The 114,157-nt window shown below is 67.1% G+C and carries 111 protein-coding genes and 1 pseudogene (2 of these 112 cut by a window edge); 50 read left to right on the top strand and 62 right to left on the bottom strand.

All coding sequences use genetic code 11. The features are described from left to right. The 10 genes in view from AU192_RS18010 to AU192_RS17965 are tightly spaced (at most 38 nt apart) and all read left to right on the top strand, a layout consistent with a single transcriptional unit that may run on beyond the window. Positions 1-483 carry the final stretch of a polyprenyl synthetase family protein gene (locus AU192_RS18010; protein WP_064398865.1) on the top strand. Its footprint begins 582 nt before the window's first position, so only the last 483 of its 1,065 coding nucleotides appear in the window; its start codon lies beyond the left edge, outside the window; it ends in the stop codon at positions 481-483. After that, positions 483-1,991, top strand: coding sequence for a phytoene desaturase family protein (gene crtI, locus AU192_RS18005; protein WP_064398563.1), 1,509 nt, complete (start codon positions 483-485; stop codon positions 1,989-1,991). Before AU192_RS18010 ends, crtI begins: the two co-directional genes overlap by 1 nt. Continuing rightward, positions 1,988-2,935: a phytoene/squalene synthase family protein gene (locus AU192_RS18000; RefSeq protein WP_064398561.1), complete on the top strand. Its 948-nt coding sequence runs from the start codon at positions 1,988-1,990 to the stop codon at positions 2,933-2,935. The genes crtI and AU192_RS18000 overlap by 4 nt, the downstream gene beginning before the upstream one ends. 2 nt (positions 2,936-2,937) lie before the next feature. Continuing rightward, positions 2,938-3,282, top strand: coding sequence for a lycopene cyclase domain-containing protein (locus AU192_RS17995; RefSeq protein ID WP_064398558.1), 345 nt, complete (start codon positions 2,938-2,940; stop codon positions 3,280-3,282). Then, positions 3,279-3,608, top strand: a complete 330-nt coding sequence (locus AU192_RS17990) for a lycopene cyclase domain-containing protein (protein WP_064398556.1) — start codon at positions 3,279-3,281, stop codon at positions 3,606-3,608. Before AU192_RS17995 ends, AU192_RS17990 begins: the two co-directional genes overlap by 4 nt. Further along, the gene (locus AU192_RS17985; RefSeq protein WP_064398553.1) at positions 3,605-4,336 is read left to right on the top strand and encodes a class I SAM-dependent methyltransferase; all 732 of its coding nucleotides are present in this window, start codon (positions 3,605-3,607) and stop codon (positions 4,334-4,336) included. The genes AU192_RS17990 and AU192_RS17985 overlap by 4 nt, the downstream gene beginning before the upstream one ends. Further along, positions 4,333-5,844, top strand: coding sequence for an FAD-dependent oxidoreductase (locus AU192_RS17980; protein WP_064398552.1), 1,512 nt, complete (start codon positions 4,333-4,335; stop codon positions 5,842-5,844). The genes AU192_RS17985 and AU192_RS17980 overlap by 4 nt, the downstream gene beginning before the upstream one ends. Then, the gene (locus tag AU192_RS17975) at positions 5,841-6,848 is read left to right on the top strand and encodes a Rieske (2Fe-2S) protein (protein WP_064398550.1); all 1,008 of its coding nucleotides are present in this window, start codon (positions 5,841-5,843) and stop codon (positions 6,846-6,848) included. Before AU192_RS17980 ends, AU192_RS17975 begins: the two co-directional genes overlap by 4 nt. Before the next feature lie 38 nt (positions 6,849-6,886). After that, a complete protein-coding gene (locus tag AU192_RS17970; RefSeq protein ID WP_064398548.1) occupies positions 6,887-7,096 on the top strand; it encodes a hypervirulence associated TUDOR domain-containing protein in 210 nt (69 codons plus the stop codon). A gap of 4 nt (positions 7,097-7,100) precedes the next feature. Continuing rightward, a complete protein-coding gene (locus AU192_RS17965) occupies positions 7,101-7,439 on the top strand; it encodes a DUF3140 domain-containing protein (protein WP_242656972.1) in 339 nt (112 codons plus the stop codon). Here the strand turns inward: AU192_RS17965 and idi are convergent. Then, complete coding sequence (idi, locus tag AU192_RS17960) at positions 7,400-7,957, bottom strand: isopentenyl-diphosphate Delta-isomerase (RefSeq protein ID WP_064398546.1); 558 nt, start codon at positions 7,955-7,957, stop codon at positions 7,400-7,402. The genes AU192_RS17965 and idi overlap by 40 nt on opposite strands. An 83-nt stretch (positions 7,958-8,040) precedes the next feature. Next, positions 8,041-8,877: a MerR family transcriptional regulator gene (locus AU192_RS17955; protein WP_064398543.1), complete on the bottom strand. Its 837-nt coding sequence runs from the start codon at positions 8,875-8,877 to the stop codon at positions 8,041-8,043. A 134-nt stretch (positions 8,878-9,011) separates the two neighbouring features. Between AU192_RS17955 and AU192_RS17950 the strand changes: the two genes are divergently transcribed. After that, positions 9,012-9,449, top strand: coding sequence for a hypothetical protein (locus AU192_RS17950; protein WP_064398541.1), 438 nt, complete (start codon positions 9,012-9,014; stop codon positions 9,447-9,449). A gap of 57 nt (positions 9,450-9,506) precedes the next feature. On the opposite strand, the gene ilvC is transcribed toward AU192_RS17950, so the two are convergent. The 3 genes from ilvC to AU192_RS17935 form a co-directional block, all read right to left on the bottom strand. Next, positions 9,507-10,508 (bottom strand): ketol-acid reductoisomerase, encoded by a 1,002-nt coding sequence (gene ilvC / locus AU192_RS17945; RefSeq protein WP_174522781.1) that lies wholly within the window; start codon positions 10,506-10,508, stop codon positions 9,507-9,509. A 65-nt stretch (positions 10,509-10,573) separates the two neighbouring features. Beyond that, positions 10,574-11,083 carry an acetolactate synthase small subunit gene (gene ilvN, locus AU192_RS17940; protein ID WP_064398538.1) on the bottom strand — a complete coding sequence of 170 codons (510 nt, stop codon included), beginning with the start codon at positions 11,081-11,083 and terminating at the stop codon, positions 10,574-10,576. Next, positions 11,083-12,951 carry an acetolactate synthase large subunit gene (locus AU192_RS17935; protein ID WP_064398536.1) on the bottom strand — a complete coding sequence of 623 codons (1,869 nt, stop codon included), beginning with the start codon at positions 12,949-12,951 and terminating at the stop codon, positions 11,083-11,085. The genes ilvN and AU192_RS17935 overlap by 1 nt, the downstream gene beginning before the upstream one ends. Before the next feature lie 306 nt (positions 12,952-13,257). Between AU192_RS17935 and AU192_RS17930 the strand changes: the two genes are divergently transcribed. After that, a complete protein-coding gene (locus AU192_RS17930) occupies positions 13,258-13,605 on the top strand; it encodes a PH domain-containing protein (RefSeq protein WP_064398535.1) in 348 nt (115 codons plus the stop codon). On the opposite strand, the gene AU192_RS17925 is transcribed toward AU192_RS17930, so the two are convergent. Then, on the bottom strand, positions 13,602-14,429 hold the full coding sequence (locus AU192_RS17925) for a DoxX family protein (RefSeq protein WP_064398862.1): 828 nt from the start codon (positions 14,427-14,429) through the stop codon (positions 13,602-13,604). The two genes, AU192_RS17930 and AU192_RS17925, sit on opposite strands and share 4 nt — an antisense overlap. 139 nt (positions 14,430-14,568) lie before the next feature. On the opposite strand from AU192_RS17925, the gene AU192_RS17920 reads away from it, so the two are divergent. Continuing rightward, the gene (locus AU192_RS17920; RefSeq protein ID WP_064398534.1) at positions 14,569-15,690 is read left to right on the top strand and encodes a PQQ-dependent sugar dehydrogenase; all 1,122 of its coding nucleotides are present in this window, start codon (positions 14,569-14,571) and stop codon (positions 15,688-15,690) included. A gap of 71 nt (positions 15,691-15,761) precedes the next feature. Here the strand turns inward: AU192_RS17920 and gatB are convergent, their stop codons facing one another. The 4 genes from gatB to gatC all read right to left on the bottom strand — a co-directional run bounded on the left by gatB (position 15,762) and on the right by gatC (position 20,175). Next, the gene (gatB, locus tag AU192_RS17915; protein ID WP_064398532.1) at positions 15,762-17,264 is read right to left on the bottom strand and encodes an Asp-tRNA(Asn)/Glu-tRNA(Gln) amidotransferase subunit GatB; all 1,503 of its coding nucleotides are present in this window, start codon (positions 17,262-17,264) and stop codon (positions 15,762-15,764) included. Positions 17,265-17,287: 23 nt separating this feature from the next. Next, on the bottom strand, positions 17,288-18,319 hold the full coding sequence (locus AU192_RS17910; RefSeq protein WP_064398530.1) for an ATP-dependent 6-phosphofructokinase: 1,032 nt from the start codon (positions 18,317-18,319) through the stop codon (positions 17,288-17,290). 78 nt (positions 18,320-18,397) lie between these two features. Further along, positions 18,398-19,861, bottom strand: a complete 1,464-nt coding sequence (gene gatA / locus AU192_RS17905) for an Asp-tRNA(Asn)/Glu-tRNA(Gln) amidotransferase subunit GatA (protein WP_064398528.1) — start codon at positions 19,859-19,861, stop codon at positions 18,398-18,400. Between the two features lie 14 nt (positions 19,862-19,875). Next, positions 19,876-20,175 carry an Asp-tRNA(Asn)/Glu-tRNA(Gln) amidotransferase subunit GatC gene (gatC, locus tag AU192_RS17900; RefSeq protein ID WP_064398527.1) on the bottom strand — a complete coding sequence of 100 codons (300 nt, stop codon included), beginning with the start codon at positions 20,173-20,175 and terminating at the stop codon, positions 19,876-19,878. 80 nt (positions 20,176-20,255) lie between these two features. Between gatC and AU192_RS17895 the strand changes: the two genes are divergently transcribed. The 6 genes from AU192_RS17895 (at position 20,256) to AU192_RS17870 (ending at position 24,615) form a co-directional block, all read left to right on the top strand. Further along, the gene (locus AU192_RS17895; protein ID WP_064398860.1) at positions 20,256-20,912 is read left to right on the top strand and encodes an ACT domain-containing protein; all 657 of its coding nucleotides are present in this window, start codon (positions 20,256-20,258) and stop codon (positions 20,910-20,912) included. A gap of 79 nt (positions 20,913-20,991) precedes the next feature. Continuing rightward, entirely contained in the window at positions 20,992-21,609 is a 618-nt protein-coding gene (locus AU192_RS17890; protein ID WP_064398525.1) for a DUF4178 domain-containing protein, read from the top strand. 6 nt (positions 21,610-21,615) lie between these two features. Next, positions 21,616-22,119, top strand: coding sequence for a DUF2617 family protein (locus AU192_RS17885; protein WP_064398523.1), 504 nt, complete (start codon positions 21,616-21,618; stop codon positions 22,117-22,119). Beyond that, positions 22,116-22,550, top strand: coding sequence for a DUF4247 domain-containing protein (locus AU192_RS17880; RefSeq protein WP_064398858.1), 435 nt, complete (start codon positions 22,116-22,118; stop codon positions 22,548-22,550). Before AU192_RS17885 ends, AU192_RS17880 begins: the two co-directional genes overlap by 4 nt. A gap of 35 nt (positions 22,551-22,585) precedes the next feature. Further along, on the top strand, positions 22,586-23,041 hold the full coding sequence (locus AU192_RS17875) for a DUF350 domain-containing protein (RefSeq protein WP_064398521.1): 456 nt from the start codon (positions 22,586-22,588) through the stop codon (positions 23,039-23,041). Next, positions 23,038-24,615, top strand: coding sequence for a polyamine aminopropyltransferase (locus tag AU192_RS17870; RefSeq protein ID WP_064398519.1), 1,578 nt, complete (start codon positions 23,038-23,040; stop codon positions 24,613-24,615). Before AU192_RS17875 ends, AU192_RS17870 begins: the two co-directional genes overlap by 4 nt. A gap of 3 nt (positions 24,616-24,618) precedes the next feature. On the opposite strand, the gene AU192_RS17865 is transcribed toward AU192_RS17870, so the two are convergent. Together AU192_RS17865 and ligA are read right to left on the bottom strand one after the other, a co-directional pair. Beyond that, positions 24,619-24,873 carry a hypothetical protein gene (locus tag AU192_RS17865; protein WP_064398517.1) on the bottom strand — a complete coding sequence of 85 codons (255 nt, stop codon included), beginning with the start codon at positions 24,871-24,873 and terminating at the stop codon, positions 24,619-24,621. Positions 24,874-24,952: 79 nt separating this feature from the next. Further along, entirely contained in the window at positions 24,953-27,037 is a 2,085-nt protein-coding gene (gene ligA / locus AU192_RS17860; RefSeq protein WP_120275699.1) for an NAD-dependent DNA ligase LigA, read from the bottom strand. Positions 27,038-27,116: 79 nt separating this feature from the next. Between ligA and AU192_RS17855 the strand changes: the two genes are divergently transcribed. Continuing rightward, complete coding sequence (locus AU192_RS17855) at positions 27,117-27,521, top strand: MmcQ/YjbR family DNA-binding protein (RefSeq protein ID WP_064398513.1); 405 nt, start codon at positions 27,117-27,119, stop codon at positions 27,519-27,521. A gap of 38 nt (positions 27,522-27,559) precedes the next feature. Beyond that, entirely contained in the window at positions 27,560-29,164 is a 1,605-nt protein-coding gene (locus tag AU192_RS17850) for a 4-coumarate--CoA ligase family protein (protein ID WP_064398512.1), read from the top strand. Here AU192_RS17850 and AU192_RS17845 read toward each other — a convergent pair whose 3' ends face one another. Both AU192_RS17845 and AU192_RS17840 read right to left on the bottom strand, forming a co-directional pair. After that, the gene (locus tag AU192_RS17845) at positions 29,165-30,049 is read right to left on the bottom strand and encodes a hypothetical protein (protein WP_064398510.1); all 885 of its coding nucleotides are present in this window, start codon (positions 30,047-30,049) and stop codon (positions 29,165-29,167) included. A 339-nt stretch (positions 30,050-30,388) separates the two neighbouring features. Further along, complete coding sequence (locus tag AU192_RS17840; protein ID WP_064398508.1) at positions 30,389-31,399, bottom strand: uroporphyrinogen decarboxylase/cobalamine-independent methonine synthase family protein; 1,011 nt, start codon at positions 31,397-31,399, stop codon at positions 30,389-30,391. A gap of 60 nt (positions 31,400-31,459) precedes the next feature. Between AU192_RS17840 and AU192_RS17835 the strand changes: the two genes are divergently transcribed. Next, on the top strand, positions 31,460-32,104 hold the full coding sequence (locus AU192_RS17835; protein ID WP_064398506.1) for a sensor domain-containing protein: 645 nt from the start codon (positions 31,460-31,462) through the stop codon (positions 32,102-32,104). Here AU192_RS17835 and mnmA read toward each other — a convergent pair whose 3' ends face one another. From mnmA to AU192_RS17795, 8 genes are all read right to left on the bottom strand, one after another. Continuing rightward, positions 32,105-33,172 carry a tRNA 2-thiouridine(34) synthase MnmA gene (gene mnmA / locus AU192_RS17830; RefSeq protein WP_064398504.1) on the bottom strand — a complete coding sequence of 356 codons (1,068 nt, stop codon included), beginning with the start codon at positions 33,170-33,172 and terminating at the stop codon, positions 32,105-32,107. After that, positions 33,172-34,368, bottom strand: a complete 1,197-nt coding sequence (locus AU192_RS17825; RefSeq protein ID WP_064398503.1) for a cysteine desulfurase family protein — start codon at positions 34,366-34,368, stop codon at positions 33,172-33,174. The genes mnmA and AU192_RS17825 overlap by 1 nt, the downstream gene beginning before the upstream one ends. A 44-nt stretch (positions 34,369-34,412) precedes the next feature. Further along, positions 34,413-35,243 (bottom strand): lysophospholipid acyltransferase family protein, encoded by an 831-nt coding sequence (locus AU192_RS17820; RefSeq protein ID WP_064398501.1) that lies wholly within the window; start codon positions 35,241-35,243, stop codon positions 34,413-34,415. Continuing rightward, positions 35,240-36,091: a GNAT family N-acetyltransferase gene (locus AU192_RS17815; protein ID WP_064398856.1), complete on the bottom strand. Its 852-nt coding sequence runs from the start codon at positions 36,089-36,091 to the stop codon at positions 35,240-35,242. The genes AU192_RS17820 and AU192_RS17815 overlap by 4 nt, the downstream gene beginning before the upstream one ends. Positions 36,092-36,181: 90 nt before the next feature. Then, positions 36,182-36,853, bottom strand: coding sequence for a nitroreductase (locus AU192_RS17810; protein ID WP_064398499.1), 672 nt, complete (start codon positions 36,851-36,853; stop codon positions 36,182-36,184). After that, positions 36,850-37,593, bottom strand: a complete 744-nt coding sequence (locus AU192_RS17805; RefSeq protein WP_064398854.1) for an SDR family oxidoreductase — start codon at positions 37,591-37,593, stop codon at positions 36,850-36,852. Before AU192_RS17805 ends, AU192_RS17810 begins: the two co-directional genes overlap by 4 nt. Before the next feature lie 167 nt (positions 37,594-37,760). Continuing rightward, positions 37,761-38,717 (bottom strand): electron transfer flavoprotein subunit alpha/FixB family protein, encoded by a 957-nt coding sequence (locus AU192_RS17800; RefSeq protein ID WP_064398497.1) that lies wholly within the window; start codon positions 38,715-38,717, stop codon positions 37,761-37,763. A 45-nt stretch (positions 38,718-38,762) separates the two neighbouring features. Beyond that, positions 38,763-39,554, bottom strand: a complete 792-nt coding sequence (locus AU192_RS17795) for an electron transfer flavoprotein subunit beta/FixA family protein (protein ID WP_064398495.1) — start codon at positions 39,552-39,554, stop codon at positions 38,763-38,765. 194 nt (positions 39,555-39,748) lie between these two features. Between AU192_RS17795 and AU192_RS17790 the strand changes: the two genes are divergently transcribed. From AU192_RS17790 to AU192_RS17780, 3 genes are all read left to right on the top strand, one after another. Beyond that, on the top strand, positions 39,749-40,519 hold the full coding sequence (locus tag AU192_RS17790; protein ID WP_064398493.1) for a class I SAM-dependent methyltransferase: 771 nt from the start codon (positions 39,749-39,751) through the stop codon (positions 40,517-40,519). Then, positions 40,516-42,126: a 1,4-alpha-glucan branching protein domain-containing protein gene (locus tag AU192_RS17785; RefSeq protein ID WP_423202708.1), complete on the top strand. Its 1,611-nt coding sequence runs from the start codon at positions 40,516-40,518 to the stop codon at positions 42,124-42,126. The genes AU192_RS17790 and AU192_RS17785 overlap by 4 nt, the downstream gene beginning before the upstream one ends. A gap of 100 nt (positions 42,127-42,226) precedes the next feature. Further along, on the top strand, positions 42,227-43,468 hold the full coding sequence (locus tag AU192_RS17780) for a glycosyltransferase family 4 protein (RefSeq protein WP_082695061.1): 1,242 nt from the start codon (positions 42,227-42,229) through the stop codon (positions 43,466-43,468). Between the two features lie 63 nt (positions 43,469-43,531). Here AU192_RS17780 and AU192_RS26165 read toward each other — a convergent pair whose 3' ends face one another. Together AU192_RS26165 and AU192_RS17770 are read right to left on the bottom strand one after the other, a co-directional pair. Further along, a complete protein-coding gene (locus AU192_RS26165; protein ID WP_064398491.1) occupies positions 43,532-44,527 on the bottom strand; it encodes an IniB N-terminal domain-containing protein in 996 nt (331 codons plus the stop codon). Positions 44,528-44,833: 306 nt separating this feature from the next. Continuing rightward, positions 44,834-45,571 carry an acyltransferase gene (locus AU192_RS17770; RefSeq protein ID WP_064349682.1) on the bottom strand — a complete coding sequence of 246 codons (738 nt, stop codon included), beginning with the start codon at positions 45,569-45,571 and terminating at the stop codon, positions 44,834-44,836. Positions 45,572-45,651: 80 nt separating this feature from the next. Between AU192_RS17770 and AU192_RS17765 the strand changes: the two genes are divergently transcribed. Both AU192_RS17765 and AU192_RS17760 read left to right on the top strand, forming a co-directional pair. Beyond that, complete coding sequence (locus AU192_RS17765) at positions 45,652-46,956, top strand: outer membrane protein assembly factor BamB family protein (protein WP_064398490.1); 1,305 nt, start codon at positions 45,652-45,654, stop codon at positions 46,954-46,956. Positions 46,957-47,089: 133 nt separating this feature from the next. Next, a complete protein-coding gene (locus tag AU192_RS17760) occupies positions 47,090-48,634 on the top strand; it encodes an alanine/glycine:cation symporter family protein (protein ID WP_064398488.1) in 1,545 nt (514 codons plus the stop codon). Positions 48,635-48,637: 3 nt separating this feature from the next. Here AU192_RS17760 and AU192_RS17755 read toward each other — a convergent pair whose 3' ends face one another. The 8 genes from AU192_RS17755 to AU192_RS25735 all read right to left on the bottom strand — a co-directional run bounded on the left by AU192_RS17755 (position 48,638) and on the right by AU192_RS25735 (position 54,861). Then, on the bottom strand, positions 48,638-49,330 hold the full coding sequence (locus AU192_RS17755) for an esterase (RefSeq protein ID WP_064398487.1): 693 nt from the start codon (positions 49,328-49,330) through the stop codon (positions 48,638-48,640). A gap of 63 nt (positions 49,331-49,393) precedes the next feature. Then, the gene (locus tag AU192_RS17750; protein ID WP_423202707.1) at positions 49,394-50,563 is read right to left on the bottom strand and encodes a THUMP-like domain-containing protein; all 1,170 of its coding nucleotides are present in this window, start codon (positions 50,561-50,563) and stop codon (positions 49,394-49,396) included. After that, positions 50,560-51,597 (bottom strand): class I SAM-dependent methyltransferase, encoded by a 1,038-nt coding sequence (locus AU192_RS17745; RefSeq protein WP_423202706.1) that lies wholly within the window; start codon positions 51,595-51,597, stop codon positions 50,560-50,562. The genes AU192_RS17750 and AU192_RS17745 overlap by 4 nt, the downstream gene beginning before the upstream one ends. 11 nt (positions 51,598-51,608) lie before the next feature. Further along, a complete protein-coding gene (locus AU192_RS17740) occupies positions 51,609-52,256 on the bottom strand; it encodes an enoyl-CoA hydratase (RefSeq protein ID WP_064398486.1) in 648 nt (215 codons plus the stop codon). Further along, entirely contained in the window at positions 52,253-53,098 is an 846-nt protein-coding gene (locus AU192_RS17735; RefSeq protein ID WP_064398484.1) for an NUDIX hydrolase, read from the bottom strand. The genes AU192_RS17740 and AU192_RS17735 overlap by 4 nt, the downstream gene beginning before the upstream one ends. Beyond that, entirely contained in the window at positions 53,095-53,937 is an 843-nt protein-coding gene (locus AU192_RS17730) for an ABC transporter ATP-binding protein (RefSeq protein WP_064398482.1), read from the bottom strand. Before AU192_RS17730 ends, AU192_RS17735 begins: the two co-directional genes overlap by 4 nt. Next, positions 53,895-54,713, bottom strand: coding sequence for a membrane protein YczE (gene yczE, locus AU192_RS17725; protein WP_082695054.1), 819 nt, complete (start codon positions 54,711-54,713; stop codon positions 53,895-53,897). The genes AU192_RS17730 and yczE overlap by 43 nt, the downstream gene beginning before the upstream one ends. Continuing rightward, complete coding sequence (locus tag AU192_RS25735; protein ID WP_165593316.1) at positions 54,706-54,861, bottom strand: hypothetical protein; 156 nt, start codon at positions 54,859-54,861, stop codon at positions 54,706-54,708. Before AU192_RS25735 ends, yczE begins: the two co-directional genes overlap by 8 nt. Before the next feature lie 64 nt (positions 54,862-54,925). On the opposite strand from AU192_RS25735, the gene yczR reads away from it, so the two are divergent. Next, positions 54,926-56,368, top strand: a complete 1,443-nt coding sequence (yczR, locus tag AU192_RS17720) for a MocR-like transcription factor YczR (RefSeq protein WP_064398480.1) — start codon at positions 54,926-54,928, stop codon at positions 56,366-56,368. A 132-nt stretch (positions 56,369-56,500) separates the two neighbouring features. On the opposite strand, the gene serB is transcribed toward yczR, so the two are convergent. After that, positions 56,501-57,742 (bottom strand): phosphoserine phosphatase SerB, encoded by a 1,242-nt coding sequence (serB, locus tag AU192_RS17715; protein ID WP_064398479.1) that lies wholly within the window; start codon positions 57,740-57,742, stop codon positions 56,501-56,503. A gap of 12 nt (positions 57,743-57,754) precedes the next feature. Further along, the gene (gene ctaD, locus AU192_RS17710) at positions 57,755-59,500 is read right to left on the bottom strand and encodes an aa3-type cytochrome oxidase subunit I (protein ID WP_064398845.1); all 1,746 of its coding nucleotides are present in this window, start codon (positions 59,498-59,500) and stop codon (positions 57,755-57,757) included. A gap of 158 nt (positions 59,501-59,658) precedes the next feature. On the opposite strand from ctaD (AU192_RS17710), the gene AU192_RS17705 reads away from it, so the two are divergent. From AU192_RS17705 to AU192_RS17695, 3 genes are all read left to right on the top strand, one after another. Next, positions 59,659-60,774 (top strand): iron-siderophore ABC transporter substrate-binding protein, encoded by a 1,116-nt coding sequence (locus AU192_RS17705; RefSeq protein ID WP_064398477.1) that lies wholly within the window; start codon positions 59,659-59,661, stop codon positions 60,772-60,774. Positions 60,775-60,784: 10 nt separating this feature from the next. Continuing rightward, a complete protein-coding gene (locus AU192_RS17700; protein ID WP_064398843.1) occupies positions 60,785-61,060 on the top strand; it encodes a YciI family protein in 276 nt (91 codons plus the stop codon). 133 nt (positions 61,061-61,193) lie between these two features. Beyond that, the gene (locus AU192_RS17695; RefSeq protein ID WP_064398475.1) at positions 61,194-62,240 is read left to right on the top strand and encodes an NAD(P)-dependent alcohol dehydrogenase; all 1,047 of its coding nucleotides are present in this window, start codon (positions 61,194-61,196) and stop codon (positions 62,238-62,240) included. A 60-nt stretch (positions 62,241-62,300) separates the two neighbouring features. On the opposite strand, the gene AU192_RS17690 is transcribed toward AU192_RS17695, so the two are convergent. Both AU192_RS17690 and AU192_RS25995 read right to left on the bottom strand, forming a co-directional pair. Next, complete coding sequence (locus tag AU192_RS17690; RefSeq protein WP_064398840.1) at positions 62,301-62,744, bottom strand: hypothetical protein; 444 nt, start codon at positions 62,742-62,744, stop codon at positions 62,301-62,303. 395 nt (positions 62,745-63,139) lie between these two features. After that, entirely contained in the window at positions 63,140-63,397 is a 258-nt protein-coding gene (locus AU192_RS25995; RefSeq protein ID WP_242656971.1) for a metal-dependent hydrolase, read from the bottom strand. Positions 63,398-63,661: 264 nt separating this feature from the next. Between AU192_RS25995 and AU192_RS17680 the strand changes: the two genes are divergently transcribed. Continuing rightward, on the top strand, positions 63,662-64,255 hold the full coding sequence (locus AU192_RS17680) for a TetR/AcrR family transcriptional regulator (RefSeq protein ID WP_064398473.1): 594 nt from the start codon (positions 63,662-63,664) through the stop codon (positions 64,253-64,255). A 173-nt stretch (positions 64,256-64,428) separates the two neighbouring features. Further along, complete coding sequence (locus AU192_RS17675) at positions 64,429-64,908, top strand: nitroreductase family deazaflavin-dependent oxidoreductase (protein WP_341271758.1); 480 nt, start codon at positions 64,429-64,431, stop codon at positions 64,906-64,908. 23 nt (positions 64,909-64,931) lie between these two features. Here the strand turns inward: AU192_RS17675 and AU192_RS17670 are convergent, their stop codons facing one another. Continuing rightward, positions 64,932-65,444, bottom strand: coding sequence for a DUF421 domain-containing protein (locus AU192_RS17670; protein WP_064398469.1), 513 nt, complete (start codon positions 65,442-65,444; stop codon positions 64,932-64,934). 107 nt (positions 65,445-65,551) lie between these two features. Here AU192_RS17670 and AU192_RS17665 point away from each other — a divergent pair, with 107 nt between their 5' ends. Continuing rightward, positions 65,552-67,357 (top strand): glycoside hydrolase family 15 protein, encoded by a 1,806-nt coding sequence (locus AU192_RS17665; RefSeq protein ID WP_064398467.1) that lies wholly within the window; start codon positions 65,552-65,554, stop codon positions 67,355-67,357. On the opposite strand, the gene AU192_RS17660 is transcribed toward AU192_RS17665, so the two are convergent. The 10 genes from AU192_RS17660 to ccsA all read right to left on the bottom strand — a co-directional run bounded on the left by AU192_RS17660 (position 67,350) and on the right by ccsA (position 76,861). Then, a complete protein-coding gene (locus AU192_RS17660; protein ID WP_064398464.1) occupies positions 67,350-68,576 on the bottom strand; it encodes a cation:proton antiporter in 1,227 nt (408 codons plus the stop codon). The genes AU192_RS17665 and AU192_RS17660 overlap by 8 nt on opposite strands. Position 68,577: 1 nt before the next feature. After that, positions 68,578-69,270, bottom strand: a complete 693-nt coding sequence (locus AU192_RS17655) for a DUF4396 domain-containing protein (RefSeq protein ID WP_064398463.1) — start codon at positions 69,268-69,270, stop codon at positions 68,578-68,580. After that, positions 69,270-70,652, bottom strand: coding sequence for a sugar porter family MFS transporter (locus AU192_RS17650; RefSeq protein WP_064398461.1), 1,383 nt, complete (start codon positions 70,650-70,652; stop codon positions 69,270-69,272). The genes AU192_RS17655 and AU192_RS17650 overlap by 1 nt, the downstream gene beginning before the upstream one ends. After that, on the bottom strand, positions 70,649-71,095 hold the full coding sequence (locus AU192_RS17645; RefSeq protein ID WP_064398459.1) for a hypothetical protein: 447 nt from the start codon (positions 71,093-71,095) through the stop codon (positions 70,649-70,651). Before AU192_RS17645 ends, AU192_RS17650 begins: the two co-directional genes overlap by 4 nt. Next, positions 71,092-72,180 (bottom strand): SDR family oxidoreductase, encoded by a 1,089-nt coding sequence (locus AU192_RS17640; protein WP_207544953.1) that lies wholly within the window; start codon positions 72,178-72,180, stop codon positions 71,092-71,094. Before AU192_RS17640 ends, AU192_RS17645 begins: the two co-directional genes overlap by 4 nt. A gap of 81 nt (positions 72,181-72,261) precedes the next feature. Further along, the gene (locus tag AU192_RS17635) at positions 72,262-73,164 is read right to left on the bottom strand and encodes a cytochrome c-type biogenesis protein CcmH (protein WP_064398457.1); all 903 of its coding nucleotides are present in this window, start codon (positions 73,162-73,164) and stop codon (positions 72,262-72,264) included. Beyond that, on the bottom strand, positions 73,161-73,727 hold the full coding sequence (locus AU192_RS17630; RefSeq protein ID WP_064398454.1) for a TlpA family protein disulfide reductase: 567 nt from the start codon (positions 73,725-73,727) through the stop codon (positions 73,161-73,163). Before AU192_RS17630 ends, AU192_RS17635 begins: the two co-directional genes overlap by 4 nt. Beyond that, positions 73,724-75,661, bottom strand: coding sequence for a heme lyase CcmF/NrfE family subunit (locus AU192_RS17625; RefSeq protein WP_064398451.1), 1,938 nt, complete (start codon positions 75,659-75,661; stop codon positions 73,724-73,726). Before AU192_RS17625 ends, AU192_RS17630 begins: the two co-directional genes overlap by 4 nt. Beyond that, the gene (locus AU192_RS17620) at positions 75,658-76,071 is read right to left on the bottom strand and encodes a cytochrome c maturation protein CcmE (RefSeq protein WP_082695050.1); all 414 of its coding nucleotides are present in this window, start codon (positions 76,069-76,071) and stop codon (positions 75,658-75,660) included. The genes AU192_RS17625 and AU192_RS17620 overlap by 4 nt, the downstream gene beginning before the upstream one ends. Before the next feature lie 82 nt (positions 76,072-76,153). After that, the gene (gene ccsA, locus AU192_RS17615; protein WP_064398448.1) at positions 76,154-76,861 is read right to left on the bottom strand and encodes a cytochrome c biogenesis protein CcsA; all 708 of its coding nucleotides are present in this window, start codon (positions 76,859-76,861) and stop codon (positions 76,154-76,156) included. A 228-nt stretch (positions 76,862-77,089) separates the two neighbouring features. Between ccsA and coxB the strand changes: the two genes are divergently transcribed. The 8 genes and pseudogenes from coxB (at position 77,090) to qcrB (ending at position 85,170) form a co-directional block, all read left to right on the top strand. Beyond that, a complete protein-coding gene (gene coxB / locus AU192_RS17610; protein WP_064398447.1) occupies positions 77,090-78,100 on the top strand; it encodes a cytochrome c oxidase subunit II in 1,011 nt (336 codons plus the stop codon). Continuing rightward, positions 78,097-80,034, top strand: coding sequence for a cytochrome c oxidase subunit I (gene ctaD, locus AU192_RS17605; protein ID WP_064398445.1), 1,938 nt, complete (start codon positions 78,097-78,099; stop codon positions 80,032-80,034). Before coxB ends, ctaD (AU192_RS17605) begins: the two co-directional genes overlap by 4 nt. Beyond that, a complete protein-coding gene (locus tag AU192_RS17600) occupies positions 80,031-80,648 on the top strand; it encodes a cytochrome c oxidase subunit 3 (RefSeq protein ID WP_064398443.1) in 618 nt (205 codons plus the stop codon). The genes ctaD (AU192_RS17605) and AU192_RS17600 overlap by 4 nt, the downstream gene beginning before the upstream one ends. Next, a complete protein-coding gene (locus AU192_RS17595) occupies positions 80,648-81,037 on the top strand; it encodes a hypothetical protein (RefSeq protein ID WP_064398441.1) in 390 nt (129 codons plus the stop codon). Before AU192_RS17600 ends, AU192_RS17595 begins: the two co-directional genes overlap by 1 nt. Next, on the top strand, positions 81,025-81,903 hold the full coding sequence (locus AU192_RS17590; RefSeq protein WP_064398439.1) for a cytochrome c oxidase assembly protein: 879 nt from the start codon (positions 81,025-81,027) through the stop codon (positions 81,901-81,903). Before AU192_RS17595 ends, AU192_RS17590 begins: the two co-directional genes overlap by 13 nt. Next, positions 81,900-82,655 carry a c-type cytochrome gene (locus AU192_RS17585; protein ID WP_082695048.1) on the top strand — a complete coding sequence of 252 codons (756 nt, stop codon included), beginning with the start codon at positions 81,900-81,902 and terminating at the stop codon, positions 82,653-82,655. The genes AU192_RS17590 and AU192_RS17585 overlap by 4 nt, the downstream gene beginning before the upstream one ends. Before the next feature lie 611 nt (positions 82,656-83,266). Next, a pseudogene (locus AU192_RS26290) lies at positions 83,267-83,509 on the top strand (QcrA and Rieske domain-containing protein); the annotation flags it as partial. Next, positions 83,506-85,170, top strand: a complete 1,665-nt coding sequence (gene qcrB, locus AU192_RS17575; RefSeq protein WP_064398436.1) for a cytochrome bc1 complex cytochrome b subunit — start codon at positions 83,506-83,508, stop codon at positions 85,168-85,170. The pseudogene AU192_RS26290 and the gene qcrB, both read left to right, overlap by 4 nt. Before the next feature lie 14 nt (positions 85,171-85,184). Here qcrB and nrfD read toward each other — a convergent pair whose 3' ends face one another. From nrfD to AU192_RS17555, 5 genes are all read right to left on the bottom strand, one after another. Continuing rightward, a complete protein-coding gene (gene nrfD, locus AU192_RS17570; protein WP_064398834.1) occupies positions 85,185-86,198 on the bottom strand; it encodes an NrfD/PsrC family molybdoenzyme membrane anchor subunit in 1,014 nt (337 codons plus the stop codon). 14 nt (positions 86,199-86,212) lie between these two features. Further along, positions 86,213-87,118, bottom strand: coding sequence for a 4Fe-4S dicluster domain-containing protein (locus tag AU192_RS17565; RefSeq protein ID WP_120275686.1), 906 nt, complete (start codon positions 87,116-87,118; stop codon positions 86,213-86,215). 2 nt (positions 87,119-87,120) lie between these two features. After that, on the bottom strand, positions 87,121-88,791 hold the full coding sequence (locus tag AU192_RS26315; RefSeq protein ID WP_242656970.1) for a molybdopterin dinucleotide binding domain-containing protein: 1,671 nt from the start codon (positions 88,789-88,791) through the stop codon (positions 87,121-87,123). After that, entirely contained in the window at positions 88,748-90,370 is a 1,623-nt protein-coding gene (locus AU192_RS26310) for a molybdopterin-dependent oxidoreductase (protein WP_242656969.1), read from the bottom strand. The genes AU192_RS26315 and AU192_RS26310 overlap by 44 nt, the downstream gene beginning before the upstream one ends. Before the next feature lie 112 nt (positions 90,371-90,482). Then, positions 90,483-91,982 (bottom strand): phytoene desaturase family protein, encoded by a 1,500-nt coding sequence (locus AU192_RS17555; RefSeq protein ID WP_242656968.1) that lies wholly within the window; start codon positions 91,980-91,982, stop codon positions 90,483-90,485. Positions 91,983-92,210: 228 nt separating this feature from the next. On the opposite strand from AU192_RS17555, the gene AU192_RS17550 reads away from it, so the two are divergent. From AU192_RS17550 to AU192_RS17535, 4 genes are all read left to right on the top strand, one after another. Next, positions 92,211-94,004 carry a thiamine pyrophosphate-requiring protein gene (locus tag AU192_RS17550; protein ID WP_064398431.1) on the top strand — a complete coding sequence of 598 codons (1,794 nt, stop codon included), beginning with the start codon at positions 92,211-92,213 and terminating at the stop codon, positions 94,002-94,004. Positions 94,005-94,015: 11 nt separating this feature from the next. Then, positions 94,016-95,137 carry an enolase C-terminal domain-like protein gene (locus AU192_RS17545; protein WP_064398429.1) on the top strand — a complete coding sequence of 374 codons (1,122 nt, stop codon included), beginning with the start codon at positions 94,016-94,018 and terminating at the stop codon, positions 95,135-95,137. 92 nt (positions 95,138-95,229) lie between these two features. Beyond that, entirely contained in the window at positions 95,230-98,052 is a 2,823-nt protein-coding gene (locus AU192_RS17540) for an FAD-binding and (Fe-S)-binding domain-containing protein (RefSeq protein WP_082695060.1), read from the top strand. A gap of 227 nt (positions 98,053-98,279) precedes the next feature. Further along, a complete protein-coding gene (locus AU192_RS17535) occupies positions 98,280-99,131 on the top strand; it encodes a SigB/SigF/SigG family RNA polymerase sigma factor (RefSeq protein WP_082695046.1) in 852 nt (283 codons plus the stop codon). 365 nt (positions 99,132-99,496) lie between these two features. Here the strand turns inward: AU192_RS17535 and AU192_RS17525 are convergent, their stop codons facing one another. Then, entirely contained in the window at positions 99,497-99,856 is a 360-nt protein-coding gene (locus AU192_RS17525) for a hypothetical protein (RefSeq protein WP_133148041.1), read from the bottom strand. 528 nt (positions 99,857-100,384) lie between these two features. On the opposite strand from AU192_RS17525, the gene AU192_RS17520 reads away from it, so the two are divergent. Then, positions 100,385-101,101 carry a GAF domain-containing protein gene (locus tag AU192_RS17520; RefSeq protein ID WP_064398423.1) on the top strand — a complete coding sequence of 239 codons (717 nt, stop codon included), beginning with the start codon at positions 100,385-100,387 and terminating at the stop codon, positions 101,099-101,101. 16 nt (positions 101,102-101,117) lie between these two features. Here the strand turns inward: AU192_RS17520 and nrdF are convergent, their stop codons facing one another. The 3 genes from nrdF to AU192_RS17505 form a co-directional block, all read right to left on the bottom strand. After that, complete coding sequence (gene nrdF / locus AU192_RS17515; protein ID WP_064398421.1) at positions 101,118-102,080, bottom strand: class 1b ribonucleoside-diphosphate reductase subunit beta; 963 nt, start codon at positions 102,078-102,080, stop codon at positions 101,118-101,120. Between the two features lie 217 nt (positions 102,081-102,297). After that, positions 102,298-103,824 (bottom strand): flavin-containing monooxygenase, encoded by a 1,527-nt coding sequence (locus AU192_RS17510; protein ID WP_064398419.1) that lies wholly within the window; start codon positions 103,822-103,824, stop codon positions 102,298-102,300. Positions 103,825-103,941: 117 nt separating this feature from the next. Beyond that, positions 103,942-104,682 (bottom strand): TetR/AcrR family transcriptional regulator, encoded by a 741-nt coding sequence (locus tag AU192_RS17505; protein WP_064398418.1) that lies wholly within the window; start codon positions 104,680-104,682, stop codon positions 103,942-103,944. Positions 104,683-104,832: 150 nt separating this feature from the next. Here AU192_RS17505 and AU192_RS17500 point away from each other — a divergent pair, with 150 nt between their 5' ends. Continuing rightward, positions 104,833-106,014 carry an NAD(P)/FAD-dependent oxidoreductase gene (locus AU192_RS17500; protein ID WP_064398415.1) on the top strand — a complete coding sequence of 394 codons (1,182 nt, stop codon included), beginning with the start codon at positions 104,833-104,835 and terminating at the stop codon, positions 106,012-106,014. Positions 106,015-106,029: 15 nt separating this feature from the next. Here AU192_RS17500 and AU192_RS17495 read toward each other — a convergent pair whose 3' ends face one another. From AU192_RS17495 to AU192_RS17470, 6 genes are read right to left on the bottom strand one after another with little or no spacing between them, the layout of a single operon-like run. Continuing rightward, complete coding sequence (locus AU192_RS17495) at positions 106,030-106,371, bottom strand: cupin domain-containing protein (protein WP_064398413.1); 342 nt, start codon at positions 106,369-106,371, stop codon at positions 106,030-106,032. A 25-nt stretch (positions 106,372-106,396) separates the two neighbouring features. Further along, complete coding sequence (locus AU192_RS17490; protein ID WP_064398410.1) at positions 106,397-107,071, bottom strand: helix-turn-helix transcriptional regulator; 675 nt, start codon at positions 107,069-107,071, stop codon at positions 106,397-106,399. 12 nt (positions 107,072-107,083) lie between these two features. Continuing rightward, a complete protein-coding gene (locus AU192_RS17485; protein ID WP_064398409.1) occupies positions 107,084-107,887 on the bottom strand; it encodes a class I SAM-dependent methyltransferase in 804 nt (267 codons plus the stop codon). Further along, positions 107,884-108,693 (bottom strand): ABC transporter, encoded by an 810-nt coding sequence (locus tag AU192_RS17480; RefSeq protein ID WP_064398407.1) that lies wholly within the window; start codon positions 108,691-108,693, stop codon positions 107,884-107,886. The genes AU192_RS17485 and AU192_RS17480 overlap by 4 nt, the downstream gene beginning before the upstream one ends. After that, on the bottom strand, positions 108,660-109,352 hold the full coding sequence (locus AU192_RS17475) for an ABC transporter ATP-binding protein (protein ID WP_064398405.1): 693 nt from the start codon (positions 109,350-109,352) through the stop codon (positions 108,660-108,662). The genes AU192_RS17480 and AU192_RS17475 overlap by 34 nt, the downstream gene beginning before the upstream one ends. Positions 109,353-109,359: 7 nt before the next feature. Continuing rightward, positions 109,360-109,824, bottom strand: a complete 465-nt coding sequence (locus AU192_RS17470; protein WP_064398824.1) for an MTB12 C-terminal domain-containing protein — start codon at positions 109,822-109,824, stop codon at positions 109,360-109,362. A 373-nt stretch (positions 109,825-110,197) separates the two neighbouring features. Between AU192_RS17470 and AU192_RS17465 the strand changes: the two genes are divergently transcribed. Both AU192_RS17465 and AU192_RS17460 read left to right on the top strand, forming a co-directional pair. After that, positions 110,198-112,333 carry a hypothetical protein gene (locus AU192_RS17465; protein ID WP_242656967.1) on the top strand — a complete coding sequence of 712 codons (2,136 nt, stop codon included), beginning with the start codon at positions 110,198-110,200 and terminating at the stop codon, positions 112,331-112,333. 197 nt (positions 112,334-112,530) lie between these two features. Continuing rightward, a protein-coding gene (locus AU192_RS17460; protein WP_064398401.1) for a TIR domain-containing protein crosses the window boundary here: on the top strand, positions 112,531-114,157 show its 5' portion. The gene runs 1,175 nt beyond the window's last position; 1,627 of the gene's 2,802 nt are visible here — the first part of the coding sequence; its start codon is at positions 112,531-112,533; its stop codon lies beyond the right edge, outside the window.

Here is a 114,157-nt window from a genome sequence, read left to right as displayed (position 1 = left end):
ATGCGGCGCAAGTCCGGCAACTACACCGTGCGCAGACCACTCGAGATCGGCGCCGACATGGCCGGATGCCCGCCCCGTGTGCTGATGTTGCTCGGCCAGTACGGCGAAGCGGTCGGTGAGGCCTTCCAGTTGCGCGACGACGTCCTCGGCATCTTCGGGTCTCCCGAGATCACCGGTAAGCCGGCGGGCAGTGACCTCTTCGAGCACAAGGCGACCAGCGTCGTGGTGGCCGCCTACCGCCTCGCGGACGCGAACCATCGCCGCGAGCTCACCCATCTGATGAGTGCCTCCGATCTGGATCACGACGACATCCGCCGGTGGCGCGAGCTGATCGTCGCGACCGGCGCACTGGAATGGGTTGAACAGCTGATCGATTCGCGGCTCAACCGAGCGCTCGAGCTGATCGACACGAGGCAACTGGATCCGTTGATCCGCACCGCGCTGGCCGACATGGCCGCCGCCTGCACCGAACGGGCCGCGTGATGCGCACCGTCGCGGGCCGCACCGACCACGTCGTCGTGGTCGGTGCAGGGCTGTCGGGACTGTCGGCGGCGCTGCAGCTCGCCGGGCGCGGCCGCACCGTCACGGTCCTCGAACGCGGACACCATCCGGGTGGGCGCGTCGGTCGCGCCGACATCGGCGGCTACCGCCTCGACACCGGGCCGACCGTGCTGACGATGCCCGACATCATCGACGACGCGTTCGCCGCCGTCGGCGAGAACACCGCGGACCGACTGGACCTGATCAACGTCGATCCCGCCTACCGCGCGTCGTTCGCCGACGGCAGCTCGCTGCACGTGCGCGCCGAAGCCGACGCGATGGCCGCCGAGATCGAGGGCTTCGCAGGCCGCGACCAGGCGGACGGCTATCTGCGCCTTCGCGATTGGCTGGCCAAGCTGTACCGCGTCGAGTTCGACGGGTTCATCGCCGCGAACTTCGACTCACCGCTGTCGCTGCTGACACCGCAGCTCGCCCGGCTGATCGCCATCGGCGGCTTCCGGCGCTGGGACAGGATGGTGCGCCGCTTCATCAGCGATGAGCGACTGCAGCGGGTGTTCACCTTTCAGGCGTTGTACGCCGGTGTGCCGCCGCACCGGGCGCTGGCGGTGTACGCCGTGATCGCCTACATGGACACGATCTCCGGCGTGTACTTCCCCCGCGGCGGTGTGCGCGCGTTGCCCGAAGCGCTGGCCGCGGCCGCGACCGATGCCGGCGTCGAGTTCCGTTACGATTCGGCGGTTTCGGCGTTGGAGCGCACGGGCGACCGGGTGGTCGCGGTGCACACCGAGGGCGGTGACCGGATCACTGCCGACGCGGTGGTGCTGACCACCGAACTGCCCGACACGTACCGGCTGCTCGGTCGCACGCCGCGGCGTGCGCTGCCGCTGCGGCCCGCCCCGTCGGCGGTGGTGGCCCACATTGGCTGCCGCACCGTGGGCCCGGACGTCGGACACCACACGATCGTTTTCGGCGACGAGTGGCGCAAGACGTTCACCGACATCATCGACGACGGACGCGTGATGTCGGATCCGTCGCTGTTGGTGACCCGCCCCACCGCCGGGGACCCGTCGCTGGCGCCCGCAGGCCGGGACCTGCTGTACGTCCTCGCCCCCGCACCCAATCTGACAGTGGGACACATCGATTGGGCATCGACGCGCGACGATTACGTGCGCCAGATGATCGACGTGGTGAGCTCACGGCTCCCGCAGGTGGGGGTCGACCCCGAGGTGCTGCACGTCGTGGATCCCGCGGACTGGGCGCGTCAGGGAATGGCCGCGGGAACTCCGTTCGCGTTGGCCCACACGTTCGGCCAGACCGGCCCGTTCCGTCCCGCCAACACCGTTCGCGGCGTCGCCAACGTGGTGTTGGCGGGGTCGTCGACCGTCCCGGGAGTCGGCGTGCCGACCGCGCTGTTGTCCGGGCGGCTGGCGGCCGACCGAATCACCGGCCTGCCAGTCCGGCGGGCCCGTAGCCAGGTGGTGCAAGCATGATCGGTTCCGAACTCGACGCCGCGGGCGTACACGACCCGGCACTGCGCGAGGCCTATCGTCGTTGCCGCACGATCAACGCCGAACACGGCCGCACCTTCTTTTTGGCCACCCGGCTGCTGGCGCCCGAACAGCGTCCCGCCGTGCACGCGCTGTACGGCTTCGCCCGCCGCGCCGACGACATCCTCGACGACTTCGATCCCGTCATCAGCATGAATGAGCGCGCCGATCAGTTGCAGCGCCTGGCCACCCAGCTGTTCAACCGGCTCGCGCAGGGCAGCTGCGACGACGGGGATCCGTCGCTGGCCGCGGTGGTGCACTGCGCCCGGCGGTACGGCATCCCGTGGGAGCTGTTCGACGACTTCCTCGGCTCCATGCGCATGGACCTGAGCGTCACCGACTATCCCGACCGGGCCGCACTCGATCGTTACATGTACGGCTCGGCCGAGGTGATCGGTTTGCAGCTTCTGCCCGTACTGGGCACCGTCGGCCCACGCGAAGAGGCCGCGCCGTATGCGGCGGCACTGGGAAAGGCGTTTCAGCTCACCAACTTCCTGCGTGACATCGACGAGGACCTCGAGCGCGGCCGGGTCTACCTGCCCGCCGACGAACTGGCCGCATACGGGGTCGACCGGGATGTGCTGACCTGGTGCCACGAGAACCGTCGCACCGACGTGAAGGTGCGCCGGGCGCTGGTGGAACAACACGCCATCAACCGGCGCGTGTACGACTTCGCGCGGCGCGGCATCGCTCATCTGAGCCCGCGGTCGCGCCCGTGCGTGTCGGCGGCGCTGACCCTGTACTCCGAAATCCTCGATCGAATCGAGCAAATCGACTTCGCCGTGTTCAGCCAGCGCGCCACCGTGGGCACCGGTCGCCGCATCCGCGTCGGATGCGCCGGACTGGTCAAGGCGTGGAGGGCCCGTCGTCAGGAACCCAAGGCGTGACGATGGACAACTGGCATTACCTGTTGGTTCTGGCCGCCTGCCTGGTGATCACCGCGCCGTTGGAGATCTTCGGCGACGGCGTTTACCGGCAGGCGCGCCGGGCCGCAACCGCGATTCTGCCCGCGGCCGCGGTGTTCGTGCTCTGGGATGTGATCGCCATCTTCGCCGACGTGTGGACATACAACTCGAAGTACGTCACCGGGATCGACATCCCCGGCGTGATGCCGATCGAGGAACTGCTGTTCTTCATCGTGATCCCGCTGTGCGGATTGTTGACCTACAACGCCGTCACCACGATCCTGACCTGGCTGCAACGGACGCGGGGTCGAGTGGAGCAGACCAAATGACCGGACTCGGATACACGGTGCCCGCCGTACTCGGGGTGATCGCCGTGTGCGCGCTGGAGTTGGGTGTACTTCGCACCGGGCTGTTCCGCAAGCCCGCGTACTGGGTCTCGATGACGATCGTGCTCGGTTTCCAGATACCGGTCGACGGTTGGCTCACCAAGCTCAGCGCACCGATCGTCATCTACGACGAACGGCACACCAGCGGCATCCGGTTCCCGTTCGACATCCCGGTCGAGGACTTCCTTTTCGGCTGGGCACTGGTCACCGCGGTGCTACTGCTGTGGGAACGGCAGCGGTTGCGCGCACAGAGGAGGAACGCGTCGTGAAAGTCAATGCGGGCCGTGACGCCGGTGACCCCGCTGACGTCCCCGCCGCGTTCGACGAGGGAGCGCCGACCTACGACAAGCTGGTCGACTCCAATCCCGGATACCATGAGCACCTTCGTATTTCGGCGCAGCGGATGCGGTTGCCCGATGACGGTCGCGGGCTGCGGTTGCTGGACGCCGGTTGCGGCACCGGCGCGTCGACCGCGGCGCTGCTGTCGGTGGCACCGCACGCAGAGATCGTCGGCGTGGACGGCTCTGAAGGCATGCTGGCCGAGGCGCGGGCCAAACCGTGGCCCGACTCGGTGCGGTTCGTCCACAGCCGCATCGAGGACCTCGCCGCCGCCGGCGTCGGCGGCCCCTTCGACGGCATCTTCGCCGCCTACCTCATCCGCAACCTGCCCGACCCCGACGCGCAACTGCGCGAGTTCCGCGCACTGCTGCGCCCGGGAGCGACGCTGGCGGTTCACGAGTACTCCGTGCGCGACTCGCGGCTGGCGACCGCGGTGTGGAACGCCGTGTGCGCCACCATCATCATTCCGAGCGGGCGTCTCCGCAGCGGTGATGCCTCGCTGTACCGGTACCTGCGGCGCAGCGTGAATCACTTCGACGGTGCCGCAGAATTTCGGGATCGCCTGCGCCGCAACGGATTCACGGCCGTGCATAGCGAGACGATGCCGGGTTGGCAACGCAACATCGTGCACACGTTCCTCGCCGAGGCGCCCCGATGACCGACCCGCAACGCATCACCCACCCCGCACCGCCGCCCGACGCGGGGGGGCCTTTCGACAAACCGCACGTTGTCGTCGTCGGCGGGGGCATCGCGGGCCTGGCCGCGGCCACCGGTCTCGCCGAACGCGGGGTGAGCGTCGATGTCCTCGAACGCGAGACGTACCTCGGGGGTCGTGTCGGTGGGTGGACCGATTCGCTCGACGACGGCTCTCCGGTCGCCATGAACCGCGGCTTCCACGCCTTCTTCCGCCAGTACTACAACCTTCGAAACCTGTTGCGCCGCATCGATCCAGCGTTGGGCATGCTCACTGCCGTCTCCGACTACCCGCTGGTTGACGCGCACGGTAGGCGCGACACATTCCGGGGCCTGCCGCAGACGCCACCGTGGAATGCGTTGGCTTTCGCGCTGCGCAGTCCCACCTTCCGGCTTCGCGACCTGGTGCGGCTCAACGCGCGCGCCGCGGCGCCCTTGGCCGCGGTGTCGGTCCCCGAGATCTATGACCGTCTGGACCATGTCGACGCCGACACCTTCCTGCGCGACATCAACTTTCCCGAACCCGCTCGCCACCTGGCCTTCGAGGTCTTCTCGAGGAGCTTCTTCGCCGAGCCGACCAACCTCTCTGCCGCCGAACTGGCAACGATGTTCCACATCTACTTCCTGGGCTCCAGCGAGGGCCTGGTGTTCGACGTCGCAGGTGCGAACTTCGACACGGCGCTGTGGGAACCGCTGCGCGCCTACCTGCAATCGCTGGGAGTCCGCATCCACACCGGTGTGTCGGTGACCGAGGTACGCACCGATGACCGGTTCGCGGTGCACTCCGACGGCGGCGACCCGCTCGAGGCCGACGGGGTTGTATTGGCCACCGATGTCTCCGGCCTGCAGCGCATCGTCGATGAATCGGCATCGCTCGGCGACGACGAATGGCGATCCCGGATCGCCGCAATGGGCACGGCCGCACCGTTCGTCGTGCAGCGACTGTGGCTGGACCGGCCCCTCCATCCGGACCGTGCGGCATTTCTCGGGACGGGCGGCCGACCGCCGCTGGACAATGTGAGCGTGCTGGACAGGTACGAACGGGAGGCGGCGACGTGGTCGCGCCGAACCGGCGGCTCGGTGGTGGAGCTGCACGCATACGCGGTGACCGACGGAAAAGACGACGTGCTCGAGCGGTTACCGGTGCGGATGGCCGAACTGTATCCCGAAACCGCCGACGCGAAGATCGTCGGCGAACGGGTGCTGTGCCGTCAAGACTGCCCGCGCTTCGCCCCCGGTGACTTCGAACGCCGCCCCACCGTCTCGACGCCGCACCCCGGCCTGGCGCTGGCCGGTGACGGTATCCGCATCGACCTGCCGGTCGCGCTGATGGAGCGGGCCGCGACCACCGGATGGTCGGCGGCCAACCTACTGCTGAAGCGCTTCGGCTTGACCGGCCACGACCTCCAGACGGTGCCCACCCAGGGTCGCTTCGCCCCCCTGCGGCGACTGGCCGAAAGGCAGTACGCATGACCATGCTCGCTGAAATCAAGGCACGGTTGGCGAAAACCACGCCGTTTCAACTGCTTCCGCGTACCACGTGGTCCGGCCAGCGGCCGACGTACGACGATGCCAAGCCGTCGCTGATTCACAGCGCGCTGCGCCGCTCACAGCGCAGGCCGAGCGGAAACTGGTATGCGTTCGCGGCCAGCGACACCATCGGCAAGCGACCGATCAGCGCCACGGTCGGTGGAGTCGAACTGGTCGCCTGGCGCGGCACCGACGGCAGTCTCGCAGTCGGCTCGGCAGCCTGTCCGCACCTCGGCGCCGACCTGTCCACCGGGACCGTCGAATGCGGAACGTTGATCTGCCCGTGGCACGGACTGCGCTTCGACGGCGGCCGAACCTGGAGCTGGCGGCCCTACCCCGCCCACGACGACGGTGTGCTCGCATGGGTGCGGCTGGACGCAATCGGCGGCGAAACCCCGACGGAGGCACCGATATTGCCGAGGCGACCCGACGGGCCGCGGTTGTCGGCGGTGACGCGGTTGGTCGGCACCTGCGAGCCCAGCGACGTGATCGCCAACCGGCTCGATCCGTGGCACGGGGCGTGGTTTCACCCGTACTCGTTCACGCGGCTGGACGTACTGTCGGCGCCGGCGGCCGACGACGATCTCCCCGAAGACGCCGACCGCTTTCTGGTCGCAGTCACCTTTCGCATCGGGCGGCTCGGCGTGCCGGTGATCGCGGAGTTCACCACACCGGAGCCGCGCACCATCACCATGCGCATCATCGACGGCGAAGGCGCGGGAAGCGTGGTCGAGACGCACGCGACCCCGCTCGGTCCCGACCGCGACGGCGTGCCCCGCACCGCCGTCATCGAGGCGGTCATCGCCCATTCCGACCGTCCGGGCTTTGCGCACGCGCTTCGGGGCGCGCCGATGATCACCCCGTTCATGCGATATGCGGCCACCCGCTTGTGGCGTGACGATCTGGCTTACGCCGAACGGCTTTACCGGCAGCGCTCCCGGGCTTGAGCCCGTTTTGCGTCGGGCCGCCCGGGTATACCGCCGAGATGAGCAAGGACATCCGCAAGGGCGACAAGGTGCAGTGGAAGAGTCACGGCACCACCGTCACCGGAACGGTCGAAGAGAAGATCACCTCGGACACTGAGGCCGCGGGGCGCACGGTGCGCGCCGACTCCGATAACCCGCAGTACCGGGTGCGCAGCGACAAGAGTGGCCGCGACGCGGTGCACAAGCCGGAATCGCTGAAGAAGAAGTAGCGTCGTGGCCGACACCCCCGACGATCGCGCCGCGACCTACGCCGAGTTCACCGGCACCGTCAACATGACCGCCGGTGAACTCGAGAAGTGGCTCGGCGCAGCGGAATCCAAGGCTGTTGGGCAGAAGTCCGACGGCGCGGAGTCGACCGGCCACGCGAGCGGCAGGCGCATCGTCGAGTTGCTGCGCAAGAAGAAATCAGAGCTGGACGACGACGATTATGCACACATGCGCAAGGTCGTCGGATATGCGCACCGCCATCTGGCTCAGCGGCCGAACGGCGACATCGAGGACTCGGCCTGGCGCTACTCGCTGATGAACTGGGGCCACGACCCCTGCAAGTGAGGCTCGTCGAGAAGCGGTATCTGCTCCATGGCCCACGGGCTGATCGACCAGGGCAATCCGACCGCCGAGCGCAGCTGATCCCAGGAGACCCACATCCACTCCATGACCTCGCCCGGATCGGGCCGCAACCGCCCGTCGCAGCGGGCGAAGAACACCGGACAGATCTCGTTCTCGACCGTGCCGTCGGCGGCGACCGCGCGGTACCGGAAGTCGGGCAGCACGCACACCGGGGATTGGATCGATATGCCCAACTCCTGGCCGGCGCGGCGGCGCACCGCATCCTCGACCTTCTCCCCCGGTGCCGGGTGCCCGCAGAACGAGTTCGACCACACCCCCGGCCACGTCGTCTTGTTCAGCGCGCGACGGGTCAACAGCACCCGCCCGTCAGCATCGAACAGATAGCACGAAAACCCCAGGTGAAGCGGGGTCGCCGCGTGGTGCACAGTCGTCTTGGCGGCGCTGCCGATCTGCCGCCCCTGTTCGTCGAGAAGGACGACGCACTCGCCGGTCGTGGCCATGGTCGTCGGCGTGCTCACTGCAGACACCTCATGTGTGTACCCAAATCCGCCGGGCTAACCGACGCATAGACGATGCAACCTGGTCATGAGTGACAGACACACCAATCGACGGCCTCACGCAGGCTGTGCACGCGCGCGGCCGGGGCGACGCCGGCGGCCGCATCCCACCCGGTGCCGCCGAGCGCGACGTCGGTATCCGCGCCGGCCGCTGCGACCATATCCATGTCGGCAGTATCGGCGGTGTGTGACCACAGCACCACCCGTGCGGAAGGCGTCACCCTGCCGATCGCCTCGGTCAGCGCCGCCACCGGAACGTCGGCGCCGAGCATCAGCGCACCGCGCCCACGTTCGGCGAGGGCGGCGCGAAGCGCTTCGAGCGGCAGAACATGCGCTTCGCGCGCAGTGCACGCCAGGATGACCGTTGTCGAGGCGTCGATGCGCATGAGCGGCGCTGCGTGCAGTGATCGCGAGACCGCCCACGACAGCGCGTGTTCGACGTCGACGCAGCCGCCGTCCTCGTCCTGTTTGGACACGACGGCCGCAAACGCCGGCCGCACCATCAGATCCCATGTGTCGACAACCCCGAAGTGACGCAGATGGGTTTCCAGGAGCCGACCCAACGCGGCGAGGTCCAGTTCGAATGCGGCCGACAGCAGCGCCTCGACGTCGCCGCGCCGCGGAGCGACGGACCCGGACGCGAGTCGGGCGGCGCTGCGGGCGCTGGTGCCCTGCCCGATGAGCTGATGCATGTGCTGCACGACGGCGATGTCGTTGTCGCTGTAGAGCCGGTGTCGTCCAGCGCGGTGCTGTGATGGCCCGACCCCGTAGCGCTGACTCCAGCTGCGCAGGGTCGCAGTCGGCACGCCGACGCGCTCGGCCACCACGCGGACGGTGTACCGCGGTGTGTCAGCGTCATTCATGGGGCCTGCTCACTGGGGTTTCGGGCCTAGCGAGGGTTCACCGATCGCGCGGTGAGCAAACCATCAATGCGAAAGCGATGCATCCGTTCGTCACGTGGACATGGCTGCGGCCCGAAGCGGGTACTTGTAGCCCCATGACCGATCAGCAGAAGGACGAACAGCACAGCCGCCCCGAGGGACTCGACGACGCGACCGTCGAGGCGGTCGGCGGAGTCTCGGAGGCATTGGAGTGGGTGGAACGCGCACGCGGACATCTGTATTCGTTCCACCAGCTGATGGGTCGCGCAGACCTTCTGCTGGGTGAGGCATGTGACAAGTTGCGCGACGCCGGCCACGACGATGTCGCCGAGCGTCTGGAGTCCGAAGTCGTCGGCCGCAACGTGCTGTACGGCCGCTGGACGTTCCAGATCGTCGAGGACTTCGACGACAGCTACTGGTCGGTGTTCCGCGACCACGAACGCCGAGTGCGCGACGAGCTACAGCAGGGCCGCAGGCACGTGTTCGAGTCCGAGATGAAGGAACGGCGCCGCACCCAGGGTCGCCCCGGGCACGAACACCGCCCCGACGAGTAGTGATTCCGGTGTCGTCGGTGGCGCTGAGCGAAACCAACTACACCGAAATCGCCGGAGTTAGGCCGTCTCGGTGATGGGCCGGTCCACCCAGCTCATCAGGTCGCGCAACTTCTTGCCGGTCACCTCGATCGGATGCTCCGCGTTCTTCTTGCGCAGGCCCTCGAGCTCCTTGTTGCCGCCCTCGACGTTGGCGACGAGCTTCTTGACGAAAGTGCCGTCCTGAATCTCTTTGAGAATGGTGCGCATCCGCTCCTTGGTGTCGGCGTCGATCACCCGCGGCCCGGAGAGGTAACCGCCGTACTCCGCGGTGTCGGACACCGAGTAGTTCATCCGCGCGATGCCGCCCTCGTACATCAGGTCGACGATCAGCTTGAGCTCGTGTAGCACCTCGAAGTACGCCAGCTCCGGCGCGTAACCGGCCTCGACCATCACGTCGAACCCGGTCTTGACGAGTTCCTCTGTGCCGCCGCACAACACGGCCTGCTCACCGAACAGGTCGGTCTCGGTCTCGTCCTTGAACGTGGTCTTGATGACGCCTGCACGGGTGCCGCCAATACCCTTGGCGTACGACAGCGCAAGCGCCTGGCCCTCGCCCTTGGGGTCCTGATCGATCGCGATCAGGCACGGCACGCCCTTGCCGTCGACGAACTGCCTGCGCACCAGGTGTCCCGGACCCTTCGGGGCGACCATGCCGATCGTGACATTGGCCGGCGGCTTGATCAGGTCGAAGTGGATGTTGAGGCCGTGGCCGAAGAACAGCGCGTTGCCGTCCTCGAGGTTGGGTTCGATGTCGTTGGAGAAGATCTCGGCCTGTGCGGTGTCGGGCGCCAGCAACATGATGACGTCGGCCCACTTGGCGACCTCGGCGGGCGTGTCGACCTCGAGCCCCTGCTCGGCGACCTTCTCACGCGACTTGGAGCCCTCTTTGAGGCCGACCTTCACCTCGACGCCGGAGTCGCGCAGGCTCAGCGAGTGCGCGTGACCCTGGCTGCCATAGCCGATGACGCCGACCTTGCGTCCCTGGATGATCGACAGGTCCGCGTCGTCGTCATAGAACATCTCTACTGCCACTGAATTTCCTTATCTACTCACTTGATTTGGGACTACTCGTCTTGAGTTGTGGGCTACTTGGTGGTTCCGATGCTGCGCGGGCCGCGCGACAGCGACACCACACCGGACTGCACGATCTCGCGGATTCCGAAGGGCTCCAACACCCGCAGCAGCGCCTCGAGCTTCTCGGGCGTACCGGTCGCCTCGACCGTCAGCGACTCGGTCGACACGTCGACCACCTTGGCGCGGAACAGGTTGACCGCCTCGATGACCTGGCCGCGGGTCGACGCGTCGGTGCGCACCTTGATCAGCGCGAGCTCACGCGAAACCGAGTTCCCTTCCTCCTGCTCGACGATCTTGATCACGTTGACCAACTTGTTGAGCTGTTTGGTGATCTGCTCCAGCGGCGCTTCGTCCACACTGACCACGATCGTCATCCGCGACATGTTCTTCTGCTCGGTCGCACCGACCGCCAGGGACTGGATGTTGAAGCCGCGCCGAGAGAACAGCGACGCGACGCGCGCCAGGACACCCGGTTTGTCCTCGACCAGAACCGACAACGTCTGCGTAGCGTTGGTGCCCATCAGGCGTGGCCTTCTTCCGGATCGTCGAACAGCGGGCGGATGCCGCGCGCGGCCTGGATCTCGTCGTTGCTCGTGCCCGCCGCGACCATGGGCCACACCTGGGCGTCTGCGCCGACGATGAAGTCGATCACCACGGGACGGTCGTTGATCTCGCGGGCCTGCCGAATCACGTCCTCGACGTCTTCGGCTCGCTCGCAACGCAATCCGACGCATCCGAGCGCCTCGGCCAACTTGACGAAATCGGGGATGCGACGCGAGTGCGTGGCCAGATCCGTTTGGCTGTACCGCTCTTCGTAGAACAGCGTCTGCCACTGGCGCACCATGCCGAGGTTGCCGTTGTTGATCAGCGCCACCTTGATCGGCGCACCCTCAACGGCACAGGTGGCCAACTCCTGGTTTGTCATCTGGAAGCAGCCGTCGCCGTCGATGGCCCACACCTCGGCCTCCGGGCGGCCGAACTTGGCCCCCATCGCCGCGGGCACGGCGTAGCCCATGGTGCCCAGGCCGCCGGAGTTCAGCCATGTCTTCGGCTTCTCGTAGGAAATGAACTGCGCGGCCCACATCTGGTGCTGGCCGACACCTGCGACGTACACGGCGTCGGGACCGGCCGTCTTGCCCAACGTCTCGATGACGTACTCCGGTGAGAGGCTGCCGTCGCTCTGCGGCCCGTAACTCAGTGGGTATGTCGCCTGCACACCTCCCAGGTACTCGGTCCAGTTGTCGATCGTGATCGCGTCGGCGGTGCCGTCCCGGCGCAGGGCCACGACCAGATCGGCGATGACGGCCTTGACGTCACCGACGATCGGCACGTCGGCGTGGCGGTTCTTGCCGATCTCGGCGGGGTCGATGTCGGCGTGGATGACCTTGGCCTCCGGCGCGAAGGAGTCCAGCCGCCCCGTCACCCGGTCGTCGAACCGGGTGCCCAGCGCGATCAGCAGGTCGCTGCGCTGCAGGGCGGCCACCGCGGACACCGTGCCGTGCATCCCGGGCATGCCCATGTTCTGCGGATGGCTGTCGGGGAACGCCCCGCGCGCCATCAACGTGGTCACGACCGGAATTCCGGTCAGCTCGGCCAGCTCCAGCAGTTCCTCAGTGGCCTCTCCGCGGATCACCCCGCCGCCGACGTAGAGCACCGGCTTGCGCGCGGCCGCGATCAGTTTGGCGGCCTCGCGGATCTGGCGGTTGTGCGGCTTGGTGTTGGGCTTGTAACCCGGCAGGTCGATGCGCGGCGGCCAGCTGAAGGTGCACTGCCCCTGCAGAACGTCCTTGGGGATGTCGACCAGCACCGGCCCGGGGCGGCCCGAGGCCGCGATGTGGAACGCCTCGGCGATCGCCTGCGGGATCTCATCGCCGCTGCGCACCAGGAAGTTGTGCTTGGTGATCGGCATCGTGATGCCGGAGATGTCGGCCTCCTGGAACGCATCGGTGCCGATCAGGCCGCGCCCGACCTGACCGGTGATCGCCACCACCGGAATCGAGTCCATGTGCGCGTCGGCCAACGGCGTCACCAGGTTGGTCGCGCCGGGCCCCGACGTGGCCATCATCACGCCGACCTTGCCGGTCGCGTGGGCGTAACCACTGGCGGCATGCCCGGCGCCCTGCTCGTGACGGACCAGGACGTGGCGCAGCTTCTTGGAGTCGAACAGCGGGTCGTACACCGGCAGCACCGCGCCGCCGGGGATCCCGAAGATGGTGTCGACGTCGAGTTCCTCCAGCGACCGGATGACTGCCTGTGCGCCGGTCATCTGTTGCGGCTCAGCGCGTTTGGCCGGTGCGGGCGCAGATTTGGCCGTCGGGTGGGTGGCATGTCCGTCGTCGGGCACGGTTGCCGCCACCTGCTCCAGCGGTCGGGTTGTTGGTGCGCTCACGGTATTCGTTCTCCTAAATCCTTCTTCGGATCCGTCTCTAGGGTCTCAAATTCGGTGGTCGGGCAAGAAAAAACCCCCGTCAGCTGGGTTGCTGTACGAGGGTCGCGCGCTGATGCCGGAGTTATGCCCGAGTAAGGGCGAGCGCGGCATCAACGCGCTTCCCGATTACTACGAGCAACCCCTGGGCCTGCATAACCGTCGACGGTAGCCTCTGCACTGGTCACAGGTCAAATTGCGGCACGGTGCGAAGATGGCGGGGTGAGTACGAACGCCGCTCCCGCTCCCGTCGTCATCCGGATCTCTCCCATGGCGCATTTCGCCGTCGCCTTTCTGGCGTTCAGCATGCTTTCGCTGGTCCTGGCGGGCCTCACCTGGGTGGCGGCCCTGTTGATCATTCCGATCGTGTTGTCGGTGTTCGTCGCGCGCTACCGCACCGTCGCCGACCGCGATCAGGTCACCGCACGCACGCTGTTGGGCAGCGAGACCGTCGGCTGGGGCGACATCGACGGCCTGCGGTTCGGCAAGGGATCTTCGGCTTACGCCCATCTGAAGGACGGCAGAGACCTGCGGTTGCCCGCGGTGACGTTCGCGACGTTGCCGCTGTTGGCCGAGGCCAGCGACGGGCGCGTGCCGAATCCGTACGCGAAGGATTAAGCGAACGGGTTGCCGCCGTTGAGCAGCACCCAGATCGCCACACCCGCGCCCGCGCCGAGCACGAGCGCGCCGAGCGATCCGAGGAAGGGCCGACGTGCCCAACCGCGTCCGGCGTCGAATCCGTACCGGCCGGGGCCCGTCAACACCAGCGCGGCCACCGCGCAGGTCAAGAACACGTTGTATTCGTGTCCGTCGGTAAGAAAGTCCGACAGGCGCGCCTCCTCGTGGGCGACCATCGCCTCGGCCAGCACGCCGGTGACCAGATACGCCAGCGCGCCGGCGGCGGCCACGGGAGTGAAAAGACCCAGGATGAGCAGCACCCCGGCGGCGATCTGACCGAAGGCGCCGACGTAGGTCAGGATGTCGGCATAGCGGAAGCCCATATCGGACAGCTCCGCTTCCCATCCGCCCAGCCCGGGGCCACCCCATAGGCCGAACGCCTTCTGCAGGCCGTGACCGATGAACAGGGCACCGACTGCGAGCCGCAACAGTAGAAGGCCGAGGTCGAGCGTGCCGCGGCGCTCCGGTGCGGCGCGGAACGGGTCAGGGCCGATCCCCGCCGGTTCGGCCGAGTAGTCGAGTGCGTGCCTGCCGCCGGGCTGCACGTACGGCAGCGGCTCGGGATCGTTGAGCAGTCCGAAACCGGTGGAGACCGGCGCGCCGCTGTTCGAGTCGTAGTGCGGGATCGCGGTGGTCTCGAAGTCGCCGGCGTAGTTGGCCGACGGGAGATCGTCTTCGGGGTCGACCAGGCTCGCCGACGCGGGCCGCCCGGCCGCGTCGTCGGGCCGCTGCCAGGCGCGTGGGTCATTGGAATGACTGGTCACCATGCCAGCGTAAGTGCTTGTCACCCGGTATCGGGGTATTGGCGCGGTGCTTTCGAGGCCTTAATTCGCCGACGGTCCGGGGCGCGGCCCAGCGGGTGTGCGTGGCGAACACATCCGAATGATCCGTAATCTGGCTCGCATGAAACTGCGCCGGCCGATGCAGGGTGCGCTCGCGGTGGCGTGCGCGGCGTTGCTCGTCGGATCGGGCTGTGCGCGATTCGACGATCTGCAGTCGCAACCGTTCACCACTGAGCCTCAGCTCGAGCCCGGTCCGACGTCGTCACCGCCGCCACCGCCGCCGCTGCCCCCGACGCCGTTTCCCAAGGAGTGCCCGGCGCCCGGCGTCATGCAGGGTTGTCTGGAAAGCACCAGCGGCCTGATCATGCTGCCCGACAGTCAGTCGGCCCTGGTCGCCGAGCGCACGACCGGTGTGGTCAAGGAGGTATCGGTGCGGGCCGAGCCCAAGGTCAAGACCACGCTGCCGGTCGACGGGTCGGGTGATGGCGGGCTGTTGGACATCGTGCTGTCGCCGACGTACCAACAGGACCGGCTGATGTACGCCTACGTCAGCACCCCGACCGACAACCGTGTCATCCGCATCGCCGACGGCGACATCCCCAAGCCCATCCTGACCGGCATCCCGAAGGGCGCCACCGGCAACACCGGTGCGTTGATCTTCACCAGCCCGACGACGCTGCTCGTGCAGACCGGCGACGCGGGCAATCCCGCCGATGCCGCAAACCCGGGGTCGCTGGCCGGAAAGGTGTTGCGGATCGAGCAGCCCACAACGGTCGATCAGGCCCCGACGACGACCGCCCTGTCGGGTCTGGGCGCTGCTGGCGGGATGTGCCTGGACCACTCGGATGGGTCGCTGTACATCACCGACCGCGCCGCCTCCGGTGACAGGTTGCAACGCATCACCAAGGACTCGAAGACGTCCACGGTGTGGACCTGGCCCGACCGGCCCGGTGTTGCGGGCTGCGCCGCCCTCGACGGGTCGGTTCTGGTCAATCTGGTCAACACCAAGCAGACCGTCGCCGTGCGGCTCGCGCCCGAAACCGGTGCGGTGACCGGCGATCCCGAGGTGGTGCGCCAGGACCAGCACGGCCACGCCTGGGCATTGGCCATGTCGCCCGACGGCAACATCTGGGGCGGCACGATCAACAAGACGGCGGGCGATGCCCAAAAACTCGACGACGTGGTCTTCCCGCTGTTCCCGCAGGGCGGCGGCTTCCCGCGCAACCCGGCCGACAACACCTGATCGGTTGCGCTCGAAACTGCAGCCAGTGCAGTGAATGAGCGTCGCGCACGACCCTGTGTGCAGTTTCGGCGCTAACTGCAGGCCTCCAGGACCAGCTCACGGACACGCGCCGCGTCGGCCTGACCCTTGGTGGCCTTCATGACGGCGCCGACGATCGCGCCCGCGGCCTGCACCTTGCCGCCCCGGATCTTCTCGACGATGCCGGGATTGGCCGCCAGCGCCTCGTCGACGGCGGCCTGCAACGCCGAATCGTCGCGCACGACCTCCAGCCGGCGATCCTTCATCACCTGCTCGGGTTCGCCCTCACCGGCCAGTACACCCTCGACGACCTGCCGGGCGAGCTTGTTGGACAGCTTGCCGTCGTCGACGAGCTTGACGACCGCGGCCACCTGTGCGGGCGTGATCGGGAGTGCGTCCAGCTCTACCCCGGCTTCATTGGCCTTCTGCACCAGGAAGTTTCCCCACCACGCCCGCGCCGCGTCGCTGGATGCGCCCTGTTCGACGGTGGCGGCGATCAGGTCGAGCGCACCGATGTTGACGAGGTCGCGCATCACTTCGTCGGAAATTCCCCATTCGTCCTGAATCCGCTTGCGGGACAGCCACGGAAGCTCGGGGATCGTCGCCCGCAACCGCTCGATCCACTCCGCATCGGGTGCCACCGGCTCGAGGTCGGGCTCGGGGAAATACCGGTAATCCTCGGCGGTTTCCTTGCTGCGCCCCGGTGAGGTGTATCCGTCCTCGTGAAAGTGCCTGGTCTCCTGGGTGATTCGACCGCCTGACTCGAGAACTGCTGCCTGGCGGCGCATCTCGTAGCGGACAGCGACCTCGACGCTCTTGAGCGAGTTGACGTTCTTGGTTTCGGTGCGGGTGCCGAACTCTTTTCGCCCTATCGGTTTGAGCGAGACGTTGGAGTCGCAGCGCATCGACCCCTGGTCCATGCGGACGTCGGAGACGCCCAGACCGCGCAGCAGATCCCGCAACGCCGTCACGTAGGCACGGGCGATCTCGGGGGCGCGCTCGCCGGCGCCTTCGATCGGCTTGGTCACGATCTCGATCAGCGGCACACCGGAACGGTTGTAGTCGATCAGCGAGGTCGTGGCGCCCTCGATGCGGCCCGTATCGCTCCCGAGGTGGGTCAGCTTGCCGGTGTCCTCTTCCATGTGGGCGCGCTCGATGTCGACCCGCCAGGTCGTACCGTCGTCGAGCGGCACGTCGAGGTGTCCGTTGATCGCGATCGGCTCGTCGTACTGCGAGATCTGGTAGTTCTTCGGCATGTCCGGATAGAAGTAGTTCTTGCGGGCGAACCGGCACCACGGCACGATCTCGCAGTTCAGCGCGAGCCCGATCCGGATCGCGGACTCGACGGCCTTCTCGTTGAGCACCGGCAGCGACCCGGGCAGTCCCAGGCAGACGGGGCACACCTGAGTGTTGGGTTCGGCGCCGAACCGGTTGGCGCAACCGCAGAACATCTTGGTGGCGGTGGACAGTTCGACGTGGACTTCCAAGCCGAGCACGGGCTCGTAGCGCGCGACGACATCGTCGTAGTCGAGCAGTTCGGCGGTCGCAGCAGTCATGACGCCGATCCTAGTAAGCGGGCTCAGCCGAAGAACTCCGCGGCGTCGTCGTACCGGCTCTGCGGGACGAGCTTCAACTGGCGGGTGGCGTCAGCGAGCGAGACGCGGCCGATCTCCTGGCCGCGCAGCGACACCATCATCCCGTACTCCCCCGCGTGCGCAGCGTCGGCGGCGTTGACGCCGAAGCGAGTGGCCAGCACGCGGTCAAAGGGCGTCGGCGTGCCGCCGCGCTGCACATGGCCCAGAACCGTCACCCGCACCTCTTTGTTGATCCGCTTTTCCACCTCGAACGCGAGCTGCTGGGCGACACCGGTGAAACGTTCGTGGCCGAACTCGTCGACCCCGCCCTGCCGCAGCTGCATCGACCCCTCGGCCGGCTTCGCCCCTTCTGCCACCACACAGATGAAGTGCGAATCACCGCGCACGAAGCGCTGTTTGATCAGTCGGCAGACCTCTTCGACGTCGAAGGGCTGTTCGGGGATCAGCGTCATGTGCGCGCCCGAGGCCAAACCCGCATTCAGCGCGATCCACCCCGCGTGGCGGCCCATCACCTCGACGAGCATCACGCGCTGATGTGACTCCGCGGTGCTGTGCAACCGGTCGATGGCCTCGCTGGCCACCCCGAGCGCGGTGTCATGGCCGAACGTGACATCGGTGCAGTCGATGTCGTTATCGATGGTCTTCGGCACGCCGACGACGGGAACGTTCTCCTCGGAGAGCCAGTGCGCGGCCGTGAGCGTGCCCTCGCCGCCGATCGGGATCAGCACGTCGATGCCGTTGTCGTCGAGCGTCTGCTTGATCTGGTCGAGCCCGGCGCGCAGTTTCTCCGGATGCACGCGGGCAGTACCGAGCATCGTGCCGCCCTTAGCCAGCAACCGGTCGTTGCGGTCGTCGTTGGCCAGTTGGATGCGACGGTTCTCCAACAGACCGCGCCAGCCGTCCTGGAATCCGACGACCGACGAGCCGTAGCGCACGTCGCACGTGCGCACCACGGCCCGAATGACCGCGTTCAGTCCGGGACAGTCACCGCCACCGGTCAGCACTCCGATCCGCATGGCTACATCCTCCCCGAGCGCGCGGATGTTCGCGCCCTCTGTCGGCGTTTGCGTCCAACAAACGTGCGCTCGCGGCGCCTAAACCGCCGTCGACAGCGGCCCGCGCGCCACCTCATAGGCCGCACCGACGCGGTACAACCGGTCGTCGGCCAGCGCGGGCGCCATGATCTGCAGTCCGACAGGCAGCCTGTCGTCGGGTGACAGCGCCGAAGGCACCGACATTCCGCAGTGGCCCGCCAGGTTCAACGGCAGCGTGCACAGGTCGAACAGGTACATCGCCAGCGGGTCGTCGACCTTCTCCCCCAACGGGAATGCCGTCGTCGGCGTCGTCGGCGAGATCAGCACGTCGACCTTCTCGTATGCCTCGTCGAGATCGCGCGCGATCAGCGTGCGCACCTTCTGCGCCTGGTTGTAATACGCGTCGTAGTACCCCGCCGACAGCGCATAGGTGCCAATCATGATGCGCCGCTTGACTTCCGGACCGAAACCGGCGGCACGGGTCAGCGCCATGACTTCCTCGGCGCTGTGCGTGCCGTCGTCACCGACGCGCATCCCGAAACGCATCGCGTCGAAGCGCGCGAGGTTGCTCGAGACCTCCGATGGAAGGATCAGATAGTAGGCCGGCAGCGAGTAGTCGAAGTGCGGGCAGTCCACCTCGCTGACCTCGGCGCCCAGCGCGGTCAGCTGTTCGACGGCGGCGTTGAACGACTCCAGCACACCGGGCTGGTAGCCGTCCCCACGCAACTGCCTGACCACACCGATCCGCACGCCCGCCAGGTCACCGGCCGCCCCCGCCCGTGCGGCGCCGACGACGTCGGGCACCGTGGCGTGGACCGAGGTGGAGTCCTTCGCGTCGTGCCCGGCGATCACCTGGTGCAGCAGTGCGGTGTCGAGGACGGTGCGCGCGCACGGGCCGCCCTGGTCGAGCGAGGACGCGCAGGCGACCAGTCCGTAGCGCGAGACGGTTCCGTAGGTCGGTTTCACGCCGACCGTGGCGGTCAGCGCGGCCGGCTGGCGGATCGAGCCGCCGGTGTCGGTGCCGATGGCCAACGGCGCCTGAAACGCCGCCAGCGCCGCGGCGCTCCCGCCGCCGGAGCCGCCGGGGACGCGCTCGACGTCCCACGGATTGCGCGTCGGCCCGTATGCGGAGTTCTCCGTGGACGAACCCATTGCGAACTCGTCCATGTTGGTCTTGCCGAGGATCGGCAGGCCGGCAGCACGCAGCAGCATGGTGACGGTCGCGTCATAGGGCGACGTCCAGCCCTCGAGGATCTTCGATCCGCAGGTCGTGGGCATGTCGGTGGTGGTGAAGACGTCCTTGAGCGCCACCGGCACCCCGGCCAGCGGCGAGGGCAGATCCTCGCCGGCCGCGACGGCCGCATCAACGCGCGCGGCGGCCTCCAGCGCACGCTCCTTAGCGACATGCAGGAACGCGTGGTAGCGGTCGTCGGTCGCAGCGATCTGGTCCAGGTGCGCCTGGGTGACCTCCGTCGACGACACCTCTTTGGCGGCGATCTTTTCTCCGAGCGTCGCCGCGTCCATCCGGGTGAGATCGCTCACTGCGCCTCCCCCAGGATCCGCGGCACCGCAAACCGGCCCTCGGCCGCCTTGGGCGCCTGGTCCAGCGCCTCCTCCTGCGTCAGGCACGGCTCGACCGTGTCCGGCCGGAACACGTTGACGTCGGTGAGCGGGTTCCCGGTCGGTTTGACCCCTTCGACGTCGACGGACTGGATTTGGCTGACGTGACCGAGGATGGCGTCCAACTGCCCGGCATAGCTGTCCAGCTCGTCTTCGGTCAGGGCGAGGCGGGCCAGACGCGCCAGATGGGCTACCTCGTCTCGGGAGATCTGCGACACGACAAGCAAGCCTAGTCATCGCCGTTGCGGCCGCCGAGGCCGGAATGCCCGCGCCGTCGCGCTGTGCAAAAGTGTTGCGCGTGCCTACGTACCTGCTGCGGGTCCAGCTAGAGGACCGGCCCGGCAGCCTCGGCTCCCTTGCCGTGGCGCTCGGGTCGGTGGGCGCCGACATTCTCTCGCTCGACGTGGTGGAACGTTCGGCCGGCTACGCCGTCGACGATCTCGTGGTCGAGCTGCCCGCAGGCGCGATGCCGGACATGCTGATCACCGCCGCCGAGCAGATCAAAGGTGTCTACGTCGACTCGGTCCGGCCGCACACCGGCCTGCTCGAGGCCCATCGCGAACTCGAGCTCATCGACCACATCGCGGCGGCGGACCGCAAGGACAAGTTGCAGGTCCTGGCCGACGAGGCGCCTCGGGTGTTGCGGGTGGGTTGGGCCACCGTGATGCACCTGACCGACAGCGGGCCGCAACGTGTCGTCGGCAGCCCGGGCGCCCCCGAGACGCAGGCCGCCGAGATCCCGTGGCTACCGCTCGACCGGGCCGAGGCCCTCGACGGCGAGGCCGCGTGGGTGCCCCAGGTCTGGCGGGATATGGCGACCACGCTGGCCGCCGCCCCGCTCGGCGATCCGCGCACCGCGGTGGTGCTGGGCCGCCCCGGAGGGCCGCAGTTCCGGCCCTCCGAGGTCGCCAGATTGGGTTACTTGGCGGGCATCGTCGCCACGATTCTGCGCTGAGTTCACGCGGCCGGGCGGCTGTTACGGTTGGCGGCAATCCCATCAACCGCACCGCTCAACGTCGACCGGAAGGTTTCGCGTGGAAACGCTGCTGATCGTGCTGGCCGCCATCCTGCTGATCGCGGCGATCGTCGTGCTGGTGAAGGCGCTTCAGCGACCGAAGAAGCCGAAGACGCCGACCACGCGCGAAGATCCGCTCAAGTTCGCCGCCACCATGCCGCAGTTCGGCCCGCGCCAACTCGGACCCGGCGCGATCGTCTCCCACGGCGGCATCGACTACGTGGTCCGCGGCTCGGTGACGTTGCGCCAAGGCCCGTTCGTCTGGTGGGAGCATCTGCTGGAAGGTGATTCCGATTCGGATCCCCTGTGGTTCAGCGTCGAGGAGGACGAGGGCCGACTCGAGTTGGTGATGTGGACACGACGCAAGGATGCGGCGCTGCAGCCGGGCGGCGAGCTCGCCGTCGACGGAATCGCCTATCGCGAGACCGAACGCGGCAGCGCGTCGTTCACCACCGAGGGCACCACCGGACTGCCCGCGGGCGGGGAGATGGAGTTCGTCGACTACGCGAACGCCGACGAGACATCGCTTCTCGGCTTCGAACGCTGGGCGCCCGACATGCCGTGGGAAGTGTCGACCGGAAAGCCCGTGCGGGCCGGCGAGTTGACGGTCTACCCCGCGCCGCCGCCCGGCGAATAGGAAACCGTGCCCTTTCACCGACTGGTAGTGACTCCGGCCGACGTGTCCGGCACGGGACTTCGGCTGGCGTTGAATGCGTGCGCACCGACACCGCTGGCGGTGTGCTCGCTGCCCCACCCCGGCGACGGCGCGCTGGTGCTCGGCGTCCTCGGCGCGTCGCACGTGGTCACCGTCGAGCAATCCGAACGCACCTTCTCCGAGGAGGTTTCGTGCACCGCGCGCACGGATACCGCGCTTCCGGGCCGCGCCGAAGCGCCCGGATACCGGATCGAGTCCCGGACGCAGACGTATGGCGAGGCGGAGTTTCGCAGGCTCGCGCAGATGCTGCGGGTCAGTTGTGAGCGCGAGGACGGCTGGCTCGGTGGTGCGTTTCCGGGTGACGACGCCGCACTGACCGCGCTGGCCGCCGAACCGGACGGCACCGGATGGCGCTGGCGGACATGGCATCTGTACCCCGACCAAGCCGCGGGCGGCACCGTCGTCTACACCCGCAGTCGGTGGCGGCCGTGAGCAGAACCGCGTTGTTCTGGCTGGCCGGAGGGCTGGCCGTGGCGGGGATCGCATGCCTGATTCTCGGTATCTCATTGCAGAACCGCGACATTCGGACGTACGTCGCCGAGAACTACGCCGCATACTCGCACGGCTCGGAGGCCAGCAGCTACGAGTGCAGCGGGTCCCCCAGCGAAGTGGCCGACCGCCTTGCCGACTACCAGGCTCCCGAGGCGCGGGCCACCGACCGCGGCATCGAGTACCTGCGCTATGACGACGACATCGTGATCGTCGGGCCGGATGGCGACCGACCATGCACCATCCGGGTCGAGGACGTTCGCGGCAGCAGATACAGCGGGGGCGCGTTCATCTTCCTCGGGCCCGGGTTCTTTCCCGGTGCACCGGCCGGCGGCGCGGGTGGTAGTTCCGGCGGCCCGGGTGGGACGAAATGACATGCGCACAGAGCCAATCAGGTAAGGAGAACCCCATGAATCTGGCGGTCGAATTCGGCACCATCAGCGGCGAGAGCCTCGCCCAGAATGTGGTCGCAGCGATCCTGTACTTCCTGGTGGGTGTCGGCGTCCTGGCAGTCGGGTTCGCCATGGCCGACGTGCTGACCCCGGGGAACCTGCGCCGGTTGGTGTTCGTCGAGCGGCGGCCCAACGCCGTCGCGGTCGCATCGGGAATGTATGCGGCCCTGGCCATCGTCGTGATTTCGGCGATCGTGGCCAGTTCCAACGAACTGGGACAGGGGCTCGTCGACGCGGCGGTGTACGGCCTCGTCGGCGTTGTGCTGCAAGGGCTGGCGCTGATCGTGCTGGAGGCGGTGGTGCCCGGGCGTTTCCGCGACCTGATCACCGAGGAGCGGCTGCACCCGGCCGCGATCGCGACCGCGGTGACGCTGCTCGCCGTGGGAGGGGTGAATGCCGCCGCGCTGTCATGACGGTGACCGAACGCGACGCACCCGCACCGCGGCTGGCCGGCTCGGTCAGGCGTTGGCGCGCGGTGTTGTTCGCGGCCGTGGCGGCGTGCGCGGCGTGCGGCATCATCTACGAACTGGCGCTGCTGACCCTGTCGACCAGCCTGCATGGCGGGGGCATCGTGGCGATGTCGCTGATCGTCGCCGGCTACGTCGCCGCGTTGGGCGTCGGTGCGCTGCTGGTGAAGCCGTTGTTGCACCGCGCCGCTGTCACATTCATCGCTGTCGAGACGGCGCTGGCGATCGTCGGCGGGTTGTCCGCGGCCGCACTGTATGTCGCGTTCGCCTTCGTGGGCGGCTCGCTGTGGGTGCTCGCGATCGGCACCGCCGTGATCGGCTGCCTGGTCGGCGCCGAGGTGCCGCTGCTGATGACCCTGCTGCAGCGCGGCCGCACCGCGGGCGCCACCGACACCGGCCGGGTGTTGGCCAACCTGAACGCCGCCGACTACCTGGGCGCGCTGATCGGCGGGCTGGTCTGGCCGTTTCTCCTACTGCCGCAGTTGGGCATGATCCGGGGCGCCGCGGCCACGGGCATTATCAACCTCGTCGCGGCGGCAGTCGTGGCGGTGCTCCTGCTGCGGCGCATCGTCAGTCAGCGCGAACTGGCGGTGTCGCTAACGGTGCTGGCGGCCGCGCTGGCGTTGCTGGTCACGCTCCTGGTGCGCGCGGACGGTATTCAGACCTCCACCCGCCAGCGCCTTTACGCCGATCCGATCATCGCCTACGAGCAGTCGGCCTACCAGGAGATCGTCGTCACCCGGCGCGGTGACGACGTTCGGCTGTATCTTGATGGCGGACTGCAGTTTTCGACTCGCGACGAGTACCGCTACACCGAGAGCCTGGTCTACCCCGCACTCGGCGCCGACCCGCACTCGGTGTTGATCCTCGGCGGCGGCGACGGCTTAGTGGCACGTGAAGCGTTGCGAGACAAGGACATCGAGAAAATCGTGCAGGTGGAGTTGGACCCCGCGGTGGTCGAGGTCGGGCGTACCACGTTGCGCGACGCGAACGCCGGCGCCCTGGATGATCCGCGGATGCAGGTGGTCATCGACGACGCGATGACGTGGCTGCGCACCGCCCCCGGAGATGTCGAGCCCGGCGGCTTCGGCGCGGTGATCGCCGACCTGCCCGACCCGGACAACCCGGCGCTGGGACGGTTGTACTCGGTGGAGTTCTACGCCCTGATCGGCCGCGTGTTGGCACCGGAGGGTCTGCTGGCCGTGCAGGCGGGTAGTCCCTTCTCCACCCCGGCCGCGTTCTGGCGCACTGTGTCGACGATCCGTGCCGCCGGCTACTCGGTCACCCCGTATCACGTGCATGTGCCCACATTCGGCGACTGGGGATTCGTCCTGGCGCGCCGGGGCCCGAGGGCGCCGAAGCCGACAATCCCGGCCGACGCCCCGCCGCTGCGCTACCTCGACCGGCAGACGCTGGATGCCGCCACTGTGTTCGGCGGCGACATCCGGCCCCAGTCGTTGGAACCCTCAACGCTCGACCACCCGCGCGTCGTCGACGACGTGCGGCGTGGATACCGCTGAGTGTCAGCCGCCCGCGGGCACCGGCCAGCGGTCGTTGACGTCGGCGTTGGTGTCCTTGCGGGCGCAGTGCGCGCAACAGAAGATCGCTTCTTCTGTCTCGATGCCGTGACCGAGGATTCGGCACCCGCAGTGGGCACACTCCGGGGCCAGTTGGACCGCCGCGCACTCGACGCTGTCGAACTTCGCGCTGCGGCCGTCGGGCCACGTCACGGTGAACGCCTTGTCGTAGTCGTTGCCACAGGTATCGCAGATCGCCATCACAACTCCTTGTCGATTCGCCCAGTCGAGTGCCCGGTGAGCGGGGCCGACAAACGCGGCAGTAGTCACAAACAGCGACTCAGACGCCGTCGGGCCCGTTCTGCAACAACCGGGAGAACCCGTCCTCGTCGAGGATCGGCACGCCCAGCTCGACGGCCTTGTCGTACTTCGAGCCCGGCGAATCACCGGCGACCACATAGGCGGTCTTCTTCGACACTGAGCCGGCCGCCTTGCCGCCGCGCGCGACGATCGCCTCCTTGGCCTCGTCGCGTGAGTAGCCGGTCAGCGACCCGGTGACGACGATCGACAACCCCTCCAAGGTCCGCTCGATGCTGGCGTCGCGTTCGTCGGCCATCCGCACCCCCGCGGCACGCCATTTGTCCACGATCGCCCGGTGCCAATCGACGGTGAACCACTCGGTCACCGCGGCCGCGATCGTCGGGCCCACACCCTCGACGACCGACAGCTCCTCCTCCGAAGCCGCCATGACGGCGTCGAGGCTGCCGTACTCGGTGGCCAGTGCGCGCGCTGCCGTCGGCCCGACGTGCCGGATCGACAATGCGACGAGCACCCGCCACAGCGGTTGGGATTTCGCCTTGTCCAGATTGGCCAGCAGCCGTTTACCGTTCGCCGAGAGCTGTCCGTTCTTGGTGGTGAACAGGTCGGTGCGCAGCAGGTCTTCTTCGGTCAGCGTGAACAGGTCGCCCTCGTCGGTGATGACGCCGGCCTGCAGCAGAGCGGTGCCCGCCTCATAGCCCAGGCCCTCGATGTCGAACGCGCCGCGGCCCGCGACGTGAAACACGCGCTCGCGCAACTGCGCCGGACAGGATCGGGTGTTCGGGCACCGGATGTCGGCGTCGCCCTCCTTCGCGGGCGCGAGCTTGGTTCCGCACTCCGGGCAGTGCGTCGGCATCACGAACTCGCGTTCGGAGCCGTCGCGCAGATCGACGACCGGGCCGAGCACCTCGGGGATCACGTCGCCCGCCTTGCGGATGACCACCGTGTCACCGATGAGCACGCCCTTGCGCTTGACCTCCGAGGCGTTGTGCAGCGTGGCCTGGCTGACCGTCGAGCCGGCCACCTTGACCGGCTCCATCCAGGCGAACGGCGTGACTCGACCGGTGCGCCCGACGTTGACCCTGATGTCGAGCAGCTTGGTCTGCGCCTCCTCGGGCGGGAACTTGTAGGCGATGGCCCACCGCGGCGCCCTCGACGTCGACCCGAGTCGGCGCTGCAACGACACATCGTCGACTTTGACCACCACACCGTCGATTTCGTGCTCGACGTCATGGCGGTGCTCGCCCCAGTACGCGATTCGCTCGGTGACCGCGTCGATCCCCTTGACCTGCGCGGTGTGCTCGGAGACCGGCAGTCCCCAGGCCGCCAATGCGCGGTAGGCGTCGTGCAGTGTCTTCGGGCGGAAGCCCTCTGCCTGCCCCACGCCGTGGCAGATCATCCGCAGCTTACGGCGCGCGGTGACGGCGGGGTTCTTCTGCCGCAGCGAGCCCGCCGCGCTGTTGCGCGGATTGGCGAACGGCGGCTTGCCGTCGGCGACCAGGCCGGCGTTGAGTTCCTCGAAGTCGGCCACCCGGAAGAACACCTCGCCGCGTACCTCGAGAACCTTCGGCTGCGGGAATTCGTCGCTGTCCCTGAGCTTTTCAGGAATGTCACCGATGGTGCGGGCGTTCAGCGTGACGTCCTCACCGGTGCGGCCGTCACCTCGGGTGGCCGCCCGCTCCAGCCGACCGTCGCGATACACCAGGGACAGGGCGACCCCGTCGATCTTGAGCTCGCACAGGAAGTGCGCGTCCTGCAGCACGTTTGGTCCGATCTCGCCCTTGAGCCGCCCCGCCCATGCGGCGAGCTCGTCGGGTGTGAAGGCGTTGTCCAGGCTCAGCATCCGCTCGAGGTGGTCGGCCGGGGTGAAGTCGGTGGCGAAGCCGGCCCCACCCACCAACTGGGTCGGCGAGTCCGGGGTGCGCAGTTCGGGATGGTCCTCCTCGAGGGCCTCCAGTTCGCGGAGCAGCGCGTCGAACTCGGCGTCGGTGATGATCGGCGAGTCCCGCACGTAGTAGCGGAACTGGTGCTCACGCACCTGGTCGGCGAGCTCTTGCCAGCGGCGACGCACGTCGGCGTCGGGGGCGTCGTCGGCCTGTGCGTTCAGCGCGTCTTCCGCACCCTTGGAGGTCACCTTCGCAGGCTAACCGAGCGGCCCGACAGCACCGCACCGTTACCCTGGCCCCATGCCGCACCCGATCATGTTCCGCGACGACGACCCGGTGCTGGCCCGGGTACGGACCGTGGCGCTGGCGTTCCCCGAGGCTTACGAGAAGGTCTCGCACGGACGGCCGGCGTTCTTCGTCGCCAAGATGTTCGCCATGTACGGCGGCAGCGTCAAACCTACGACCAAGGGCGACTACATCCAGTACCCGCAGTCGATCCTGGTCAAGGTCGACGACAGTGAACGCCATGCGCTGCAGCAGGACGCCCGATTCTTCTCTCCGGCCTACCTGGGACCGTCGGGGTGGCTCGGGCTAGACCTGTCGGCTCGGAAGAAGATCGACTGGGACGAGATACGCGAGCTGATCGATGCGTCGTTTCGGTTGACTGCGCCCAGGAAACTCGTCAAACAGCTCGACGAAGGCTGAACAGGTAGCAGGCAGGGCATGATTCGATCGGAGACGCCATGAGTTTCGCGAGTCCCTTCCCCGAGGTCGACATCCCGTCCACCAGCGTCTACGACTACCTTTTCGGACATATCGCAGAAGACGACCTCGACCGCGTCGCGCTTGTCGACGCGAAATCGGGGCGGGAGACGACCTACCGCGAAACGATCGCGCGCGTCGACGCGTTCGCCGGTGCGCTTGCCGGGCGCGGGGTCGGCGTCGGCGATGTGGTCGGTCTGCTCTCGCCGAACAGCTCGGGATTCGCGGTCGCATTCCACGGCATCCTGCGCGCGGGCGCGACGGCAACGACCGTCAACGCATTGTTCACCGCCAAGGACATCGCCAAGCAGTTGACCGACTCGAACGCCAGGATGCTCGTGACAGTGGCGCTGCTGCTGCCCCAAGCCGAGGAAGCGGCCGCGGCGGTCGGCATTCCCGACGACGGGCTCGTCGTGCTCGACGGACCCGGCCTGTCCTCGGACGGGCATCCCAACGCCGCCGACCTCATGGGGCCGGGCCATCCACCGCCTGAGGTGAGCTTCGCGCCCTCATCGCACCTTGCCGTGCTGCCCTACAGTTCGGGAACGACCGGAAACCCGAAGGGCGTCATGCTCACCCACCGCAACCTGGTGGCCAACGTCGCCCAGATCCGGCCGCTGCACGGCATGGTCGCCGACGACACCGTGTTGGCCGTTCTCCCGTTCTTCCACATCTACGGGATGACCGTGCTGCTCAACGCGGCACTGCACGCCAGGGCCCGGCTGGTCATCATGCCGAGCTTCGATCTCGGCGACTTCCTGGGCAACATCCAGGACCATGCCTGCACCATCGCGTTCATCGCCCCGCCCGTCGCGGTCGCGCTGGCCAAGCATCCGCTGGTCGACGAGTACGACCTGTCGTCGTTGAATGTCGTGATGTCGGGTGCGGCCCCCCTGGACGCCGACCTCGGCCGCGCCGTGGCCGAGCGGTTGGGCTGTCGAGTGATCCAGGGTTACGGCATGAGCGAGCTCAGCCCGGTCAGCCACATCACGCCGTTCGACGGCGGCCAACGCGAGATGAACATGGTGGCCCCGCTCAGCTCGGTCGGCTGGACGGTGTCGAACGCCGCGTCGAAGATCGTCGACACCGACACCGGTGACGAGATCGACCCGCCCACAGAGGGTCTCAGCCAAACCGGGGAACTCTTGTTCAAGGGGCCCAACGTGATGGCGGGTTACCTCGGCAACGAGAAGGCCACCAAGGAGACCATCGACGACCAGGGCTGGTTGCACACCGGTGACCTCGCACAGGTCGACGCCGACGGCTGTGTCTACATCGTCGACCGGCTCAAGGAGCTGATCAAGTACAAGGGTTATCAGGTGCCGCCCGCCGAACTCGAGGCCGTGCTGCTGACTCATCCCGACATCGCCGACGCAGCTGTGGTGGGAGTCCTCGACGCCGACGGTGAAGAGGTGCCGAAGGCGTTCGTGGTCAAGCGATCCGGAGCCGAGCTGACCGAGGAGCAGGTGATCGAATTCGTCGCGGGCGAGGTGGCTCCCTACAAGAAGGTCCGCCAGGTGGCGTTCATCGACGCGGTGCCGAAGTCGGCGTCCGGCAAGATCCTGCGCAAGGACCTGGGCGGCTGATCAGGGCCGGCCGATCCGTTCGGCGGCCTGCGCCGCTCGCGCCTGCCGATAGCCCAGCGCGGCGCCCGCCACGGGGATGAGCAGCAACCCGGCCAGCCCCCACAGCGGGTCGCTGGTCCCGGCGCCGGGCGCGACGACGAACTGGCGCACCACCGCGGGCGGAGTGGACACCGGGCCCAACGGAGCCGGCGCGGGCGGTGTCGGTGAGAGCGGCGGCGTAAGGACCGGTTGCGCGGGCACCGGCGCTGAAGGCGCCAGTGCTGGTGGCTGCCAACCGATTTCGGGTCGAAGCTCGCGGCTTTGCGGTGCGCGCCCGTTGCCGAACATCACCTGCGGCGGCTCGAACGCTGGGGCCGGCGCACTCGCAGCACCGGATCCGCCAGAGGTAATTGGGCCGGTCGACGACGCGGTGTTCACCGGCGCCTCGACCGGAGGCGTCGCGCCTGCGACGGCCGACCGGCTGGCCGACACATCGGGCGCAGCCGCACGGCTGGCCGATACGTCGGGCGCGGCGGCGCGGCCTGCCGAGTCCGGGGCGGTGCGGCCAGCCGATTCCGGGGCGATAACAGCGCCCGGCCGGCTATCCGGCGACGGCTGCGCGAGCCCGTCTCGGCCGGATCCGACCCGCGACTTCGGGGCCGCGCCGGGCCCCTTGGTGTCCCCGCCCCGTTTGCTGCCGGTCGTGCGCTTACCATCGCGACGGTCGTTGTCGTGCTTGCCGTTGCCGGACCCGCGGCTGTGGTCGCCGACGTCGCGGTCGGCGCTGTGGCCCCGGTCCGAGCCCCGCGAATCACCGGGGTGGGCGTATGCGACCACCGCACCCGATCCGCTCACCAGGAGAAATACGGACACCACGCCGGCACCTGCGGCGAGGCGCGCGTTCATCCGGACACCATTCCCTTCTCGGCAAAGGCGATCGACGCCGCCTGCGGAGCATTCTCGCATGGGTAGCCGCGTAAGACGAGGTGTCCGGCAGGAACGCCGCAAATAGTTCAGCGAAGCGCGTTTTCCGTGGTCCGCGACGTGCGCCCGTGGGTCGCTCGACGGTGCGATCCACGGCTCGCGAAACCGTCTCCAGGGACTCGCTGGCGTCGGCGAGGAGTGCGGGCCACATCCGCCAGATGCGTTCACGGCCACTGCGCCGGCTGCTCACCAAGGCCGCTGGCGCCAACGGTTTGGTCGTTGCCAGCCCGTTGACCGGTATCACGTCGGCCGCTTCGCTGACTAGATCGCGTCGGGGTCCTCGGCGAAAGCATCCGCCGCCTTCTGCGCCAAACCGATCGCGGTGCGCGCCCATTCGGTGGTGGCGCCCGCCAGACCGCACGCCGGCGAGACGCCGGTCCGCTCCCTGAGCACGGACCGGGCGAACCCGAGCCGGTCGGTCAGTGACACCGCGGCCTTGGCGATCTCCTCGGCCGAAGGACGGGACTCCGGCGCCGTCGAGGGCACCACGCCGAACAACACCGTGCGACCGGAGTCGACGAACTCCCCCACCCCGTCGAGGTCGTCGGCCACCAGTGCGGACACATCGACGGAAACCGCATCGATAGAACTGCGCTGCAACGTATTCCATGGCACACCCGATGAGCAGCTGTGCACGACCGCCGGGACGTCCGCCGCGGCGACGCATTCGTCGAGCAGCCCGATGGCCTGCGCCTCGTCGACCGGGTGCACGGGCGTCAAACTGGTGACCCCGGTCAGCCGGCCTTCGAGCGCGGAGAACAGCAACGGTTCGTCGAATTGAACCACCACCGCCGCGTCGAGCCTCCGGCCGACGGTCGCGCGGTGCGCTGCGATCCCTTCTGCCAGCGAAGCGGTGAGGTCGCGCACCGCGCCTCGATCGGTCAGGGCGCGATGGCCGTTGGGAAGCTCCAGTTGCGCCGCCAAGGTGACCGGCCCCGGCGCCTGAACCTTGACCGTGCGCCCAATACCGCGCAAACCTGCTTTCTCCCAGGCTTCTTCGAGCGCATCGAGGTCCTCCTCGAGCAGGCTCCTCGCCCGCCTGAGCACTGCGGTGCGGCCCGCCGCGATCCGATAACCGCGGGGCACGGTGTCCATACCGATGTCGACCAGAATCGCGCCGGCCCGGCCGATCATGTCGGCACCCACGCCGCGGCCCGGCAGTTCCACCAGATGCGGCAAGGTGTGCAGTTCGCCGACGACGACCTCGGCGGCCTCGCGCGCCAACGTTCCGGGCCAGGACCCGATGCCGGTGGCCGCGGCGAAAGCACTCACTCGTTTGACAGTATTCGATCGGGCTAGTCTCATCCCAAAAGGGTTGGGGAAGGACAGGCCATGCCCGCAGCGCTCCGGTCGCTCGTGCTGTGGTGCGTGGCGGTCGCGGTCACCTCGGGGTGCACTCAGGTCATCGACGGACACGCGATGCGGGCGACGCCGGGCATCGACGACGGATCGCTGTCGCCGGTCGATGTGGAGACGATCATGCTCGACCAGTCACAGATGCGTGCGATCACCGGAGCCGGTGAGGATCTCACGATCATCCCGACCATGGACGGCAAGATCCCCGTCGACATCGAGCCGCTCGCCGAGACCACTCCCCTGCCATGCCAGTGGATCTTCGCCGAGACCCAGACCTTCGGTTCAGAGGTCGAGGAGTTCCGCAAGACCACGTTCCAGCACCCGCCCGAAGGTGGGTTGATCTCCGAGGGCGCGGCGGCCTATCGCGACGCCGCGACCGCCCGGCGGGCGTTCGATTCGCTCGTCGCTCTCGTCGATGGTTGCAGCGCAACGCCTTTGGGGCCGATGTTCGTCGGCGAGTGGAGGGTGGGCGCGGACACCCTGCAGACCCGACCCTCGGGTGCCTGCGGTCGCGACTACCGCGTGAAGTCGGTCGTGCTGGTGGAGGTGACCGCGTGCCGGTTCCCCGACTCGGTGCCCGAGATCGTCATGTCCAACATTCTGGCCAACGTCCCCGGATAACTACCGGGTGATCGTCGCGCTGCCCAGCACTTCGTCGCCGGCCGGGTCGGGGCGGTACAGCACCATCGTCTGGCCGGGAGCCACGCCGCGCAGGGGCGCACGCAGCTCGACGACGAGCTGGTCGTCGCGCAGTTCGGCAACGCCGTCTGCGACACCGCCGTGCGCGCGGACCTGTACCTGGCATTCGATCGGGCCCGCGGGCGCGACACCGGAGGTGAAGATCGGCCGCTCACCGGTCAAAGTCCACACGTCGAGGTCTTCGGCGCCACCGACCCGCACGGTCGCGGTCTGCGGGTCGATCCCTGTGACATAGCGCGGCTGTCCGTCCGGGCCCGGCCCGGCGATGCCCAGACCCTTGCGCTGACCCACCGTGAACCCGTGCACGCCGTCGTGTTCGGCGAGCACCGTCCCTGCGGCGTCGACGACCGAACCGCGTCGAACACCGATCTTGGCCCCGAGGAACGCGCGGGTGTCACCGGAGGGAATGAAGCAGATGTCGTGGCTGTCGGGTTTCTCGGCGACCGCGAGCCCGCGACGCGCAGCCTCCTCGCGAATCTGCGGCTTCGGGGTGTCGCCGACCGGGAACACCGCGTGCCGCAGTTGCTCGGCGGTCAGCACCGCGAGCACGTAGGACTGGTCCTTGGCGGCGTCGACCGCGCGCCGCAGTCGACCGTCCGACAGCCGGGCATAGTGTCCGGTGGCCACGGCGTCGAATCCCAATGCCAGCGCGCGGGCGGCCAACGCGGAGAACTTGATCCGTTCATTGCAGCGCACACACGGGTTCGGGGTTTCCCCGCGGGCGTATGACGACACGAAGTCATCGATGACGTCCTCTTTGAACCGGTCGGCGAAATCCCAGACGTAGAACGGGATGTCGAGGATGTCGGCGACCCGGCGCGCGTCACCGGCGTCCTCTTTCGAACAACAGCCGCGCGAACCGGTGCGCAGTGTGCCTGGGGACGGTGACAGTGCCAGGTGAACACCGACGACGTCGTGTCCGGCGTCGACCATCCTGGCGGCGGCGACCGAGGAGTCCACGCCGCCGCTCATCGCCACGAGTACCCGCACTACTCGACCACTCCCGAACTTGCCAGCGCCGCCTGCCGGGCCCGTTCGACCGCGGCGGGCAGCACCGCGAGCGCGGCATCGACGTCGGCCTCACTGCTGATGTGCCCCAACGAGAGTCGCAGCGAACCCCGCGCACTCGCCGGGTCGGCACCCATCGCGATCAGCACGTGTGAGGGCTGCGCGACGCCTGCCGTGCAGGCCGAACCGGTCGAACACTCGATACCCTTGGCGTCCAGCAACATCAGCAGCGAGTCGCCTTCGCAGCCGCGGAAGGTGAAGTGGCAGTTGCCGGGCAGCCGAGCGGCACCCGTCGCGCCGTTCACCTCGACGTCGTCGATGGCGGCCAACACGCCCTTGATCAGGCGGTCGCGAAGCGCCGACACCCGCGCGCCATTGGTCTCGAGCCCGTCGACCGCGACCTTCGCCGCTGCGGCCATCGCGACGGCTCCCGCCACATACGGTGTGCCGGAGCGGACGTCGCGCTCCTGGCCTCCGCCGTGCAACAGCGGGACGCAGGCCGTGTCGCGGCGCAGCAGCAGCGCACCGATCCCGGTGGGGCCGCCGAACTTGTGCGCCGCAATGCTCATCGCCGAGAGCCCACTCGCGGCGAAGTCGACCGGAATGTGGCCGACGGCCTGAACGGCGTCGCTGTGCATTGGCACATCGAATTCTGCTGCCACAAAAGCCAATTCGGCGATCGGCATGATCGTCCCGACCTCGTTGTTGGCCCACATCACCGACACCAGAGCGACGTCGTCGTGGTCCTGCAGCGCCTGTCGCAGCGCCGCGGGCGTGACCGAACCGTCCTTCTCGACGGGCAGCCAGGTCACCTCGGCGCCCTCGTGCTCGACGCACCACTCGACCGAATCGAGCACGGCGTGGTGCTCGACCGGCGTGGTCACGATCCGCCTGCGGCGTGGATCGGCGTCGCGGCGGGCCCAGAAGATGCCTTTGACCGCGAGGTTGTCGCTCTCGGTGCCGCCCGCGGTGAAGATCACCTCCGACGGGCGGGCACCCAGCAGATTGGCCAGCGTCTCGCGCGACTCCTCCATCCGCCGCCGGGCCGTGCGGCCCGTGCCGTGCAACGACGACGCGTTGCCGACCGTCGCCATCGCAGCCGTCATCGCCTCGATGGCAGCGGGGTGCATCGGGGTGGTGGCGGCGTGATCGAGGTAGACCGGCTGATCCGAGGTCATAACCAGTCCAGAATAGCCGTCGAGCCGGGGCTCTTCCGATCCGCTCAGGCCACGAGCGCGTGACCGGACGTGTGTTTGGTGGTGTCGCCCCGCACCGCCGTCTCACAGCGATTGGCCAGGTCGCGGCGGTCGGTTCCGGGTAGCTGCAGCGACTCGACGTGCACCCGCGCGACCGTGCGCCTCGTCGTGACCAGTCGCCGGATCGAGTCGAGCAGTGTGTCATCGCCCACATAGGCGGCGACGGTGGAGGTGGTGCCGTCGGGGTGGTGGTACGCCAGACGCAACGGCTGGACCGGTCTGCCGGCGTCGATGGCGGCCTGGAACATGGCGGGGCGAAAGCGGCCGTACGCCAGTCCGCAGTAGGTGGTGCCCTCCGGGAACGCGATCACGGTACGGCCCGCGCTCAGATTGCGGCTGACGGCGCCCACCACGTCGGGCAGGCGCCGCAGGTTCGACCGCTCGATCGGGATCACCTTCAGCAGCCGGGCCAGCAGTCCGAGGCCCCGCCAGCTGACGAGCTCGGACTTGGCGACGAACCGGCCTGGCAGCACCGAGCCGACCACGAAGACGTCCACCCAGGAAATGTGGCCGCTGACCACCAGAACGCCGCTCAGGTTGCGGATCGGGCCCCCGGACACCTTGGTGCGCACACCCAGGCAGTACAGAAGCAACCGGCAGTAGCCGCGCTGCAGATGGGATCGTCCGGGGGCGGGGAGGGCCAGCATCGGCGCCAGCGGCAGGAGCAGCAGGGCCGAGGTGACCCGTACCGCGGCACGGCAGGTCACGATCACCCGTCGCCCGGACCGCGCGGCGCCTGCGCCGACGCAGCTCGTATCGCACGACGCCTTCGGCACCCAGGCGCCGAGGGTGCTCACGGCGCGATCCCGCCGGCCAGGGTGGCGGCGGCCGCGACGGACCGCAGCCTGCGCAGGTAGCGCGTGTCGGCCCGGCGTTTGTCGAGCAACGCCGGGAAGTCCCCGACGCCGAAATCAGGATCGTGAGCGGGTTCGCCGCACACCTGCGCGCCGAGCCGCAGGTAGCCGCGCATCAATGGTGGTACGGCGAGCCTCTCCGGCGGCTCGATGTCGTCGAGGCCCTTGCCGCCGACAGTCACCGGCCGGTACGGATGCACGGTGTAGAGCGCCGGTGCGGCGTGGCGACGGCGCACGAAGTCGCGGACTCCGCGGATCTGTGCGCCCGGCGGGTAACCGTCGGGACCGTGGACGGGCACCGACACGCAGCCGGTGACGTAGTCGTACCCGCAGCGGTCGAGGTACGCCAGAATCCCGGCCCACATCAGCAGCACGACGGCTCCGCTGCGGTGATCCGATCGCACCACAGCCCGGCCCATCTCGACCAGGCCCGGCCGCAGCGGATCGAGCGCACGCACGTCGAATTCGGTTGCGCTGTAGAGGCTTCCGGCGGCAACGGCACCGGCTGGTGGCAGCATTCGATAACAGCCGACGATTTCGCCGGTGACGTCCTCGCGTACCAGCAGGTGGTCGCAATGCTCGTCGAAGCGGTCGGCGTCCCGGCCGTCGGCGGAACCGGTCAGCGCGAATCCGGTCTCGGCGGTGAACACGTCGTGGCGCAGCCGCTGCGCCGCTTCGATGAGCGTGGCGTCCGTCGTCAGCAGCAGGGTATAGCGCGGCGCGGGACCTGCGGACCCGGTCCGGCCTCGGTCGATCTCCTCGGGGGCGATGAGTACAGAAGCAGTGCTCATGGCTGCACGGTCGCTCAGCCGCATCTCCGGGCGGCATCGCAGGCGTGACGTGTCGATGAGCGCCAGGTGACGAATTGCCCCGGCGAAACGTCAGCCGCCGAGCAGCACGACGTTGTCGGATACCGAGTTGCGGGGTGTGCGCACGTGGTTGGCCGGGAAGTACGGGTCGGCGTACCCGATCGCGAGTCCGCACAACACCCGCAGTTCGGCGGGGATGTCCAGCTGTTCGCGCAGCACGTCCGGGAAGTGTGCAACCGACACCTGCACGCACGTGTCGAGACCGCGTTCGGTCAGCGCAAGCACCAGCGTCTGCAGGAACATCCCGACCGCGAGGCTGTCCGCGTGTCCGAGATCGCGGTGCATGCAGACCACTCCCGCCACTGGGGCGCCGAAGAACTCGAAGTTGCGCAGCTGTGCGAGACGTCTCCCCTCGGCGTCGTGACGGGCCACACCCATCGAGCCGTAGACCAACGCGCCCAACTCCTGCCGCAGCGGAGCGAAGCTCTCCGGAATCCCCATGGTCGCGGGAAAACCGGCGGACGCGCGGTGCAGCAGTGCTTCGACGAGTTGGTCGCGGCGCGCGCCGGTGGCCAAAAACAGCCGCCAGGGTTGGATATTGGAGTTCGATGGTGCACGCATCGCCAGTTCCAGCGCCTCGTCGAGCAGTACGCGCGGTACGGGCTTGTCGGGCAGGAACTTGCGTGTGCAGTGCCGCTCGCGAACAACCCGGTCCAGGTCGTTCTCGGGCGCCGCGGAGGTCATCGTCGTGCCAGCCAATCCGTGAAGCGCGTCGCGGCGATGACGGCGCCGTCGCCGGTGACCAGGCTCTGCTCGTCGAGCGGAGTGCCGAAGTACGTCGCCTCGGTGGTGACAACGACCGGCCGCTCGTCGCCGCGTGCGGCCAGCACCGCACCCGCGAGCTGGGCGAACGGCATCTTGTCGGGCCCGCCGATATCGACGTGACCGTTGCTCGGGGCCGCCACGGCTGTCCGGGCCACCTCGGCGGCGACCTCATCGGCTGCGATCGGCTGGATCAGCGCGTCGGGCGCCCGCACTTCGCCGTTGCCGCTCAGCGATTCGGTGATCGCCTCGGCGAATTCGTGGAACTGCGTGGCGCGCACGATGCTGAACGGCAGTCCGGAGTCTTTGATGATGCGTTCTTGCGCGACCTTCGCACGCAGATAACCGCTTTCGGGAAGCCCGTCGGCGCCGACGATCGACAGCGCCACGACGTGACCCACCCGCGCGGCCGTCGCGGCACCCACCAGGTTCGTCGTCGACCTCGTGAAGAAGTCCATGACCGCGTCGTCCTCGAACGACGGCGAGTTGGTCACGTCGATCACCACATCCGCGCCGGCGACCGCTTCGGCCACCCCGACGCCGGTCAACACGTCCAAACCGGTGGAGCGCGCCGCGGCGACCACCTCGTGGCCGTCCGCGGTGAGGATCGATACCACCTTCGAGCCGATGAGTCCGGTCGCGCCGAACACGGTGATCTTCATCTCGGAACCTTTCGTCGTGCCTGTCACGAAAAGACTCGCACTCGGGTGGCGGCGATCGAGCCCTTGAAAGTCCGTAGTCCAGACCGCCGAGCGCTCACCCTTGTACGCCCTCGGAACGGCATGCAAAAGGCCCCCGGACAGTGTCCGGGGGCCCGTCGCGCGGAAACTCAGCCCTTGCGAGCCTTGACCGCCTCGGTCAGCTGCGGTGTGACCTTGAACAGGTCGCCGACGATGCCGAGGTCGGCGATCTCGAAGATCGGCGCCTCTTCGTCCTTGTTCACCGCGATGATCGTCTTGGACGTCTGCATGCCCGCGCGGTGCTGGATCGCGCCGGAGATGCCCAGGGCGATGTACAGCTGCGGCGACACCGTCTTACCGGTCTGGCCCACCTGGAACTGGCCCGGGTAGTAGCCGGAGTCGACGGCGGCACGGGACGCGCCGACAGCGCCGCCGAGCGAGTCCGCCAGCTCCTCGACCACGTTGAAGTTCTCCGCGCTGCCCACACCGCGGCCACCCGAGACGACAACCGTCGCCTCGGTGAGCTCCGGACGGTCACCCGCGACGGCGGGCTCGCGCTTGGTGATCTTTGTCGCGTTCTCGGCCTGGCCGGGGACCTCGACGTTGACGACCTCACCCGCACCGTCGGCGGGCTCGGCGTCAACGGATCCGGCGCGCAAGGTGATGACCGGAACCTCACCGGTGGACTCGGCCTCGACGGTGAATGCACCACCGAAGATCGAGTGCACGGCCTTGCCACCCTCCTGGACGTCGACGACGTCGGTGAGCACACCGGAACCGGTGCGGGCGGCCAGCCGGCCGGCGATCTCCTTGCCGTCGGCGTTGGCCGACAGCAGAACACCGGCGGGCGAGGCCGACTCGACCAGTGATGCCAGCACATCGACCTGCGGGGTGATCAGGTAGTTCTCCGCGTCCTCGGACTCGGCGACGTAGATCTTGGCCGCGCCCGCGGCCTTCAGGCCGTCGGTGAGCGGTTCTGCGGTACCCGGCGCGCCGACGACGACGGCCGAGGGCTCGCCGAGCTTGCGAGCCGCGGTGATCAACTCCGAGGTGACCTTCTTCAGTGCACCTTCGGCGTGCTCAACGAGCACGAGTACTTCAGCCATGAGTTCTTCTCTCGTCTCTTGTTCTTCGCAGTCTCGGTCTGGGGCCTAAATAATTTTCTGGGCGACCAGGTACTCGGCGATCTTGGTTCCGCCGTCGCCTTCATCGGTGACCTTCTCGCCGGCGGTCTTCGGCGGCTTCGGCGTCGACGACAACACCTTGGACCCGGCGTTGGCGAGACCGACCTCATCGGCCTCGACACCGATCTCGGCGAGCGTGAGCTTGGTGACTTCCTTCTTCTTGGCGGCCATGATGCCCTTGAAGGACGGGAAGCGAGGCTCGTTGATCTTCTCGTTGACGCTGACCACGGCGGGCAGCGGAGCCTCGACGAAGAACACGCCGTCGTCGGTCTCCCGCTCGCCGCTGACCTTGCCGTCCTCGACGGTCACCTTGCGCAGATGCGTCAGCTGCGGCAGGCCCAGGTACTCGGCGATGATCGCGGGGACCGCGCCGCCGGTGCCATCGGTGGCCTCGTTGCCGGCGATGACCAGCTCGGTGCCCTCGATGGTCCCCAGCGCACGTGCCAGGGCCCAACCGGTCTGGACCATGTCCGAGCCGTGCATGCCCTCGTCGACGAGGTGCACGGCCTTGTCGGCACCCATCGACAGCGCCTTGCGGATCGCCTCGGTCGCGCGCTCGGGGCCGGCCGTCAGCACCGTCACAGTGCTGTCGCCACCTTCCCTCTCCTTGATGAGCAGCGCTTCCTCTACGGCGCGCTCGTTGATCTCGTCGAGCACCGCGTCGGCCGCCTCGCGGTCGAGAGTGAAGTCGCCGTCGGTGAGCTTGCGCTCCGACCAGGTGTCAGGGACCTGTTTGATCAGGACCACGATGTTCGTCATGAGTCTGGTTCGTCCTCCTCGAAGGGACCGATGATCGGCCCGCATAACACGCTTTGAGCAACAACCACCATGTTACTCGCGGGTAACTTGTGGCGGTTCGCAGGAACACTGTAGCGGGTCGAAGTTCGTGTTCTAGCAGCACGTAGGGGGTGAACCATTCGTCTGTGGGCCGTTTCACGTTAGCCTGCCTTCCAATGAGCGCTTTTGTTACTGATGGACCCGACCTCCCCCTCACCGGGGAACGCACGGTTCCGGGACTCGCGGAGGAGAACTACTGGTTCCGCCGCCACGAGGTTGTCTACGAGCAGACGGCCCACCGCTGTGCGGATCGCGACGTGCTCGAGGCCGGTTGCGGTGAGGGCTATGGGGCCAACCTGATCGCCGACGTCGCCCGGTGCGTGATCGGCCTGGACTACGACGAGACAGCGGTCGCCCACGTGCGTGCGCGGTATCCGCGCGTGGACATGCGCCACGGCAACCTGGCCGTGTTGCCGCTCGCAGACGGCTCGGTCGATGTCGTTGTGAACTTCCAGGTCATCGAACACCTCTGGGATCAGGGGCAATTCGTGCGCGAATGCCTGCGTGTGCTGCGGCCGGGCGGGCGTCTGCTGATGTCGACGCCGAACCGAATCACGTTCTCCCCCGGTCGGGACACCCCGATCAACCCGTTCCACACCCGCGAACTCAACGCCACCGAGTTGACCGAACTGCTCACCACCGAAGGGTTCGCGGTCGAAGGCGTATACGGGGTCTTTCACGGGCCGCGGCTCGTCGAACTCGACGCCCGACACGGCGGCTCGATCATCGACGCCCAGATCGCGCGGGCAATAGCCGATGCGCCGTGGCCCGAGGATCTGCTCGCCGACGTGGCCTCCGTGCGCAGCGACGACTTCGATTTGGTCGACGCGCGCGATCGGAACATCGACGACAGCCTCGATCTGGTCGCGATCGCGGTGCGGCCGTGACATCCGCCGACCCCCCGGGTCTGAATGTCGCCGGCGACCCGGCTCCCCGGTCCAATGTCGCCGGCGACCCGGCTCCCCGGTCCAATGTCGCCGGCGACCCGGCTCCGGGCCTCTTCACGCTCGTTCTCCACACCCACCTGCCCTGGCTGGCGCATCACGGCCGCTGGCCCGTCGGCGAGGAATGGCTCTACCAGTCGTGGTCGGCGTGCTACCTCCCGCTGATGCGGGTGCTGCGCACGTTGGCGGCCGAAGGCCGCCGCCACCAGTTGACGCTGGGCATGACGCCGGTGGTCACCGCACAACTCGACGACCCGTACTGCCTGACCGGGATGCACCACTGGCTGGCGAACTGGCAGCTACGCGCGCTCGAGGCGACCACTCTCGGTGATCCGTTGCGCCAGTTCGGTGTTCGCGAGCACGCCGAGGCCGAGCAGGCCATCGAGGACTTCGCCACGCTGTGGGCGCACGGCGGCAGCCCCTTGCTGCGCGAGGTGATCGACGCCGAAACCATCGAACTGCTCGGCGGTCCGCTCGCGCATCCGTTCCAGCCGCTGCTCAACCCGAGGCTGCGGGAGTTCGCGCTGCACGAGGGGCTCGCCGATGCCCGCCTGCGGTTCGCGCACACACCCGTCGGCATCTGGGCCCCGGAATGCGCCTACGCGCCCGGCATGGAAACCGACTACGCCTCAGCCGGTGTCGGCCACTTCATGGTCGATGGCCCGTCCCTGCACGGCGACACCGCGCTCGGCCGTCCGGTCGGATTTTCCGACGTGGTGGCATTCGGCCGGGACCTGCACGTCAGCTATCGAGTGTGGTCGCCGAAGTCCGGCTACCCCGGGCACGCCGCCTACCGCGACTTCCACACCTACGACCACACGACCGGACTCAAGCCGGCCCGGGTGACGGGCCGCAATGTTCCGTCGGAGGCCAAGGCGCCGTACGACCCGGAGCGCGCCGACCGAGCGATCGACGCCCATGTCGCCGATTTCGTCGCGGTGGTCCGGCAGCGGCTATGCGACGAGAGCGAACGCATCGGGCGCCCCGCACACGTCATCGCCGCATTCGACACCGAGTTGTTCGGCCACTGGTGGTACGAGGGCCCCGTGTGGCTCGAGCGGGTGCTGCGCGCGCTGCCCGAGGCCGGTGTGCGCGTCGGCACGCTGAGCGACGCCAAGGCCGACGGTTTCGTCGGCTCGCCTGTCGAATTGCCGCCCAGCTCATGGGGTTCCGGCAAGGACTGGCAGGTGTGGGCCGGTGAGCAGGTCGCAGACCTGGTCCAGTTGAACACCGAGGTCGTCGACACCGCGCTGGCGACCATCGACAAGGCGCTCGGCGAGACCGACGCTGCGCCTGCACGCAACTTTGTCGCCGACCAGATCCTGCGCGAGACGCTGCTGACCGTGTCGAGCGACTGGCCGTTCATGGTCAGCAAGGACTCCGCGGCCGACTATGCCCGCTACCGTGCGCACCTGCACGCCCACGCCACCCGCGAGATCGCCGACGCCGTGGCGTCCGGTCGCCGTGAGCATGCACAGCGCCTCGCCGCCGGTTGGAACCGCGCCGACGGTCTGTTCGGCGCGCTGGACGCCCGGCGGTTACCGCGATGACCCCACCCCCAGCCTTCACTTCCGCGAGCGACCGTGTCTGCACACCGACACGCCGCTCCGCGTGTACATTTTCCGGTCACTCGCACAGGAGTCAGCGACCGTGAAGATCCTCATGGTGTCGTGGGAGTACCCGCCGGTCGTGGTCGGCGGACTCGGGAGGCACGTTCATCATCTCGCCACCGCGCTGGCTGAAGCGGGCCACGAGGTCGTCGTGCTGAGCCGGCGACCGTCGAACACCGACCCGAGCACGCATCCGACCACCGACGAGATCGTCGAAGGTGTGCGCGTGGTCGCGGCGGCGCACGATCCGCACGACTTCGATTTCGGCACGGACATGATGGCCTGGACGTTGGCGATGGGCCACGCGATGGTCCGCACCGGTTTGACGCTGAAGTCGCGACGCGGTCGCCCTTGGCGCCCCGACGTCGTACACGCACACGACTGGCTGGTCGCACATCCCGCGATCGCCCTGGCCGAATTTTACGATGTGCCACTGGTATCCACGATCCACGCCACCGAGGCCGGCAGACACTCCGGATGGGTGTCGGGCCGCATCAGCAGACAGGTCCACGCGGTGGAATCGTGGTTGGTGCGCGAATCCGATTCGCTGATCACCTGTTCGGTCTCGATGCGCGATGAGGTCTCGGAGCTCTTCGGGCCGGGCCTGGCCGAGTCGTATGTCATCCGCAACGGAATCGACTGTGGTCGTTGGCCATTCGCTCAACGAAAGCCTCGGACCGGACCGGCCCGATTGCTGTACCTCGGTCGGCTCGAGTACGAGAAAGGTATCCACGACGCAATCGCCGCGCTACCCCGAATCAGGCGCACCCACCCCGGTACCACGCTGACGATCGCCGGCGAGGGCACCCAACTCGATTGGCTCGTCGAGCAGGCGCGAAAGCACAAGGTGCTCAAGGCGACCGCGTTCGCCGGACACCTCGACCACGACGCGTTGGTGAACCTGCTGCACACCGCCGACGCAGCCGTATTGCCCAGCCACTACGAGCCGTTCGGCATCGTCGCTCTAGAAGCTGCGGCGACCGGGATCCCCTTGGTGACCTCGAACGTCGGAGGGTTGGGCGAGGCGGTCATCGACGGTGAAACCGGAATGTCCTTTCCGCCCCGCAATACCGCGCGCCTGGCGGCGGCTGTCCGCTCGGTTCTCGACGACCCGCACGCCGCCCAACAACGCGCGATCGCCGCGCGCGAGCGGCTCACCTCGCAGTTCGAATGGCACGCGATCGCAGACGAAACCGCCCAGGTGTACCTGGCCGCCAAACGCCGTGAGCGCGAACCACATCGGCGCCGACCCATCATCGAACACGCACTGCCCGGCCGCTGATCAGACGTGGCGACTGGCGGGGATCGTGGATTGATCCCCGCCAGTGGCGTTGTGTGGTCGGGCTCAGAACAGGCCGGTGTCGACGGTGGTGTCCACATCGACATCGGTGTTGACCTGACCGGAGTTGTCCGTCGAGTTGTCCTGTCCGGAGTTGTCGACCGAATTGTCGATCGAGTTGTCCACCGAGTTGTCCTCGATGCTCGACCCGCCCGAGATCCCACCGGACACACTGCCGTCGATATCGCCGACATTGGTCTGGTTGCCATCGACATTGGTAGTGGTCGTGTCGTTGTCGTTGATCACGATCCCGCCACCGGAACCGCCGGCCCCGCCGGTGGCGTTGCCGCCGTCGTTGCCGACCCCGATCAGGCCGCCACCGCCGTCACCGCCCGAAGCGCTGCCGCCGCTGCCACCGCTCATGTCGACGTCGTTGATCACCGGGCCCTCGTTGTCGGAGATGATGTCCCCGCCGGCGGTCTGATCACCGCTGTCGTCGATCTCATTGTCCTCGCCGATGTTGACGTTGGAGTCCTCGATGTCACCGGTGTTGACGTTCTCGTTGTCATCGCCGACGACGTTGCCGTCACCCTCGACGTTGGTGGCATCGATATCGCCTGCGGTGCCGGTGTTGACCACCCCGCCGTCGGTGGCGGTGTTGGTGGTCTTGTCACCAAAGGTGATGTCACCGAACTCCAGCCCGAAGTTGCCGATACCCTGCTGCTGGTCCTCACCGGCGTGGTTGACCGTGTTGGTCTCCGGGCTCAAAAACCGGGTGTCGTTGTGGCTGAGGGTGTCGTTGTTGGACAACACCTCGGTCTGGCGCTGCGGGGCGAACGCGATCCCATGCGTCTGGGCCACCGCCTGCTGCAAACCGACCACCGGATCACCACCCCCATGCACCACCGCCGCAGGCGCCACGGCCGCGGCGGCGTGCTGCAGTTGGGCTGCGGACGCGTTCTGCACGCCGGCGCCGCACATGGCCCGTTCTGGATCGTCGACGAAGGCCTGAGCCGAGACCTCGTCACGGAACAGGTTCAGAATCCAGTCGATTACGTTCATCTCAGTGGTCCTTTCGGATGTCCGGTCGCCGACCTCCGGCGAACTGATGCGAACGTTACGAATCCGCGCACATCCCGAAAACGGGCCGAAACCCCCTCCTTCCGGCAGACGGATGCAGGGCCGACTCAAGCCCCTATTAGGGGATTAGGGGGGGCCGTGGTCAGCAGTTCGCGGTCGCCGAACGGCGACGAGCGTCCGCGAACTGTCGTAATCCAGCGGCGAGTCGTGCGCAGACACGGTCGCTCGCGCCACAGAGGTGACGCTCGCGCCACAGAGGTGACGCTCGCGCTACAGAGGTGACGCTCGCTAGCGGGAGGCCTTCTTGCGTTCGATGTCGGCGAGGGCCGCGGCCAGTTCGGCGCGCTGCGCCGCCGATGTCTCCCATGCGAGTTGGCGGTTCTTGACCACTTTCGCGGGCGCACCGACGGCGATCGAGAAGTCGGGCACGTCGCCGCGCACGACCGCATGCGATCCGAGCACGCAACCACGCCCGATCGTGGTGTTGCGCAACACCGTGACCTTGACACCGACCCACGTGTCGGGCCCGATTCGCACCGGCCCCTTGACGATTCCCTGGTCCTTGATCGGCACGTTGATGTCGTCCATGCGATGGTCGAAATCGCAGATGTAGCACCAGTCGGCCATCAGCACCGAATCACCCAGCTCAATGTCGAGGTAGGTGTTGATGACGTTGTCGCGGCCGAGCACCACTTTGTCGCCGAACCGCAGCGAGCCCTCGTGGCAGCGGATCGTGTTCTTGTCGCCGATGTGCACCCAGCGACCGATCTCCATCGTCGACAACTCCGGCGTCGCCTCGATCTCGACGCCCTTACCGAGGAAGACCATCCCGCGGGTGATGATGTGCGGATTGCGCAGCTTGAACTTCAGCAATCTCCAGTACCGCACCAGATACCACGGGGTGTAGGCGCGGTTGGCCAGCACCCATTTCAGCGACGCCAAGGTCAGGAACTTCGCCTGCCTCGGGTCACGCAGTCGCGACCCTCGCCACCGCTTGTGCAGCGGCGCGCCCCACATGGTCGTCATGGCCGGAAAGCCTACGCGAGCGTCCGAATCGGCAACGGTTACCCTCACGTGGACCGATGACGAGGAACGGGAAGGATCGAGTGATCCGGCGATTGACCGTGCTGGCAGTGTCGTTACTGACAGCGCTGATCACGGCCACACTGGCGGGCTGCCAGGACACCACCTCCTGGGTCGAGGCCAAGGCAGCTGACGGCTGGGCCGCCCAATACAGCGATGCCGCCAACAGCAGCTACCAACCCGTCGTGGGTGCAGACACGCTGCGCCTGGAATGGATGCGGTCTGTCAAGGGTGATCTCGGCGCCGCGGTGGCACTCGGCACCGGCAGCTATCTGGCCGCCAACGCGCAGACCCCCGACGGATGCTCGCTGATGGTGTGGGAGGCCGACAACAGGGCGCGGCAGCGTTGGTGCACCCGCCTCGTACAGGGCGGCGGCGCGTCGAGCCCGCTGTTCGATGGCTTCGACAACCTCTATATCGGACAGCCCGGCGCCATGCTGTCGTTTCCCCCGACGCAGTGGATCCGCTGGCGTCAACCGGTCATCGGGGTGCCGACCACAGCGCGGATCCTGAGCCCGGGGCACCTGCTGGTCGTGACGCACCTGGGTCAGGTGCTGGTTTTCGACGCCCACCGCGGCACGGTCGAAGGCAGCCCGATCGACCTGGTCGCCGGCGTCGACCCCAAGGACTCCGAGCGCGGCCTCGCCGACTGCCGGCCGGCCCGCCCGCGCTGCCCGGTGGCCGCCGCGCCGGCGTTCGCCTCTGCCACCGGGACCGTCGTCCTCTCGTTGTGGGAGCCAGGTGCCGACGCCCCCATCCTCGTGGGCCTGCGCTACCGGCCCGGGCAGTCGCCGTTTCTGACCCGCGAGTGGACCAGCGACGCCGTCGGCGGCGGACCCCTTGCCAGTCCGGTGTTTTCGGCCGACGGATCGACCGTCTACGTCAACGGACGCGACGACCGTCTCTGGGCGCTCAACGCCGCCGACGGCAAGGCAAAGTGGTCGGTGCCGCTCGACTACCTCGCCCAGACCCCGCCCTCCGTGTCACCCGACGGGCTGGTCGTCGCCGGCGGCGGGCCCGGGGCGAAGCTGACCGCCATCAAGGACGCAGGCGACCGCGGCGAGGTGCAATGGACCCGCGACGACGTCACGCCGCTGTCGACCTCGAGCCGATCCGGCGCCGATCTCGCCTACACCGTCGTCCGCGACGGCGACGGGGAGGACGCCGGACAGGCGCTGCTGGTCTTCGATCCCGCCGACGGGCGCACCCTCAACAGCTATCCGCTGCCCAGGGCGACGGGTTGGCCGGTCGGCGTCTCCATCGGAAAGGACCGCCGCGTGGTCACCGCCACCAGCGACGGCATGGTGTACGGCTTCGCACCGGCGTAGTGCACGGCACCGGCCGCGTATCGAGTTTGTCACCGCAACGAAACACATAGAGGCCGCGGGCATGCCAGCATGCCACCGTGCGCGTGTGACCCCCGCGAGGCGCGTGCGGACGCACCCGAGCTAAGGAGACGTATTGTCCGAGTTCCTCGACGCAGTCAACGGTTACGTGTGGAGCGACGCGCTGGTCTATCTGTGCCTGGCCGCAGGTGTGTACTTCTCTATTCGCTCCCGGTTCGTGCAGGTACGCCAGGTACGCGAGATGGTCCGGCTGATGCTCAAGGGCGAGAAGTCGCCGTCGGGGGTGTCGTCGTTCCAGGCGTTGACGATGTCGCTGGCCGGGCGGGTCGGCACGGGCAACATCGCCGGCGTCGCGACCGCGATCGCCTTCGGCGGCCCCGGCGCGCTGTTCTGGATGTGGGCGGTGGCGTTTCTCGGCGCATCGACGTCGTTCGTGGAGTGCACGCTCGGCCAGATCTACAAGACCCGCGACCCGCTGACCGGTGAGTACCGCGGCGGGCCCGCGTACTACCTGAGCCGCGCGCTGGCCCACACCCGCGCCGCCCGCGTCTTCAAAGTCTATGGACTGATCTTCGCAGCGGTCACGGTGCTGGCATGCGGGCTGCTCCTGCCCAGTGTGCAGTCCAACTCGATGGCCTCTGCGATGGAATCGGCGTGGGGCTTCGACAAGTGGTGGGTGGCCGTCGGCACCGTCATCGTGCTCGCGTTCGTCATCATCGGCGGCGTCAAGCGCATCGCGGCGTTCGCCTCGATCGTCGTACCGTTCATGGCCGTTGTCTACATCCTGCTGGCACTGATCGTCGTCCTCCTCAACGCCGGACGGATTCCGACGGTGCTGGAGATGATCTTCGCCAGTGCCTTCGGCCTGGATTCCGCGTTCGGCGCGATCATCGGCGCGGCGGTGATGTGGGGCGTCAAACGCGGCATCTACTCCAACGAAGCCGGCCAGGGCACCGGCCCGCACGCGGCGGCCGCCGCGGAGGTGTCGCATCCAGCCAAGCAGGGTCTGGTGCAGGCGTTCGCGGTCTACGTCGACACCCTGTTCATCTGCTCGGCCACCGGGTTCCTGATCCTGTCGACCGGCGCGTACCGCGTGTTCGAGGGTGAGAGCGCGACCGGCGCGGTGCTCGCCGACGGCGGCCGGCTTCCCGACGATGTCGAGGTCGGTCCCGCCTTCGCCCAGATCGGGTTCGACACCCTCTGGAACGGCGCCGGTTCGACCTTCATCGCGGTCTCGCTGGCGTTCTTCTGCTTCACCACAATCATCGCGTACTACTACATGGCCGAGACGAACCTTCGATTTCTGCTCGGCCGGGCGTCGACGACACCGGTGCCGCTGATCCGCGGCACCGTGGGCTCGAACGCGACCATGGTGCTGCAGGCGCTGATCCTGGTCTCGGTGGTCCTCGGTGCGGTGTCGACGGCGACCGAGGCGTGGGTGCTCGGCGACATCGGCGTCGGGTTGATGGCCTGGTTGAACATCGTCGGCATCCTGATCCTCCAGCAACCGGCCTACCGGGCGCTGTGGGACTACGAGGAGCAGAAGAGGGCCGGGCTGGACCCGGTGTTCGACCCGCACGCGCTCGACATCGTCGGCGCGACGTTCTGGGAGAACTACGACCCGCTCGCCGGGAAGAAGCGGGAATCGGTGCGGACTTGAGCCTTACAGCGCGAGCATCGGCGCCACCGCCGCGCGCGGTACCGTCGCCTGAACCGGGCCTGCCGATTCGGGGAACAGTCCGCCCTGGCTGAAGAAGAAGATCAGCGAGTCGTCGGTCAGCGCGAAGTTCTGGTAGTTCGCGGGATCGGTGCCTTGGCCCGGCGGAACCGGGGCCATGAGTCCCTGCCTCTCCAGGTATCGATCGACCTCGCGGTAGATCACGTCCATGGGCTCGGAGCCCGGCCTGAACAGGGTGTCGAAGGTGATCGGCGCATTCGTGGCGAGGTTCCAGTTGAACGACTGGTAGAAGGTCTGCGGGCGCACCCCGCCGACGTTCTGCCAGACGCTGAACACCACGCTGCGGGTGCCGGTGGTCGGCGGCCCCGATCGGTAGCCGGTGCCTTCGGCGTCGAGTTCGTACCGCATTCCGTCCGCACCCGGGTTCTCGGCGACGTTGACGAAGCCGTCGCGCGCCTGCGTCAGGTAGGCCACCAGCGGCGCCTGGTCGGGATAGTCGTTGGGGAAACTCAATTCGTAGGTGTAGTTCGGTTTTTCGACGTTCACCCGGCATATCTGATCCGGCCCCACCGTGCCCTGCAGGTCGGCGCACCCCGGCTGGGCGGCGGCCGCGGGGATCGCGACGGTGCCGGCGACGGCGGCCACCGCAACCAGAGCGGTCCACCTGAAATTGCGCATCGACGTCCTCGCAGCCGGCGCCGGTCCGGATACCGGCGCATCTCCGCAAGGATACGTGGACGCTCAGCGCGACGGACGACAAATGAATGCCGTTGCCCGGCTTGCGCCTCCGGTGCCGATGCGGGTGATCACTACCGAAGCTTGCTGTGAGCCGCGCAGGCGAAGCCGCGGCCGCAGCGTGTCGGGCTCGACGTCGACGCCGCGCACCAGGATCTCGACTGCGCCGACCTCGCGCGCCGAAAGGGCCTGCCGCAATCGCCGTTCGCTGAAGGCGACTTCGTCGAGCACCTCGAAGCCGCGTACAGCGGGCGGGAGTTGGTCGCCCGACAGGTAAGCGATGTCGGGGTCGAGCTGCCACAGTCCGTGCCGTGCCGCGTAGTGGCGGACCAGCCCTGCGCGCACGATGGCACCATCCGGGTCGACGATCCACGTCCCCGCGGGTGCCACCGCGCAGTCGTCGGGTTCGTCGTCGGTGACCTGTTCGCCGGTGTCCAGCAACGAGGCTCGACGCCTGACCCCACCCTCGGTGAGCCCGGCTGACCACAGGCACGCTTCGCGCACGCTGCCCGCCAGCGACGTCACCTCGATCTCACCGTCGAAACCCAACCGCCTCACGGCGTCGAAATCGATTCCGGGAGCACACTTCACGACGGTGTTGTGTTGGCGGTAGACATCGAGCAGTTCGTCGAGCGGGGGCGCGTAGTCACGCGGGTCGAACCGGCGGCGTCCGGCCCTGCGCCGCGCCGGGTCGAGAACGACGACCGTGCCGTGCGTGATGGGCCGAAGGGCATCGGCGCGGCAGAGGTCCACACCGTAGACGTTGTTGCGCGCCATCGCCAGGCGCACCGGATCGATATCGCTGCCGATGACGAGGTCTGCCGATTCGCGGAGCGCGGCCAGCTCGGTGCCGATCGAGCACGTCGCGTCGTGTACCCGGGTGCCGCTGAGTCGACGGGCGCGGTGCCGGGCGACCGGTTCGGCGGTGGCCTGCTGCAGGGCCTCGTCGGTGAACAACCAACCATCGGGATTGGATAGTTTGGCCGCCGCCTTGCGGCGCAGCAGCGTGGTCTCGACCAGCACGGCGGCTCGATGACCGAAACGCTTACGCGCCGAAGCGATGTCGGCGACGAGCGTGTTACCGGTCAACCGCAGCGTGGCGATTTCCCGCAGCGCGTCGATACCCGCCGGGCTGCGCAGATAGTCGACGTCCTCGACGCCGAACGCCACCGTCACGCGGCTGGCTTGACCCCTGTGATCATGACGTTGTAGTACCAGGACTTCGGCACCACGCGGCTCCAGAGGTTGGCGTCAACCCAGCTCAACGCGATCCAGCTGTGGAACGCGAATTTCGCGTAGCCCCAACCCAATCGCCCGGGCGGGACCGCGGCCTCGAAGGTGCGCAACGGCCAGCCCAGCATCGCGGCGGTGAACTCGGTGGTGGCGGTCGACACCTCGACGGCGCCGGCGCTGCTTGCCATGCGCTCCAGGTCGCCCGGAGAAAAGGTGTGCAAATCGACGACCGCCTCTAATGCGGCCGCGCGTGAGGACTCGTCGAGTTCGGCTTGTGGCCGACGCCATCCCGAGAGCCCGGGCAGCTTCGTCACGTTGGTCACCGCCCGCCAGGTCAGCGTCGACAGCGGGCGGGCGTAGTTCTCCCCCGCGTTCGTCGGCTCGCCGGCGAAGATGAACCGGCCGCCGGGCTTGAGCACCCGCACCACTTCGCGCAGCGACAGTTCCACGTCGGGGATGTGGTGCAACACGGCGTGGCCGACGACGAGGTCGAAGGTGTCGTCGTCGTACGGGATACCCTCGGCGTCGGCCACCCGGCCGTCGATCTCGAGGCCGAGGTTCTCGCCGTTGCGGGTGGCGACCTTGACCATGCCCGGGGACAGGTCGGTCACCGAACCGCGCCGTGCCACGCCCGCCTGGATCAGGTTGAGCAGGAAGAACCCGCTGCCACACCCGAGCTCCAGCGCCCGGTCGTAGGGCAGCTTGCGCTGTTCGGCGAACGGGACCGTGGCATCGAACAGATCGCGGGCGTAGTCAACGCAGCGCTTGTCGTAGGAGATCGACCACTTCTCGTCGTAGCTCTCGGCTTCCCAGTCGTGGTACAGCACCTGGGCCAGTTTTGAGTCGTGGCGGGCAGCTTCCACCTGCTCGGCGGTGGCGTGCGGGTTCGGCACCGGAGCCGGGGAGCCGGCGACATCAGACACCGGAGCCGGGGAGCCGGCGACATCAGAAACAGTGTCGGTTTCCTCAAAGCTCATAACAGGGCAGCCTAGAGGTCGAACGTCGCCTTGGCCGCAGCCAGTACCTGGGGCGGATGCTCGACGAACCGTTGCGCCCAGGCCAACGCGGCGTCGTAGACGCCGTCGGGCGCGACCATCTGGTCGACGAGGCCCAGCGCGTGGGCCTCCTTGGCGTCGATGAACCGGCCGCTGAAGACCAGCTCCTTGGCCTTGCTGAGGCCGACGGTGCGGACCAGTCGGGCGGTGCCGCCCGCGGGCACCAGGCCGGCGAGGATCTCCGTCACACCGAACTTGACGTTGTCGCCGCAGACCCGCCAGTCGGCCGCCAGCGCCAGCGTCAGGCCACCACCCAACGCGTAACCGGTGATCGCGGCGACCGTGGGTTTGGGGATGGCAGCCAGGGCGTCGACGGCCTCGCGGCAGGCCTGGGTGGCCGTGTCGGTTTCCTCGGCGTTGAGGGTGCGCAGTTCGGGCACGTCGTCGCCGGCGGAGAAGATCTCGTGGCCGCCGTACACGATCACCGAATGGATGTCGTCGCGGTCGCCGATGCTTCGCGCGGCGGAGGTCAGCTCGCGGTAGACCTGACGGGTCAGGGCGTTGGTCGGCGGGCGCGACAGCAGCAACGTGGCGATGCCGGGCCGCTCATCGCTGGTGTGGACCGAGACGAACTCGCTCATGCCTGGCGCGCGTCGGATCCGTAGCCCTCGGGGCTGCGGCGGTTGCGGGCGGCGTTGTACCGGTCGCTGTCGAAGAACTCGATCTCCCAGTTGCCGGTGTCCTTGTTCGCCGCGAGATGCGGTGTGACGGAGACGATCTGACGCTCCACGGCAAGCACTTCGTCGACGGTGTGGCCGGCGAGCGAGTCCAGCTGGGTCCATGTCGGCGGCAGCAAAAACGTCCGGCCTGCGGCGAAATCGTCAAGCGCTTGCTGCGGGGTGATCCAGTCGGCCGTGTCGGTCTCGGTGTTGTCGCCGTCGGCGCGTTGGCCCTCCGGCAGGGCGCCGACGAAGAAGTAGGTGTCGTAACGGCGGGTGCGTTCTTCCTTCGGCGTAACCCAATTGGCCCACGGCCGAAGCAGATCGGCGCGCAGCACTAGCTTCTCGCGGTGCAGGAAGTCGGCGAACGACAGCGATCGGTTGACCAGCGCGGCGCGTGCCTCGTGGTAGACCGAGGCGTCATCGACCAGGATGTCGGGATCGTCGGCGGCCCCGGCGAACAACACCCCGGACTCCTCGAACGTCTCGCGCGCCGCGGCGCACACCAGCGCCTTCGCCAGGTTCGGCTCCACGTTCAATCGCCTTGCCCACCAGTCGGGTTCGGGACCGAACCAGTCGATGTCGGCGTTGCGGTCGCGGTCGTCGACACCGCCGCCGGGGAACACCATCACGCCGGCGACGAAATCCATCGCCGAGTGCCGTCGCATCAGGAAAACTTCGACTCCTCCCGCGAGCCCGTCCCGCTTGTCGCGGATCAGCATCACGGTCGAGGCGGGCCTCGGGGTCAATGGTTCTTCGGTCATGCTCGTCTCCTGTGCGCGGCCCGGCTCCTGGCGCGACGCGCGAAGTACCGCCCGTCGAGGACCTCGAGCATGATCGCCTGGCCGAAAGCTTTGGAAAGGTTCTCGGCGGTCAGCACGTCGGGCAGCAGCCCGGAGTCAACCACCTTGCCCTCGGACAAGATCAGCCCGTGTGAGAAACCGCGCGGAATCTCCTCGACGTGGTGGGTCACCAACACCATTGCCGGGGCATCGGGGTCGGCGGCCAGATCCTCGAGCCGGGCCAGAAGTTCCTCGCGTCCACCGAGGTCCAGTCCGGCGGCGGGCTCGTCGAGCAACAGCAGTTCCGGGTCGGTCATCATCGACCGCGCGATCAGCACGCGCTTGCGTTCGCCTTCGGACAGCGTGCCGTACGTGCGCATTGCCAGGTGTTCGGCGCCGACGCTTTCGAGCATGTCGATCGCCTGCTCGTAGTCGACGTCGTCGTAAGCCTCGCGCCAGCGGCCCAGCACCGCGTAGCCGGCCGAGACCACCAGGTCGCGCACCACCTCGCCGTCGGGCACCCGCTGCGACAACGCCGAACTGCTCAGACCGACCCGCGAGCGCAGTTCAGACATGTCGGTTCGGCCGAGTCGCTCACCGAGCACGTACGCCGTCCCCGACGACGGGTACTCCAGCGCCGCCGCGATGCGCAGCAGCGAGGTCTTGCCCGCGCCATTGGGGCCGATGACCACCCAGCGCTCGTCAAGTTCAACCGCCCATGTGATCGGGCCAATCAGGGTCTGGCCCCCGCGCCGCAACGACACCTTGGCGAAGTCGATCAGCACATCGGGGTCGGCTGGATCTCCTTCGGTGGCGGGCACTCGCCCATCGTAGACAGGCGACTGGGGCGTGATTCCGTTCGCCCAGTGATCGATTGCACGTCCAAATCACCCGCGCGCCTGCGGCGAGCCTCGGCGACAGAAGTTGTCGCGCGCCTGCGGCGAGCCTCGGCGACGGAAGTTGTCGCGCGCCTGCGGCGAGCCTCGGCCACGGAAGCCCACCCGCTCACCGCCACCACCCTCTCCGGCGTGATCCTCAAGAAGAACTGCACGAGCGGGCCGATCCCGAACGCGTAGAGGACGGTCCCGACGCCGACCGTCCCGCCGAGTAGCCAGCCGACCGCCAACACGGTCGCCTCGATCGAGGTACGCACAAAGCGCACCGACAGCCCGGTGCGCTCGACCAGGCCGGTCATCAGCCCGTCGCGCGGCCCGGGCCCGAGGCCGGCGCCGACGTAGAGCACGGTGCTGAGCGCGTTGAGCACCACCGCACCCACCATCATCGCGATGCGCACCGGCAGCGACGTGGGTGTCGGAAGCAGCCACAGTGCGACGTCGACCGTGACCGCGATGACGACGACGTTGGCCACGGTGCCCACACCGGGCCGGTTGCGCAGCGGAATCCAGGCCAGCAGCACGACCACGCCCACGACCGCCGAAGCCACGCCGATCGTCATCCCGGTGTGCCGGGCCAGACCCTGATGGAAGACGTCCCAGGGATCCAGTCCCAGCCCGGCGCGCACCATGACCGCCATCGAGAAGCCGTAACCGGTCAGCCCGACGAGAAGGGCCAGGCCGCGGACGGCCCCTTTACGCATGGTGGGGGAAGCGCACCTTGATGAGTTCGAGTTCGCGGGCTATGCGTTCGGCGTCGCGGTCGTCGTAGTTGGCGCGCGCGACAGGCTGCTGCCACGCCAGGGTCGAGGCGAGGCGGCGGCTCAAGCGAGGTATCCAGTTCAAGCTCATGGCCTCCATCTTCAGCCTCAACTGGCTTGCCTTTCAATAGCCAGTTAGGTGATACTGGCCTGTAATGACACTTGAATTGCCCGCCCGAACGCTCGATGTGGACCTTCTGGCCCGCGAGTTGGGCAACTGGCGGACGTCCAGTCGGAGTGGACCGGCTTACCAGGGTCTGGCCGACGCTCTTCGCCTGCTGATCATCGACGGACGCGTTCCCGTCGGGGCGCGGGTGCCCAGCGAACGCGCACTCGCCGACACGCTGCGGGTGTCACGTACCACGGTCACCGCCGCTTACACCCAGCTGCAGGAAGACGGGTATCTCGTCGCGCGCCGCGGCGCCCGCAGCACCACCGCGCTACCCGTTGCACCTGCGGCGCGCGTCGAGCCCGCCGCGCCGTCGGTGAGCTTGGCCGCGGCCGCGTTGTCGGCTCCCGCCGCCGCGGTGATGGAGGCCTTCACAGAGGCGACCCGCGACGTCACGCCCTATCTGCACGCGCCGGGGCACGAACTCGTCGGCGTTCCCGCACTGCGACAGGCGATCGCCGAAAGGTACTGCGAGCGTGGGCTTCCCACCGAGCCGGATGAGATCATGGTGACGACGGGGGCGTTGCACGCCATCGGGCTGATCCTGACGACATATGTTCAGCCCGGAGACCGCGTACTCGTCGAACAACCGACGTACCACGGTGCGCTGTCCTCGATCATGACCGCAGGCGCCCGCCCCGTCCCCGTCGCGATGACCGAAACCGGCTGGGATTTCGACGCGCTTCAGAACGCGCTGCACCAGATGTCGCCGACGCTGGCGTACCTGATCCCCGACAACCAGAACCCGACCGGTATGACGATGCCCGCCGCGGACCGGAAGCGGCTGGCGCGCATCATTGCCGAAACCCGCACCCGCACCGTCATCGACGAGACGATCCTCGACATGTGGCTCGACGAGCCGGCGCCCGGCCCGGTTGCGGGTGAGATGACGTCGCGACGCGATCTGGTGCTGACCGTCGGCTCGATGTCGAAGTCGTTCTGGGGTGGGCTGCGGGTCGGCTGGATCCGTGCAGAGCGCGCCACCATCGCCAGCATCGCCGCGCTGCGACCGTCGATCGACATGGGTACCGCCGTGCTCGAACAGTACGCTGCGGCAAGGCTTCTCGCTCGGCGTGATGAGTTGCTGCCGGAGCGGCGCGAGATCTTGCGAAGCCGTCGCGCCTATCTGCAGTCGCTGCTGAGTCAGCACCTGCCCGACTGGGAGCCCGGCCCCGGCGCCGGCGGCATGTCGTTGTGGGTGCGGCTGCCTGCCCCGATGAGTACCGCGCTGTCGGCGGCGGCCTCCCGGCTGGGTCTCGACCTGCCCGCGGGCCCGCGGTTCGGCGTGGACGGCACCCTCGAACGGTTCGTCCGCGTGCCGTACGCGCTACCCGAGGAGCAGTTGGGTGAGGCGGTGGAACTGCTGGCGCGGTCGTGGCGCAGCGTCACCGGGCTCTCGGCGCCGGAGCCGACGACCGTCGTGGTCTAGAAAGGTCCGGGTGGGCCCACACGCAGTCCGGGTGGGCCCACACGCGCAGTCCGTGAGCGCCCGTGTTTGTCCCGCGACACGCCGCGTTCTCGCGTACAAATGCGGTCGCTCGCGCCCCACGAAAGGCCCTGTTCAGTCGGGGATCTCGACCCGGCGCACCACACCGTCGACGGCATCGGCGGCCTCGATCTCACCGCGCGTGACGCCGAGGATGAACAGCACCGTATCCAGGTACGGCTGGCTCAGCGACGCGTCGGCGACCTCCCGCAGCGCCGGCTTGGCGTTGAACGCCACACCCAGACCGGCGGCGGCGAGCATGTCGATGTCGTTGGCGCCGTCGCCGACGGCCACCGTCTGTTCCATCGGCACACCGGCCTGCTGCGCGAAATCCCTCAGCGCCTTAGCCTTTCCGGGCCGGTCGATGACGGGGCCGATCACCCGGCCGGTCAATTTGCCATCGACGATCTCGAGCTCGTTCGCAGCGACGAAATCCATCATCAACTCGTGCGCCAGCGGTTCGATGACTTGACGGAAGCCGCCCGAGACGATGCCGCAGTGGTATCCCAGCCGCCGGAGTGTGCGCAGCGTGGTACGGGCACCGGGCGTCAACTCGATCTGATCGGCGACGTCGTCGAGCACGGACGCAGGCAGGCCGGCGAGTGTCGCCACGCGCCGGTGCAGGGATTCGGCGAAGTCGAGTTCGCCGCGCATGGCGGCCTCGGTGACCTCGGCGACCGCGGCCTCGGCGCCCACCTTGGCCGCCAGCATTTCGATCACCTCACCCTGGATCAGGGTCGAGTCGACGTCGAACACGATGAGCCGCTTGGCTCGTCGCGTCAGGCTGAAGTCCTCGAGCGCGACGTCGATCTCCTGGGCGACCGCCACGCGCGCCAGCGCCTGCTGCAGTTCGTCGTAGACCGCGCGGGACGGCACCGAGACCCGCAGCTCCAATCCCGTGACCGGGTAATCCGATATGCCACCGATCGTGTCGATGTTGACCCCGAGCCGCGCGAGTTCGCGGGCCACCACCCCGAACTCCTCGGCGGTGATCGGACGACCGAGCACGACGATCGTGTGCGTCGACGGTTCCCGCATGACCGGCTCGCCGTCGCTGCGTTCGATCGTGACGTCCAGGCCCACTTCGCGGATCGCCGCCGTCACGGCGTCACGAAGCTCGGCGCTACCCGCGACCTCCGTCGATCCCGCGACCAGCACACCCAAGGTCAGCCGGCCGCGGATCACGACCTGTTCAACGTTGAGCAACTCGACCTGGTGACGCGACAGCACCTCGAACAACGCCGAGGTGACGCCGGGTTGGTCGCGGCCGGTGACCGTGATCAGCAGCGACGCGCGTTCGCGTGATTTACCGGTCATGCCGCAATCGTGTCAGGTGCGGACGTTCGCGTCGTCCAGCCGGGTCACATCCCCGTCCGCGGGCCCATGGCTGCGTCCGACGTGTGCCTCCGCGCGCATCCGCTCCACCATGTGCGGGTAGTGCAGCTCGAACGCGGGGCGCTCCGAACGGATTCGGGGCAGCTCGGTGAAGTTGTGCCGCGGCGGCGGGCATGAGGTCGCCCACTCCAGCGAGTTGCCATAACCCCACGGATCGTCGACGGTCACCGGCTCGCCGTAGCGCCAGCTCTTGAAGATGTTCCACACGAACGGCAGCGTCGAGATGCCCAGAATGAAGGCGCCGATGGTCGACACGACGTTCAGCGTGGTGAACCCGTCGGTCGGCAGGTAGTCCGCGTAGCGGCGCGGCATGCCCTCGTCGCCCACCCAGTGCTGCACCAGGAACGTGACGTGGAACCCGATGAACGTCAGCCAGAAGTGCAGCTTGCCGAGCCGTTCGTCGAGCAAGCGGCCCGTCATCTTCGGGAACCAGAAGTAGATGCCGGCGTAGGTGGCGAACACGATCGTGCCGAACAGCACGTAGTGGAAGTGCGCGATGACGAAGTAGCTGTCGGTGACGTGGAAGTCCAGCGGCGGGCTGGCCAGCAGCACACCCGACAGGCCGCCCAACAGGAACGTCAGCAGGAACCCGATCGAGAACAACATCGGTGACTCGAACGTCAACTGGCCCTTCCACATCGTGCCTATCCAGTTAAAGAACTTGATACCCGTAGGCACGGCGATCAGGAACGTCATGAACGAGAAGAAGGGCAGCAACACCGCACCGGTGGCGTACATGTGGTGTGCCCACACCGCGATCGACAGCGCGGCGATCGCGATGGTCGCGTAGATCAGCGTGGTGTAGCCGAATATCGGCTTACGGCTGAACACCGGGAAGATCTCGCTGACGATGCCGAAGAACGGCAACGCGATGATGTACACCTCGGGGTGGCCGAAGTACCAGAACAAGTGCTGATACAGCAGCACACCGCCGTTGGCGGGATCGTAGATGTGCGCGCCGAGGTGGCGGTCGGCCGCCAGCCCGAACAGCGCGGCGGTCAGCAACGGGAAGGCCAGCAGCACCAGGATCGACGTCACCAGGATGTTCCAGGTGAAGATCGGCATCCGGAACATCGTCATACCGGGTGCGCGCATGCACACCACGGTCGTGATCATGTTCACGCCGCCGAGGATCGTGCCCAGACCCGAGATGGCCAGACCCAGGATCCACAGGTCACCGCCGGCGCCCGGTGAGTGGATCGCGTTGCTCAGCGGCGCGTACGCCGTCCAGCCGAAGTCGGCCGCGCCACCGGGGGTGATGAAACCGGAGATCGCGATCAGGGCGCCGAACACGAACAGCCAGAACGACAGGGCGTTCAGCCGGGGGAACGCGACGTCGGGGGCGCCGATCTGCAGCGGCAGCACCAGGTTGGCGAAGCCGAACACGATCGGGGTCGCGTAGAACAGCAACATCACCGTGCCGTGCATGGTGAACAGCTGGTTGAACTGCTCGTTGGACAGGAACTGCAGTCCCGGCATCGCCAGCTCGGTCCGCATGAACAGCGCCATCAGCCCGCCGATGAAGAAGAAGATGAAGCAGGCGACGCAGTACATGATGCCGATCATCTTGTGATCGGTGGTGGTGATGAGCTTGTAGATCAGGTTGCCCTTGGGGCCGAGTCGCTCCGGGAACGGACGCCGTACCTCGAGTTCTCCGATAGGGGGCGCTTCGGCTACCAACAGGTCCTCCATACATCCAGGTCGGGACATCCCCGGGGTTGTCTCGATGAATCCTAGCGGTCCGCCGATCATGAATGCCCGGGGGTCCTACAAAGCGTCGTAATTTGCCAGCACGCGGCTTCCTGCCCGGGAGCTGGCCGGATGTTACCGTCGGCGACGTGTTGATCGGCCGAGCGCGCAGGGGCCTCGTGGCCGCCAGGATGCTGGGCCTGGCCGCGCTCGCGACCGCCGTCGGCATGACCGTGATGAGCGGCTGCGGCTCCCCCGATGGGGAGTCGTCAGGCACCGCCGCCCCGCAGACGATCGTCACCAGCACGACGAGCATCGCCGGCGCCGGGGTGCTGGGCAATCAGCGGCGCCCCGACGAATCGTGTCCGGCTGAACCGGCACCGGTGGACCCGGGTCCCCCCGAGCGCATGGTGCGCCACGCCGCGGGCGAGACCATGGTGCGCGCCGACCCACAGCGCATCGTGGTGCTGTCCGGCGACCAGCTCGACGCTCTGTGCGCGTTGGGACTGCAGTCGCGGATTGTGGCCGCGGCGCTGCCCGACGGTTCGGACAGCCAGCCGTCGTACCTGGGCCAGGTCATTCACGACGTGCCGGGCGTCGGCGCCCGCAGCGAACCGGACCTCGACGGCATCCGGGCAGCCGCACCCGACTTGATCCTTGGTTCTCAGGCGTTGACGCCCGAAGCGTTCGGGCCGCTTTCCGACATCGCGCCGACGGTGTTCTCCGGCCCGCCCGGAGCGGCGTGGCAGGACAACCTGCGCACCGTGGGCGCCGCGACCGGGCGACAGGACGCCGCGAACGGGTTGGTCGAGGGATTCGAGCGCGCGGCCGACAAGACCGGCGCCGACAACGACGCCACCCACTTCCAGGCGTCGGTCGTGCAGTTCACCGACACCACGATGCGCGTCTACGGTGTCGAGACCTTCCCGGGCAGCGTGCTGGCCGACGTCGGCGTCGATCGCCCTGTGACACAACGCTTCACCGACAAGCCCTACATCGAGGTGGGAGTCACCGACACGGACCTCGCCGACAATCCCGATCTGTCGATCGCCGACGGCGACATCGTCTACGTGTCCTTCGACTCGCCTGCTGCGCGCGACCGCGCGCCCGCGGTGTTGGAGAGCGATGCGTGGAAGAAGCTGGGCGCGACGCGGGACGGCCGGGTCTTCGCGGTCAACAACGAGGTGTGGCAGACCGGAGAGAACATCGTGGCCGCACGCGGCATGCTCGCCGACCTGCAATGGCTCAACGCCCCGATCAATTAGCGTGGTCGACGTGTTCCACGTCCTGAAATCGACCTATCTGCAACCGCCCGAGGTCGTCAACGAAACCCGGCCCGCTCACCTCGAATGGCTCAAGGACGAGGTCAGCGCCGGCCGGATCGTGTTGGCGGGCCGCCTGGAGGACGAGTCGGGCGCCGTTCTGATCACCGGCGACATGGATGCCGAGCAGGCGCAGGACATCGTCGCCCGTGATCCCTACACGGCCGCTGGCGTCGCGCGATACGAACGGCTGTCGTTCAACGGGGCGTTCCGGGCCACCGGTCTCTAGCGGGCCTGGGAGAAAACTCACAGCGTGGGCAGGAATCATCGGGGCAAGCCGCTCTGTTGGTCGTTGCAGGCCGGTCGCAGCATCAGCGACGGCTTTGTCGATAGTCAATCGGAACGAAAAGAAGAAGGTCGTAATGAGCACCGTCGCCGCATATGCCGCACCGTCGGCGTCCGAACCACTGGTCAAAACCACCATCACCCGACGCGAGGTCGGACCGCACGACGTGGCATTCGACATCCACTTCGCGGGCATCTGTCACTCCGACATCCACACCGTCCGCGACGAGTGGGGCCGCGCGAACTATCCCGTGGTTCCCGGGCACGAGATCGCCGGCATCGTCACCGAGGTCGGATCGGAGGTCACCGGATTCAAGGTCGGCGACCGCGTCGGCGTCGGCTGCTTCGTCGATTCCTGCCGCGAATGCGCGCAGTGTCGCGCGGGCGACGAACAGTACTGCGCCAAGGGCATGGTCGGCACCTACAACGCGATCGGTCGTGATGGTGAGCCGACACAGGGCGGCTACAGCGGCGCGATCGTGGTGGACGAGAACTACGTGCTGCGCATCCCCGAGAGCCTCCCGCTCGACGCGGCGGCACCGCTGCTGTGCGCAGGGATCACGTTGTATTCGCCTCTGCGCCACTGGAATGCGGGGCCAGGAACCCGCGTGGCGGTCATCGGTCTGGGCGGGCTGGGCCACATGGGCGTCAAGCTCGCGCACGCGATGGGTGCACATGTGACGGTGCTGAGCCAGTCGCTGAAGAAGATGGAGGACGGGCTGCGCCTCGGTGCCGACGAGTACTACGCGACCTCCGACCCGGAAACATTCTCCACGCTGCGCGGATCGTTCGACCTGATCCTGAACACGGTGTCGGCCAACCTCAACTTGGGCCGCTATCTCGGACTGCTCGCACTCGACGGCACGATGGTCGAACTGGGTATGCCGAAGAACCCCATGTCGGTACCCGCCGGCGCGCTGATCTCCGGTCGGCGCCGCCTCGCAGGCTCATTGATCGGCGGTATCGCCGAGACGCAAGAGATGCTCGACTTCTGTGCCGAGCACGCCGTGCGACCCGAGATCGAGGTCATCACACCCGATTACATCAACGACGCCTATGAGCGGGTGGTCGCCAGCGATGTGCGCTACCGCTTCGTGATCGATACGCAGACGCTGCGCACGTAGTCATCGATTCCGCCGATGCGCGGTGGCCGATGTCGGCGGGAACCTCTCGGAGTAGCGCCGTCAGAATTGACGCACGATCGCTTCGTTGACGAAGACGCCGTGGCGGCTGGCGTCGTTGGTGATGCGCGTGCGGAACCCTTCCGCCTCAACGGTCCATCCGTTGGTCCGGAACGTCCCGCTGTCTACAGCCACGGGTGGGGTGGCCGGTTCGGCGATAAGACCTCGGTCCCAGTAGAACTCACCCGTGCCGCGGACGACTGCGAGGTTCAGCCGCTGGTTCCATTTGGACGTCTCGTACGGCGCCTCTCCCCACGGCTGTCCGTTCGTCAACGCGCACACGGTCGTCGGCCCGCCGCCGAACGTCGTGTCGTCCGCGCTGAGCAGACACCTCACGGCCCCGGACTGCAGAAGCACCTGCTGCCCCGTGTCGGCAGCCGCCGGCGGCGCCAGGAATACCGCACCGAGAATGGAGGCGCCCAATGCCGCCACTGCCTGCCGAATCATGCCCGTCTCCACCGTCGTGCTACGCCATTACCCTGCGCCGCGAATCGTCTCACGGCGGCGATGATGCCAGGCCGCTTTCCCGCAAAGTCGGCCGGTCGCGCAGGTCTTGGAGTCCAGGCGCTCGTCGCCCATTGCCTAGGACCTGCTAGGCGAACTGCTCCTGAAGGCGGGGCGGAAACGCAGCGCCCGCGGCGATCGCGCCGCGGTAGTCCCAGCGCAACAGATCGAGCATCTCCGGGTTCCGCCCCGGCGTTCTCCAGCCCCTTGTTCCGCAGTATCCACTGGCCCAGCACGGCGGTGAAATGTTCGAGCGAGGCCACGTCGGGCAGGCGGTGATACAACCACCATCGCTTTAAAGGCGGAGGGAAGAACCGCGGCGGATCGCCGAGCATCACCTAAAGCGTTCGGCCCAGGCGACTGGTGTACTGGTCGGTGTCGATCCCCTGCTCGGCCAATCGGTCCAAGACCACCTGGTGTGCCCTTGCGTGCCAGGACTCGTGCTGGATGAACGGTTTGATGGCCGCCTCCAGTTCCGGGTCGTCGACCAGCGATGACGCCTCAAGGACAGCCTTGATGAAGTGGCGCTCCCCCTCGGGCAGCAGGAGGTGCAGGACGTTGATCAGTGTGTGGCGAAAGGGTCGCCCGGCACCCACTGCACCGGAAGGTTTGACCAATCGAAACGGACCTGGCGCCGAAACGCCGGGTGCCCGTCGTGATGCAACTCCTCCTCAGGCATCAGCGCCCTCCCGCCTTCCGCGTTGCGTGTCCGTCGATCTCAGGGTTACCGGGGCGCGGTCGTCCGTACCGACGCTCCGGTTGCCTTGTTGGATTCGACGGCCCCGATGCATCATCTACAGACAGACCGATCTGTCTCTAAACGAGCAATCTGAGGCCGAGCTCGAGAAGGTGAGTTTCGCATGACGTCCGAAGCGCCCAGTGCCCGTGAGCGGCTCATCGGTACCAGCTACGAACTGTTCACCCACCGGGGGATCGGCGACGTCGGCGTCGACGAGGTCGTCGCGAGGGCCGGAGTCGCAAAAGCCACTCTCTATCGGCATTTTCCTTCCAAAGACGACCTCGTGCTCGCGTTCATGGACAGACGCGCCGAGGTGTGGACAGCCGAGGTGATCGATCGGCAGCCCACCGAGCGCACCGAGGATCCCAAAGAGCAGCTCTTGGCGATGTTCGATGTCCTCGATGAGTGGTTTCACCACCGCTCCGATTACGAAGCCTGCTCTTTCGTCAAGGTTCTGTTCGAGGTAGGCGCCCAGGGCCGTGTCGGCAAGGCGTGCATCGCCCACCTGGACAACATCCGTGACATCCTTCGGGAGCGTGCCGAACGTGCCGGCCTTCGCGACGCCAAGGAGTTCGCCTGGAGCCTCAACATTCTGCTTAAGGGAAGCATCGTGTGCGCCGCCGAAGGCGATGTCGAGTCCGCCCGTCGCGCGAAACCCATCGCGGCCCGTCTCATCGAGGAACACACCGCTGACCACCGGGCACGCGGCGGCTAGGACGATCGACGCCCGCACGTTTGAGTGAAGACAGGTCTGTCTACCTCTATCGGGAGTTATCCGTACGTTGTGGTCCAGCCGGCAGGGAACTGCTGAGCGACGACATCGAGCGCCCGGTCGCCGCGTGGCTCCCTTCCGTATTGGGCGCTCAATACGAGGAGGGTGATGTCGACATGTCGATTCGTGTACCGCCGGCTCTTTCGCGTGCGTTACTCGGGCTCTATGGCCGTAGCCTCGGCTGGATGCTCGGTTCACGGTTCCTGCGCCTCACCCATCGCGGTAGGAGATCCGGGAAGAGGTATCACACGGTCTTGGAGGTGATCGGAAGGAACGATCTCCGCGACGAGGTGATGGTGATTGCGGGAAACGGGCCGTCGTCCGACTGGTTCCGCAACATCGAAGAGGGGGGCGCCGAGGAGATCGTGGTGGGCCGCCATCAGTTCATCCCGGAGCAGCGCATCCTTCAGCAGGACGAAGCGGTGGCTATGCTCGAGGACTACGAACGCCGAAACCGGTTCGCAGCACCGGTGATTCGCAGACTCATCAGCGCGCTCGTCGGCTGGCGTTACGACGGCACCGACTCGGCGAGGGCGCGACTGGTCCGGCAGCTCCCGATCGTCGCATTCCGTCCGGAACCCACGATCAGCGCCTGATCGGTCCGCTGCGGCTGTTGCCGTCACAGCTTGTCGACCACGGGCCTGGCGTTCCCGTCTGCGGCGAAGACAGAAACCGTGCCTTTCGCCTCGAACAGGGCCAGTCGGACGTCGTCGGGTTCGGTGTGCCCATGCCGACGAAGTATCGCATCGAGGTCTCCCCGGGTGATGCCGGAGCGCTTGAGATTGCGGTCGTTGATTTCGCCGTCGCGAATGAGCACGCGCACAGGCGGATCGACGAGGCGCTGCACCGCGTCGACGAACCGTAATCTGCTCACCAGGTCATGTGCGGCGATCAAAGTGAGCAGCGCGGCCGCCCCCGTGAGCCAGGAAGTGTCTGGCGCCGTCGCGACCCGGCCGACGATTGCACCGGCGGCGACTGCGGCCACCCAGTCGTACGGGGTGAATTCTCCGATCGTTCGGCGCTGCGTGAACCGAAACGCCACCATGGCCGTCAAGAACAACGCAAGGACTTTCACCGCGGCGTGCAGCGGCTGTTGCCAGCTGTCGATGAAGATCTGTCCGAATCCAGTCACGGCCGTACCCCTTTTCCGCGAGTCTGTGGCACAGGGTGACCCCACGACGGTCAACCAAAACGAAGGCATCGGGTATACGACGCTAATTCCCGGGTACCGCGCCCAAAGTGACCGCATCGGCCATCGAGGACTACGCGCTGCTGGGCGACCTGCAGTCGGTGGCGCTCGTCGGTCGCGATGGCTCGATCGACTGGCTGTGCCTGCCGCGTTTCGATTCGCCCGCGTGTTTCTCCGCGCTCGTCGGCGATCCGGATTCCGGTCGATGGAGTATCGCACCCGCAGACGTGGACCGGGTGACGCGACGCGCTTATCGCGGCGATTCCCTGGTCTTGCAAAGCGAGTGGAAGACGAGGAGCGGGGCGGTACGGGTGCTCGACTTCATGCCGCCGCGCGGAGAGAGTCCAGATGTCGTGCGCATAGTCGAGGGTCTCGACGGCGATGTCGTGATGCAGATGTCATTGCAACTGCGCTTCGACTACGGCCATATCGTGCCTCGGGTTCGGCGAAAAGGCGGGGACCTCGTTGCCATAGCGGGACCGGACTCGGTGTATCTGCGCACTCCGATCGCCTGCCACGGCGATCATCTGAAGACGACGGCCCAGTTCACCGTGTCCAAGGGCGAACGCGTACCGTTCGTTCTGACCCACCGCCCGTCGCATCTGCCGCCGCCGGAGATCGTGGATGCCGAAGTGGCGCTCCGCGACACCGAACAATTTTGGACACAATGGATCTCGCGCTGCCGTTATACGGGCCGGTACGCCGAGGAAGTACGCCGCTCGTTGCTTTTCCTGAAGGCACTGACCTACGCTCCGACCGGCGGAATCGTCGCGGCGGCGACGACATCACTGCCCGAAATGATTGGCGGAAGCCGCAACTGGGATTACCGATACTGCTGGCTCCGCGACGCCACCTTTACCCTGCAGGCGCTGCTCGGGGCGGGATACCACGACGAGGCGTCCGCATGGCGTGAGTGGTTGGTCCGCGCGGTCGCCGGGGACCCGGCTCGATTGCAGATCATGTACGCGCTCGACGGGGCGCGCCGCGTCCGTGAAGAGGAGCTGCCGTGGCTGTCCGGCTACCGGGACTCCTCACCCGTGCGCATCGGCAACAGCGCGGGCCGGCAGTTCCAGCTCGATGTTTACGGTGAAGTGCTCGACGGCCTGCATCTGGCGCGAGAGGCTGGGCTGCACACCGACGACTCGGCATGGGACGTGCAGCGCGCGTTGCTGGACTACCTGGAAGGCCATTGGCAGGATGCCGACAGCAGCCTGTGGGAGATCCGCGGCGAACCACGCCAATTCGTGCATTCCAAGGTCATGGCGTGGGCCGGTGTCGACCGCGCCGTGCGAAGCGTCGAGCATCATGGTCTCGACGGGCCGGCCGAGCATTGGGGAAAGCTCCGCGACCAGATCCACGACGACGTGTGCGCCAACGGTTTCAATTCCGAGCGCAACACCTTCACCCAGTCCTATGGGTCGACCAATGTCGATGCCGCGCTGTTGCTCATCCCGCGGGTCGGCTTCCTACCGTGGTCCGACCCTCGGGTCCGAGGAACGATCGACACCGTGCGCACCGAACTGTCCCGTGACGGTCTGCTGCTGAGATACCGCAACGACGACACCACCGATGGACTGCCTGGCCAGGAAGGGGCGTTCCTCGCCTGCAGCTTCTGGCTCGCCGATGCACTCCACGGCACCGGCCGCACGGCCGAGGCCGTCGAACTGTTCGAACGTCTCCTCGATCTCCGCAACGACGTCGGGATGCTCAGCGAGGAGTTCGACACGGGCGCTTCTCGACAGGTCAGCAACACGCCGCAGGCTTTCAGCCTTGTCGGTCTCATCAACACGGCTCGTCACCTCGCGGGCTCGACGACGATCACCTCGGCCGGTGGTGAGGAACAGGACGTCAACTAGTTGCTGCGTTCTGGGTCCGCGGCTCGGCGGCGGTCTCCGCGGAGGCGCCCGGAAGATCGTCAGGCGGCTCTACCCGCAAGAGCCTGGCCACCGGCACGTCGGTCGTGGAGTGAAGCACGATCGACAAGACTATGGTAGCGGCGACAACGTCGAACACCGCTTGGCTGTAGGGCAATTCGGCTTGCAAGGCATGCATACCGTAAACGACCGATGCGAATCCCTTCGGCCCGAACCATGCCGCCGTCCACCGTTCGCGGGCCGGCAACCGTGTTCGCAGCATCGACAGCAGCAGTGAGGCCGGGCGCACCAGCACGATCGCGATCACGGGTATGAGCCATTCCCGCCAACCCAGATGCGAGAGCCTCTCCGGGGTGATGAGCGCGCCGAAGACGAGCAGCGCCGCGAATTTGGTGCTCTCCGAGAGCAGCTCCCCGAAGGGTCGGAAATTGTCGGCGGCCACCCCGTCCATTGTCGCCAGGGTGGACCCGGCGGCGAATGCGGCCAGATACGGATTCGCGTGGGTCAGATGACACGTGGCGTACACAACGACGGCGAGCGCTGCCGGGCCGAGCGGCTGCAACCGCGGTTCCGCGGTGAGCACTTCGATCCGCCACGCCCAGGCCACACATGCGGCTGCGACGATCCCGATCACCAGCCCGAGCGCAAGCTCGATCGCCACCTGTCCGGGGTGGGACTCGGTGTGCTGAGCGGTGGCAAGGAAGATGAGCACGAAAGGCAGTGCCAATCCGTCGTTCAACCCGGATTCGACGTTGAGCAGGCGGCGTAACCGAAGCGGGATGTCGGATCGCCCGACCAACGCCGAGGCGAACACCGGATCGGTCGGCGACAGGATCGCACCGATCAGGAGCGATGTGGGCCAATCGAATCCGCTCAAGAAGTGAGCCGGAAGCGCGATGCCCACCATGGTCAGGGGCATTCCAAGGCCGAGCGCGCGGCCAGAAAGCCGCCAGTTCTCGCGCAACGCTGGCAAGCCGGCTCGTTGGCCGTCGCTGAACAGCACCGTGAACAACGCGATGTCGGCGAGCGTCGTCACGATCGGGTCCCTTGGCTCGATCGCGGCCAACCCGAGACCACCGGATCCCACGAGCGCTCCGGCGACCAGGAACATCAGTGCCGTGGACAGCACCGTTCGGGCGGCCAGCCCCGACAAGGACACGCTGAGCAGCAGCACCACACCGAAGGCCAGCACCAGCGCCACGTCACATGGCCTCTTTGATCCCGCGCCGGATGAGCCAGACATTGGCCGGCCAAGCCGTCACAAAGCCAACGATCATTCCGATCTGCATCATGAACCAGTACACCGGGCTGTCGGGGTGCACTGGAGACGACCGGAAGAACACGAACGACATCAGCGCCATCCACCCGAACAGTCCGACCTCGAATGCGGTGAGCGACAACACATCTGCCTTCGCCGCGGCGACAAGTCCCTTCCGCGGTCCAAGGCCCCGCATCGGTGCGATGGCGAAGTACTGGAACAGAATTCCGAGGGCGAGGGCGGCAACGTAGTCACCGATCATCTCCGGCCACAAAGCACGGCCCCATAGTTCGAGGCCCAGCAAGAAGACCGCGGTGGCGGCGATGATGTCGCCAAGCGTGCAACCCGCACCGCAATGGCTGACACCGATTGCGGTGGTCGCCCACTTGGGCTTGTCCGGAGGCTGTTCGGCACCGTTTCGTTTCAACCAGCGTTGACTGTTCGGTCTGCCGAATCGCAGGTACATCCATACCGCGATCGGACCGAAATACAGTGCGGTGACCGGCCACACGGCCTCCATCACCCTCATGCGCTGTCGGTACCCGCCCAGGTAGATGTCGGCGATGATGGCTATCGCGCAGAGCGCCGCGATGCCGAGTGCAACCCACGCTACCCGGTCGAGCCACGTGTCCGCCATCACTTCGAGTCGCCCGATGCGAGTTCAGCCTGGATGTCCTCGAGCGATCGGCCACGAGTTTCCGGAACCCAGCGGGCGAAGACGAGCAATGCGAGTCCGGCCAGCGCCGCATACAGGAAAAACACACCCTGTCGCGTGATGAGATTTCCGAGCGTGAGGAAGGTCTGCGCCACAATGAAATTCGCGCCCCAGTTCACGATCGTGCAGACTGCCATGGCTTTGCTCCGCACGCCGATGGGGAAGATCTCCGAAATCATCAGCCAGAACACCGGACCCAGCCCGATCGCGAAGGACGCGATGAAGACCATCAAGGCGACCAGGGCCAGGTAGCCGGCGTTTTGCTGCAGAGTCCCCCAAGCGAAGTAGACGGCAAGCGTCAATAAGCCGACGATCATGCCGATTGTGCCGGTGATGAGCAACTTTCGCCGACCGACGCGATCCAGCAGGAGTACCGCAACGATCGTGAAGACTACGTTCGTCACGCCGACGAAGACGGTTCGCGCGAGTGCCCCACCAGCCGACATCCCGGTGTCGGACAGAATGGTGGGCGCGTAGTAGATCACCGTGTTGACGCCGACGAACTGCTGGGCCAGCGCGAGCACCAGGCCGACGATCAGCATCGGCCGCAACCCCGGCCGGATGAGATCGCGTATCGACGCCTTACCCTCCTGCTCACTGGCTTGCTCGATGCCGGCGAGCTCGTCGTCGATGTCGGCGTCCCGATCCCCCGACCGTAACCGCCGCAACACCTCTCGTGCCTTGTCCTTGCGGCCGGCCTCCACGAGCCAGCGCGGGGTCTGCGGTACCGACAGCATCCCGACCGCGAGAACCGCACCGGGCAACGCCGCCACCCCGAGCATCCACCGCCAGTTCGCGTCGAGATCCTTGAACCCGAAGTTCACCAGGTAGGCCACGAGAATGCCCGAGGTGATGGCCAATTGGTTGAACGAAACCAGCCCGCCGCGGATACGCGGCGGTGCCATCTCGGAGATGTAGAGCGGGCTGACGAAGGACGCGGTGCCGACCGCCAGGCCGAGCAGGAACCGAAACCCGATCAGCATCGGCGCGCTGATCGCGAAGGCACAGCCCAGCGCGCCGACGAGATAGACGGTCCCGGACAGCACCTTGGTCCATCGGCGGCTGATCCGGTCCGCGAGGTAGCCCGACGCCGCGGCACCGCACATGGCGCCCAGCAATACCGCCGCGACGATGGCCTCCTGCTCGAAATCGTTCGCGTGCAAGTCCGTTTTGATGTACAGAAGGGCACCCGAGATCACCCCGGTGTCGTATCCGAACAATAACCCGCCGATGGCGGCGATGATGCAGACGCGCAGTAGCAGGCCGTTTCCGGTCCGGCGCACCTCGGTGATGAATCCGCTCATTTCGAGCCCACCGGATACGGCAGCGTGCGGCAGCACCATCCGGCGACCCGGTCGCGCGCGAGCAGCAGGTTGTTCGCCCCCGAAGGAGACGCGTGGTCCGATCGTGCGCGTCGCGCCGCCACGGTATCCGCACCGACGAACAGCGCCGCGGTCGCCACGTTCACCGCCGCGGCGCGGCGGGTGCTCGCGTGACTCGTCGCAGCCGCCACGACCACCATCGTCCCCGCGTGGATCACGTCGACCACCGCCTCCATGCGGAGCAGGCACTTGGAGGGATCGACGCCGCACACCGAGGCCTCGAAGAGTTGGCGTGCCGCAAGAATGCGCATCGACCGCCGGGTCGCGGTGGTCAGCCGCTCGGTCCTGGGCCGCCCGTGGAACATGTCCGGAGCGACGAGCAGCGCTACGCCGTAGACGGCGCGCACGATCGCCAACGAGGTCATCGCTCGCGTGCTCCCCGCCGCTCCAGCACGGTGCGGCCCGCGGCGGCCCCGACGGAACCCGCGACCGCTGCCGCCGCGAGTGGGCGCGCGTGGCTTCGCAGCCACCACGCCGGGCTGTACGCGTGCGCTTTCTCGTCGAATACGCCGTGGGCGCCGTGATCGGTGCCTGCCTCCGCGTCGAGTGGTTCGAACAGGTTTCCGGCGCGACCGTCGATGGTCTCGTCGGTCTGCTGCGACGAGAATCCCGTGCGAGCCAGGTACCGGTCGAGAAGCGCAGGCACCATCCGCTGCCCCATCAGGGTCAGCACCGTGCTGGCGCCCACCCAATACTGCTTGTGCTTGGGATGTTTGGCCGCGTATACCACCGCCTTGGCGGGAATCTCGGGCTGGTACACCGGTGCCACCGGCTGGGGGTGTCCCGACAGTTTCGACCGGACCCATGAGAACTGTGGGGTGTTGACTCCGGGCATCTGCACGACGGTGACGTTCACGTTGCTGTGGTCGTGCATCAACTCGGTACGCAGCGATTCGGTGAATCCGTTGATCGCATGCTTGGCACCGCAGTACGCCGACTGTAAGGGGATCGACCGCATTCCCAGCGCGGATCCGATCTGGATGATAGTGCCCCGGTTCCTCGGCTTCATTCGCTTGAGCGCGGCCATCGTGCCGTAGACGAATCCGAGATAGGTCACCTCGGTGGCCCGCCGGAATTCCTCGGGGGTGGTCTGGTCGAACGGCGCGAAGATCGTGGCGAACGCGCCGTTCACCCACACGTCGATCGGGCCGAACGTGTCCTCGATTTGATCGGCGGCGGCATCCAGTTCATCGGGATTGGCCACGTCGGCCGGCACGACCAGCGCGGTCCCGCCGGCCTTTTCGACCTCGTCGGCCGCCGCCTCCAGCCCGGCGCGCCCCCGTGCGATCAATGCGACGCGTGCTCCCTCGGCCCCGAATTCCCTGGCGACCGCGCGACCGATGCCGGCGCTCGCGCCGGTCACCGCCACGGTGATGGCCGTACGGCGTAGGCGGAGGTCAACATCGGCTCCGCCGACGCGGCCGGCGATCTGCGACAAGACGTTCGTCATCCGACACTCCCGATCTCACTCGATTTCCGTGCGCTGCTTTGACTACCCAGCGATGGTGTGCCGATACGTGAAATCTCCTGACTACCCCCCGACGCCGAGCAAGCGGCCGACTTCCCCGGCGGCGGGATGTGTCGGCCTCAGCGCAAGAAAACGTCTCAGGGTCTGATCGGCGGCCGGATCTCCGGACGCCCGCTGGGCAAGGCCAAGGATGAGCATGGCGTCGGGATCCTTCGGATTGGCCCTCACCACCGCATCGGCGACCTCGATTGCGGATTCGGGTTGTTCTGCCCGCAACAGACTGAAGGCTTGGCGTAACCGGATCGCGGGATCCTCCGACAGCTGACCGGCACTTCGGTACGCTTCGGCGGCCGAAGCGAAATCCCCTCTGGATTCCGCATCTTCCGCGGTGGCGACGAGACCGGCCACTGAACCCGGCGCGGATGCCGCGACCGGTTCAGCGGCGTCCGGCGGCGGGTCGATCCACCGTCCGCTGAGCGCGACACCGGCCACCACCACCGTGGCGAGGGCGCCGACCGAAACGAACACCGCCCGCCGGTGCACGGTGATACCGGGCCGGCGCGCGCCGGTGATCGAGGCGAGTTGCGTCCGGCGCGCCACGAGAGCGACCGCTGTGACGCCGGCCACCGCGACCAAGGGGACCAGCCACAGCGCCGACGGTCCGGTGCCCGAACCGGTACGCAACACGTCGGGCCCGTACCGACCGACGAACCAGTTTCTGATCTGGTCGGGTGTCCGTCCCTGGCTCAACTGCTGCGCAATCGTGTGCCGCATGCTCACCGCCACCGGCGAATCGGATTCTGCCACCGACTGTCCCGCGCACGAAGGGCAGGACAGCCCCGCGGCGATCTCCTGTGCCGGATCACCCGATCCCCGGCCGACGGATTCGGCGAGTATTAGCACCGCACCGAAAGCCAACAACGCGAACACAAGCGCGGTCAGCAACTTTGGCGCACGCCCCGTCACGTCGAGTCCAGTCGCCGTAAGTGCTTGTCCAACCACTCCCCGGTGATCGGGCCGAACGCATGCAGCCGTAGGTTTCCGGAGCGGTCGACGACGAATGTCTCGGGCACGCCCCGCACACCGAGTTCGACGGCTCGGGTGCCGTCCGGATCAGCAATCACGGTGAGCCGCTCCGCGTCGGTCTCCCGCAACAAAGCCAGCGCGTCTCCGGTGTCGTCTCGCATCGCCAAGCCGACGATTCGCACATCGTCGGCATCGAAACGCTGGGCCGCGGCCGCGAGGGTGGGCAGCTCGGCCCGGCACGGCGCACACCACGACGCCATCACATTGATGACCACGACGCGGCCCCGCAACGCGTCGACGTCGAAAGGCTGGCCCTGCAACGTCTTTCCGCTCAGCGCGGGCACAGGCTTGTTCAGCTCTTGGGTGACCGGCAGCGTCGCCGTCCCCGCCCCGCCGCTCGATGCCTGCGTCCGCAACCCGGCGGCCAGCACCGCACCGACGGCCGCCACGACCGCGGCGGCGAGCAGGATCCGCAGGCTCAAGCGCACCTTGTGCGGGCTCACGGCGCGCTGCCCATCGCACGGGTGGGATCGTCGGCCGGGTCGCGATCGTGGTTCGCGGCGGCGGTGGCGTTGCGCCGGATGAGCGCGAACGCGCCCGCCGCAGCGATGATCACGCCGCCGAGCCAGATGAGTGGAACGAACGGATTGACGGCGAGCCGGATCGTCGCGCGCATTCCGTCTTGGTCGACGGCGGTGACGGTGGTGTACACGTCACCCCACGGTCGGGACCTGATCGCCGGGGCGCCGACGGTGGTGTCGCGGCGTGGATAGTAGTGCAGCACAGGGGATAAGTCGCCGAACGCTCGACCGTCCCGGTCGAGGGTGAGATGGGCGGCGACGGTCATCCGGTCGGCACCGGGTTGTCGGTCGATTCCCGTCAGCCGCGCGGAGACGCCGTTGACACTGACCGCGTCGCCGATTTCCAGTTGCGCCGATGCCACACCCGAGCCCAACGCCGACGCGGCGATCCCGACTGCGACGACGGCGACTCCTGCGTGCGCCAGAAGTCCGGCGCGTGCGTGCCGGCGACGGGGCGAGAACCACACGGCGATGGCACCGGTCAACACGAACGCGGCCAAGCCAAAGGCCAACAGAGACAAGGTGTCTGCGCCGGACCACAGTCCGACGACGATGACGGTGGCCAAACCGGCGGCGGTCGGAAGCGCCGCGCGTGCGCGCAGTCGCCGTCGAGCGTCGCCGGGGACAGGCTGCAGCTGAACGAGACCCATTACGAGCATGAGGGCCAGCAGCAGCGGTGCGGTCGCCCGGTTGTAGTAACCGGCTCCCACCGCGGAACGGGTACCTGAAAGCAACTCGGTGATCAGTGGATACAGCGTGCCGACAAGGACCACCGCCGCGACCGCAACGAGAAGGACCGCGTTGCAGAGGAAGCCGGTGTCGCGGGATCGCCAGTCGGGGGCATCGCCGACCGCGCGTGACCCACGTGCACTGAAGAGGAGAAGGCCGGCGACCACCGCCACCGTCAGCACGACGAACGCCAACAGCATGGGGCCCAACGGCGATTCGGTGAAACTGTGCACACTGGCCACCGCCCCCGACCGGGTGAGGAACGTGCCGATCAACACGAGGACAAAGGTCGTGCTGAACAGGCCGACCGCCCATTCGGTCACCGCCGACCGCGGTCGGCCCATGGAGACGTGCAGGGCAGCGGTTGCGGTCAGCCACGGAAGCAGCGCGGCGTTCTCCACCGGGTCCCACGCCCAGTAACCCCCCCAGCCCAACACGGCGTAGGACCACCAGGCACCAAGCACGATGCCGAGGGTCAGCACCGACCACGCCGCCAGTGCCCAACGCCGGGCGGGCCTCAGCCACCGATCGTCGTCGCGGCCGAGAACAAGGGCTGACAGCGCATAACCGAACGGCACCACCATCCCGACGTATCCCGCGTAGAGAAGGGGTGGGTGAATCCCCATCGCGGGGTGTTCGCGCAGCAGCGGGTTCGGTCCTGGCCCGTCAACCGGGATCACCGTGCTGGGCTCGAAGGGGTTGGCCGCGAAGTAGGCGAGCGCGAAGAAGAAGACGCCGACGAAGCCCGTCACCACCATCGCCCACGCGCGATGGTCGGGCGCGGTCGTCGCCGATGCGCATGCCAGCACCACGCCTGCGGTGGCCAGCAACACCAGCCACAGCAACAGCGACCCGTCGAGCGCCGACCACAGGCTGGTGACGGTGAAGTACACCGGTACGTCGCGACCGCCGTTCTCGGCGACGTAACGGACGCTGAAGTCGTGTGAGATGAGTGCCCACTCCAGGGCCGCGCAGGCCGCGAGCGCCGCCAACAGGGTCGTGAGAGTGGCGATTCTCGCGATCCGCAACCTGGTTCCCGTCAGCGCAACCACGACCCAGAGCAGAGTCCACGCCAGTGTGGCGGCCAGTCCCACCGCCAACGTGAGCGTGCCGACCGCCGAGATCACCGGGAGTCCGCGGCGCCGACCGGTGTGGGACGGCGATACTCGTTGGAGTGCTTGACGGCGACCTCGCCCGCCTCAAGGGTGCCGCCGGGCTGCACGACGCCTTCCACCACGGCTCCCTGCCCTTCACGGAACGTGTCCGGCAGCGTGCCGGTCGTGACGACGACCATCGAGGTGTGCCCGTCGCCGAGCCTGAACTCGGTGCCCTGCCCGGTGTTACGCAACGAGCCGGGCATGACCTGGCCACCGAGCCGCACGGTCCGGCCAACCGAATCGGAGGTCTGCTGCACCTCCGTCGGCGTGCGGTAGTACACCACGGTGTCCTGCAGGCTCGCCGTCACCAGGACCGCGACAGCGGCGACGACCAGCAGGCCCAGCACAACGGCCGGACTCCGGGGGCGACGCCGCCTCATCGTCGTTCCCGGGTCAGCACAACCAACGCCGCGAATGTGACCGCGGTCAGGAGCAGGCCGGTGCAGACGGCCACCCAGCCGGTCACGGCGTGCTCATCGATGGCTCGTCGGCATACCGGAACCCGGACCGGAGTGCGGACTGCCGCCGCAGGAGCAACCACACCGAGGCCGTGGTGAAGGCCACCACGGACAATGCCAGCGCGGCGGCCATGATCGAGTCGATCGGCGGATTCGAACTCGGGGCCAGCAACGTCGCCGGCTGATGCAGCGAGCGCCACCAGACCACCGAGAAGTGCACCACCGGAATGATCAGCGAGGCACAGATCCCCCACCACGCGGCGCGCAGGCCGCGACGGCGAACGTCGCCGACATGGCGCACCGCAAGGTATCCGGCGTAGGCCAGCAGTAGGAGCAAGGTGCTGACCAATCGCGGATCCCAGGCCCACCACACTCCCCAGACCGCACGCCCCCACACGCTGCCGACCGCGATGGTCAGCGCCGTCATGGCCACCCCGATCTCGCCGGCCGCCCTGGCGTACCGATCCCACTTCTCGTCGCGAATGCGCAGGTACTGCACCGACGAGACGACGACGGTGAGATAGCCGAGGTATGCCGTCCACGCCGCGGGAACGTGCACATAGATCAGCCGTGCCGCCTCCCCCTGCACGCTGTCCGGCGGCGCGACCGACACGGCGATCAACAGCGCCGCCAGTCCACAGCCCGACGCCGCCCAACCGAGGGCCCGAAGCGTCGACGGCCTCGGTGCCTGCAACGGAACTTCGAAGGTCATGTGAATTCTCCTGCGGCACTCGGTTCGGGCGTGACCGGATGACCTCGGCGGCGGGGCGCCGCCCAAGATCGCAAGACGTGCTACCCCGAGCGACCCCGCCGAAACATGACTTTCCGAAATCGCATAAGAAGTCGCTTGTTTATCCGACTTGCGCCTGGGTAGTTCGCAGCGGTCGCATGGAGGAGATGGCCGTTGGGCACTGCGCGCAGGTCCCCAAGATGGCGTCGCGTGATCGGCGGGGTCACGCTCGCCGTGCTGACGCTCGTGGCGGCATGCTCAGACCAATCGCCGTCGACGCTGCGCCCCGGTGGACCGGGAGCGCGGAGGATCGAAAGCCTGTGGTGGGTGCTGTTCTGGTGCTCGGTGGCGGTGTGCGTCATCGTGTTCGTGGGTGTGGCGTTGGTGATTGCGCGCCGCAGGCGCCGCGGTGACGTCAGCCAGCGCAATCCGCTGACTTTCGTGGTCATCGCCGGCGCGGTCATCCCCTTCGTCGTGCTGGCGGCCGTCTACGGTCTCAACCTGCGCGACATGCTGGCGCTGAGCCGCCCGGAGAACGCCGCGGAATCCCAGACACCGCTCACCGTGGAAGTGATCGGCCACCAGTGGTGGTGGGAGTTCCGCTACCCGCCCGGCACCGGGGTGGTGACCGCCAACGAACTCCACATCCCGGCGGGCACGGATGTGAAGCTGATCCTGCGCACCGACGACGTCCTGCACAGCTTCTGGGTTCCGCAACTGATGCCGAAGACGGATCTGATCGCCGGGCAGACCAACACGATGTGGCTGCGCGCGGACCAGTCCGGTCACTATCGCGGCCAGTGCGCCGAATACTGCGGCATGCAGCACGCCCACATGGCGTTCATGGTGGTCGCCGAACCCCGCGCCCAGTTCGACGCCTGGTTGAAGTGGGCGGGCTCCCCTGCGCGCGCCCAGACGCCGGCACAGCAGCGCGGACAACAGGTCTTCGCCCAAATGGGTTGTGCCGCTTGTCATACCATTCGCGGCACGGACGCCGACGGTACCGTCGCTCCGGATCTCACCACGATCGGTGATCGATGGAGCTTGGGGGCGGGAACGCTGGCCAACGACCCGGAGCACATGCGCGAGTGGATCGCCGACCCACAGCAGTCGAAACCCGGTAACGCCATGCCACCGCAGTCGGTACCCGCGACAGGCATGGACGATCTGATCGCGTACCTGCGCTCGCTTCGGCAACCGGAGAAGGAAGGAGCGTCGTGACGGCGACCCCGCACACTGAGCGCACCCCTGGGCGCGATTCGCTCGACGAGCGCCTCGAGAAGTACTGGTCCGAGGCGCCGACGTTTCGAACCTGGTTCACCACGGTCGATCACAAGCGGATTGGTCGCCGCTACCTGGTGACCGCGGCGGCGTTCTTCCTGATCTCGGGCTCGCTGGCATTGATGATGCGCGCCCAGCTGACACGCCCGGAAGAAGAACTGGTGCCACCGCAGTGGTTCAACCAATTCTTCAGCCTGCACGGCACGACGATGATCTTCTTCTTCGCCACCCCGATGTTGTTCGGATTCGGGAACCTGCTCGTTCCGCTCATGTTGGGCACGCGGGACATGGCATTCCCCCGGCTCAACGCTTTCGGCTACTGGGTGTTTCTGTTCTCCGGCGTCTTCATGTTCTCCAGCTTGATGTTCAGCAATGCGCCCGCGGGCGGCTGGTTCAACTACGTGCCGCTCACCACGGAGCCGTACTCCCCCGGACTCGGGATCGACGTGTATTCACTGGGCCTGTTGTTCCTTGGCATCTCCACCACCGCCGGTGCCATCAACTTCATCGTCACCGCGCTGAAGATGCGGGCACCGGGAATGTCGATGAATCGCGTTCCCATCTTCGTGTGGACCTTGGTCGCCACCTCAATGATGGTCATCTTTGCACTGCCACCGCTGAATCTCGCCAACGCGATGTTGTTTCTCGATCGGCGCTTCGGAGCTCACTTCTTCGATCCGGACACGGGCGGCGACGTGCTGCTGTGGCAACACCTGTTCTGGCTTTTCGGTCACCCCGACGTCTACATCATCGTGATGCCGGCGCTCGGCATCGTCTCGGCGATCATCCCGGTGTTCTCCCGTCGCGCTCTCGTCGGCTACCCGCTCATCGTGCTCTCGACCGTCACGATCGGGATCGTGTCGTTCGGCGTGTGGGTACACCACATGTTCGCCACCGGGTTGCCCCGACTCTCGCTGAGCTTCTTCAGCGCCGCAAGCGTGCTGATCACCATCCCTTCCGGAATCCAGATATTCGCCTGGCTGTCGACGATGTATCTGGGCCGGGTGTGGCTGCGCGCGCCGATGCTGTTCGCGCTCGGGTTCATCGTCACCTTCGTAGTCGGTGGCGTGACCGGCGTGATGTTCGCGCTGGTCGCTTACGACCAGCAGATCACCGATTCCTATTTCGTGGTGGCCCATTTCCACTACGTGCTGTTCGGCGGCGCGGTATTTCCGATCATGGCCGGACTACTTCACTGGATGCCCAAGATCGCCGGCCGGATGTACCACGAAGGCGCCGCGGTCACCGCGTTCTGGCTGGTTTTCGTCGGAATGAACCTGACCTTCTTCCCCATGCACATGTCGGGGCTGGAGGGCATGCCCCGACGCATCTACACGTATCGTCCGCACCTCGGCTGGGATGTGTGGAATCTGTTGTCCAGCATCGGCGCTGCAGTGCTGGCGGTGGGGTTGGCTCTGCTGCTGGGCGTGCTGCTCCACGCGATGCGCTACGGCCGGCCGGCCCCGCCGGACCCGTGGAACGGCGACACCCTGGAATGGGCCACCGCCTCGCCTCCCGATCACTACAACTTCGCGGTCATCCCCCGCGTCTACAGCCTGCATCCGATGTGGGACGAACGCACCGCCGCCTCGGTCGCCGAACCGGAACCGGAGCGTGTCCTCGACGGCTCGCGGATGACGTCGACATCGACGGAACTCGACGGCAAGTATGACGAGGCGATCGAGGTGGTCGAGGAATCGATGCGGCCATTCTTCGTCGCGGTCGGACTTCTGGTCGGGTTCGTGGGCTTGCTTGTCGGTTGGTACTGGGTGGCCGGCGTCGGGGCGGCGATCGTCTTTGTCACCTTGGCGGGCTGGCTGTGGCCCCCGGAGCGCAGCCCGCAGGAAGCGGGCGTGTCGGGAGGACTGACATGACCGTCAACGACCGAGTCGAGGTCGCCACCCCGAGAACGTTTCTGGCCGAGGCCCCCGCCGGGCGGACCGTGGGCTGGTGGGGCATGGTCATGTTCGTCACGACGGAGGCCACGGTCTTCGCCGTGCTGCTCAGCAGCTACTTCTACGTGCGGTTCCAGCTACCGTCCTGGCCTCCCGGCGAGATCAAGGAGCCGGAACTCATGAGGCCACTGATCATGACCGTGCTGCTGTTGCCCAGCAGCCTGCCGGTGATGTGGGCGGAGCGCGGCATCAGAAAGGGAAAGCGGTGGCGACTGCGCCTCGGCCTGCTGGCCACGCTGCTGATGGGTGGATCGTTTCTGGTGCTGCAGGGCATGGAGTACTCGAGCAAGCTCAAGGAGTACACCCTGACCACCAACGTCTACGGGTCGTTCTTCTACACCATCACCGGATTCCACGGCCTGCACGTGCTGATCGGTTTGCTCATGGTGTCCTGGGTGCTGGCGGCCTCGCTCCGCGGCAGCTTCGGATTCCGGCGCCACGAGCGTGTGCGTCTCACCGCAATCTACTGGCACTTCGTCGATGCGGTCTGGGTATTCATCTTGTTCACCATCTACCTGTCCGGGCGGCTGTGATGGCACAGCAGACCTCCGAGCCGCCCGTCATCGGCGCACTGTGGATGTGGTTCGCCGCCATCGGCGGTGCCGCCGCGTGGGCGGTGCACCTGGCCTCGTCCTGGGGACTGACCGAAACATCCTGTCTGAGCGGTCATTCCACCATCCTTAGTCACACCCTCAAGTCCGTCGTCACGCTGACCACCGTGATCCCCGGCCTGGTGTGCCTGACCGCGCTGTTGGCCGCCTGGTGGATGCGACGCCAAACGAAGCGTTTGGACAACAGCACCGACCAGGCGGGCCGCGCCTACCTCGTCGCCGGCGTTGCGCTGTGGTCGAACATGTTGTTCCTCGCCATCATCGTCTTCGACGGCATCGCGCTCCTGGTGTTCCCGTCATGCCTGATGTGACGGTGCTGGCGCACGCGGCCACCACGGCTTCCGACCCGTGGTGGTCGATACTCGCGATCGTCTCGCTGTGTTTTGTAGGGGCCCTGTATGGCATCGGAGTGCAAAACCTCTGGCAGCGAAGGGGTACCGGCGCCGTGGTCGGCATCCGCAATGCCATCGCATTCGGCCTCGGCCTGACCGTCATCGCGCTGGCCGACAGCGCCCCCGTACGTGCGTTCTCGGCCGACTCGTTCGCCGGCCACATGACGCAGCATATGCTGCTGCTGGCGTTGGCCGGTCCCCTGCTCGGCGCCGGGGGCGCTGCACTTCCACTGTCGCTGGCATTGCCGCATCGACTCCGACGCTTGTTCAACAGGACCCGCGCCCATCCCGCCCTTCGCTGGGTTCGGCGGCCGGCGAACCGCGTCATCGGGGGCTGTTTGCTCTTCACGTGTGTGCTGTGGCTCTGGCATCTCCCCGCGCTGTTCGTCTGGGCTGAGCGCAATCCCGGTGTGCATGTGCTGGAACACTTCTCGTTCATCATGATCGGATGGCTGCTGTTCGCGGGGATCCTGAGTCCAGACCGGCACCGCATCGCCGGACCGCTCGGTTTCCTGCTGCTGTTCGCGGTGGGCATGACGGCCGCGGCGCTGGGCGCGGTGCTCACGTTCGCACCAGCGCCGTTGTATCCGTCGGAGGTGTACACCGCCGCCGACGCCCTGGCCGATCAGCAGCTCGCCGGTCTGGTGATGTGGATACCGATGGACGTCGTGCTCCTCGGTATCGCACTGAGCGCGTTCGGGCGCTGGCTGACCGGCCTGGTCGCGGACCACCCCGAGGACATGCAGATGTCACCACACGTCGCCGTGCAGGAGGTGTCTTCGTGAAAGCGTGGGCGCGGATCGCGCCTGGCCTGGCCGCCGCCGCGGTGACCGCGGCCTGCTCCGCATATCAGCCACCCCCGATGCCGAAACCTCAGGTCCCGCAGGGTACTGCGGATCCGGGTAGGAGCATCTACTCCCAGACGTGCGCGGGATGTCATGGTCCCAACGCCGAGGGCACCGACCGCGGACCCTCCTTGGCCGACGTGGGCAGCGCATCGGTCGACTTCCAGCTGAGTACGGGCCGTATGCCGCTCGGCCCCGAAGAGCAATACCAGGCCAAGCACCAGGAGGCGAAGCTGAGCCCAGCGGAGATCGATGCTGTCGTAGGTTATCTGGCCCGCCTTCATCCGGGCGGCCCCCGAATTCCCGACGTTCGGCCGGCCGACGCCCAACGTGGCCGCGAGTTGTATGCGCAGAGCTGCGCGGCCTGCCACTCGCCGGGCGGCACCGGCGACGCGCTCACCGGTGGTCGAAGCGCACCCGATTTGCGCAGGGCGACACCGACGCAGGTCGGCGAGGCCATCCGGGTCGGGCCCGGGCTCATGCCGAGGTTTCCACCGAGCGTACTGAGCGACGACGACATCGACGACATCGCCGCGTATGTCGACAGGCTCAAGGGCACACACGGCGATCTGGACAGGGGAGGGCTCAGTCTCGGTCGCATCGGCCCACTCACTGAAGGCCTGCTTGCGATGCTAGTCGGCCTACCGCTGCTGCTGCTGGTGTCGCGACGGTTGGGGAGCAGGACCAAATGACGCGAACGCGAGAAGACGCCGACCGCCCCCAGATCGCCATCGTCGCCTCCTTCGGCGCAGCCATCGCCGGAGCCGTGCTCTTCGCGACGGCCTACGCGCTCGCCTGGTCCACCCAAGCCATGGGCGCGGCGCTGGTCATCGCGTTCGGTGGGCTCAGCGTCGGCCTGACCGTGTGGGCGCGCCGGTTGACCCGTCAGGGCGGTTATGTCGAAGAGCATGAGGGGTTCGCGTCACCGCAAAGCGAGACCACCGCGGCCGCAGGAGAACTCACGGCCATCGCCCACCCACACCGCCGTGGTCTGCTCGCGATGCTGATGCTGGCGGTCAGCGCGGTCGGCGCAGCCTTGCTGTTCCCGCTTCGTTCCCTGCTTCAGCCACGCGGCGAGCACCCACTTCGCCAGCTCTCGCAAACCGCTTGGCGGCTTGACAACCCGCGTCTCGTCGATGCCGACAACCGGCCGGTCCGGCTCAGCGACGTCACCGAGGAAACCGTGCTCAAGGTTTTTCCAGAGGGGCACACGGAAGGCGGTGACGTTCCGGCGTTCCTGGTGCGGATAACGCCGTCGCGGTTCACTGTGCGTCCTCCCGGCGGAATGATCGACGGCGTCGTGGCCTACTCGCTGGTGTGCACGCACGCGGGCTGTCCGGTATCGCTCTACGAGCAGGGCACCGCCCAGATGTTGTGCCCGTGCCACCAGTCGATCTTCGACCTGCTGGCGGCGGGAAAGCCGGTTCAAGGACCGGCAGCCCGATCGCTACCGGGCCTGCCGATCGCGGTCGATGAAGCGGGATTCCTTTATGCCACCGGAGATTTCACCTCTCCTCCGGGGCCCGGCTACTGGAGTCGACCATGATCACCCGAGCCATCGTCCGCAGCGTCGACAGTCGATTGCGCGTCGCCTCTCCGCTGCGCAAGGCACTCAAGAAGGTGTTTCCCGACCACTGGACCTTCATGTTCGGCGAGTTGGCGCTCTACAGCTTCGTCGTACTGGTTCTCACCGGCATTTTCCTGGCTCTGTTCTTCGATCCCAGCCGGGCCGAAACCACCTACGTCGGCGACTTCGCACCGATGAACGGCGTGCGGACGTCGGCGGCCTTTGCTTCGGCGCTGGAAATGAGCTTCGACGTGCGGGCCGGTCTGCTGATGCGGCAGACCCATCACTGGGCGGCGCTGATCTTCGTCGGAGCCATCGTGATGCACCTGTGCCGAGTCTTCTTCACGGGCGCCTATCGCCGTCCGCGGGAGATCAACTGGATCGTCGGTGTGACAATGCTGGTGCTCGCGCTGCTGAACGGATTCACCGGATATTCGATGCCCGACGATCTGTTGTCGGGCACCGGCCTGCGCATCATCTACTCGTCGGTGCAGTCGATCCCCGTCGTGGGGGTATGGCTGGCATTCCTGGTCTTCGGCGGCGAATTCCCCGCCGATCACACCATTCCCCGGATGTTCACCGCACACGTCTTCATCGTGCCCGCGCTGCTGGCTGTGCTGATCGCCACCCATCTGCTGATCCTGGTGCGCCAGAAGCACAGCCAGTTTCCCGGGCGGGGCCGCACCGAGCACAACGTGGTGGGGTCTCGGCTCTGGCCGAGTTACACCGTGCGCACCCTCGGGCTGTTCTGCGCGACGCTGACCGTGATGTTCGGCCTTGGCGGCCTGGCCCAGATCAACCCGATCTGGATCTATGGTCCGTTCAAACCGGCGCAGGCGACGATTCCCGCCGAGCCGGACTGGTATGTGGCCTGGGGTGACGGCTCGCTGCGGTTGTTCCCCCGCCTGGATCTTCACCTCTTCGGTCACCTCATCCCGACGGTCTTCTGGCCGACGGTGGTGCTCGGCGGCGTCACGTTCGTGTTGTTGTACGCATGGCCTTTTCTGGAGCGCTGGGCGACCAAAGACGATCTCAGTCACCAGTTACTGGATCGGCCGCGCGATCACCCCGTTCGAATCGCGGTCGGCGTCTACGCTCTGACGTTCTTCTTTCTCCTGGTCGTCGCGGCCGGCGACGACGTGTTCGCTGACTGGCTCGGTATCTCGATCGCGGCGGTGCTGTGGTTCCTGCGGATCGCGGTTCTGGTGTTGCCTCTGCTGGCAGCTGCGGTCGCCTACGTGTTGGCCCGGGCCCTCAGCGGAGTGTCGGGCGGGTTCACCGACCTGACCCGGTCAGACCTGAAAGCCGCGTTGCGGCAACGGCCCTCGAAGCATGGCGCCGCGTCACCGCTCCGGCAGCGAATCGAGGTCGAACGCTCTGCGGATTCGCAATGGCATTGGCGCTACCTGGAATCCGAGGACTTCTCGCTGGACAGCACCAATTCCTACGCCAGTGACGGCGCGGCCCGCTCCGCCGCCGGTGAGGCCTACCCGGCACTGAAGGACCGGTTTCCGGTGCCCTCGGCGGTCAACGGTGAACGAGCCGAAAAGCCACGCGACACCGACCACCGCCTCACGCTCGCGGCGGGAGCGGTGGTGGTCGTGGCCGCCGCGGTCGGTGTGATCCGCAGTCGGCGCTGAGCCCGAAATCCCCGTCAGGACACCCGCTGACGGTCGGCGCGCTCGCGCTGCGGGACCACGGTGTATTTCGGGTCCTCTGCGGAGGCGACGCCGGCGTGGAAGATGCCGAACCGGGTGCAGGCCGAGCCGGCCAACGCTGCGGATCCGCCGATCACCGCCGCCGCGCGATATCGATGGCCGAGCAGTCCCCCGAGCACCGCACCGGCGGCGGTCAACCCCTTGGCGGCGTTCATCAGGCGGCCCGCTCGACCCCGGTGCAGCGGTTCGGCCGACAAGCCCATCCGGCGGTCCATCAGCTCTGTCGCCGCCAATTCGGTGGTGGCGCCAAGGAGCAACGCCCGTCGGGCGGGCCCCGCCTCGGCGATCGGGGCGGTCAGCACCCCCAGCCCCCCGGCGGCGGCGGCCGCCGAGCCCACGAAGACGAACGGCATCTGACGGTGGCCGTCATGCCATGTCGGCACGGCGGTGTCGGAGATCAGCGCCGCGGTGTAGGACCCGACTGCGGGACCGACCAGGCTCGCTCCGATCGTGGCGGCCCTGCCGATCCGAGGGAACCGACCGGTCACGTCGGTGAGCGCGGCGACACCGGCCTGGGGGCCGTAGGCGGCCAGAATCCACGAGCCGACGCTCATCGGAGAGCTCGGCTTGACCACCCGAAGCATGTTGACGAATCGCTCAGGCCGACCGAGGTCGTGGATGAGGGCGGCCAGCGAACCGAGGATCGCGACCAGCCCGCCGAGTTTCATCGACCGTGCCAGTCGACGACGGCCCGTCAACTCGGCGCCCGCCGCCAGCACAGACGAACCGCCCGCCAGCCCGCCGAGGAAAAGATAGCCCGCGATGTCCCGGGCTTCCCATGTCGGCTTGTTGAGAATCGGCTTGCCGTAGTAAGACTCGAACGCGGCGTCGGGCACCATCTTCTTTTCGCCGCGTCCCCGGCCACGCTTGCGTTGCGGCAGTCGGTGCACGTCGCCGGTGACGGCCGCCCGATCCGGCGGGGCGACGGGATCTTTCGGGATTCCGGTCATCCGGTCACGCTCGGTCACCGTCGTCCCCCCAGGAACAAGGCCGCCATCCCGGCCAGCATCCCGGCGGCGGCCACGCCGACGTTGCGCCACATCTGCGGCAGATCCCTGGTGGTCACCACCGGGTCCGGCGGCAGACCGTAGACCTCCGGTCTGTCCAGCAACAGGAAGAATGCGCCGGTACCACCGACACCGTCATCGGGATCGTCGCCGTACAATCGGGCGTCGGTGATCCCCGCGGCATGCAGTTGTTCGACGCGCTGCTCGGCGTGGTCGCGCAACCCCGCCAATTCCCCGAACTGGATCGAGTCGGTCGGGCAGGCCTTGGCACATGCCGGCTCCAATCCGTCGCCGAGACGGTCGTAGCACAGCGTGCACTTCCATACCCGGCCGTCATCCTTACGCTGGTCGATCACCCCGTACGGGCAGGCGGGCACGCAGTATCCGCAGCCGTTGCAGATGTCCTCCTGTACCACGACGGTTCCGAACTCCGTTCGGAACAATGCGCCGGTCGGGCACACGTCCAGACAAGCCGCATGGGTGCAGTGCTTGCAGACATCCGAGGACATCAGCCAACGGAACTCGCTGCGCTGCCCGTCGCCGTCGCCGGGCTTGGCCGTCGACGGCATGCCGATGTCCACCACCTCCGCGGTACCGGCTTGGGCGGCAAGCGGTTTGCGTTGCTCGATGAACGCCACGTGGCGCCAGGTATCGGCACCCAGGCCGCCGGTGTTGTCGTAGGACATCCCGGTGAAGTTGAGCCCGTCGTCGGGAACATGGTTCCATTCCTTGCAGGCCACCTCGCAGGCCTTGCAACCGATGCACACCGTGGTGTCGGTGAAAAATCCCATCCGCGGCTGTCGGTCGGGATAGCCGCCGCCGCTCGGCGGGTCGTCGGCGGACAGGCCGTGTTCGATGCCCATGCTCATACCTCCGTGCCGGTCTTCTCGGTGAGCCCCGCCCGCTGCTGGTACTCGGCGACCATGGCGTTGGCTTCGGCACCGCGCGGCCGCCGCCCCGGCTGGATGTCAACCGTGAAGGCCTTCACCTCCTGGATGTGCGAGTTCGGGTCCAGCACAACCGATGACAACTCGTTCGCCGCATCACCGGTGCTGAGCCCGTTGGGCCCCCAGTGGTAGGGCAGCCCGACGTGGTGCACCGTGCGGTCGGCCACCCTCAGTGGTGTCATCCGGTCGGTGACCAGAACCCGCGCCTCGATCACCGCGCGGGGGCTGACGATGGTCGCCCACTCGCCGTTAGTCAGCCCGCGTTCCTCGGCGAGCTCGGGCGATACCTCGCAGAACATCTCGGGCTGCAACTCCGACAGGTAGGGCGTCCAGCGGGACATGCCACCGGCGGTGAACTGCTCGGTGAGCCGATACGTGGTCGCCACATAGGGATACACCCGCGAGCCCTCCTCGCCGGGATCGGGCGTGTAGCGGTTGTGCAGATCGGAGAACACCATGCGGGCCGGATTGCGCTGCTGGCCGTAGAGCGCGTTGCGCACCGGCGAGTCCTGCGGTTCGTAGTGTGTCGGCAGCGGACCATCGGCCAACCCGGACGGCACGTACAACCAGCCTTTCCCATCGGCTTGCATGATGAAGGGGTCGATGCCAGACAATGCGTCCACCCCGGCGGCGTGATCACCCGGCCGGTAGTCGGGCGGCTTCGTGGCCTGAAAGTCGGGCGCGTCCAAGCCCGTCCACTTCTGCTGCTCGCCGTCCCACCAGACCAACTTCTTGCGCTCGCTCCACGGCGAGCCGTCGGGCTTGGCCGAACAGCGGTTGTAGAGGATGCGTCGGTTGTCCGGCCACGCCCACGCCCATTCCAGCGCCACCCAGTCCTGTTCGGTCTGCGGTTTGCGGCGCGCCGCCTGGTTGACGCCGTCCTTGCGCACCCCGCAGTAGATCCAGCAGCCGCACGTGGTCGACCCGTCATTGCGGAGCTCGGTGTACGACGACAGCGGTTTCCCCTGGCCGTCGTATCCGTTGATCTCGGCGAGCACCGCGTCGGCATCCGGCTCCGCGGTGCGACCCAGCGTCGGATACTCCCATGTCAGGTCGAGGATCGGCCGGTTCCTGGGATCCGTTGAGCCCGAGAGCTTCTCACGGATAATTCGGCCCAGGTGGTACATGAACCACAGATCGCTGCGCGCGTCACCGTCGGGCTCCACCGCCTGGTCATGCCACTGCAGCAGCCGGTTGGTGTTGGTGAAGCTGCCGGACTTCTCTGTATGAGCGGCGGCGGGGAAGAAGAACACCTCGGTGTCGTTCTCTTCCGGGCGGATCTCGCCAGTCTGCACTTCCGGCCCGTCCTTCCACCAGGTGGCGCTTTCGATCAGCGAGAAGTCGCGCACCACAAGCCAATCCAGGTTGGCCATGCCGAGCCGCTGCAGTTTGGCGTTCGCCGACCCGACTGCCGGGTTCTCGCCGAGCAGGAAGTAGCCCTTGCATCGACCCTCGAGTTGCTCGAACACGGTGTCGTAGGTGCTGTGCGAGCCGGTCAGCCGGGGCAGGTAATCGAAGCAGTAGTCGTTATCGGCGGTCGCCGTTTTACCCCACCACGCCTTGAGCAGGCTGACCAGGTAGTCGTCCATGTTCGCCCAAACCCAATGCGCGCCGCGTGCGACTCGATGAACCCGGCCCGGCTCTGCTCGGGCATCGCGTACGGCATCGGGATGTAGCCGGTAGCAGGTTGAACAACGTGGGAATGTCGCTTGACCCCTGGATGCTGGCGTGCCCGCGCAGCGCCTGGATCCCGCCACCGGGGCGGCCCATGTTGCCCAGCAGCAGCTGCAGAACGCAAGCGGCCCTGATGAACTGGCTGCCGATGCTGTGCTGGGTCCAGCCCACGGCGTAGACGAACTCGCTCGTGCGTTCGGGGCCGGAATTGTCGGTCAGGTGACGACAGACCTCCGCGAACGTCTCCGGTGGGATGCCGCAGATGCGGTGCACCATCTCCGGCGTGTAGCGGGCGTAGTGGCGTTTGAGGATCTGAAACACGCACCGCGGGTTCTGCAACGTTTCGTCCCGGTCGAGCTTGCCCTCCATGGCTGCGCCACCCATGCCGTGTTGCTCACCACGACCGGCCGCGCGCACGTCGTCTTCCTTGTGCGCTTCACCCGAGCCCCGGCCGCGCTTGCCCGACGCCGACGCGACCTCCATGCCCTCGTACTGCCATTCGGCGGTCTTGTAGTTACGCGCCTCCGGTTCGAAGCCGGAGAACAGCCCGTCCAGGTCCTCGACATCCTCGAAATCGTCGTCGACGATCATCGCGGCGTTGGTGTAGTTCAGGACGAACTCGCGGAAGTACTTCTCCTCGGAGAGCACATGATTGACGATGCCGCCGAGAAACGCGACGTCGGTGCCAGCGCGGATGGGCACGTGCAGGTCGGCCAGCGCGCTCGTGCGCGTGAACCTGGGGTCGACATGGATCACCACCGCCCCGCGGGCTTTCCCCTCCATCACCCACTGAAATCCGACGGGGTGGCATTCCGCAAAGTTCGACCCCTGGATGACGATGCAGTCGGCGTGCTGCAGATCCTGCATGAACGTGGTGGCGCCGCCGCGGCCGAACGACGTGCCGAGGCCGACGACCGTGGAGCTGTGGCACACCCGCGCCTGGTTCTCGATCTGCACGATGCCCAGCGCGGTGAAAAGCTTCTTGATCAGATAGTTCTCTTCGTTGTCCAGCGTCGCGCCGCCGAGGCTCGCGATTCCCATGGTGCGCGCGGCGAGCTTGCCGTCTACCTCTCGCTGCCAGTTGTTCGCGCGCGTCTCGATGACCCGGTCGGCGACCATGTGCATCGCCTGCTCCAGTGAGAGGGTCTGCCAGTCTGTGCCTCGCGGCGGCCGGTAGAGCACCTGGTGCATCCGCGACGATCCGGTGGTCAGCTGGAGGCTGGCCGCCCCCTTGGGGCACAGCCGGCCCCGGCTCACCGGCGAGTCGGGATTGCCCTCGATCTGGACGACCTTGTCGTCCTTGACGTAGACCTTCTGCGAGCAGCCGACGCCGCAGTACGGGCACACCGACGTCACCACCTTGTCGGCGGTCGACGTCCGCGGTTGCAGCGACCGACTGTGAACCGACTGCGCGGCAGCGGCTTTCCCGAGCGGATCCGAGCCGATCAACTGCCGATAAACCGGCCATTCGGTGATCCACTGACGCACACCCATCGCAGCCCCTTCGTCCGCACCGGTGCGCAGACCGAATCCGTCGGGGCTGCGCCGAGACGATGGGGCGTTACCCCGCCGTCGCCGCCACAAACCTCCGGCTCAGGGAAAATATTCAGGGTCCGATGTCCGGCATCGAGTGAATTCCGAAGTGCTGCCGAAGTACGCGCGTCGCGGCGTGCACCCCGGACATCCCATGCACCCCCGGGCCCGGTGGCGTGGCGCCCGAACAGAGGTAGACGTTGGGCAGCGACGTCCGGTACGGATTCCATTTGGCGACCGGCCGCGCGGCCATCCGGTACAGCGACACGTGCCCGACGGCGATGTCACCGCCGCGGTAGTTCGCGTTGTGACGGTGCAGGTCGGCGGCGGGAATGCATCGCGACCCGATGATCACGTCCCGGAAGCCGGGAGCGAAGCGCTCGATCTGTGCGGTCATCGTCGCCGTCATGTCGCGAGTCGACCCGTTGGGCACATGAGCATAGGTCCACAGCGGAAGCGCGCCGCCCGCGCCGATGCGTGTCGCATCCACCACGGTCGGCTGACTCAGCAGTGCCATCGGCCTCTCGTTGTGCCTGCCCGCCGTGGTGTCCGCCTCGGCCCGCTTCATCTGGGCCCGATCGCCGCAGAGGTGGACGGTGCCGGCGGCCGAGATCCGCGGATCGGCCCACGGCACCGGTCCAGACAACGCGAAGTCGACCTTGGCGACGCCGTTTCCGGGCCGGAATCTCCGCAGCGCCCGGCGGTACCGCGGTGCGAGCCGGTCACCAAACACCTTCGCAAGCGTCCACACCGAGGTGTCGAAGACGTAAACCCGGGCCGGCGGCAGCGCCGCGGCGGACTCGATCCGCCGATCGCATAGGACCGTCGCTCCGCGAGCCCGCAGGTCGGCGAGCAGCGCATCGGTTATCACCTGGCTTCCCCCGATCGGCAACGGCCATCCCGGCGCATGCGCGAGGGAACCGAGCATCAGCGCCGTTCCGGCTCCCGCGAGCGACGGCAACGCGGTGTTGGCGTGCGCACCGACGCCGGTCAACATGGCGCCGCACCGGTGCGCGTCGGTCACCCGGTCCCACACCGACGTGCCGAGCTCCAGCGCACGGCCCGCCATGGTGAGCGCCGCCACCAGACCTTTGGGAGTCAGCGCCGATGCCGGCGGATGTCGCATGTCGGACAGCCCGATGTCGCGCACGGTCTCCACGGCATCGACGAGCGGCCCCATCACGCGCCGCCAGATCCGACCATCGCTGCTGTGGCTCCCGCCCAGTTCTTCGATCGTGCGGTCGAGGCTGCGGTACGCGATCCCGGCGGGCGCGCCGTCGAGCGGGTGGGCGAACGACACATCCGGAAATCCGAACTCGACGCCGCGTTCGCCCAGCCCGAAGCCGCGGAAGAACGGCGACGCCGCCGCCATCGGGTGCACGGCCGAGCACAGATCGTGCCGAAGCGGCACCCCCAGATCGAGCTCCTCGGTGCGCACTCCACCCCCGGGCTCGGACTGGGCCTCGACAACCGTCACCGACAAGCCCGCCGCGGCGAAGAGCACGGCAGCCGCCAACCCGTTGGGCCCGCTGCCGACCACCGCAACATCCGAGGCGTTCGAATCGTCGCTCACCGCCCAAGTCATTCCACCTGTGCCGGCGCCCAAACAAGATCGACGACAAAGCGAGTGATGCCGTTCTCATCCGATGCACAGGAATCGGGACGTATGGACGGCGAACGCCAGGGTATGACGCCTGACGTAGCCGACCGACCCATCGCGCTTCGTTCGCCGCAGCCTGGTCCGCGAGGTGGCCGTGGGCATGCGGTTGGCCGAGACGCCGGGACCGTGAAGGGAGACCCCATGTCCAGCCAGAATGTCGCCGATTTCCTGCTCGAACGGCTGCGCGCATGGAACGTCGAGCATATCTTCGGGTACCCGGGCGACGGGATCAACGGAATCTTGGCCGCCTTCGGGCGCGCCGACAACAAACCGCAGTTCATCCAGTCCAGGCATGAGGAGATGAGCGCGTTCGAAGCGGTCGGGTACGCGAAGTTCGGCGACAAGGTCGGCGTGTGCATGGCGACGTCGGGTCCCGGCGCCATCCACCTGCTCAACGGGTTGTACGACGCCAAGCTCGACCATGTCCCGGTGGTGGCGATCGTCGGTCAGACCAATCGCAGCGCGATGGGGGGCTCTTATCAACAAGAGGTCGACCTGCTCAGCCTCTACAAGGATGTCGCCAGCGAGTACGTCCAGATGGTGACGGTGCCCGAACAGTTGCCGAACGTGATCGACCGCGCCATCCGCGTCGCGCTGAGCGAGCACGCGCCCACCGCCGTGATCATCCCGTCCGACGTCCAGGAACTCGAGTACTCGCCACCCAAGCACGCGTTCAAGATGGTGCCGTCGAGCCTGGGCATCGACTGGCCGACCCCCGCGCCCGACGACGCCGCGATCGCACGCGCCGCCGAGGTGCTCAACGCGGGTGAGAAGGTGGCGATACTCGTCGGCGCCGGGGCACGCGGAGCACATGAGGAGGTTTCCGAGGTCGCCGAGCTGCTGGGAGCCGGCGCGGCGAAGGCGTTGCTCGGCAAGGACGTGCTCTCCGACGAACTGCCCTGGGTAACCGGCTCGATCGGGCTGCTCGGCACTCGCCCGTCCTATGAGCTGATGCGCGACTGCGACACCCTGCTGACCGTCGGCTCGAGCTTCCCCTATACGCAGTTCCTGCCCGAACTCGACCAGGCCCGCGCCGTGCAGATCGACATCAACCCGAAGATGATCGGCATGCGCTACCCCTATGAGGTCAATGTGGTCGCGGACGCGAAAGTCGCGCTGCGAGCGCTCATTCCGCACCTGAAGCGTAAACAGGACCGATCCTGGCGCGAGACCATCGAGTCCAATGTCGCCCGCTGGTGGGAAACCATGCAGAAGGAGGCGATGGTCGGGGCCCACCCGATCAACCCGCTCCGGCTCTTCTCGGAGTTGTCGCCGCAGCTCCCCGGCAACGCGATCGTCGCGGCGGACTCCGGCTCGGCCGCCAATTGGTATGCCCGGCTGTTGCGGTTCCGCGACGACATCCGGGGATCGTTGTCGGGCACGCTGGCGACGATGGGGCCGGGCGTGCCCTACGGCATCGGCGCCAAGTTCGCCGCGCCCGACCGGCCGGTGATCGTCTTCGAGGGTGACGGCGCCATGCAGATGAACGGGATGGCCGAACTGATCACAATCAAGCGCTTCTGGCAGCAGTGGAGCGATCCCCGGTTGATCATCGCGATCCTGCACAACAACGATCTGAATCAGGTGACGTGGGAGATGCGCGCCATGGCCGGAGCGCCGAAATTTGTTGAGTCCCAATCGCTTCCGGATGTCGACTATGCGGCGTTCGCGGCCAGCCTGGGTTTGAACGCGATGGTGATCAAGGATCCAGACGAGTTGCACGACGCGTGGCGAGAGGCATTGTCGGCCAATCGTCCCACTGTGTTGGATGTCTTCACCGATCCGGACATGCCGCCGATCCCGCCGCACGCCGAGTGGGATCAGGCGAAGGCGGCCGCCGCGGCCGTATTGAAGGGCGACGAGAACCGCTGGGGGTTCATCGTGGAGGGTCTCAAGACCAAGGCCCAGGAGTTCATGCCGCACAAGAACAGTTGAGAGCGAGTCCGATGACCAAGCCCCAGAGCGGGGTCGACAGTGTGGTGGTGGAGTCGGTGACGGCCGCGGCCTACGCGATTCCAACCGATGCGCCGGAGGCGGACGGCACGTTGAGCTGGGACTCCACGACGATGATCCTCGTCCAGATCCGGGCCGGTGACCGATGCGGCACCGGGTGGACGTACGGCGCGAGCGTGGTGGCCGACCTGGTGAACCGCAAGCTGGCCGACATCGTGGTCGGAGCACCGGCATTCGACATCCCCGGCCGCCTCCAGGAGATGATCGCCGCAATCCGCAACGTGGGCCGACGAGGCGTTGCCGGACAGGCCATCTCAGCGATTGATGTCGCTTTGTGGGATCTCAAGGCGCGGCTGCTGCAGATGCCTTTGTGCCGCCTGCTGGGTGCGGCACGCGACGACGTAGCCGTCTACGGCAGCGGAGGTTTCACCAGTTACGACGACAGCGAACTGCGCGGCCAACTCGCGCACTGGATTCGCCTCGGCCTCCCCCGGGTGAAGATCAAGATCGGTGAGTCGTGGGGCACGCGGGTCGACCGGGATCTGGCCCGCATGTCGCTCACCCGGGAAGCGGTGGGCGACGATGTGGAACTCTACGTCGACGCCAACGGCGGTTACGAGCGCAAACAGGCCGTGCGGGTGATGCAGGCGGCCAAGGCATTCGACGTGCGCTGGTTCGAAGAACCGGTCTCCTCCGATGACCTGGACGGTTTGCGCTCAGTGCGCGACGCCGTCGATGCGGACGTGGCCGCCGGGGAGTACGGCTATGACCTGTACTACTTCCAGCGGATGTGCCAGGCGCGCGCGGTGGACTGCCTGCAGATCGACGCGACCCGTTGCGGTGGACTGAGCGAGTGGCTCCGCGCCGCCGCCGTCGCCGCGGCGCACGGCCTCGAGGTGTCCGGCCATTGCGCGCCGTATCTGCACTTGCACGTCGCCGCCGCCACGCCGAATTTCCGCCACCTGGAGTGGTTCCGCGACCATGTCCGGATCGAACAGATGTGTTTCGACGGAGCGCACGACCCTGTCGGCGGCGTGCTACGGCCCGACACCCAGGCCCCGGGTCACGGACTCGAGCTTCGCCCCGACGACATCGAGCGGTTCCGAACCCACTGAGTACCCAAGGAGTTCAGGTGACTTCACTGCAACGGAGCAAAGGCCGCACGCCCACGTTGTTCGAGTCGTTGTCGAACGACCTGGCGAAGCGCATGTGCGGTGAGGTCCGATTCGACGCCGGTTCACGCGCCACCTATTCGACCGATGCCTCCAACTACCGCCAGATCCCGATCGGTGTGATGGTACCCGCGACACCGGAAGGTGCCGAGGAAGCCGTCGCGGTGTGTCGCGAGTACGACGTTCCCGTCCTGTCCCGAGGCGGCGGAACGAGTCTTGCCGGCCAGTGCTGCAATGCCGCCGTCGTTCTGGACTGGAGCAAGTACTGCACCAACGTGGTGTCGGTCGACCCCGATGCCGCGACCGCGATCGTCGAACCCGGTATCAAGCTCGACCTGCTCAACCGCCACCTCGAGCCGTTCGGGCTGATGGTGGGCCCCAAGCCGTCCACCCACTTCGATTGCACCATCGGCGGGATGATCGGCAACAACTCCTGCGGCGCGACGGCACAGGCATACGGCAAGATGGTGGACTCCGTCCGCCGCCTCGAGATCCTGACCTATGACGGCCTGCGCATGTGGGTCGGACCCGACGAAGACCCGGGTGCACGCGCGGCCACGGCGACGGGCCGCGAAGCCGCTATCTATCAAGGGCTTTGCGACATCGTCGGTAGTTACGCCGACGACATCCGCGCGCGTTATCCGAAGATCCCGCGTCGGGTTTCCGGTTACAACCTGGATTCGCTGTTGCCCGAGAACGGTTTTCACCTCGCCAAGGCCCTGGTCGGCAGCGAAAGCACATTGGTGACGGTACTTCGCGCCGAGATCGACCTGGTCAAGCGGCCGGCGGCGAGCACCCTGACGATCCTTGGTTTCGAGGATGTGGTGGCCGCCGCAGACGCGGTTCCCTCGGTGCTCGAGCACCGCCCGGCCGCGTTGGAGGGAATCGACCGGCGGCTGGTCTCGCTCGAACACAGCAGGCGGATGGCCGAACGAGCGCTGCACGATCTGCCCGAGGGCGGCGCCTGGTTGATGGTGCAGATCAACGGCGACACCCAAGAGGAGGCGGACCACAAGTCCAAGGTGATGGCCGACGCGCTCGACAAGGCTGCGGGCGCTCGTGCCGCCGTCTACGACGACCCGGCGCGAAAAGAAGAGGTCTGGGCGGCGCGGGAGGCCGGGCTGGGCGCGACGGCCTATCCACCGCAGGGGGACAAGACACATCCCGGCTGGGAAGATGCCGCCGTCCCGCCCGACCGGCTGGGCGACTACCTTCGCGACTTCCGCAAGCTCCTCGGCCGCTACGACTACGGGTCGGCTGCCCTGTACGGACACTTCGGCCAGGGCTGCGTGCATACCCGGATTCCCTTCGAACTGCGCACCGCCGAGGGCGTCGACCGATTCCGTTCGTTTGTCGAGGAATCGGCACACCTGGTCACCGACTACAACGGATCGCTGTCGGGCGAACACGGGGACGGCCAGGCCCGCGGTGAGCTACTGCCCACGATGTTCGGGGAACGAGTCGTTTCCGCTTTCGAGGAAACCAAGACGTTGTTCGACCCCCGGAACCGAATGAACCCTGGCAAGGTGGTCAAGCCGTTCCGCATGACGGACAACCTCCGGATGGGCACGTCATATCTGCCCTTGGAGCCAAAGACCGCCTTCTCCTACCCCGAGGAGGATCATCGATTCAGCGAGGCGGCCAATCGCTGTGTCGGCGTCGGCAAGTGCCGGAGCGAGGAGTCCGGCGTGATGTGTCCGAGCTATCGGGCCACCCAGGAGGAGGAACATTCCACGCGCGGCCGATCCCGGTTGTTGTTCGAGATGCTGCAGGGCGATGTCATCACCGACGGTTGGCGATCCACCGACGTACGAGACGCGCTTGACCTGTGCCTGGCGTGCAAGGGTTGCCTGAGCGACTGCCCGGTCAACGTGGACATGGCCACGTACAAAGCGGAGTTCCTGCACCATCATTACCGCCACCGCGTGCGGCCGATGGCCCACTATTCGATGGGCTGGCTGCCGTTGTTGGCGCGTATGGCCACGGTGATGCCGGGTCCGCTCAACACCGTGGCCCACGCCGCAGGGGTGTCCACGCTGCTGAAGAAGGCGGGGGGGATCGCCGAGCAACGCGACATCCCGAAGTTCGCGCCCGAGCGCTTCTCGCACTGGTTCCACAGCCGGCGACCGGAGTCGACGCCCCCCGCGCGCGGAAAGGTCGTGCTGTGGCCCGACACATTCACCAACAACTTCGACGCGCACATCGCCCGTGACGCGGTCACCGTCTTGGAGGTTGCCGGTTTCGAGGTCGAGGTGCCCGAGCGCACGGTGTGCTGCGGCCTGACGTGGATTTCAACGGGCCAGCTCGGCGTCGCCAAGCAGGTGCTGCGGCGGACGCTACGACTTCTGCGGCCCGCGCTGCGTTCCGGCACTCCGGTCGTCGTGCTGGAGCCGAGTTGCGCCGCGGTGTTCCGCTCGGATCTGACCAACCTGCTGTACGGCGACGAGGATGCGCACCGGCTGGCAGGCCAGACGTACACGATTGGCGAGGTGCTCGCCAAGTTCGCTCCGGACTGGCACCCGACGCAGCGTCCGGCAGAAGCCATCGTGCAGCCACATTGTCACCAGCACGCGGTTCTGCATTACACCGACGAGAAGGACCTGCTGGAGTCGACCGGAGTCTCGACTCAGGTGCTCGACGCCGGCTGTTGCGGCCTTGCGGGAAACTTCGGCTTTGAACGCGGCCACTACGACGTATCGGTCGCCTGCGCGGAGGACAAGCTGATGCCCGCGGTCCGGACGGCCGGCGCGGAAACCCTCGTCCTGGCGGACGGGTTCAGTTGCCGCACGCAGATCGGCCACCTCTCGGGCCGCGAAGCGATCCACACCGTGCAGGCGCTGGCGGCGGCGCTGCGTTAGCAGTTAGTCCGTCGGCAGTTCGAATCCGCCCACCGGGGCGGCGCTCATTGCGTCTGCGCTGGAAGCGTTATCAAGTTCTTCGATAACTCTCAGTTTGGACCCCCCCGCGCCCGGCTAATACCGGTACAGACCGGTCTGTACAGCCGACGGACCCAGACCCGACTAGAGCGATGTGAGGACGAAGTGAAGCGGACTGTGTGCCCACCGATCGGCAGGATTGCCGCCTCATGACCACGATCGAATCTCCCGCCGGCGCCTCTCCCGCCCCGGAAGATGAGACCGACGACTACATCAACGTCGACGCGTTGTACGCATGTCTGGAGGAAGCGAAGACGGAGGAGGACCGGCGCTACTGGCGGCGACGGATCGTCGAGAAAGCCCTGCCGTTGGCTGACCACATCGCCTACCGGTTCATCAACCGCGGCGAATCCCGGGAGGACCTCCTTCAGGTCGCGCGCCTGGCGCTGGTGAAGGCCGTTCACCGGTACGACCGCAACAAGGGCCGATTCGTATCGTTCGTCGTACCGACCGTCCTCGGGGAGATTCGCCGTCATTTCCGCGACAACACCTGGGGAGTGCACGTGCCGCGCCGCTATCAGGAGTCGACCCTGGCCATCCGTGCTGCGGTCGATGCCCTGTCACAGCGCATCGGCCGGATGCCGACAGTGCAGGAACTGGCGTCCGAACTCGACGTCAGTCCCGAGGAGATCAGAGAGAGTGAGGAGGCCCGGCAGGCGTATCGACCGCTCTCTTTGGACGAGGATCTGAGGACTGAGGACGGCGGACCCCGACTGCGCAGCTCGATCGGAGGTGTCGAGGATGCCGGCTTTGCTCGTGTCGAAGACCTCACCGTCCTGGCCGAGCTGGTACGAGAACTCCCGGCTCGGGAGCGCGCCGTCCTGCGAATGCGGTTCTATGAGTGTCGCAAGCAACGCGACATCGCCGCGTCGCTCGGCGTCTCCCAGGTGCACGTTTCACGCTTGCTCAGGGCGACGCTCGACCAACTGCGGATCCGAATGTGTACAGACGGCGCGGCGATCCTGGCGGCGGTGTTCTTGGCCGCCTGCCACACCCGGTGACCGATGCCGCCTCTCGGTTCAACCGACTCCCATCGGGAAGCTCGGGTCCGGAGCCCGCGATTTCGCCGGTCGCCGCCCGACCGGGCGCGTTCGGTATGCGACCGTTCACCACTCCCGTTGGCGACCAGCGCATGAAGGCCACCCATGGTCAGCGGCGTCATATGAAGGCGGCGCAGGACGTCCGGATGAGCCATTTGCAGGCGAAGCTGCGCTTCAAGAGATCCGGGCTCTCCGGTCCGCGTTGTGACGAGGATGCCGACCGGTCCCTGCACCCGCCGCGCTACATGACGGATGGCCGTGGCGCTCGGCGTGTCGAGCCACTGCCCGTCGTCGATCGCGATCAGCACCGGTGCGTGGGCCGATAATCATTGCACCACCGACTGGAATGCCGCTCCCGCCCCGCGTTCGTCGGTAGCGGCGGGAGTGTGATCGTGAAGCAGAAGGCTGTTCACCGCCGCTCGCTGTACCGAGGACAGACACTCGAATGATTCAAGATCGACGCCCGCGAGGAGATCCGAGAGGGCAGCGAAGGAAAATGTCACGTCACCCGGATCGCCCTGCGCCATCAAAACTTTGAACCCGCGTGCCGAAGCGGCGTTGACAGCGTCACGATACAGCGTTGTTTTGCCGATTCCCGGTTCTCCGTCGATGATCAGTCCCGTCGCAGTGACGGCAGCACTGTCGAGAAACGCTGTCACGGCGGATTGCTCGGCGAGCCGGGTCACCGAGTGCGACCCGCTGAACTCCACGTCAGACTGGCTCGGACCGCCCACCAACATCAGCGCCCTTCCCCCGTCCCCATCGCTGATCGGTTGTGACGCCAACGATAAGCCAGATCGCAGCGAGGTTCGCTGCTTCTCGGTAGATCGCCATGAGCGTCGGGGGTCAAACCAAGAACTCGGATGCCCATCGCTGGTCCGAGCCACCGGCCGCCGGCGCAGTCGTCTCGTACGAGTGCGCTCCGGATACGGCTGACATATGACGACCAGCGCGCGAATGACGCTGCAGCGGACGCTATCTCGGCTCAATTTGCACGCACTACGCCGTGCCTCGAAGGGCTCCGGTGTCGGGCACATCTCGCGTCGTCAGGGTAAGAAATACGTGCTGGACGGATCGGCGCAATCCGCCGTCGAACCGACCCGCCCAGCACGTTGTTGAGGTGATGTGCCCCGCGGTCGCCATGGTTAGTTCGGCAAACCAAAGGCTTTGTCCGAGGCGCGATAATCGCATTCCCTGCGCGTAGCGTTGAAGCCATGACACCGACGTTGCCGGGCTTCGATGAGTGGCTGTATGCCGCTCTGATCGAGGAGGCACACAAGGTCGGCGAATCCACCGAGACATACATCGGCCGCGCCGTAGCTTCCCGGATGATCATCGAGCGGGCTCGCCGAGGTGACGGCGATGTGCGCGAACTCATGGCGCACGTCAAATCGTTGAACCTGGACACGCACGACCCGGTCACAGCCCTCGCCGAGGGTGCTGTCATCTCCGACCCTGATCGACTCCGCGCGCTCTACGACAGTGGTTTGCTCAACGCCGAACGGGCCCGCAGCCTCGACCGCATCGTCGGCATGGTGGTGGCCGCGGTTGGGGTGCCGTCAGCTGCGGTGACACTGATCGATCGCGACACCCAGTACATGTGCAGTGCAATCGGTCTGACCGGCGAAATGGCAGTCAGACGTCAGGGGCCTTTGAAGGGTTCCCTCGGCCGCGAAGTTCTCGTTACGGGCAAGCCGTTGGTCGTCGCCGACGCCCGACAAGAACCGCTTCTGCGCGACCATTGGGCAGTGAAGGAGGGTGTCGTCGTGGCCTACGCGGGCTTCCCGCTGACGGACGGCCAGGGACACACCATCGGCACGCTCATCGCCTGGGACACCAGGCCCCGCCGGTGGACGCCCGGCCATGTCCAGGTGATGGAGGACTTCGTTATGGTGCTCCGCGCGCGCCTGTTCGGCGTCAATCCGGACTGACCTCGTAGCGCACCGGCTAGAAGTCCCAGTCCTCGTCTTCGGTGACGACGGCCTTGCCGATCACGTAGCTCGACCCTGAACCCGAGAAGAAGTCGTGATTCTCGTCGGCGTTGGGCGACAGAGCCGACAGGATCGCCGGGTTGACGTCGGTCTCGTCGCGCGGGAACAACGCCTCATAGCCGAGATTCATCAGCGCCTTATTGGCGTTGTAGCGCAAGAACTTCTTGACGTCCTCGGTCAGGCCGACACCGTCGTAGAGGTCCTGGGTGTACTCGACCTCGTTGTCGTAGAGCTCGAACAGCAGCTCGTACGTGTAGTCCTTCAGTTCGGCCTGCGTGGCGGCGTCCTCGAGCGCCAGACCGCGCTGGAACTTGTAGCCGATGTAATAGCCGTGCACGGCCTCGTCGCGGATGATCAACCGGATCATGTCGGCGGTGTTGGTCAGCTTGGCCCGGCTGCTCCAGTACATCGGCAGGTAGAACCCGGAGTAGAACAGGAAGCTCTCGAGCAGCGTCGAGGCCACCTTGCGCTTGAGCGGCTCGTCACCCTTGTAGTACTGCATGACGATCTCGGCCTTGCGCTGCAGGTTCGGGTTCTCCTCCGACCAGCGGAACGCGTCGTCGATCTCGGCGGTCGAGCACAACGTGGAGAAGATGTTGCTGTAGCTGCGCGCGTGCACCGATTCCATGAACGCGATGTTTGTGTAGACGGCTTCCTCGTGCGGGGTCAACGCATCGGGGATCAGGCTGACCGCCCCGACCGTGCCCTGGATGGTGTCGAGCAGCGTCAGGCCGGTGAACACCCGCATCGTCAGCTGCTTCTCATGGTCATTGAGCGTGTTCCACGACGGAATGTCATTGGATACCGGCACCTTCTCCGGCAACCAGAAGTTGCCCGTCAGCCGGTCCCAGACCTCGGCGTCCTTCTCGTCCTGGAGACGGTTCCAGTTGATCGCCGAGACACGGTCAATCAGCTTCATGCCATCACTCACGAGAACCCCATTTCACCTGGTCTTTGGTCCGCTTGCCGCGGTTCTGTCGCCCGACATCGACACTACCCCTGGGGGACGACATCCACGGCTAACACAACATCGTGTGTTGGCGTGTCGTTCCCGCCGACGAGTTACCGCTGCGGCCAGTGTGCATTCTGATCGACTCTGCGCACCGAATCGGCCGAAATCGCGATCTCAGCGCACACTAGGCAGCCAGCGACTCGCGCTGCCCTCCGAAGAACCGATACTCGGACTTGTCGAACTTGCGAGTGGCCAACCAGTACTGCCATGTCATACCACTCCACAGCGTCCGGTTCACGCCGTGCTCGTCGAGATACCAGCTCTGACAACCGCCGGTGCTCCACACGGTCCCGGACAGCTCCTCCTGGAGCTGCTCGTTGTAGCGGTCCTGCGCCTCGCGGGTCGGCGCCAACGCCTGCGCGCCGGCCCGGTCGACGGCCGCGATCGCCTGAGCGGCGTAGCGGATCTGCGACTCGATCATGAACACCACCGAGTTGTGCCCCAGCGCGGTGTTGGGCCCGAGCAGGAAGAACAGGTTCGGCATGTCGGCGACCGTGATGCCGCGCAGCGCCGCGATGCCCTCGCGGTTCCAGCGGTCCACCAAGTCTTCGCCACGCGGGCCCTTGATGTGGACGTACGTATAGGAGTCGGTGACGTGGAATCCGGTGGCGAACACGACGACGTCGGTTGCCCTTTCGACGCCGTCGGCGGTGACGATGCCCGTCGGCGTGAACCGCGCGATGGCGTCGGTGACGACATCGGTCTTCGGGTCGGCGATGCCGCGATAATAGGTGTCGGAGTTCAGGATTCGCTTACAACCGGCCCGGTAGGTCGGAGTCAGCTTGCGGCGCAGCTCGCGGTCCTTGATCGACTTGTTGATGTTCCACTTACCCAGCAGCTCACCGATTTTCAGCAGCCGCGGCTCGCGGGTCATCGCGAAACCGACGCCCTCGTGGATCCAGTAGATGGCCGCCCGCATCAATTGCCGGGTGCCGGGCACGTTGGTGAACAGGTCGCGCGCCCATCGCGGAATCGGGTTGTTGGGCCGCGGCATCACCCATGCGGGCGTGCGCTGATACAGGTGCAGCGCGCCGACGTCCTTGACGATCTCCGGCACGATCTGAATCGCACTCGCACCGGTGCCGATCACCGCGACCCGTTTGCCGTTCAGATCGACATCATGGTCCCACTCGGCGGAATGAAAAGTGGCGCCGGCGAATTCGTCGAGCCCGGGGAATTCGGGGACGAACGGGATGTGCAGGCCGCCCGCACCGGAGACGACGAACTGCGCGACGAACTCGCGGCCGTCCTTGGTGAACACGTGCCAGCGCAGTTCGTTGTCGTCCCAATGGGCACGGTCGACGTGGGCGCCGAACCGGATGTAGCGACGCAGCCCGTATTTGTCGGTCACGCCCTTGAGGTAGTCGAAGATCTCCGGCTGAAACGACCACATGTGACGCCAGTCGGCCTTGGGCTCGAACGAGAACGAGTACATGTGCGACGGGATGTCGCAGGCGCACCCGGGGTAGGTGTTGTCGCGCCAGGTGCCGCCGATCTCGTCGGCCTTCTCCAGCATCAGGAAGTCGACGTTCTGACGTTGCAGCGCAATGGCCATTCCGAGACCGGAGAAGCCGGTGCCGATGATCAGTGCGCGGGTGTGCACCGGTTGTTGGGCAGTGGTGTCCTCGGCCGTCTGCTCGGCAACGGTCATGGTCTCCCCTATTACCCCAGTTGACGCGTGCACCCTCCGTGGTGGGCACATCCTGGGAACGCCGGTACTGGGTACTTTCCAGTCTCCGGTCCGCGCGAAGTGGTGTCAACGCCGGAGTCAGGCGACGGGCTGCTGCTTGCGAACGGCGGTGTTAATCGGCTGGTCAGGATCGATCTGGATGCCGAGCAGCTCGGCGGTGCCGTTGATCGCGCCGACCATGATCGTGGTCATGTGCGCGACGAACTGATCGGCGGGCATGCGGCGGGTGCCGTCGTCATCGTCGCCCAGCCACCAGTCCGTCGCTGATGCCGCGGTACCGAAGATCGCATACGCCGCGAGCTCGAAGGCCGCCGGGTCCGGCGCCAGATCCTTGAGTTCCTCGCTGATCATGTCGGCCACGGCCAGCGTGATCTCGCTGCCCCGGTTGACGGTCGTCATCGCGGCTGCTGACTTGTCGGCGAACCGGCCCTGCAACAGGAACCGCACCACGTTGGGGTGCTGTTCGACCAGCTCGACATAGTGCCCGACGCCACGCCCGACTATCTGGCGCGCGGAGTCATGCTCCACATCGATCGACGGGATGATCGCCGCCCACAACATGTCTCGCATGCGCTGGCCGATCTCGCCGAACATGTCGGACTTGTCGGTGAAGTGGCGGTAGATCTTGGGTTTGGCGGTGCCGGCCTCTTCGGCGATCTCGCGCACGCTGACGTTGGGACCCAGCCGGTCGATGGCGCGGAACGCGGCGTCGACGATCTCGGCGCGCACCTTTTTGCGGTGCTCGCGCCAGCGCTCGCTGCGGGCGTCCACCTTGACACCCGGCTCGCCACTCGACCGTGGCCTGCCCGCTCGTCGCACCCGGTCACTCTACCGCTCAAGCACTGCTGACCAGCTCAGACCACGTCGCATGCGTTTCCGGGCGCCACCTCTGGGCAACTCCGTCCGACAAGAGAGGCAGACGCAGCGCGGGTAATATCGCTGCGACAGCCGATCGACGAGACGAGTTTCATGACGCAGCAATACGACCTGGTCATCGCAGGTGGCGGGCCCTCCGGCTCGGCAGCCGCGTGGCAGGCCGCTCAGACCGGCGCGAGGGTCGTGGTTCTGGACAAGGCCGAGTTCCCGCGGGCCAAGCCCTGCGGCGACGGGCTAACCGCCCGCGCGGTGAGTTATCTGCAGAAGATGGGACTGGCCGACGAGGTGGCCACCTATCACCGGGTGAATCGCGTGACGGTCTTCAGTCCGAGCGAGTGGGAACTGTCGTTCCCGAAGCGGCCCGGTATGCCCGACCACGGCCACACCGTGAGTCGCGAGCGCCTCGACACCACGCTGCTCAAGCACGCCGAGTCCGCGGGTGCCGAGGTGCGCCAGGGCGCGGAGGTTTCCGGGCCGATCCTCGAGAAGGGTCGCGTCGTGGGAGTGGCGCTCAAGAGCGGCGAAAAGGTCTACGGCGACGCGGTGATCGCCGCCGACGGCGCCTACTCCCCGATCAAGCGAGCCCTCAAGATCGACTCCGAGTACAACGGCTACTCGGCGATCGCGATCCGCTCCGAGATGCACGCCAACCGGCCCGACTCCGACAGCCTCGACATCTATCTCAAGCTCGTCTTTGAGGGCGACCAGCTGCCCGGGTACGGCTGGGTGTTCCCGATGGGCAACGGCATCTTCAACATCGGGCTGGGCTACGTCAACAGCTACAAGAACTGGCAGTCGATCAACGCCACGCAGTTCCTCGGCGATTTTCTCCGCACCCTGCCGCGTGACTGGGACCTACCGCCGATCGAGGAACTCAAGAAGAACAAGAGCGTGCGGGCGTGGCGACTGCCGATGGGGTTCACCGCGTGGCCGCCGTGGCGCCCGGGCGTGCTGTTCACCGGCGACTCGCTGGGTGCGGGCAAACCGGCCTCAGGCGCGGGCATCTCCAAGGCGCTCGAATCCGGCTTGGCCGCAGGCGAATGCGCGATCGCGGCCCTGCAGAACGGCGGGCCCGACGACTTCACGAACTATGCGCAGCGCATGGAGGCCGCGTGGGGCCGCGAATATCGCCGCGGCCGCTACATGCACAAGTTGATCGGACAACCCAAGCTGGCCAACGCCGGGGTGAAGCTCATCGATAACGCGATGTTCCGTGACCGGATGCTCAAGGCTCTCTACAAGAAGGCCCAAGGCCCGCAGCACACCATCAAGTGAGACCGTAGGCCTAGCTCACTTCTTGGCGACGACCGTCAACAACACCGCCGAATCCTCGAGGGCGGCAAGGCTGTGACGTTCGTGCGGTATCGGGAGGTAGTCTCCTGTGCGGCCCTCCACCGAGGAGCTCACCGAACGCAGCTGCACCCGGCCTCGCAACACCAACAGCGTTGCCTCGCCGGGGCTTTCGTGGTCGTCGAGGCCGTGGTCGGCGGTCAGTGCCAGCACGGTCTGACGTAGCGTGCGCCCGCTGCCGCCGTACACGGTCTGCGCGGAACGGCCCGACGAAGCGGCCTTCGCGGCGGCGAGTTGCTCGTCGGCGAGCTGTTGTAACGACAGCGCGGTTGTCGCGGTCATGAGTCTTCCCTTCTCGCCCCGATATTCACCGTTCGGGACGCAATACCAAACTGACTTCGCACGAGCCACCGTGCGGGTCGGGCGTGACCGACGCCTGATAGCGGGCGCCGACGGCGTCGGCGTTCAGGTTGATCACCTCTTGGATGAGGCCCTGCTGGATGCCGCGCACGACTTCCGGCGCCGACGCGGCCACCTCGGCCAGTGGGCACGTGCAGATCTGCACCGTCACTTCGCCGAACGAGGTCAGCAACGAACGAACCTGGAAGCCGAGTTCGTTGAGGGTGGCGACCACCATGTCGGCGATTGTGGCCTCGGGTCGCCTGCGGGCCAACCGGACCCGATGGGCCAGGTCCGCACCGATCTGCAGAGCACGTTGTTCGCGCTCCCGCACCGTTCCGCCCAGGTGGGTGGCGAACAGCGACACGATGTCGGCGTAGTCGAACCGGGGCGCCGGTTCGTACGTGAGCCGCGGTCGCCCCGCTCGACCGGCCTTGGCCGTGTTGCCCCGCCGGATGAAGCCCTGCTCCTCCAGCGTCGTCAGGTGGAAGCGGGCCGTGGTGATGTGGATCTGCAGCGCGTCGGCGACTTGTTGGGCGTCGACCGGGTCCGCGGCGTTCTTCAGCAGGCTCAACACTTTCTGGCGCTGCTGGCCTGCCGCCCGTTCCGGCTGCGCATCGAGGTCGTGGCGCGACACTGGCATGGTTCGAGTCTGTCACGTCGTCGGCACGACACCGACCACCGCAACCGCGGTCAGTGCGCGCCGATAGCGGTGGAACGTCTTGCGCATACCGATGACCCGCTTGCGCGCGGCAGGCCTGCCGACCAAGTTGCCGACGATGCGTAACGCACCGGTGAGCCCCTCGTCGGCCAGGACCCGCGCTGGATTGAGCAGCGCCATCTTCGCGTGGTCGACGGTCACGATTTCGAAGCCGGCCTCGGTCAGCAGCGCCACCCATTCCGACGTCGTCAGCGGCCGCGCGTTGACCTTGATCGCGCGCGCCATGTCCCGGCGGATCACGTCCTTGGTGTCCTGCGGGAGGTCATCGGGCTGCAGACCCAGTTCGTGGATCGCGTAGCGGCCGCCAGGCCGCAGCACCCGGAAGGCCTCGGCGACGATCGCACGCTTGTCGCGGTCGCCCTGCATCGTCAGCATCGCCTCACCGATCACCACATCCGCGCTGCCCGAAGGCAATCCGGTCTCGGCGGCGTTGGCCACCACGACCTTGCCGTCGACGGGGGCGACAACCGCGCGCACCGTCTCACTGGTGGCGGCGGTGTCGTCGACCCCGACGTAGGAGCGCGGCTGTTGGGCGACGATGTCGGTGGCGGTGCGGCCCAGACCCGGACCGAGTTCGACGACGTCGGCGCCGCCGATCTTGGCGGCCGCGAGCAGCCGGCTGGTCAGCTCGAGTCCGCCCGGCCGCAGCACCCGCTTGCCCAGCCGGGCCAGCAGCCAGTGGCCCGGCAGGTCCGCATCGGACCGCTGCGCGAGCGGAAGTGATTCTTTGCCTGTCATCTTCGGATTGTCCTTCCAACGGCGGCGATCATGAAGATCGCCGTGAAAACTGAGCATGCGTAGAGCAGAGCGCCGGTCTGGCCCCACGGCGGCGTGAGTACGGTGTCCTGTCCGGTGGCGTACACCGCGTTCAACAGGGGCATGAAACGCTGGAGCGTCGCTCCGCTCGGCAGATAACCGGCCGCGGTTTCGGCTACGAACGCCCACAGCAGGATGCCGCCGACCGCGGCGAGCGGCGAGCGGGTGAGGGCCCCGACTCCCACACCCGCCCCCGCCGCGAACAGCGCCAGCATCGGCACCGTCCACAACAGTCGCAGCCCGACATCGTCGGTCAGCGACACCGGTCCGTAAACGATCGGCGCGACCGCAGGTAGGCCCGCGAGCACCACGACGAGGGTCGCGATGGCCACCAGCGCGCCCAGAGCACCGTAGAACACCCACCGGCCGAGCAACACCGGCCAGGCCTGCGGAATGGCGAGGCGTACGTGTTCGCCTGCGCCGTACCGGCTTTCAGCGGCCTGACCGTCGGCTCCCGCAACGGCCACCAGCGCGACGGTGATCGTGATGACCCAGTAGGCCGCGTTCGAGGTCGTCACCTGCAGCACCGAGATCTGGCCGGGGATCCGCGCGAACGACTCCGCCACGAGCGCGATGCCGAACGTGATTACCACCGGGACGATCACCGCCGCGGGCGCCACCACCGTCCACAGCCGGCTGCGCCCGCCGGTGCGGATGATCTCGGCACGCGCGCTGCGCGCCACCGCGACGGTGCTCACGCGCACTCCAGCAGGGTTTCCTCGAGCCATTGCCGGGCGTCGGCACCGATGGGCGTCAACTGCGACAGCTCGCCGGCGGCCTGCATCCGGCCGCGGCTGAGCACCGCGACGTGATCGGCGGTCAGCGCCACCTCGCCGAGCAGATGGGTGGCAACGACGACCGTGCGCCCCTGGTCGGCGAGTTGACGAAGTAGGGACCGGAACCAGACGATGCCGGGAACGTCGAGACCGTTGAGGGGTTCGTCGAACAGCAGTGTCTGCGGGTCGGCCAGCAGCGTGGCGGCGATGGCCACGCGTTGCCGCATGCCCAGTGACAGCCGGTCGATGCGCATCGACCGGTAGTCGTGCAGTTCGGTCTCGCGGACGACCTCGTCGAGGCGTGCGCCGTCGATGCCCGAGAGTGCTGCGAGCCAAAACAAGTGGCGTTGTACGGTGTGACGGGGGTTCATGGAGGTCGGGCCCAGGTGGAATCCCAGCAGGCGTGGGTCGTGGCCGGGGCGCTGTCCGCACACCGAGATCGTCCCGCTGTCGGGACGGGTCAGCCCGGCCAGCAACCGCAGCAACGTGGTCTTGCCAGCGCCGTTGAGACCGAGCAGCGCGGTGACGGAGCCGGCGGGAAAGGTGACGGTGACGTCGTCGACGGCGCGGTGGGGCCCGAACGACTTGGTCAACCCAACGACTTCGATCACGCGGACATCATTCGAAATTGCATGGGATCGGCAGGCCGAGAGTCTTGATGCCGTTGCACAGCGACTTGCTCGCCAGCTTCCACTGACCGTCGATCCGGCGCCATTCGGCTTCTACGCGCACGGTCGGCGCCCCCTGCCTACTGGCGTTGATGATCGCGGTGTGGCGATCGCCGTCGTGGGTCTCGGGACCGGTCACCGCGCTCGAACCGCGCGGCGGGCGGAAGAAACCGATCCGGTAGACCATCTTCGGCACCACCACCGCCCGCTCGCCGCCCTCGAGCTGAGCGGCCTTGACCGCGTCCGGGGCGGGAGTGCCGACCAGCAGCCGGATCTGCGCATCGAGTTCGGCAAGAGTCGGGACCTCGGAGGTGATCGCGAATTCATGCGCGGGAGCGGGCTGAGCATGCGCCGCGGGAGCAAATGTGGCGGCGGCGATCGTCGCGGCCGCGAGAACGCACAAGCGCTTGAGCATCATCCGGACTCCTATTTAGAGGAAATCTTTGCGGTTAATGTAGGCGTCGAAGTGAGATGAGGCAAGCCTTACCTGATCAACTACGGGAGCTGTCGTTCGGACACGGCTACAGTTGCGCGCTGTGGGGTCTTCATCACTGCGATTCACCCTCGCTCGGCGGACCCTGTCAGCGATCACCTTTCTGCTGCTCGGTTACGTCGCAGTCCTAGCCCTCCTACCGGAACTGCGTGACAGGATGCCAGCGGGACTGCGCTGGTTCGGGGAGCCGGCCTCATGGGTTTCCATCGCGATCGTCACCGCGCTTCTTATCTTGTTAGGCCTGCTCATTTTTCAGGCGCACGGAGTCCGGCACACAGGGGCGCCGTTGGCGGTCGTGGTCGGCCTCGCGCTGATAAGTCTGACTCTGGCGCTCGCCGCGTACTGGGACTGCCACGACGAATCGCACCCGAGGTTTTTCACACCGTTGATGTGGACGGCCGGCGTCGTCAAAGGCGGCACCGGTGATCAATCGCTCAATTCCGGGACGTGCCCGTCGCCTACGCCCGTGGCGCTCGAAATCGCACGGCTGTGTGCCCTTTCCGCGGTTTTTCTCAGTGTCGTCGGCGTGGCGCTCGCCCTTTTCAGATCGAGAATGGACCGCCTCCGCGTCTACTTCGCTCGATCGGTAACCGCACTTGTCGGAGTCGACGAGGATTCAGAGCCGATGGTCAGCGCCATCGCCCGCACTCTGGGGCACAGCAGCACCCTGGTGGTCGTTACCTCGGTACCGGACACGCAATACGTGAGCGCGGCCCGCCAGCATGGGGCACGCATCGTCACCACCGACTTCGCCCAAGCCGAAGCACTCGCCTCTCTGCCGTTCTGGCACAAGCTGGACCGGCTCTACCTGCTATCGATAGATCCGTCCAGCAATGTCCAACGCCTCGGAATAATCACGAAGCGGCTGAGCGAAGTTGTTCAGCGACAACGGATTCCACTCATCGTCCGGATCGATGACCCGTGGCAAGCGATCGCTTGGCGGGCGCAGCACTTCGGCGGCGCGGAGACGCGCTGGGCAGCAGATACGGTGGGCAAGTACGAGGTGACGGCTCGTCGGCTGCTCGACCAAATCGTCGCCGACCCCCAAATCGAGCGCATCCTGGTATGCGGTACCTCGCCGTTGACGTTGGCCCTGTGTGCGGACATGGCACAACGCCAGTTGGAGCAGGACTACTATTCCGCGCCCGACGCTGCGCCGCTGCCGCGGCTCACATTGATCTCCGAGACCGCTGAAGAGTATCGGCACGACCACGAGTATCTGCGCGAGCAACTTGGCCTGCCGCCTCGCCGGCCCACTGTGGAGGCGCTCAATGAGGATCCATCCGTTGCTCAAGTGATGTCGATGGTCGGCGCTCAGAACGGCCGAGACACCACCGCCGTGATTTTGGTGGACGGGGCGACCAGTGAGGTCAGCAAGGGCACCCGCCTGGCCGCACGGTTATTGACCACGCCGATCTGGGCTTGGGACCCGAACGCAGGGGGGTCGGAGAGTCCGGTCTCGCTGGTCGGAAGGCTGCGCACGTACCGATTGAGCATGGACCTGCCGGGCGGACAAGCTCACGATGCGTGGGAACGGGCGGCCCGACTGATTCACGAGCGCTACGCCGCCGCCGCCGGTCATGCAACTCCCGCATCGGCGCCCTGGGTTGAGCTCGACGAGTTCTACCGGGGCTCGAACCGCCGCCAAGTCCAGAACGCGTTGTGGATGGTCGAAAAGATCGGCGGCCATACGTGGAACACCTTCGGCAGTCCACCTGATTCGCTGTCGATCACCGCACTCGGCGAGAAAAATCCACTCGAACAACTCCTGCTGATGGGATTTGATCGCGAGACAGCCATCGCGATGGCCCGCGCCGAGCATGAGGACTGGTGTCGCTACTACGTCAGGGCCGGCTGGAAGTTCGGAACCCCGCGGGACGACTCCCGCAAGGTTCACGACAAGCTAGTGGACTGGTCTGTCATCGAGGCCGATGCCGCGTTACTGGACAAAGCGCTGGGCAGCCTGGCCGGCACTCTGTTGAAGCTGCGTGAGTTGGGTTACCGGTCAAGACCGAGGGACGACGCAGCTTCGGCTCGAGACGGTGACGACGACCAATGGCGACGGTTTCGCCAGACGGGCACCGTCATGGCCGAGCGACGAGACGAGGCGTGGACGTGGAAAACTCGCTCGGGCCAGACCATGCAGGCCAGCGCCGGGGATTGGGCGGTCAAGGATTCGGCAGATGGGCAGCTGTGGTCGGTTCGCGACGACATCTTCCGCGCCCGCTACGAGCACGTCGACGGCCGCTGTTGGCGACGCTATGGCACGGTCGAAGCACGACCGGCACGAGACGGCGAGATCGTTGACACCCTCGAAGGGCCCGTAACTGCCGCTGCCGGCGACTGGGTAGTGCGCGGCGAGCACGGGGATCACTGGCCGGTTCCCGGTGACGAGTTTGCGCAACGATACGAGGGCCCGCTCCCGCCGTAGTTGCTGAGTTCGATATCTTGTCGCCCCGCGAAAGCCGATCGTGGTAGTTTGCGGGTGATTCGCTGCCGTTGAGGCTCGCGGCGAAACATTTGCCACGCCATTCGGCGAGGGGGTCTGTATGGGTTCCGTCCTGAGGGTGAGAGCCGCGGCGGCCACGCTCGTCGCGGGGGTGGCGGCCATCGCGAGCATGATCTGAGATGCGCTACGACGGCTTCATCTCGTATTCGCATGCGGCAGACGGCCGGTTGGCGCCGTCGTTACAGAAGGCGCTACAGCGACTTGCCAAGCCGTGGTACCGGCGGCGTTCGCTCGAAATCTTCCGTGACGAAACGGGTTTGTCGGTCGATCCGCACCTGTGGGGAGCCATCGTCAAAGCACTCGATGACGCCGCCTGGTTCGTCCTGCTGACCTCGCCACGAGCGGCGCAGTCCGAATGGGTCAACCGGGAGATCGAGCACTGGAAGGCCCATCGCTCCGTCGACCGGATCCTGCCGGTGGTCACCGACGGGCACTGGGAATGGGACGAAGCCGCAGGCGACTTCACCGAGGACTCCGATGCGGTGCCGCCCGCGCTTCGCGGGGTATTCACCGACGAGCCTCGCCATTTGGATCTGCGCTGGGCGCGGGAAGAAGAACAACTTGAGTTGCGCGACAGCAGATTTCGTAATGCGGTCGCGGAGATCGCCGCGCCGATGCACGGCTGCACCAAGGACGAGATCGAAGGTGAGGATGTCCGCCAGCACCGGCGAACCGTGCGCATCGCCTGGTCGGCGGCCGCCACCCTTGCCGTTCTGACCGTTGTTGCCGTCGTGGCAGGCACCATTGCGGTCTACAACGCCAACCGCGCCGAGCAACGGCGGATCCAAGCCGGCGCTCAGCGACTCGCGGCCCAGAGCCAGACGGAGCTCGAACGGCCCGACCTCGCTTTCCTGCTGGCCGCTCAGGGGTACCGACTCGATCCGTCCGTCAGGACCGCGAGCGCTCTACTCACGGCCGTGGCGAATATGCCCGAGATCAAACAACGCATCCCCACCGCCTCGCCGGTGACAGGGGTAGCCATTTCCGAAGCAACCGATCGCGTATGGATCGGTACGGCCGACGGTGACGTCATTGTTCATCGCTTCTCGGACGGCACGGAACTGGCCCGGTCGGATGCACATTTCAATCGCGAGGTCGTGGCGATGGCCAGATCCGGCGACGACTCCGTTGTCGTCACCGACGGCACGGTCATCGCCACCCTCGATGGCGCGGCTGCCACGACGTCACTGCGCACCCCCGACCAAGCGGTTCTCAGCCTTGCTGTGGATGCGTCGGGCCGCATCGCGGCGGGCACCGTCAGCGGCGGGGTTCTCGTCTGGGAGCCTGACAACACCCGGGCGGCCACGACATTCAGGGGGATCGTCGACGGCACAGACGGCGAGTATGCGTGGATCACCGCGCTGGCCTGGACACCCGACGGCGACCTGATTGTGGCGGGTCAGGACGGCGGCCTTCGCCGCTTCAACCCCGCCACGCCCGAGACCCCGGTCTGGCACCAGCAAGACACCAGCGATCCCGGCGGGTGGGTGTCGGCAGTCACCGTCGTCGACGACGGCACCATCGTGACCGGCGGCACCGACGGCTCGATCGGGTTCTGGGATGCCGCGACGGGTGAGCTGACCGACGCCGGCCGGGCCTCGATGCACCTCGACTCGGTGCGCGCCCTCGCGGTCACCGGTGACCCACCCGAAGAGGGGTCTGTGGCGTCGGTGAGCGACGACGGCTCCCTGCTGTACTGGAACCATCTGGTGGGCACGCCGCCGCTACCCCCTATCCGAGTCGACG

Origin of the sequence: Mycobacterium lehmannii, assembly GCF_001499925.1 — a bacterium.
Classification (GTDB): domain Bacteria; phylum Actinomycetota; class Actinomycetes; order Mycobacteriales; family Mycobacteriaceae; genus Mycobacterium; species Mycobacterium lehmannii.
This window is presented reverse-complemented; position numbering and strand designations above follow the sequence as displayed.

What these genes read in the sequence shown, in the direction of transcription:
- crtI (WP_064398563.1), top strand. Translation starts at nt 483, where the DNA reads ATGCGCACCGTCGCGGGCCGCACCGACCACGTCGTCGTGGTCGGTGCA.
- AU192_RS18000 (WP_064398561.1), top strand. Translation starts at nt 1,988, where the DNA reads ATGATCGGTTCCGAACTCGACGCCGCGGGCGTACACGACCCGGCACTG.
- AU192_RS17995 (WP_064398558.1), top strand. Translation starts at nt 2,938, where the DNA reads ATGGACAACTGGCATTACCTGTTGGTTCTGGCCGCCTGCCTGGTGATC.
- AU192_RS17990 (WP_064398556.1), top strand. Translation starts at nt 3,279, where the DNA reads ATGACCGGACTCGGATACACGGTGCCCGCCGTACTCGGGGTGATCGCC.
- AU192_RS17980 (WP_064398552.1), top strand. Translation starts at nt 4,333, where the DNA reads ATGACCGACCCGCAACGCATCACCCACCCCGCACCGCCGCCCGACGCG.
- AU192_RS17975 (WP_064398550.1), top strand. Translation starts at nt 5,841, where the DNA reads ATGACCATGCTCGCTGAAATCAAGGCACGGTTGGCGAAAACCACGCCG.
- AU192_RS17970 (WP_064398548.1), top strand. Translation starts at nt 6,887, where the DNA reads ATGAGCAAGGACATCCGCAAGGGCGACAAGGTGCAGTGGAAGAGTCAC.
- idi (WP_064398546.1), bottom strand. Translation starts at nt 7,957, where the DNA reads ATGGCCACGACCGGCGAGTGCGTCGTCCTTCTCGACGAACAGGGGCGG.
- AU192_RS17955 (WP_064398543.1), bottom strand. Translation starts at nt 8,877, where the DNA reads ATGAATGACGCTGACACACCGCGGTACACCGTCCGCGTGGTGGCCGAG.
- AU192_RS17950 (WP_064398541.1), top strand. Translation starts at nt 9,012, where the DNA reads ATGACCGATCAGCAGAAGGACGAACAGCACAGCCGCCCCGAGGGACTC.
- ilvC (WP_174522781.1), bottom strand. Translation starts at nt 10,508, where the DNA reads ATGTTCTATGACGACGACGCGGACCTGTCGATCATCCAGGGACGCAAG.
- ilvN (WP_064398538.1), bottom strand. Translation starts at nt 11,083, where the DNA reads ATGGGCACCAACGCTACGCAGACGTTGTCGGTTCTGGTCGAGGACAAA.
- AU192_RS17930 (WP_064398535.1), top strand. Translation starts at nt 13,258, where the DNA reads ATGGCGCATTTCGCCGTCGCCTTTCTGGCGTTCAGCATGCTTTCGCTG.
- AU192_RS17920 (WP_064398534.1), top strand. Translation starts at nt 14,569, where the DNA reads ATGAAACTGCGCCGGCCGATGCAGGGTGCGCTCGCGGTGGCGTGCGCG.
- gatB (WP_064398532.1), bottom strand. Translation starts at nt 17,264, where the DNA reads ATGACTGCTGCGACCGCCGAACTGCTCGACTACGACGATGTCGTCGCG.
- AU192_RS17910 (WP_064398530.1), bottom strand. Translation starts at nt 18,319, where the DNA reads ATGCGGATCGGAGTGCTGACCGGTGGCGGTGACTGTCCCGGACTGAAC.
- gatA (WP_064398528.1), bottom strand. Translation starts at nt 19,861, where the DNA reads ATGGACGCGGCGACGCTCGGAGAAAAGATCGCCGCCAAAGAGGTGTCG.
- AU192_RS17875 (WP_064398521.1), top strand. Translation starts at nt 22,586, where the DNA reads ATGAATCTGGCGGTCGAATTCGGCACCATCAGCGGCGAGAGCCTCGCC.
- AU192_RS17870 (WP_064398519.1), top strand. Translation starts at nt 23,038, where the DNA reads ATGACGGTGACCGAACGCGACGCACCCGCACCGCGGCTGGCCGGCTCG.
- AU192_RS17865 (WP_064398517.1), bottom strand. Translation starts at nt 24,873, where the DNA reads ATGGCGATCTGCGATACCTGTGGCAACGACTACGACAAGGCGTTCACC.
- AU192_RS17855 (WP_064398513.1), top strand. Translation starts at nt 27,117, where the DNA reads ATGCCGCACCCGATCATGTTCCGCGACGACGACCCGGTGCTGGCCCGG.
- AU192_RS17850 (WP_064398512.1), top strand. Translation starts at nt 27,560, where the DNA reads ATGAGTTTCGCGAGTCCCTTCCCCGAGGTCGACATCCCGTCCACCAGC.
- AU192_RS17845 (WP_064398510.1), bottom strand. Translation starts at nt 30,049, where the DNA reads ATGAACGCGCGCCTCGCCGCAGGTGCCGGCGTGGTGTCCGTATTTCTC.
- AU192_RS17835 (WP_064398506.1), top strand. Translation starts at nt 31,460, where the DNA reads ATGCCCGCAGCGCTCCGGTCGCTCGTGCTGTGGTGCGTGGCGGTCGCG.
- AU192_RS17825 (WP_064398503.1), bottom strand. Translation starts at nt 34,368, where the DNA reads ATGACCTCGGATCAGCCGGTCTACCTCGATCACGCCGCCACCACCCCG.
- AU192_RS17815 (WP_064398856.1), bottom strand. Translation starts at nt 36,091, where the DNA reads ATGAGCACTGCTTCTGTACTCATCGCCCCCGAGGAGATCGACCGAGGC.
- AU192_RS17810 (WP_064398499.1), bottom strand. Translation starts at nt 36,853, where the DNA reads ATGACCTCCGCGGCGCCCGAGAACGACCTGGACCGGGTTGTTCGCGAG.
- AU192_RS17805 (WP_064398854.1), bottom strand. Translation starts at nt 37,593, where the DNA reads ATGAAGATCACCGTGTTCGGCGCGACCGGACTCATCGGCTCGAAGGTG.
- AU192_RS17800 (WP_064398497.1), bottom strand. Translation starts at nt 38,717, where the DNA reads ATGGCTGAAGTACTCGTGCTCGTTGAGCACGCCGAAGGTGCACTGAAG.
- AU192_RS17795 (WP_064398495.1), bottom strand. Translation starts at nt 39,554, where the DNA reads ATGACGAACATCGTGGTCCTGATCAAACAGGTCCCTGACACCTGGTCG.
- AU192_RS17790 (WP_064398493.1), top strand. Translation starts at nt 39,749, where the DNA reads ATGAGCGCTTTTGTTACTGATGGACCCGACCTCCCCCTCACCGGGGAA.
- AU192_RS26165 (WP_064398491.1), bottom strand. Translation starts at nt 44,527, where the DNA reads ATGAACGTAATCGACTGGATTCTGAACCTGTTCCGTGACGAGGTCTCG.
- AU192_RS17770 (WP_064349682.1), bottom strand. Translation starts at nt 45,571, where the DNA reads ATGACGACCATGTGGGGCGCGCCGCTGCACAAGCGGTGGCGAGGGTCG.
- AU192_RS17755 (WP_064398487.1), bottom strand. Translation starts at nt 49,330, where the DNA reads ATGCGCAATTTCAGGTGGACCGCTCTGGTTGCGGTGGCCGCCGTCGCC.
- AU192_RS17745 (WP_423202706.1), bottom strand. Translation starts at nt 51,597, where the DNA reads ATGAGCTTTGAGGAAACCGACACTGTTTCTGATGTCGCCGGCTCCCCG.
- AU192_RS17740 (WP_064398486.1), bottom strand. Translation starts at nt 52,256, where the DNA reads ATGAGCGAGTTCGTCTCGGTCCACACCAGCGATGAGCGGCCCGGCATC.
- AU192_RS17735 (WP_064398484.1), bottom strand. Translation starts at nt 53,098, where the DNA reads ATGACCGAAGAACCATTGACCCCGAGGCCCGCCTCGACCGTGATGCTG.
- yczE (WP_082695054.1), bottom strand. Translation starts at nt 54,713, where the DNA reads ATGCGTAAAGGGGCCGTCCGCGGCCTGGCCCTTCTCGTCGGGCTGACC.
- AU192_RS25735 (WP_165593316.1), bottom strand. Translation starts at nt 54,861, where the DNA reads ATGAGCTTGAACTGGATACCTCGCTTGAGCCGCCGCCTCGCCTCGACC.
- yczR (WP_064398480.1), top strand. Translation starts at nt 54,926, where the DNA reads ATGACACTTGAATTGCCCGCCCGAACGCTCGATGTGGACCTTCTGGCC.
- serB (WP_064398479.1), bottom strand. Translation starts at nt 57,742, where the DNA reads ATGACCGGTAAATCACGCGAACGCGCGTCGCTGCTGATCACGGTCACC.
- AU192_RS17695 (WP_064398475.1), top strand. Translation starts at nt 61,194, where the DNA reads ATGAGCACCGTCGCCGCATATGCCGCACCGTCGGCGTCCGAACCACTG.
- AU192_RS17690 (WP_064398840.1), bottom strand. Translation starts at nt 62,744, where the DNA reads ATGATTCGGCAGGCAGTGGCGGCATTGGGCGCCTCCATTCTCGGTGCG.
- AU192_RS17680 (WP_064398473.1), top strand. Translation starts at nt 63,662, where the DNA reads ATGACGTCCGAAGCGCCCAGTGCCCGTGAGCGGCTCATCGGTACCAGC.
- AU192_RS17675 (WP_341271758.1), top strand. Translation starts at nt 64,429, where the DNA reads ATGTCGATTCGTGTACCGCCGGCTCTTTCGCGTGCGTTACTCGGGCTC.
- AU192_RS17655 (WP_064398463.1), bottom strand. Translation starts at nt 69,270, where the DNA reads ATGGCGGACACGTGGCTCGACCGGGTAGCGTGGGTTGCACTCGGCATC.
- AU192_RS17650 (WP_064398461.1), bottom strand. Translation starts at nt 70,652, where the DNA reads ATGAGCGGATTCATCACCGAGGTGCGCCGGACCGGAAACGGCCTGCTA.
- AU192_RS17645 (WP_064398459.1), bottom strand. Translation starts at nt 71,095, where the DNA reads ATGACCTCGTTGGCGATCGTGCGCGCCGTCTACGGCGTAGCGCTGCTC.
- AU192_RS17640 (WP_207544953.1), bottom strand. Translation starts at nt 72,180, where the DNA reads ATGACGAACGTCTTGTCGCAGATCGCCGGCCGCGTCGGCGGAGCCGAT.
- AU192_RS17620 (WP_082695050.1), bottom strand. Translation starts at nt 76,071, where the DNA reads ATGAGGCGGCGTCGCCCCCGGAGTCCGGCCGTTGTGCTGGGCCTGCTG.
- ccsA (WP_064398448.1), bottom strand. Translation starts at nt 76,861, where the DNA reads ATGACCTTCGAAGTTCCGTTGCAGGCACCGAGGCCGTCGACGCTTCGG.
- AU192_RS17600 (WP_064398443.1), top strand. Translation starts at nt 80,031, where the DNA reads ATGACCGTCAACGACCGAGTCGAGGTCGCCACCCCGAGAACGTTTCTG.
- AU192_RS17595 (WP_064398441.1), top strand. Translation starts at nt 80,648, where the DNA reads ATGGCACAGCAGACCTCCGAGCCGCCCGTCATCGGCGCACTGTGGATG.
- AU192_RS17590 (WP_064398439.1), top strand. Translation starts at nt 81,025, where the DNA reads ATGCCTGATGTGACGGTGCTGGCGCACGCGGCCACCACGGCTTCCGAC.
- qcrB (WP_064398436.1), top strand. Translation starts at nt 83,506, where the DNA reads ATGATCACCCGAGCCATCGTCCGCAGCGTCGACAGTCGATTGCGCGTC.
- nrfD (WP_064398834.1), bottom strand. Translation starts at nt 86,198, where the DNA reads ATGACCGGAATCCCGAAAGATCCCGTCGCCCCGCCGGATCGGGCGGCC.
- AU192_RS17565 (WP_120275686.1), bottom strand. Translation starts at nt 87,118, where the DNA reads ATGGGCATCGAACACGGCCTGTCCGCCGACGACCCGCCGAGCGGCGGC.
- AU192_RS26315 (WP_242656970.1), bottom strand. Translation starts at nt 88,791, where the DNA reads ATGGACGACTACCTGGTCAGCCTGCTCAAGGCGTGGTGGGGTAAAACG.
- AU192_RS26310 (WP_242656969.1), bottom strand. Translation starts at nt 90,370, where the DNA reads ATGGGTGTGCGTCAGTGGATCACCGAATGGCCGGTTTATCGGCAGTTG.
- AU192_RS17550 (WP_064398431.1), top strand. Translation starts at nt 92,211, where the DNA reads ATGTCCAGCCAGAATGTCGCCGATTTCCTGCTCGAACGGCTGCGCGCA.
- AU192_RS17545 (WP_064398429.1), top strand. Translation starts at nt 94,016, where the DNA reads ATGACCAAGCCCCAGAGCGGGGTCGACAGTGTGGTGGTGGAGTCGGTG.
- AU192_RS17540 (WP_082695060.1), top strand. Translation starts at nt 95,230, where the DNA reads ATGTGCGGTGAGGTCCGATTCGACGCCGGTTCACGCGCCACCTATTCG.
- AU192_RS17535 (WP_082695046.1), top strand. Translation starts at nt 98,280, where the DNA reads ATGACCACGATCGAATCTCCCGCCGGCGCCTCTCCCGCCCCGGAAGAT.
- AU192_RS17520 (WP_064398423.1), top strand. Translation starts at nt 100,385, where the DNA reads ATGACACCGACGTTGCCGGGCTTCGATGAGTGGCTGTATGCCGCTCTG.
- nrdF (WP_064398421.1), bottom strand. Translation starts at nt 102,080, where the DNA reads ATGAAGCTGATTGACCGTGTCTCGGCGATCAACTGGAACCGTCTCCAG.
- AU192_RS17510 (WP_064398419.1), bottom strand. Translation starts at nt 103,824, where the DNA reads ATGACCGTTGCCGAGCAGACGGCCGAGGACACCACTGCCCAACAACCG.
- AU192_RS17500 (WP_064398415.1), top strand. Translation starts at nt 104,833, where the DNA reads ATGACGCAGCAATACGACCTGGTCATCGCAGGTGGCGGGCCCTCCGGC.
- AU192_RS17495 (WP_064398413.1), bottom strand. Translation starts at nt 106,371, where the DNA reads ATGACCGCGACAACCGCGCTGTCGTTACAACAGCTCGCCGACGAGCAA.
- AU192_RS17490 (WP_064398410.1), bottom strand. Translation starts at nt 107,071, where the DNA reads ATGCCAGTGTCGCGCCACGACCTCGATGCGCAGCCGGAACGGGCGGCA.
- AU192_RS17485 (WP_064398409.1), bottom strand. Translation starts at nt 107,887, where the DNA reads ATGACAGGCAAAGAATCACTTCCGCTCGCGCAGCGGTCCGATGCGGAC.
- AU192_RS17480 (WP_064398407.1), bottom strand. Translation starts at nt 108,693, where the DNA reads ATGGCTCGAGGAAACCCTGCTGGAGTGCGCGTGAGCACCGTCGCGGTG.
- AU192_RS17470 (WP_064398824.1), bottom strand. Translation starts at nt 109,824, where the DNA reads ATGCTCAAGCGCTTGTGCGTTCTCGCGGCCGCGACGATCGCCGCCGCC.